107 protein-coding genes, 5 tRNA genes and 2 pseudogenes (2 of these 114 running past the window's edge) are annotated in these 114,995 nt (G+C 48.6%); 76 read left to right on the forward strand and 38 right to left on the reverse strand.

The annotated features are described in order from the left end of the window. A protein-coding gene (locus tag AC56AD_RS03810) for a class I SAM-dependent methyltransferase (RefSeq protein ID WP_012507559.1) crosses the window boundary here: on the forward strand, window positions 1-123 show its 3' end. It extends 810 nt beyond the left edge of the window; only the last 123 of its 933 coding nucleotides appear in the window; the start codon falls outside the window, past its left edge; its stop codon occupies window positions 121-123. On the opposite strand, the gene AC56AD_RS03815 is transcribed toward AC56AD_RS03810, so the two are convergent. Then, window positions 118-1,542: an amidohydrolase family protein gene (locus AC56AD_RS03815; protein ID WP_012507560.1), complete on the reverse strand. Its 1,425-nt coding sequence runs from the start codon at window positions 1,540-1,542 to the stop codon at window positions 118-120. The genes AC56AD_RS03810 and AC56AD_RS03815 overlap by 6 nt on opposite strands. A 292-nt stretch (window positions 1,543-1,834) precedes the next feature. On the opposite strand from AC56AD_RS03815, the gene AC56AD_RS03820 reads away from it, so the two are divergent. After that, window positions 1,835-2,254, forward strand: a complete 420-nt coding sequence (locus AC56AD_RS03820; RefSeq protein ID WP_012507561.1) for an Hsp20/alpha crystallin family protein — start codon at window positions 1,835-1,837, stop codon at window positions 2,252-2,254. A 30-nt stretch (window positions 2,255-2,284) separates the two neighbouring features. After that, the gene (locus AC56AD_RS03825) at window positions 2,285-2,485 is read left to right on the forward strand and encodes a DUF2934 domain-containing protein (protein ID WP_012507562.1); all 201 of its coding nucleotides are present in this window, start codon (window positions 2,285-2,287) and stop codon (window positions 2,483-2,485) included. 99 nt (window positions 2,486-2,584) lie between these two features. On the opposite strand, the gene sucC is transcribed toward AC56AD_RS03825, so the two are convergent. Then, complete coding sequence (sucC, locus tag AC56AD_RS03830) at window positions 2,585-3,763, reverse strand: ADP-forming succinate--CoA ligase subunit beta (RefSeq protein ID WP_012507563.1); 1,179 nt, start codon at window positions 3,761-3,763, stop codon at window positions 2,585-2,587. A gap of 142 nt (window positions 3,764-3,905) precedes the next feature. Between sucC and AC56AD_RS03835 the strand changes: the two genes are divergently transcribed. Then, window positions 3,906-4,373 carry a nucleoside deaminase gene (locus AC56AD_RS03835; RefSeq protein WP_012507564.1) on the forward strand — a complete coding sequence of 156 codons (468 nt, stop codon included), beginning with the start codon at window positions 3,906-3,908 and terminating at the stop codon, window positions 4,371-4,373. Window positions 4,374-4,405: 32 nt separating this feature from the next. Here AC56AD_RS03835 and AC56AD_RS03840 read toward each other — a convergent pair whose 3' ends face one another. Both AC56AD_RS03840 and AC56AD_RS03845 read right to left on the reverse strand, forming a co-directional pair. Then, window positions 4,406-5,407 carry a hypothetical protein gene (locus tag AC56AD_RS03840; RefSeq protein WP_273278550.1) on the reverse strand — a complete coding sequence of 334 codons (1,002 nt, stop codon included), beginning with the start codon at window positions 5,405-5,407 and terminating at the stop codon, window positions 4,406-4,408. A 14-nt stretch (window positions 5,408-5,421) separates the two neighbouring features. Beyond that, window positions 5,422-6,678 (reverse strand): nitronate monooxygenase, encoded by a 1,257-nt coding sequence (locus tag AC56AD_RS03845; RefSeq protein ID WP_012507566.1) that lies wholly within the window; start codon window positions 6,676-6,678, stop codon window positions 5,422-5,424. A 307-nt stretch (window positions 6,679-6,985) separates the two neighbouring features. Here AC56AD_RS03845 and gpmA point away from each other — a divergent pair, with 307 nt between their 5' ends. The 6 genes from gpmA to AC56AD_RS03875 all read left to right on the forward strand — a co-directional run bounded on the left by gpmA (window position 6,986) and on the right by AC56AD_RS03875 (window position 15,758). Next, on the forward strand, window positions 6,986-7,735 hold the full coding sequence (gene gpmA, locus AC56AD_RS03850) for a 2,3-diphosphoglycerate-dependent phosphoglycerate mutase (RefSeq protein ID WP_012507567.1): 750 nt from the start codon (window positions 6,986-6,988) through the stop codon (window positions 7,733-7,735). A gap of 109 nt (window positions 7,736-7,844) precedes the next feature. Beyond that, the gene (gene gltB / locus AC56AD_RS03855; RefSeq protein ID WP_498984166.1) at window positions 7,845-12,446 is read left to right on the forward strand and encodes a glutamate synthase family protein; all 4,602 of its coding nucleotides are present in this window, start codon (window positions 7,845-7,847) and stop codon (window positions 12,444-12,446) included. Window positions 12,447-12,496: 50 nt separating this feature from the next. Beyond that, on the forward strand, window positions 12,497-13,972 hold the full coding sequence (locus AC56AD_RS03860; protein WP_012507569.1) for a glutamate synthase subunit beta: 1,476 nt from the start codon (window positions 12,497-12,499) through the stop codon (window positions 13,970-13,972). 23 nt (window positions 13,973-13,995) lie between these two features. Next, window positions 13,996-14,265: a DUF4404 family protein gene (locus tag AC56AD_RS03865; RefSeq protein ID WP_012507570.1), complete on the forward strand. Its 270-nt coding sequence runs from the start codon at window positions 13,996-13,998 to the stop codon at window positions 14,263-14,265. Between the two features lie 42 nt (window positions 14,266-14,307). Continuing rightward, on the forward strand, window positions 14,308-15,624 hold the full coding sequence (clpX, locus tag AC56AD_RS03870; RefSeq protein ID WP_012507571.1) for an ATP-dependent Clp protease ATP-binding subunit ClpX: 1,317 nt from the start codon (window positions 14,308-14,310) through the stop codon (window positions 15,622-15,624). Window positions 15,625-15,684: 60 nt separating this feature from the next. After that, window positions 15,685-15,758: transfer RNA gene (locus AC56AD_RS03875), tRNA-Val, on the forward strand. A 345-nt stretch (window positions 15,759-16,103) separates the two neighbouring features. Here the strand turns inward: AC56AD_RS03875 and AC56AD_RS03880 are convergent. Continuing rightward, the gene (locus tag AC56AD_RS03880) at window positions 16,104-16,892 is read right to left on the reverse strand and encodes a metallophosphoesterase (protein WP_012507572.1); all 789 of its coding nucleotides are present in this window, start codon (window positions 16,890-16,892) and stop codon (window positions 16,104-16,106) included. A 262-nt stretch (window positions 16,893-17,154) separates the two neighbouring features. On the opposite strand from AC56AD_RS03880, the gene AC56AD_RS03885 reads away from it, so the two are divergent. Together AC56AD_RS03885 and AC56AD_RS03890 are read left to right on the forward strand one after the other, a co-directional pair. Further along, the gene (locus tag AC56AD_RS03885) at window positions 17,155-17,766 is read left to right on the forward strand and encodes a type IV toxin-antitoxin system AbiEi family antitoxin domain-containing protein (protein ID WP_012507573.1); all 612 of its coding nucleotides are present in this window, start codon (window positions 17,155-17,157) and stop codon (window positions 17,764-17,766) included. Then, window positions 17,763-18,701 (forward strand): nucleotidyl transferase AbiEii/AbiGii toxin family protein, encoded by a 939-nt coding sequence (locus tag AC56AD_RS03890; RefSeq protein WP_012507574.1) that lies wholly within the window; start codon window positions 17,763-17,765, stop codon window positions 18,699-18,701. Before AC56AD_RS03885 ends, AC56AD_RS03890 begins: the two co-directional genes overlap by 4 nt. Window positions 18,702-19,246: 545 nt before the next feature. Here AC56AD_RS03890 and AC56AD_RS03895 read toward each other — a convergent pair. Next, window positions 19,247-19,726 carry a hypothetical protein gene (locus AC56AD_RS03895; protein WP_012507575.1) on the reverse strand — a complete coding sequence of 160 codons (480 nt, stop codon included), beginning with the start codon at window positions 19,724-19,726 and terminating at the stop codon, window positions 19,247-19,249. 340 nt (window positions 19,727-20,066) lie between these two features. Here AC56AD_RS03895 and AC56AD_RS03900 point away from each other — a divergent pair, with 340 nt between their 5' ends. From AC56AD_RS03900 to AC56AD_RS03920, 5 genes are all read left to right on the forward strand, one after another. After that, complete coding sequence (locus AC56AD_RS03900; protein ID WP_012507576.1) at window positions 20,067-22,454, forward strand: TOTE conflict system archaeo-eukaryotic primase domain-containing protein; 2,388 nt, start codon at window positions 20,067-20,069, stop codon at window positions 22,452-22,454. A 292-nt stretch (window positions 22,455-22,746) separates the two neighbouring features. Beyond that, a complete protein-coding gene (locus AC56AD_RS03905; RefSeq protein ID WP_012507577.1) occupies window positions 22,747-23,100 on the forward strand; it encodes a type II toxin-antitoxin system RelE/ParE family toxin in 354 nt (117 codons plus the stop codon). Continuing rightward, entirely contained in the window at window positions 23,093-23,368 is a 276-nt protein-coding gene (locus AC56AD_RS03910; RefSeq protein WP_012507578.1) for a helix-turn-helix domain-containing protein, read from the forward strand. The genes AC56AD_RS03905 and AC56AD_RS03910 overlap by 8 nt, the downstream gene beginning before the upstream one ends. A 619-nt stretch (window positions 23,369-23,987) precedes the next feature. Next, on the forward strand, window positions 23,988-24,659 hold the full coding sequence (locus AC56AD_RS03915; RefSeq protein ID WP_150085586.1) for a type IV toxin-antitoxin system AbiEi family antitoxin domain-containing protein: 672 nt from the start codon (window positions 23,988-23,990) through the stop codon (window positions 24,657-24,659). Window positions 24,660-24,771: 112 nt separating this feature from the next. After that, complete coding sequence (locus AC56AD_RS03920; protein WP_223294016.1) at window positions 24,772-25,014, forward strand: nucleotidyl transferase AbiEii/AbiGii toxin family protein; 243 nt, start codon at window positions 24,772-24,774, stop codon at window positions 25,012-25,014. 94 nt (window positions 25,015-25,108) lie between these two features. Here the strand turns inward: AC56AD_RS03920 and AC56AD_RS03925 are convergent. Beyond that, a pseudogene (locus AC56AD_RS03925) lies at window positions 25,109-25,189 on the reverse strand (helix-turn-helix domain-containing protein); the annotation flags it as partial. Between the two features lie 133 nt (window positions 25,190-25,322). On the opposite strand from AC56AD_RS03925, the gene AC56AD_RS03930 reads away from it, so the two are divergent. The 27 genes and pseudogenes from AC56AD_RS03930 (at window position 25,323) to AC56AD_RS04060 (ending at window position 49,232) form a co-directional block, all read left to right on the forward strand. Next, window positions 25,323-27,149, forward strand: coding sequence for a hypothetical protein (locus tag AC56AD_RS03930; RefSeq protein WP_012507580.1), 1,827 nt, complete (start codon window positions 25,323-25,325; stop codon window positions 27,147-27,149). Window positions 27,150-27,592: 443 nt separating this feature from the next. Then, on the forward strand, window positions 27,593-28,048 hold the full coding sequence (locus tag AC56AD_RS03935; RefSeq protein WP_012507581.1) for an NAD-binding protein: 456 nt from the start codon (window positions 27,593-27,595) through the stop codon (window positions 28,046-28,048). 72 nt (window positions 28,049-28,120) lie between these two features. Further along, window positions 28,121-29,359 (forward strand): hypothetical protein, encoded by a 1,239-nt coding sequence (locus tag AC56AD_RS03940; RefSeq protein WP_150085588.1) that lies wholly within the window; start codon window positions 28,121-28,123, stop codon window positions 29,357-29,359. Window positions 29,360-29,830: 471 nt separating this feature from the next. After that, a complete protein-coding gene (locus AC56AD_RS03945; RefSeq protein ID WP_012507583.1) occupies window positions 29,831-30,076 on the forward strand; it encodes a Flp family type IVb pilin in 246 nt (81 codons plus the stop codon). A gap of 70 nt (window positions 30,077-30,146) precedes the next feature. Beyond that, window positions 30,147-30,890: a Flp pilus assembly protein CpaB gene (gene cpaB / locus AC56AD_RS03950; protein ID WP_049759888.1), complete on the forward strand. Its 744-nt coding sequence runs from the start codon at window positions 30,147-30,149 to the stop codon at window positions 30,888-30,890. A gap of 11 nt (window positions 30,891-30,901) precedes the next feature. Next, a complete protein-coding gene (locus AC56AD_RS03955) occupies window positions 30,902-32,428 on the forward strand; it encodes a type II and III secretion system protein family protein (protein WP_223293975.1) in 1,527 nt (508 codons plus the stop codon). Then, window positions 32,425-32,850 carry a TadE/TadG family type IV pilus assembly protein gene (locus AC56AD_RS03960; RefSeq protein WP_012507586.1) on the forward strand — a complete coding sequence of 142 codons (426 nt, stop codon included), beginning with the start codon at window positions 32,425-32,427 and terminating at the stop codon, window positions 32,848-32,850. The genes AC56AD_RS03955 and AC56AD_RS03960 overlap by 4 nt, the downstream gene beginning before the upstream one ends. Further along, the gene (locus AC56AD_RS03965; protein WP_012507587.1) at window positions 32,847-33,374 is read left to right on the forward strand and encodes a TadG family pilus assembly protein; all 528 of its coding nucleotides are present in this window, start codon (window positions 32,847-32,849) and stop codon (window positions 33,372-33,374) included. The genes AC56AD_RS03960 and AC56AD_RS03965 overlap by 4 nt, the downstream gene beginning before the upstream one ends. 6 nt (window positions 33,375-33,380) lie before the next feature. After that, window positions 33,381-34,526: an AAA family ATPase gene (locus AC56AD_RS03970; RefSeq protein WP_012507588.1), complete on the forward strand. Its 1,146-nt coding sequence runs from the start codon at window positions 33,381-33,383 to the stop codon at window positions 34,524-34,526. Further along, window positions 34,502-35,923 carry a TadA family conjugal transfer-associated ATPase gene (locus AC56AD_RS03975; protein ID WP_012507589.1) on the forward strand — a complete coding sequence of 474 codons (1,422 nt, stop codon included), beginning with the start codon at window positions 34,502-34,504 and terminating at the stop codon, window positions 35,921-35,923. Before AC56AD_RS03970 ends, AC56AD_RS03975 begins: the two co-directional genes overlap by 25 nt. Before the next feature lie 14 nt (window positions 35,924-35,937). Then, window positions 35,938-36,936 (forward strand): type II secretion system F family protein, encoded by a 999-nt coding sequence (locus AC56AD_RS03980; RefSeq protein WP_012507590.1) that lies wholly within the window; start codon window positions 35,938-35,940, stop codon window positions 36,934-36,936. Window positions 36,937-36,955: 19 nt separating this feature from the next. Then, the gene (locus tag AC56AD_RS03985) at window positions 36,956-37,906 is read left to right on the forward strand and encodes a type II secretion system F family protein (protein ID WP_012507591.1); all 951 of its coding nucleotides are present in this window, start codon (window positions 36,956-36,958) and stop codon (window positions 37,904-37,906) included. A gap of 203 nt (window positions 37,907-38,109) precedes the next feature. Next, window positions 38,110-38,781: a prepilin peptidase gene (locus AC56AD_RS03990; RefSeq protein ID WP_223293976.1), complete on the forward strand. Its 672-nt coding sequence runs from the start codon at window positions 38,110-38,112 to the stop codon at window positions 38,779-38,781. 141 nt (window positions 38,782-38,922) lie between these two features. Next, window positions 38,923-40,002: a radical SAM protein gene (locus tag AC56AD_RS03995; RefSeq protein ID WP_012507593.1), complete on the forward strand. Its 1,080-nt coding sequence runs from the start codon at window positions 38,923-38,925 to the stop codon at window positions 40,000-40,002. Between the two features lie 28 nt (window positions 40,003-40,030). Beyond that, window positions 40,031-40,825: a methyltransferase domain-containing protein gene (locus tag AC56AD_RS04000; RefSeq protein ID WP_012507594.1), complete on the forward strand. Its 795-nt coding sequence runs from the start codon at window positions 40,031-40,033 to the stop codon at window positions 40,823-40,825. 358 nt (window positions 40,826-41,183) lie between these two features. Continuing rightward, on the forward strand, window positions 41,184-42,476 hold the full coding sequence (locus AC56AD_RS04005; protein ID WP_012507595.1) for an NAD(P)/FAD-dependent oxidoreductase: 1,293 nt from the start codon (window positions 41,184-41,186) through the stop codon (window positions 42,474-42,476). 217 nt (window positions 42,477-42,693) lie between these two features. Further along, entirely contained in the window at window positions 42,694-43,041 is a 348-nt protein-coding gene (gene soxX, locus AC56AD_RS04010; RefSeq protein ID WP_012507596.1) for a sulfur oxidation c-type cytochrome SoxX, read from the forward strand. Window positions 43,042-43,144: 103 nt separating this feature from the next. Continuing rightward, the gene (gene soxY, locus AC56AD_RS04015) at window positions 43,145-43,606 is read left to right on the forward strand and encodes a thiosulfate oxidation carrier protein SoxY (protein WP_012507597.1); all 462 of its coding nucleotides are present in this window, start codon (window positions 43,145-43,147) and stop codon (window positions 43,604-43,606) included. 40 nt (window positions 43,607-43,646) lie between these two features. Further along, complete coding sequence (gene soxZ, locus AC56AD_RS04020) at window positions 43,647-43,952, forward strand: thiosulfate oxidation carrier complex protein SoxZ (protein ID WP_012507598.1); 306 nt, start codon at window positions 43,647-43,649, stop codon at window positions 43,950-43,952. A 25-nt stretch (window positions 43,953-43,977) separates the two neighbouring features. Then, on the forward strand, window positions 43,978-44,835 hold the full coding sequence (soxA, locus tag AC56AD_RS04025) for a sulfur oxidation c-type cytochrome SoxA (RefSeq protein WP_012507599.1): 858 nt from the start codon (window positions 43,978-43,980) through the stop codon (window positions 44,833-44,835). A 10-nt stretch (window positions 44,836-44,845) separates the two neighbouring features. Beyond that, complete coding sequence (locus AC56AD_RS04030; RefSeq protein ID WP_012507600.1) at window positions 44,846-45,154, forward strand: SoxAX-binding protein; 309 nt, start codon at window positions 44,846-44,848, stop codon at window positions 45,152-45,154. 99 nt (window positions 45,155-45,253) lie between these two features. Beyond that, window positions 45,254-47,014, forward strand: coding sequence for a thiosulfohydrolase SoxB (gene soxB / locus AC56AD_RS04035; protein ID WP_012507601.1), 1,761 nt, complete (start codon window positions 45,254-45,256; stop codon window positions 47,012-47,014). 54 nt (window positions 47,015-47,068) lie between these two features. Further along, window positions 47,069-47,620, forward strand: a complete 552-nt coding sequence (locus AC56AD_RS04040) for a TlpA family protein disulfide reductase (protein WP_041526418.1) — start codon at window positions 47,069-47,071, stop codon at window positions 47,618-47,620. A 174-nt stretch (window positions 47,621-47,794) separates the two neighbouring features. After that, window positions 47,795-48,295, forward strand: coding sequence for a rubrerythrin family protein (locus tag AC56AD_RS04045; protein WP_012507603.1), 501 nt, complete (start codon window positions 47,795-47,797; stop codon window positions 48,293-48,295). Window positions 48,296-48,458: 163 nt separating this feature from the next. Continuing rightward, window positions 48,459-48,734, forward strand: coding sequence for a hypothetical protein (locus tag AC56AD_RS04050; RefSeq protein WP_190274025.1), 276 nt, complete (start codon window positions 48,459-48,461; stop codon window positions 48,732-48,734). 149 nt (window positions 48,735-48,883) lie between these two features. Further along, window positions 48,884-48,934 (forward strand): annotated as a pseudogene (locus AC56AD_RS04055) (DUF5615 family PIN-like protein); the annotation flags it as partial. A 16-nt stretch (window positions 48,935-48,950) separates the two neighbouring features. Further along, window positions 48,951-49,232 (forward strand): DUF5615 family PIN-like protein, encoded by a 282-nt coding sequence (locus tag AC56AD_RS04060; RefSeq protein ID WP_397234004.1) that lies wholly within the window; start codon window positions 48,951-48,953, stop codon window positions 49,230-49,232. Window positions 49,233-49,247: 15 nt separating this feature from the next. Here AC56AD_RS04060 and cydC read toward each other — a convergent pair whose 3' ends face one another. From cydC to trpB, 7 genes are all read right to left on the reverse strand, one after another. After that, entirely contained in the window at window positions 49,248-50,972 is a 1,725-nt protein-coding gene (cydC, locus tag AC56AD_RS04065; protein ID WP_012507605.1) for a thiol reductant ABC exporter subunit CydC, read from the reverse strand. Beyond that, the gene (gene cydD / locus AC56AD_RS04070) at window positions 50,969-52,708 is read right to left on the reverse strand and encodes a thiol reductant ABC exporter subunit CydD (RefSeq protein ID WP_012507606.1); all 1,740 of its coding nucleotides are present in this window, start codon (window positions 52,706-52,708) and stop codon (window positions 50,969-50,971) included. Before cydD ends, cydC begins: the two co-directional genes overlap by 4 nt. A gap of 292 nt (window positions 52,709-53,000) precedes the next feature. Beyond that, a complete protein-coding gene (locus AC56AD_RS04075; protein ID WP_150085590.1) occupies window positions 53,001-53,810 on the reverse strand; it encodes a hypothetical protein in 810 nt (269 codons plus the stop codon). A gap of 158 nt (window positions 53,811-53,968) precedes the next feature. Continuing rightward, complete coding sequence (locus AC56AD_RS04080; protein ID WP_150085592.1) at window positions 53,969-54,784, reverse strand: hypothetical protein; 816 nt, start codon at window positions 54,782-54,784, stop codon at window positions 53,969-53,971. Window positions 54,785-55,219: 435 nt separating this feature from the next. Then, entirely contained in the window at window positions 55,220-55,615 is a 396-nt protein-coding gene (locus AC56AD_RS04085; RefSeq protein WP_150085594.1) for a hypothetical protein, read from the reverse strand. 17 nt (window positions 55,616-55,632) lie between these two features. Next, the gene (locus AC56AD_RS04090; protein WP_012507610.1) at window positions 55,633-55,881 is read right to left on the reverse strand and encodes a FitA-like ribbon-helix-helix domain-containing protein; all 249 of its coding nucleotides are present in this window, start codon (window positions 55,879-55,881) and stop codon (window positions 55,633-55,635) included. Between the two features lie 224 nt (window positions 55,882-56,105). Continuing rightward, the gene (gene trpB, locus AC56AD_RS04095; RefSeq protein WP_012507611.1) at window positions 56,106-57,305 is read right to left on the reverse strand and encodes a tryptophan synthase subunit beta; all 1,200 of its coding nucleotides are present in this window, start codon (window positions 57,303-57,305) and stop codon (window positions 56,106-56,108) included. 153 nt (window positions 57,306-57,458) lie between these two features. Here trpB and AC56AD_RS04100 point away from each other — a divergent pair, with 153 nt between their 5' ends. Next, on the forward strand, window positions 57,459-60,047 hold the full coding sequence (locus AC56AD_RS04100; RefSeq protein ID WP_012507612.1) for a putative LPS assembly protein LptD: 2,589 nt from the start codon (window positions 57,459-57,461) through the stop codon (window positions 60,045-60,047). 29 nt (window positions 60,048-60,076) lie between these two features. On the opposite strand, the gene AC56AD_RS04105 is transcribed toward AC56AD_RS04100, so the two are convergent. After that, on the reverse strand, window positions 60,077-60,949 hold the full coding sequence (locus AC56AD_RS04105) for an alpha/beta fold hydrolase (RefSeq protein WP_012507613.1): 873 nt from the start codon (window positions 60,947-60,949) through the stop codon (window positions 60,077-60,079). A gap of 134 nt (window positions 60,950-61,083) precedes the next feature. Between AC56AD_RS04105 and AC56AD_RS04110 the strand changes: the two genes are divergently transcribed. Both AC56AD_RS04110 and uvrA read left to right on the forward strand, forming a co-directional pair. Beyond that, a complete protein-coding gene (locus tag AC56AD_RS04110; protein ID WP_012507614.1) occupies window positions 61,084-61,497 on the forward strand; it encodes an RrF2 family transcriptional regulator in 414 nt (137 codons plus the stop codon). Between the two features lie 122 nt (window positions 61,498-61,619). Then, a complete protein-coding gene (gene uvrA, locus AC56AD_RS04115) occupies window positions 61,620-64,466 on the forward strand; it encodes an excinuclease ABC subunit UvrA (protein ID WP_012507615.1) in 2,847 nt (948 codons plus the stop codon). 19 nt (window positions 64,467-64,485) lie between these two features. On the opposite strand, the gene AC56AD_RS04120 is transcribed toward uvrA, so the two are convergent. Continuing rightward, window positions 64,486-64,770 carry a hypothetical protein gene (locus AC56AD_RS04120; RefSeq protein ID WP_012507616.1) on the reverse strand — a complete coding sequence of 95 codons (285 nt, stop codon included), beginning with the start codon at window positions 64,768-64,770 and terminating at the stop codon, window positions 64,486-64,488. Window positions 64,771-64,954: 184 nt separating this feature from the next. On the opposite strand from AC56AD_RS04120, the gene groES reads away from it, so the two are divergent. The 8 genes from groES (at window position 64,955) to AC56AD_RS04160 (ending at window position 71,485) form a co-directional block, all read left to right on the forward strand. Next, window positions 64,955-65,242: a co-chaperone GroES gene (groES, locus tag AC56AD_RS04125; protein WP_012507617.1), complete on the forward strand. Its 288-nt coding sequence runs from the start codon at window positions 64,955-64,957 to the stop codon at window positions 65,240-65,242. 47 nt (window positions 65,243-65,289) lie between these two features. Continuing rightward, a complete protein-coding gene (gene groL / locus AC56AD_RS04130; RefSeq protein ID WP_012507618.1) occupies window positions 65,290-66,933 on the forward strand; it encodes a chaperonin GroEL in 1,644 nt (547 codons plus the stop codon). A gap of 207 nt (window positions 66,934-67,140) precedes the next feature. Then, window positions 67,141-67,329, forward strand: coding sequence for a hypothetical protein (locus tag AC56AD_RS04135; protein WP_012507619.1), 189 nt, complete (start codon window positions 67,141-67,143; stop codon window positions 67,327-67,329). After that, window positions 67,314-67,628 (forward strand): type II toxin-antitoxin system RelE/ParE family toxin, encoded by a 315-nt coding sequence (locus tag AC56AD_RS04140; RefSeq protein WP_012507620.1) that lies wholly within the window; start codon window positions 67,314-67,316, stop codon window positions 67,626-67,628. Before AC56AD_RS04135 ends, AC56AD_RS04140 begins: the two co-directional genes overlap by 16 nt. A 554-nt stretch (window positions 67,629-68,182) precedes the next feature. Next, window positions 68,183-68,959: a 7-cyano-7-deazaguanine synthase QueC gene (gene queC / locus AC56AD_RS04145; RefSeq protein ID WP_012507622.1), complete on the forward strand. Its 777-nt coding sequence runs from the start codon at window positions 68,183-68,185 to the stop codon at window positions 68,957-68,959. Continuing rightward, entirely contained in the window at window positions 68,956-69,633 is a 678-nt protein-coding gene (locus AC56AD_RS04150) for a CPBP family intramembrane glutamic endopeptidase (protein WP_012507623.1), read from the forward strand. The genes queC and AC56AD_RS04150 overlap by 4 nt, the downstream gene beginning before the upstream one ends. 31 nt (window positions 69,634-69,664) lie before the next feature. Then, entirely contained in the window at window positions 69,665-70,468 is an 804-nt protein-coding gene (gene trpA, locus AC56AD_RS04155; RefSeq protein WP_012507624.1) for a tryptophan synthase subunit alpha, read from the forward strand. A gap of 3 nt (window positions 70,469-70,471) precedes the next feature. Further along, window positions 70,472-71,485, forward strand: a complete 1,014-nt coding sequence (locus AC56AD_RS04160; RefSeq protein WP_012507625.1) for a glycosyltransferase family 2 protein — start codon at window positions 70,472-70,474, stop codon at window positions 71,483-71,485. On the opposite strand, the gene AC56AD_RS04165 is transcribed toward AC56AD_RS04160, so the two are convergent. After that, on the reverse strand, window positions 71,465-72,121 hold the full coding sequence (locus AC56AD_RS04165) for an SRPBCC family protein (RefSeq protein WP_012507626.1): 657 nt from the start codon (window positions 72,119-72,121) through the stop codon (window positions 71,465-71,467). The two genes, AC56AD_RS04160 and AC56AD_RS04165, sit on opposite strands and share 21 nt — an antisense overlap. Before the next feature lie 79 nt (window positions 72,122-72,200). Continuing rightward, a complete protein-coding gene (locus AC56AD_RS04170) occupies window positions 72,201-73,244 on the reverse strand; it encodes an SDR family oxidoreductase (protein WP_012507627.1) in 1,044 nt (347 codons plus the stop codon). Between the two features lie 34 nt (window positions 73,245-73,278). Here AC56AD_RS04170 and AC56AD_RS04175 point away from each other — a divergent pair, with 34 nt between their 5' ends. Both AC56AD_RS04175 and AC56AD_RS04180 read left to right on the forward strand, forming a co-directional pair. After that, entirely contained in the window at window positions 73,279-73,593 is a 315-nt protein-coding gene (locus AC56AD_RS04175; RefSeq protein ID WP_041526420.1) for a hypothetical protein, read from the forward strand. A gap of 9 nt (window positions 73,594-73,602) precedes the next feature. Further along, window positions 73,603-74,121: a phosphate-starvation-inducible PsiE family protein gene (locus tag AC56AD_RS04180; RefSeq protein ID WP_012507628.1), complete on the forward strand. Its 519-nt coding sequence runs from the start codon at window positions 73,603-73,605 to the stop codon at window positions 74,119-74,121. A 29-nt stretch (window positions 74,122-74,150) separates the two neighbouring features. Here AC56AD_RS04180 and AC56AD_RS04185 read toward each other — a convergent pair whose 3' ends face one another. Together AC56AD_RS04185 and AC56AD_RS04190 are read right to left on the reverse strand one after the other, a co-directional pair. Next, the gene (locus tag AC56AD_RS04185) at window positions 74,151-74,360 is read right to left on the reverse strand and encodes a hypothetical protein (protein WP_041526421.1); all 210 of its coding nucleotides are present in this window, start codon (window positions 74,358-74,360) and stop codon (window positions 74,151-74,153) included. Further along, the gene (locus tag AC56AD_RS04190; RefSeq protein ID WP_012507629.1) at window positions 74,357-75,736 is read right to left on the reverse strand and encodes a cation diffusion facilitator family transporter; all 1,380 of its coding nucleotides are present in this window, start codon (window positions 75,734-75,736) and stop codon (window positions 74,357-74,359) included. Before AC56AD_RS04190 ends, AC56AD_RS04185 begins: the two co-directional genes overlap by 4 nt. Before the next feature lie 387 nt (window positions 75,737-76,123). On the opposite strand from AC56AD_RS04190, the gene bshA reads away from it, so the two are divergent. Continuing rightward, on the forward strand, window positions 76,124-77,260 hold the full coding sequence (gene bshA / locus AC56AD_RS04195) for an N-acetyl-alpha-D-glucosaminyl L-malate synthase BshA (RefSeq protein ID WP_041526422.1): 1,137 nt from the start codon (window positions 76,124-76,126) through the stop codon (window positions 77,258-77,260). 21 nt (window positions 77,261-77,281) lie between these two features. Here bshA and AC56AD_RS04200 read toward each other — a convergent pair whose 3' ends face one another. Continuing rightward, window positions 77,282-78,310, reverse strand: a complete 1,029-nt coding sequence (locus tag AC56AD_RS04200) for a rod shape-determining protein (RefSeq protein WP_041526683.1) — start codon at window positions 78,308-78,310, stop codon at window positions 77,282-77,284. 253 nt (window positions 78,311-78,563) lie between these two features. On the opposite strand from AC56AD_RS04200, the gene hisD reads away from it, so the two are divergent. The 4 genes from hisD to AC56AD_RS04220 all read left to right on the forward strand — a co-directional run bounded on the left by hisD (window position 78,564) and on the right by AC56AD_RS04220 (window position 83,978). Then, window positions 78,564-79,850 carry a histidinol dehydrogenase gene (gene hisD / locus AC56AD_RS04205; protein WP_012507632.1) on the forward strand — a complete coding sequence of 429 codons (1,287 nt, stop codon included), beginning with the start codon at window positions 78,564-78,566 and terminating at the stop codon, window positions 79,848-79,850. Beyond that, on the forward strand, window positions 79,847-80,872 hold the full coding sequence (gene queA, locus AC56AD_RS04210) for a tRNA preQ1(34) S-adenosylmethionine ribosyltransferase-isomerase QueA (protein ID WP_012507633.1): 1,026 nt from the start codon (window positions 79,847-79,849) through the stop codon (window positions 80,870-80,872). The genes hisD and queA overlap by 4 nt, the downstream gene beginning before the upstream one ends. Window positions 80,873-81,116: 244 nt before the next feature. Then, window positions 81,117-83,687: a bifunctional aconitate hydratase 2/2-methylisocitrate dehydratase gene (gene acnB, locus AC56AD_RS04215; protein WP_012507634.1), complete on the forward strand. Its 2,571-nt coding sequence runs from the start codon at window positions 81,117-81,119 to the stop codon at window positions 83,685-83,687. A gap of 141 nt (window positions 83,688-83,828) precedes the next feature. Next, on the forward strand, window positions 83,829-83,978 hold the full coding sequence (locus AC56AD_RS04220; protein WP_498984202.1) for a hypothetical protein: 150 nt from the start codon (window positions 83,829-83,831) through the stop codon (window positions 83,976-83,978). 254 nt (window positions 83,979-84,232) lie between these two features. Here the strand turns inward: AC56AD_RS04220 and AC56AD_RS04225 are convergent. The 6 genes from AC56AD_RS04225 to murA form a co-directional block, all read right to left on the reverse strand. Then, a tRNA-Gln gene (locus AC56AD_RS04225) sits at window positions 84,233-84,306 on the reverse strand. Window positions 84,307-84,363: 57 nt separating this feature from the next. Further along, window positions 84,364-85,203, reverse strand: a complete 840-nt coding sequence (locus AC56AD_RS04230; protein WP_223293981.1) for an AEC family transporter — start codon at window positions 85,201-85,203, stop codon at window positions 84,364-84,366. 95 nt (window positions 85,204-85,298) lie between these two features. Then, window positions 85,299-85,372 (reverse strand) — tRNA-Arg (locus tag AC56AD_RS04235). A gap of 6 nt (window positions 85,373-85,378) precedes the next feature. Then, window positions 85,379-85,455 (reverse strand) — tRNA-Glu (locus AC56AD_RS04240). A gap of 30 nt (window positions 85,456-85,485) precedes the next feature. Continuing rightward, window positions 85,486-85,559, reverse strand: a tRNA-Ile gene (locus AC56AD_RS04245). A 79-nt stretch (window positions 85,560-85,638) separates the two neighbouring features. Further along, entirely contained in the window at window positions 85,639-86,913 is a 1,275-nt protein-coding gene (murA, locus tag AC56AD_RS04250; protein WP_012507637.1) for a UDP-N-acetylglucosamine 1-carboxyvinyltransferase, read from the reverse strand. Between the two features lie 200 nt (window positions 86,914-87,113). On the opposite strand from murA, the gene AC56AD_RS04255 reads away from it, so the two are divergent. The 3 genes from AC56AD_RS04255 to AC56AD_RS04265 are packed head-to-tail and all read left to right on the forward strand — an operon-like array spanning window position 87,114 to window position 90,032. Next, complete coding sequence (locus tag AC56AD_RS04255) at window positions 87,114-88,625, forward strand: M23 family metallopeptidase (protein WP_012507638.1); 1,512 nt, start codon at window positions 87,114-87,116, stop codon at window positions 88,623-88,625. Between the two features lie 8 nt (window positions 88,626-88,633). Next, window positions 88,634-89,188 (forward strand): hypothetical protein, encoded by a 555-nt coding sequence (locus tag AC56AD_RS04260; RefSeq protein WP_012507639.1) that lies wholly within the window; start codon window positions 88,634-88,636, stop codon window positions 89,186-89,188. Window positions 89,189-89,198: 10 nt separating this feature from the next. Next, on the forward strand, window positions 89,199-90,032 hold the full coding sequence (locus tag AC56AD_RS04265; RefSeq protein WP_012507640.1) for an NAD+ synthase: 834 nt from the start codon (window positions 89,199-89,201) through the stop codon (window positions 90,030-90,032). A 104-nt stretch (window positions 90,033-90,136) separates the two neighbouring features. On the opposite strand, the gene nadB is transcribed toward AC56AD_RS04265, so the two are convergent. From nadB to mreC, 9 genes are all read right to left on the reverse strand, one after another. Then, the gene (gene nadB, locus AC56AD_RS04270) at window positions 90,137-91,732 is read right to left on the reverse strand and encodes an L-aspartate oxidase (RefSeq protein WP_012507641.1); all 1,596 of its coding nucleotides are present in this window, start codon (window positions 91,730-91,732) and stop codon (window positions 90,137-90,139) included. A 99-nt stretch (window positions 91,733-91,831) separates the two neighbouring features. Further along, the gene (locus AC56AD_RS04275) at window positions 91,832-92,452 is read right to left on the reverse strand and encodes a DedA family protein (RefSeq protein WP_012507642.1); all 621 of its coding nucleotides are present in this window, start codon (window positions 92,450-92,452) and stop codon (window positions 91,832-91,834) included. A gap of 178 nt (window positions 92,453-92,630) precedes the next feature. Continuing rightward, window positions 92,631-93,176, reverse strand: coding sequence for a pyruvoyl-dependent arginine decarboxylase (locus AC56AD_RS04280; protein WP_012507643.1), 546 nt, complete (start codon window positions 93,174-93,176; stop codon window positions 92,631-92,633). An 82-nt stretch (window positions 93,177-93,258) separates the two neighbouring features. Continuing rightward, window positions 93,259-94,476 carry a tyrosine--tRNA ligase gene (gene tyrS, locus AC56AD_RS04285; protein ID WP_012507644.1) on the reverse strand — a complete coding sequence of 406 codons (1,218 nt, stop codon included), beginning with the start codon at window positions 94,474-94,476 and terminating at the stop codon, window positions 93,259-93,261. Window positions 94,477-94,502: 26 nt separating this feature from the next. Continuing rightward, window positions 94,503-94,976 carry an SsrA-binding protein SmpB gene (smpB, locus tag AC56AD_RS04290; protein WP_012507645.1) on the reverse strand — a complete coding sequence of 158 codons (474 nt, stop codon included), beginning with the start codon at window positions 94,974-94,976 and terminating at the stop codon, window positions 94,503-94,505. Between the two features lie 8 nt (window positions 94,977-94,984). Then, a complete protein-coding gene (locus AC56AD_RS04295; protein ID WP_012507646.1) occupies window positions 94,985-96,472 on the reverse strand; it encodes an FAD-binding oxidoreductase in 1,488 nt (495 codons plus the stop codon). Then, window positions 96,469-98,394, reverse strand: coding sequence for a penicillin-binding protein 2 (mrdA, locus tag AC56AD_RS04300; protein WP_012507647.1), 1,926 nt, complete (start codon window positions 98,392-98,394; stop codon window positions 96,469-96,471). Before mrdA ends, AC56AD_RS04295 begins: the two co-directional genes overlap by 4 nt. 3 nt (window positions 98,395-98,397) lie before the next feature. Beyond that, window positions 98,398-98,889, reverse strand: coding sequence for a hypothetical protein (locus AC56AD_RS04305; RefSeq protein WP_012507648.1), 492 nt, complete (start codon window positions 98,887-98,889; stop codon window positions 98,398-98,400). Window positions 98,890-98,907: 18 nt separating this feature from the next. After that, window positions 98,908-99,750, reverse strand: a complete 843-nt coding sequence (gene mreC, locus AC56AD_RS04310) for a rod shape-determining protein MreC (protein ID WP_012507649.1) — start codon at window positions 99,748-99,750, stop codon at window positions 98,908-98,910. An 80-nt stretch (window positions 99,751-99,830) separates the two neighbouring features. Here mreC and AC56AD_RS04315 point away from each other — a divergent pair, with 80 nt between their 5' ends. The 9 genes from AC56AD_RS04315 (at window position 99,831) to AC56AD_RS04355 (ending at window position 110,646) form a co-directional block, all read left to right on the forward strand. Further along, entirely contained in the window at window positions 99,831-100,220 is a 390-nt protein-coding gene (locus AC56AD_RS04315; protein WP_012507650.1) for a co-chaperone GroES family protein, read from the forward strand. Window positions 100,221-100,266: 46 nt separating this feature from the next. Continuing rightward, window positions 100,267-101,241 carry a quinolinate synthase NadA gene (gene nadA, locus AC56AD_RS04320; protein ID WP_012507651.1) on the forward strand — a complete coding sequence of 325 codons (975 nt, stop codon included), beginning with the start codon at window positions 100,267-100,269 and terminating at the stop codon, window positions 101,239-101,241. 95 nt (window positions 101,242-101,336) lie between these two features. Beyond that, a complete protein-coding gene (locus AC56AD_RS04325; RefSeq protein WP_012507652.1) occupies window positions 101,337-102,050 on the forward strand; it encodes a PB1 domain-containing protein in 714 nt (237 codons plus the stop codon). Further along, window positions 102,028-103,170, forward strand: a complete 1,143-nt coding sequence (locus AC56AD_RS04330) for a pentapeptide repeat-containing protein (RefSeq protein WP_223293983.1) — start codon at window positions 102,028-102,030, stop codon at window positions 103,168-103,170. Before AC56AD_RS04325 ends, AC56AD_RS04330 begins: the two co-directional genes overlap by 23 nt. 7 nt (window positions 103,171-103,177) lie before the next feature. Continuing rightward, on the forward strand, window positions 103,178-104,173 hold the full coding sequence (locus tag AC56AD_RS04335; RefSeq protein WP_012507654.1) for a 3-oxoacyl-[acyl-carrier-protein] synthase III C-terminal domain-containing protein: 996 nt from the start codon (window positions 103,178-103,180) through the stop codon (window positions 104,171-104,173). Window positions 104,174-104,368: 195 nt separating this feature from the next. Continuing rightward, a complete protein-coding gene (locus tag AC56AD_RS04340) occupies window positions 104,369-106,126 on the forward strand; it encodes an ATP-binding protein (RefSeq protein WP_012507655.1) in 1,758 nt (585 codons plus the stop codon). Between the two features lie 74 nt (window positions 106,127-106,200). Continuing rightward, window positions 106,201-106,467, forward strand: a complete 267-nt coding sequence (locus AC56AD_RS04345) for a phage tail protein (RefSeq protein WP_012507656.1) — start codon at window positions 106,201-106,203, stop codon at window positions 106,465-106,467. A gap of 110 nt (window positions 106,468-106,577) precedes the next feature. Then, window positions 106,578-107,009, forward strand: coding sequence for a lysozyme (locus AC56AD_RS04350; protein WP_012507658.1), 432 nt, complete (start codon window positions 106,578-106,580; stop codon window positions 107,007-107,009). 211 nt (window positions 107,010-107,220) lie between these two features. Then, window positions 107,221-110,646 (forward strand): vitamin B12-dependent ribonucleotide reductase, encoded by a 3,426-nt coding sequence (locus AC56AD_RS04355; protein ID WP_012507659.1) that lies wholly within the window; start codon window positions 107,221-107,223, stop codon window positions 110,644-110,646. Window positions 110,647-110,746: 100 nt separating this feature from the next. Here AC56AD_RS04355 and AC56AD_RS04360 read toward each other — a convergent pair whose 3' ends face one another. Further along, entirely contained in the window at window positions 110,747-111,379 is a 633-nt protein-coding gene (locus AC56AD_RS04360) for a TatD family nuclease-associated radical SAM protein (RefSeq protein WP_012507660.1), read from the reverse strand. 448 nt (window positions 111,380-111,827) lie between these two features. Here AC56AD_RS04360 and AC56AD_RS04365 point away from each other — a divergent pair, with 448 nt between their 5' ends. Together AC56AD_RS04365 and AC56AD_RS04370 are read left to right on the forward strand one after the other, a co-directional pair. After that, a complete protein-coding gene (locus AC56AD_RS04365) occupies window positions 111,828-113,285 on the forward strand; it encodes a homospermidine synthase (protein WP_012507661.1) in 1,458 nt (485 codons plus the stop codon). A 15-nt stretch (window positions 113,286-113,300) separates the two neighbouring features. Further along, the gene (locus tag AC56AD_RS04370) at window positions 113,301-114,440 is read left to right on the forward strand and encodes a type III PLP-dependent enzyme (RefSeq protein ID WP_012507662.1); all 1,140 of its coding nucleotides are present in this window, start codon (window positions 113,301-113,303) and stop codon (window positions 114,438-114,440) included. 183 nt (window positions 114,441-114,623) lie between these two features. Here AC56AD_RS04370 and AC56AD_RS04375 read toward each other — a convergent pair whose 3' ends face one another. After that, on the reverse strand, window positions 114,624-114,995 hold the 3' portion of the coding sequence (locus AC56AD_RS04375) for a pyruvoyl-dependent arginine decarboxylase (protein ID WP_012507663.1). Its footprint extends 174 nt past the window's final position; the window shows 372 of its 546 coding nt (coding positions 175-546); its start codon lies beyond the right edge, outside the window; its stop codon occupies window positions 114,624-114,626.

Raw genomic sequence — 114,995 nt, forward strand, 5'->3', positions numbered from 1 at the left:
CTTGATATCATTGCTGAAATCGCAACCGGCAAAAGAAACCACGCCATTACCTCTCCATGGCCCTTGAGCATTCTTACGGTACGCTTCGATGGCATTAAACCAGATGTATGCCAGCCTTCATGAAGCGTTCTGCATAAGGAATTTCATCGCATTGTCTGCATGTATGGCAGACCCCATCCCGGCACAGTTCCTGAAATAGTTTTCAAGGCCACCCATACTGGCCTCCTTCATGACCATGACGAAGTCAGTGCCAAACATCAGTCGCGTTTTGAGAATCGGATGGTGCTCTATAAGGATATTGATGTTTTCAATGGTTTGTTTTTCGGGGCAGTAAGAAAAATCAGCATAGACGTTCTCGAATTCTATCATCAGTTGAATGATCTGATAACTCCAGTTGGCAGAAATCAAAGCACTCTTTTTTCCTTTTATCAGAAAATTCGCATACTTCTGTATAGCCTCGGAGCCGCCGAAATGGGCAAAATTGAGCCTTAGGTTGCTGTATTTTTTATTCTCCAATATGGCACGCCAGTTATTCGGCGTAGCAAAGAGCTCTACGGGGTTATCAGCAGAAGTTGTTATGATATCAATCGTTCCATCTTGTTTTCTGCTTTTGGTTTGGAGTTGTTTGCACATATTTTTCATACCGCCAGGTGAGGTATGGGTTGTAACGGGTATATCGTTTTCAATACAGAGTTGGTATATCGGGTAAAGATCCGGGTGTGTCGGCAGGTAGCCCAAAGGGGGATATAATTTGATCCCTTTAAAAATTCCGGGGAGTATCAGCTCCTTGACCAACTTTTCAATTCCGGTCCGACGGGGATCAACAGCAAGGAATGGCAGCACCGTCTTATGATTTTTGTTTTTCAGCTCCTGAAGCTCCAGCAGATGTTTTCGGAACCCGCGAGTCATCTGTACTCCGCCCTCTATTGTGCGGCAAACATCCTGTTTTTCTTCCATTTCCGGGTGTTGAAACTCACTGATCACGTCGTCCAGCTCTTTCCACACAAGATCGAGACGCTCTCTTTTTGGGGCGCCGGTGAGGCCCCTCTGTATCCGTTCTTTTTCAAATGTTTGTATAACATCAGCCTTTAATTTCATAGCTAACCTGGTAAAGGAATCCAGACTCTCCTGTGGAATGAGTGTTGTTCCAAAAACTCTTTTCTCTTCATCTTCGGGCAATCCGGCAGGCAACGTCCTGTTCTTCAATGAAGAACCGTCATCAAGCATAAAAAATATATCCATCATGAGCGGAACGGTAATCAATGGAGCTGAATAATTCCACAGCCCTTTTTTATAGCATTTCTGTTCCAGTTTATAATTATCCTCAGCGCTTTGGAGGGCTGTTGCCAATAACCTTGCAACGTATTTCAGCAAAGAGTCAAGATCCGGTTCTGATACACTTCTCTCCCTTGATAAGGGCATGTCATCCCTTTGGTAAGGGTAGTTCCCTTTTGCTTGGCGCCAGCCAATTTCAAGAAGCTCTCTGAATGCAAACTTGACATTGAAAAAGTGACAATGAACATCAATGGGATTAATAATCATGATGAAACTCCCTTTTTTTCTCCGGAAATGATCGTGAGAGGATCATCCGGATGATTTGAGTTAGAGGCGAGTGCTTTATCACGCAAGATACATCATTACGTAACAAATACATAGGCCTCTTGTTTTTTTCAGTTGTGCTTTAATCCTTGAGAGGAGAGGTGTTGAGGCATCGACGGGATTATTCGAATCTCCTCGGTATCGGGAATTTTTTTTTTGAGAACATTGTTCAGTATGCGTCAGCTCTTATTCATGTATTTGATTTGTAATAATTCAAACAACAGGAGAAGAAACCATGTCACTGTCGCTTTACAAAAGGGATCCCCTGAAAATGTTCGAGGATGTTTTCAATGATAAGGTGTCGCCTTTTTTCTCTTCAATGGTAGCGCCAGCCTTCAAGGTTGATGTCAGTGAGGACGATGATGCGATATTTATTGAGGCTGATATTCCCGGTGTTAAAAAAGAGGATATCAAGGTTTCGATGGAAGATAATGTACTCTCTATCTCTGTGGAGAGAACCCAGAGTGAGGAGGAGAAGAAAAAGGGGTATCACCGCGTTGAGCGGTCGTGGGGGAGCCTCAGCCGCAGTTTTACGGTTGGCGAGAACATCGATGCCGCAAAGATTGAGGCAAAATATGATAATGGAGTGCTCAGGATTGTTGTTCCCAAAGTGGAGCCTACTCCAAAAACAGGGAAGGAGATTCCTGTCAGCTAACAATGATAGAAAACGAAAAGTAAAACGCTCATGTCAAAAAAATCACAGAAAAAGGTAGAACCTGTGGCTCTTGACGGGGTTCTTTCAGCTGAGGAGCGCGAAGAGTCAATCAGGCTGACGGCTTATTATCGGTGGAAAAAGAAGGGTGAGAGATATGGAGAAGATCAGGATGATTGGTTTGAAGCGGAAGAGGCTTACAATGATTCTTTTCCCGATGCTGGTGGCGATTGAGTTTAGCTTCTGATTTTAGAAAAGTTGGGACTACTCAAAAGAACACCCCGTCAGAGAAGATCTGCGGGGTGTTTTTTTGTTCTGTGTTCGTGTCTCTCTTCAGGAGGCTGCCAGTGCTTCCTGTACTTTTTGGGCCGCATCACGGAGTCCTTTTGCCGCAATAAGGTTCAAGCCTGAATCATCAAGCATTTTCTGTGCTATTGGCGCATTGGTTCCTTCAAGGCGGACAATGACTGGCAGGTGCAGGTCTATTTTTTTTGCGGCTTCGATAATGCCACCTGCTACGCGGTCACAGCGAACAATACCACCGAAAATATTGACAAGGATTGCTTTGACGTTTTTGTCACTCAAAATGATCTTGAATCCCTCTTCAACAGTTTGCGGGCTTGCTGAACCACCAACATCAAGGAAATTCGCCGGTTTCCCGCCAGCAAGCTGGATCATGTCCATGGTGCCCATAGCCAGTCCTGCGCCGTTGACCATGCAACCGACATTACCGTCAAGGCGGACGTAGTTGAGATTGGATTTTGAGGCTTCGACTTCAAATGGATCCTCTTCGTTGGTATCGCGTAGTTCGTGGAACTCTTTGTGGCGGAAAAGAGCGTTGTCGTCAAAGTTAATTTTTGCGTCGAGTGCAAGCACTTTTCCCTCTTTGGTGACAACCAGCGGATTGATTTCGGCCAGTGCGGCGTCAATAGAGATATAAGCGTTGTAAAGCGCAGTGATGAAGTTTACGGCGTTGCGGAACTGTTCACCCTTGAGCCCGAGAAAGAAGGCGGCTTCGCGTGCCTGGAATCCCTGCATGCCAAAGAGAGGGTCAATCTGGATTTTCAGGAGCCTTTCCGGAGTCTCTTCAGCAACTTTCTCAATTTCCATGCCGCCTTCGGTCGAAACCATCAGAACATTCTTCGAGGTTGAGCGGTCAAGGGTAATACCGACATAAAACTCCTTTTCGATATTCATACCCTCTTCGACAAGAACTCTTCTGACCTCTTTGCCTTCCGGGCCGGTTTGATGGGTAATGAGCGTCATGCCAATCAGTTGGTGGGCAATATCAAGGCTCTCTTCAGGTGATTTGGCGAGTTTTACTCCACCAGCCTTTCCTCTGCCTCCGGCATGAATCTGTGCTTTTATAACAACAACCGGACAACCGAGCTCATCAAAAAGCTGCTCAGCCGCCTGTTTTGCTTCTTCAGGTGAATAGGCTACAATTCCTCTTGGCACGGCAACCCCGAATTTTCTCAGGATATCCTTGCCTTGATATTCATGAATGTTCATATTATTAGGTATTGGGTTACTGACGATAGTTTGCACACCGGATGCAGGAAAACGCTTGATTGCGCAAAGAGCATAGTATAATGAAAATTACGATTACGGTAAAACCTCTTATTGCTGACTCAACACTATTTATATAAAAAGTATGATGGATTTTGCGTATTGCATGGAACTGGCTTTTCGTGAGGCAATCAAGGCGTTTGAACGCAAGGAGGTTCCTGTGGGTGCGGTTGTTCTCGACAGTAATGGTCATGTCATTGGGAGGGGGTATAATCAGGTTGAAGCGCTTTGTGATTCCACTGCACATGCTGAAATGATTGCATTGACTTCAGCCATGGCAACACTCGGCAGCAAATATCTCAATGATTGTACCCTTGCCGTGACGTTGGAACCCTGCCCGATGTGTGCCGGGGCTATCGTTAATGCCAAGGTCGGAAGGGTTATTTTTGGAGCCTATGATCCGAAAATGGGAGCTGCGGGTACGGTTATGAATGTGACGGGATCCCGACAGCTCAATCATCAGCCGGAGGTCTTTGGCGGGATCATGGAAAACAAGTGCCGGAATTTACTGCAGGATTTTTTCAGGGAACTTCGGAAGGGGAGTGATCAGTAGTCAGTAATCAGTAATCAGTAGATGGCTGATTACTATCCATTGTCTTTAAGCATGTTTTTCAGCGAACTTGCAAGGTGGGAGACGATGTCCTGGGCCATACCGCTTCCTGTCGAAGGGGGGTGGATCGTATCAAGACTTTCGATACCTGCTTTTTTTACGGCTTGGCTGATGGTGACTGAGAGAATCGGGTTGCACTCCCTGACAATCTCTTTCAGCATGAATGATGCTTCAAACATGCTTTGCTGGATAATCTCTTTTTTGTCTTCTTCCGTCATGATCTGGCAGTGGCGTGTTGCGATAATACCCGCTAGACAGGTGAGATAGGTGTTTGTCGATCCGGCTATGAAGAGGTTGAGAAAAAACGGGCTCAGCAGGTTTCCTGCTGGCAAGAGTGTTGAAAGGGTATTGCTGAACGAAGACTGTATGATTGGCCTGATGTGGGCAGGGATATCCTCCTTCTTGAAATCGGAAAGTGGGAGGCAACCGTATACGGAGCGAATGAGTGAGATAAACTCCCTGAGCTGTTGCTCGCGGGTGTGCATAACGTAGATTTTCCAGACCACCTTAAGGATGTTCATAAGGGAGGTGGTTGTTCCGTAGGAGGTATTCTGGGCAAACGCACCTACAAAAAAGTTTTTTGTGGCGATCTGTTTTATGGTGTTGTTTGCGTCCACTTCAATAAATCTGAGGTTGGTACGTACCCACTTTTGATCTTTTTTCTTTGTTAACGGCTCCTGATGCATGGGATGAACCGGTAAGCGGGAGAGCAGAAATTCTGTGTAAGCTATCATCTCTTTCGAGTTTCCGTTTTTCGGCAGTACGGCCTTTTTCGGGGCAGCAAAAAGCTTGAAGCCGCTGTAGAGTGCAAAAAGTATGCAGGCCGCGCTGAAGAGCAGAAAAAGGGTTCCGGCAAAAGGATGCAGCAAGCTGAGGAGGGAGGCTGCCGCACTCAACTGGTTTACGGTAAAAACAACCAGAATGAGAATGAATGTTACAAGTGCGGCATAGAGGAAAAGGATTGTTTTATGTCTCATATTTTCAGCTCTTGTCAAGTAACCTCTGGTTTCGGCAGCCTGATGGCCTGGTCGGTGCTGAACTGGTAGTCAAGAAAAATATCTTCCGCCGTCGGAAGCTGCCATTTTCCGTTTGCAAGCATATTTGTTGTCTCTTTGAGGCGGTAGGTGGTATGGCCACAGGTCCAGCAGTCATAATTGGCCATGCCGGTACAGAGGCAGGTCTTCTCCTTCACGGCAAGTGGTTGCCCTGCTTCTCTTTCTGCAATGGCCGCGTAATAGGCGTCGATATAGGAACATTTCCCTCCATTTTCAAGCAGGTAGCCAAGCCCCTCGCAATTCGGTCTTATGGCATAACGAAGGGTTGGTGAAGAGGTGAGCATCCGCATGGGATAACCGGTGGTAGAGGCCATGTTCACGACGATATCTTCCTCTTTTGCATTGAGATAGTTTTGTTTGACCTCAGCGGGAAGACCAGCCTCTTTGCTGATGGTAAAGCGGGTTGCAACCTGTACGCCACCAGCTCCAAGTTGAAGATAGTCTGCGGCATCAGTGCCGGTAAATATACCTCCTGCAGGGATCACCGGAATGTTCAGCCCCTCCTTTTTCAGAAAAGCAAGTACTTCAGTAAAGATCGTTTTGAGATCGAAGGTATGCCAGTCGTTTGCTCCAAAGCCAAGGTGACCACCGGCAAGTGGCCCTTCCACAATGATGTACTCGGGGAGACGGTTCAGGCGCACTGCCCGTTTCAGAAAGATGGCAAGAGCCCTGACGGAGGAGATGATAATGCCAATTTTGACATCACGGAACCTTGGATGATCCTGAATAAGGTCAAGTGTCCGGAGGTTGAGACCTGCCGCGAGGGTCAAGCCGTCAATACCGGCATCCATCGCTGCGGTCAGCCGTACCTTCAGTGTTTCGATACCGCTGTTCATGGTCAGCTTTTCCATGCAGTTCAGAAAAATGTCACCACTTCCTGTTTTTTGGGAGATCGTGTACTCAATATATTTTTTTTGGGCTGCGGCGACCTCTTCAAGGTCAAACAGAACCGCTGACTTATCAGGATTGTTACTGAACTGGGCGTACTTTTTTCTTTTCCGACTTACAAAAGTGGTGTTGAATATCCTGTCACAAACGTAGCTGACGATAGCATCAGAAATGTGGCCTATTCCGCCGAGTTTGGCAGCAGCAAGGGCAAGCTCTGTTGTTGAAATGTTAACACCCATGCCCCCAATAATGATGGGTACATACTCTTTTCCGCCTATTTGTAATCTGAAATTGTCTACGTTCATTGTCGTTTTTATCAGTATAAGGGCATTTACAGATCATCATTACTACTGGGGAGAGGGGAGACTGGCAGTATGCCAACAACCGTCCTGCGCCAAAAATTACTTAAGATATCATATTTCAATTTATAAATCTACAGACAATTCTCCGAAAATCCCCACCATTTCAACTATTCATGGCATTCTTAAGTAAACTTTCGGGCACTGAAGTGGATGAAGTTTGAGAAAAGGTGCAGAGAATATTAAATTGCTGGCCAACTAACAGGGAAAGAGGATTTTCCTGAATAAAAAATCCTGAAAAAAGGGAGTAGCTATGATCAAACTGGTCTTGTTGCGGCATGGAGAAAGTCAGTGGAATCGGGAAAATCGTTTTACCGGGTGGTATGATATTGACCTGACTGATCAGGGGAGAGAAGAGGCTGCAAATGCTGGTAAACTCCTTCGGGAGGGGGGCTTTGTGTTTGATGTAGCCTATACATCAGTACTGAAACGTGCTATCCGGACTCTTTGGAGTGTGCTGGATGCAATGGATCTGATGTGGATTCCTGTTTTCAAGAGCTGGAGGCTGAACGAGCGCCATTATGGTGCGCTGCAGGGGCTTAATAAATCGGAAACGTCGCAGAAATATGGCGAGGAACAGGTTCTTGTTTGGCGGAGAAGTTACGATACCCCGCCTCCTGCGCTGGAGAAGAGTGATGAGCGCTACCCTGGATCCGAACCTCGCTACGCCGATCTGGCTGAAGAGGAGATTCCTTTGAGTGAATGTCTCAAAGATACGGTGGATCGCTTTTTGCCGATATGGCATGAAACGATAGCCCCAGAAATCCGCAAAGGCCGCAAGGTGATTATTGCAGCTCATGGTAACTCATTGCGTGCCCTGGTCAAATATCTTGACAATATTTCCGAGGAAGATATTGTTGGTGTAAATATTCCCACCGGAATTCCGTTAGTCTATGAACTTGATGATGATCTTAACGCATTGAGAAGTTATTATCTCGGCGATCAGGAAGCCTTGAAAAAGGCGGTTGATGCTGTGGCCAGCCAGGGGAAAGCAAGCCAATAGTGCCTGGTGACAGGATTGGGGGTATATTGTTAAAAAACATTTATATTCTGCGCTAAGATCTTTCGGTTGCCTTTTTTTTGAAACTGTTTGAAAAGTTGTGCCTGAAAATATGAACGTTACGTTAAATACTGGGCTCTATGATCCTCAGTTCGAGCATGATGCTTGCGGTGTAGGGTTTATTGCCCATATCAAGGGAGTCAAATCCCATGAAATTGTCGAGCAGGGTTTGCAGATCAATGAGAACCTCAAGCATCGCGGTGCATGTGGATGTGAAAAAAATACCGGTGACGGAGCAGGAATTCTTCTTCAGGTTCCCGACAAGTTTCTGCGCAGGGTTTGTGCTGATATAAATATAGATCTTCCCCCCAAGAAGCAGTATGGCGTAGGAATGCTTTTTTTGCCGCCGGATATCTCTCAAAGACGCGCTATTGAAGACATCTGCCGTCAGATGATTCAGGCCGAGGGGCAGAAGTTTCTCGGCTTCAGGAAGGTGACAACCTGTAACGATACTCTTGGCGAAACTGCACGCTCACAGGAACCTATTGTCAAGCAGCTTTTTGTTGGCTGGGGCAAGGATACGCTCTCTGAACTGGAATTTGAAAGAAAGCTCTATATCATCCGGCGCCGTATAACCAAAAGAGTCAAGTATACCGCAGGCCTTCTTGGCAGCAGTTATTTTTACATATCGAGCCTTTCCGGTCGCACGATTGTTTATAAAGGAATGCTCCTTCCCGAACAGGTAGGGGAGTTCTATCCTGAACTGCATGATGCGGATATGGAGAGCGCCATTGCCATGGTTCACTCCCGTTTCAGCACCAATACCTTTCCGAGCTGGGACAGGGCCCATCCCTATCGCTTTCTCAGTCATAACGGTGAGATCAATACGCTGAAGGGCAACGTCAACTGGATGAAGGCGAGGGAGAAAAATATCCAGTCGAAGGTGTTCGGCAATGCGATTGAGAGTATCAAACCGATTATTCTGGAGGATGGCAGTGATTCCGCCATTCTTGATAATACCTTTGAGTTCCTTGTGCTTTCTGGCCGTTCACTTGCTCATGCAGCCATGATGATTATTCCGGAGCCCTGGACAGGTAATGGCGGGCTCTCGGCTGAGAAAAAAGCCTTTTATGAGTATCACAGTTGTCTCATGGAGCCCTGGGACGGTCCTGCATCAGTAACCTTTACCGATGGCGTACAGATTGGAGCCGTTCTTGACCGCAATGGACTTCGTCCGTCACGCTATTATATCACCAAGGATGATCTTGTCATTATGGCATCCGAGGTTGGTGTGCTTGATATTGCTCCGGAGCGGATCCTGAAAAAAGATCGCCTGCAACCGGGACGCATGTTTCTGGTCGATACCGCCCAGGGACGCATCATTTCCGATGAAGAGATCAAAGAGAGCATTGCCAGTGAACAACCCTATCGTGAATGGATTGAGCGGAACATGGTCGATCTGGATGCGTTAACCGATCATCCGCAGTTGAAAAATCCTGATGAGGATAAATATAGCCTTACTGCCTGTCAGAAGGTGTATGGCTATACCCAGGAGGATCTTATGCTGCAGATAAAGATAATGAGTGAAAAAGGTGTGGAGCTGGTTGGCTCGATGGGCAACGATACACCGCTTGCTGCGCTGTCTAACAAGCCGAAACTGCTTTACGACTATTTCAAGCAGCTTTTTGCCCAGGTGACCAATCCCCCGATTGATTCGCTCAGAGAGGAACTGATCACTTCCACAACAGTCATGCTTGGAACGGAAGGAGGGCTGCTTGAACCCTCAGAGGTTAACTGCAGACGCATTCGCCTGCCCCATCCAATTTTGACCAATCAGGCCCTCGAAAAGATTCGTGGTATAGACAAACCCGGCTTCAGGGCGGTCACCTTGCCGATTTTTTATGCGGTAAAAGAGGGTGGAAAGGGTATTGAAGCCGCCATGTACGACCTTTACCGTCAGTCTGAACAGGCGGCAAGCAAGGGTGTCAATATCATTATCATCTCCGACAAGGGAGAGCTTAATAATGATCGTGCACCGATTCCAGCGCTTCTTGCTGTATCCGGTCTGCATAACTTCCTTATCAATGCTGGTATAAGAACACAGGTTGGCCTTGTTCTTGAATCGGCTGAGCCAAGGACGGTACACCACTTTGCCATGCTCATCAGTTATGGAGCTGGTGCCGTCAATCCCTATATGGCGATTGAGACCGTTCGTTCGCTGGCTGCGTCGGGCCATATCAAGCTGGATGAGAAGGTTGCCATAAAGAACTATATAAAGGCTGCCGTCAAGGGTGTGGTGAAGACCATGGCCAAGATGGGAATTTCAACAATCCAGAGCTACCGTGGAGCCCAGATTTTTGAGGCAGTTGGCCTCAATACCCAGCTTGTTGATGCCTACTTCACCCGCACGCCAACCCGTATAGAAGGTATCGGTCTTGATATTGTTGCTGAAGAGGTTCGTCGGCGTCATGAAGCGGTTTTTCCGCCCACAGGCAACAAAGTTGACCGCGGGCTTGAAGCTGGCGGTGAACGCAAATGGCGGCATAGTGGCGAATACCATCTGTTCAGCCCTGAGGCGATCCATTTTCTGCAATACTCCTGCAGAACAGCAGATTATGAGCTGTTTAAAAAATACGAGAACCTTATCGATGACCAGAGTCAGCATCTCTGTACCATACGAGGCCTGATGGATATCAGGTTCAGCGATCAGGCCGTGCCGATTGATGAGGTTGAGCCGGTTGAGGCCATTCTGAAAAGATTCAAAACAGGAGCCATGTCTTATGGTTCCATAAGCCAGGAGGCTCATGAAACCCTTGCCATTGCCATGAACAGGCTTGGGGGAAGGAGCAATACCGGTGAAGGGGGAGAAGACCCGGCGCGTTTTAAAAAAGATGCCAATGGCGATTCGAGAATGTCGGCCATCAAGCAGGTCGCTTCCGGAAGGTTTGGCGTTACCAGCGAATATCTTGCCAGTGCCAATGAGATCCAGATCAAGATGGCTCAGGGTGCCAAGCCTGGTGAAGGCGGACAGCTTCCAGGCTCCAAAGTCTATCCCTGGGTAGCCAAGGTGCGTCATTCAACACCGGGCGTCGGTCTGATTTCTCCTCCGCCCCACCATGATATCTATTCTATTGAGGATCTGGCGCAGCTTATTCATGATTTGAAAAATGCCAATCCGGTTGCCCGTATCAACGTCAAGCTGGTCTCCACCGTTGGTGTCGGCACTATCGCCGCCGGTGTGGCCAAGGCCCATGCGGATGTTGTGCTCATCAGTGGCCATGATGGCGGAACCGGTGCATCGCCAGTTTCAAGCATTATGCATGCAGGTATGCCGTGGGAGCTTGGTCTTGCTGAGGCCCACCAGACCCTTGTGCTCAATAATCTGCGTAGCAGAATTGTTGTTGAAGCGGACGGTCAGTTGAAAACCGCACGTGATATTATTATTGCAGCAATGCTGGGCGCTGAAGAGTTCGGTTTTGCCACTACCACGCTTGTGGTGATGGGATGCATCATGATGCGTTGTTGCCAGGATGATTCCTGCCCGGTTGGTGTAGCTACCCAGAATCCGGAACTGCGCAAACATTTCAAGGGTAAACCGGAGCATGTTGAAAACTTCATGCGCTACCTTGCTGAAGGTGTGCGCGAATATATGGCACGTCTTGGTGTGCGTACCCTGAACGAACTCGTCGGACGCACTGAGTTACTGAGTATGAAGAAATCTGTCGATCACTGGAAGGCACAGGGTATTGATCTTTCCAAGATTCTCTATCAGGCCGAAGTGGGTGAGGATGGAGTGCGCTACTGCACCATCAAACAGGAGCATGGTCTCAATGATAGTCTTGATCGCACGACCCTGCTCTCTATCTGTGAGCCAGCCATAAAAAGAAAAGAGCGGGTTGTCTCCACGCTTCCGATTCGAAATACGAACAGGGTTGTCGGCACCATTGTCGGGTATGAAGTGACGAAAGCATATGGCTCTGCCGGATTGCCGGACGATACGATTCACCTGAAATTTGTTGGTTCAGCCGGTCAGAGCTTTGGTGCCTTTATTCCCAATGGCATCACTCTTGAGCTTGAAGGCGATGCTAACGATTATGTGGGCAAGGGACTCTCCGGTGGCCGGATTATTGTCTATCAGTCACAAGGTTCCTCTTTCCTGCCGGAAGAGAATATTATCATCGGCAACGTCGGATTCTATGGAGCAACCTCAGGCGAGGCCTTTATCAGGGGAATGGCCGGAGAGCGCTTCTGTGTTCGCAACAGTGGTTTGAATGCTGTGGTTGAGGCGATTGGAGATCATGGCTGTGAATACATGACCGGTGGAACTGTGGTCATTCTTGGCAAAACAGGCAGGAACTTTGCGGCAGGTATGTCGGGCGGTATTGCCTATGTCTACGATGTTGATGGTACATTTGCCGGCAACTGTAACCGTGAGATGGTCGATCTCTCTGCCATTGATGATCCAATGGAGCTTGCATCACTTCAGTCGATGATTGAAAGGCATGTCGACTATACCGGCAGCCATCTTGGTCAGACCATTCTTGATGACCGGGATGCTCTTCGCAAGCGTTTCGTCAAAGTGATGCCACAAGATTACCGCCGTGCTCTTGAAGCCATGAAAGTAGTTGAGGCTGCAGGGCTCAGTGGCGATGAAGCGGTTATGGCTGCATTTCATAAAAATATTCATGATCCGGCACGAGTTTCAGGGAATTAATACCCGAGAAGGGTGGTGCAACCCGGTTGGAAAAAGATTAAATCATTGATATGGGTAAAGTTAAAGGTTTCATGGAGTATCAGAGAGCATTGCCCTTGGACAGAGCGCCTCTGGAGAGAATACACGACTGGCAAGAGTTTCACAAAGAGATGGAGGCCGGGGAACTGCAGGAGCAGGGCGCCCGTTGTATGGATTGCGGTACACCATACTGTCATACCGGATTTATGCTGAGCGGTATGACGAGCGGTTGTCCCATTCACAATCTTGTTCCTGAGTGGAATGACTATGTTTATAAAGGGTTCTGGCACGAGGCCTACGATCGGTTGATGAAAACCAACAACTTTCCTGAATTTACAGGCAGGGTCTGTCCGGCTCCGTGTGAAGGTTCCTGCGTGCTTGGTCTCATTGAACTGCCGGTTACCATCAAGAATATTGAATGCTCTATTATTGAGCATGCCTTTACTGAAGGGTGGGTAGTCCCAAAACAGATTGCCAACAGAACCGGAAAAAGGGTGCTCATTGTCGGTTCAGGTCCATCGGGACTTGCCTGTGCTGATCAGCTCAACAAGGCTGGACACAGCGTTACCGTCTTCGAGCGAGATGATCGTTTTGGCGGTCTCATGATGTATGGTATTCCGAACATGAAGCTCGACAAACGGCTTGTTGTAGAGCGTCGTATTGAGCTGATGAAGAGTGAGGGAATTACCTTCGTGGAGCGCACAGAGGTTGGTGTTGACTATCCGGCAGACAAGCTCCTTGAAGAGTTTGATGCTGTTGTGCTCTGTACGGGTGCTACAAAGCCCCGCAACCTTGCTGCAGAGGGACGTGAATTTTCAGGTATCCATTATGCCATGGATTTCCTGCGTTCAAGTACCAAAGCCTTGCTTGACGACACTACACCAGCTCTTTCAGCCGCAGGCAAAAATGTTGTTGTTATTGGTGGAGGCGATACCGGTACCGATTGCGTTGCCACATCATTGCGTCAGGGGTGTATAAGTGTTTTGCAGCTTGAAATCATGCCGAAACCGCCTCTTGATCGTCAGCCAGAAAATCCCTGGCCCGAATGGCCTAAAACCTTCAAGGTTGATTATGGGCAGGAAGAGGCAGCGTTTCTGCAGGGAGAAGATCCGCGACAATACTCCATCATGACCAAGAAGTTTCTTGCTGATGAAACAGGTGCTGTGCAGGCAGTTGAGGTATCCAGAGTGGAATGGGTTACAGAGGATGGCCGTTTTGTGCCACAGCCCGTTGCAGGTACGGAACAGATCATACCGGCAGAGTTTGTTTTGCTGGCGATGGGCTTTGTTGGGCCAGAGGAGCATCTTCTGCAGCAACTGCAGGTTGTTCAGGATGAACGTTCAAATATCAAGGCGACAGAGAAAAACTATCGTACCAACCGCGACGGAATTTTTGCTGCTGGCGATGCCCGCAGGGGACAGAGTCTTGTGGTTTGGGCCATTCATGAGGGCCGCTCTGCTGCACGTGAGTGTGACCGGTTTCTGATGGGCTACACAAATCTGCCGTAAAATTTATTTAATGAGGGAGGATTATGGAACAGCAAAAACTCAGGGAGCTTCTCGATACGCTTCATCAGGAGCTTGAACAGGTAGACTCCATTGATGATACAACGGAAGCTGTGCTGTCGAACCTCCGATCGGATATGCAGCGACTTCTCAACGAAAAAGCTGGTGCCATCCATGAGGATGCATCACTTATGGAACGTATGAACGGGGCACTTGACCATTTTGAGGAAGGACACCCTAAACTGAGTCTGACCTTGCAGCTTCTGCTGGAAAGTCTTGCCAAAATGGGATTTTAGATTGTTTAAGCTTATTAATTTGACAGAAAGCGTAATTGTTTCATGACGAGAGAAAGAGAACCGGGAAAAAGTAGAACAAAAAGCGGTAGCGGTACCACCGATCAGGTCTTCTGCTCGTTTTGTGGCAGAAGTGCCCAGGAGGTCAATAGTATGATTGCTGGCCCGAAAGCATTTATATGTGATCGTTGTATCAAGACATCGTTTGATATCCTGCGCAAAGAGGTAAACGCAGTTCCGCCCGTTGCAAAGGTGCCGGAGCAGCCCTTTCAGCCTCGTCTTGTCAGCCCGAAAGCAATCATGGATTCGCTTGGTCAGTACGTGGTTGGTCAGGATGCAGCCAAAAAGTCGCTTGCCGTAGCGGTCTACAACCACTACAAGAGGATTGACTCACAGGAGCAGCAGCAGGCAGACGATGAAGTTGTTATTGAAAAGAGCAATATTCTGCTCATCGGCCCTACCGGAACAGGAAAGACCCTTCTTGCCCAGACCCTTGCCAACCTGCTTGAAGTGCCCTTCTCCATCGTTGACGCCACCTCACTGACCGAAGCAGGTTATGTTGGCGACGACGTTGAAACCATTCTTGCCCGTCTGCTCCATGCAGCGGATTTTAATCTCGAACGCACCGAACGAGGCATCATCTATGTTGACGAGATCGATAAAATTGCCCGCAAATCGGCCAACGTCTCTATCACCCGTGACGTATCAGGCGAAGGAGTGCAGCAGGCATTGCTGAAAATACTTGAAGGCGCTGTTGTCGGTGTGCCCCCAAAAGGAGGACGCAAGCATCCTGAACAGCAACTGATCAACATCAACACCAAGAACATTCTCTTCATCTGTGGTGGAGCGTTTGAAGGACTCGACAAGCTCATCGCCAAAAGGGTCTCAAAATCATCCATGGGCTTTGGCGCAAAGGTCAAAACCACGCAGATCGGCTACGATCCGGAAATCCTCAAGCTGGTCATGCAGGACGACCTGCACGAGTATGGGCTTATCCCCGAATTCATCGGCCGTCTTCCCGTGATTTCAACCCTTGAGATGCTCGATGAGAAGGCTTTGCGCAACATTCTGGTTGAGCCGAAAAATGCCATCACCAAGCAGTACAAGAAACTCTTTGAAATGGATGGCGTTGAACTTGAGTTTACCGAAGAGGCGCTCGACAAGGTCGTCAAAATCGCCATCGAGCGGGGAACAGGGGCGCGTGCCCTGCGTTCAGTACTCGAAAACGTCATGATCGACATCATGTTTGAGATTCCCTCGATGAAAAACACCCATAAATGTGTCATCACAGCCGACACCATCGAGAACAAAGCAGCCCCGGAATATTTCTCCGGTGACCGCAAAAAGAAAAAAATTGCATAACAGGGCATCTTAGACTTTGTTATTCATGAATGAAAGGCTATATTAACAGCCTTTCAGAGAGGACGATTAGCTCAGTTGGTTAGAGCGCTACATTGACACTGTAGAGGTCAGAAGTTCGAATCTTCTATCGTCCACATCCCACATAAAAGCCTGCAAATTAATAACTTGCAGGCTTTCTTCCTCCCGCTCTTACGCCACTGAAATACTCCGATTTTATCTGATTTAACGCCGTTTACCAATGGTTTTGTTACGCCATTGTTATGCGAGTTTTTTTACTTCTCCTGAAAAAACCTGATAACTTATTGCATAATTGAGTATTGCGCTTGTATGCGTAATGCCTGCGCTACCCCTACACTCTTTTGTTCAGGTTTCTGGCATTTTTCGGTGCCAAATGGCCCGAACGTTTTTGGCTTCTTTAGCCCGAGGGTGGCTAATCTTATAAAAGGTGGCGATAGCTGCTACATTCTCCAAATGCTAAATCACTGAACGTTCAGCGTTTTGAGCGGATCGAAACCGTTGCCGTATTCGTGAGGATATCCTTTGGGGTTGCAGATCACTCTGGTCTCGCCGATTGAATACTCCATGGCGGTATGGCAGTGACCACAGATCCAGTAGGCTATTTTATGGGAGAGCACTTCTTTTTCAAGGTCTGACACATATGCCGCGTTCAGGGGGTCGTTTCGGTAACCAGGGGCGATTCCTTGCATTGAGGGGTGATGATGGGTGACCACAATCACGGTGTATCCGAGTCCCGTATAGTGATCGACATCTTCAAAAAGCCTTTTTTTCTGCTTGTGATGAAGAGCGAGAAGGTACTCCGGCCGTAACCGGTGATAATCGGCTCCGACTTTTATCAGCAGATAGTCATTGAGGCCCTGACTGACATCAAACATGGCGATTGGATTGCCGCCAAAAAAGTCTGTCCAGAGAGTGGTCCCGATGATGGCGATTTTCTCTTCCGCCAGAATGAGCGTACCGGTATGTACGTTGTGAAATCCATGCTCGGCGAAGGCGTTCGGCCAGGAGTGCTTCTCGATGTTGCCGTGATACCATTCGTGATTGCCCTCAATGACGAAAACATCTCTGAACTGCTTTGAGCATTGCGAAAGAAAACCGAACCATGTCTGTTTTCTGCTCAACAGCCCGATATCTCCAGCAAGGATGAGCACGGATTCATTGTCTTCGGCAAGTTCCGGAACCTGCCAGTCCTCGCTGCTCTCTTCTCGACAGAACTCGTTATGAATGTCGGAAATGACTCTGAAAAGCATCAGTGCTTAAAGTTGAGGTTCATGATACTGTGAGGGGAGACCTTGGCTCCACTTGTAACGATACGGTTTTGCAATAACAATAAAATGTTGTTCAGCCAGTTCAGGCAATTTGCAGTGAACAGCTCAAACGTCGCTGAAAGCTTGAGAAAGGAGTGGTAAAAATTTCCCTCAGCCTTTTTTGATACTTCTCTGGTCTATTGTTGGTTAGGATAAATATACCTATACTTATGCATAATGTATGGTATTTCTATCCTTATGAAAAATGTCACAACAAAGTAGAGTTGCAGATAAGGCCAAAGCTCTTATTCTTGCCCAGGGAGGCCTCATCCGTACCCGGGAAGCGATCAGTCTTGGTATTCATCCCCGGACGCTTTACACTCTTCGTGACAGTGGTGAGCTTGAAGAGCTTTCTCGAGGGATTTACCAACTCAAAGGGTGGAAGCAGCTCGAATATCCTGATCTTGTCACCGTTGCACTGAGGGTTCCGAATGGTATACTTTGCCTGGTTTCGGCACTCTCCTTTCACGAAATGACCACCCAGGTTCCACACAGCGTATCTCTTGCGCTTGAAAAAGGTGCCGAACAACCAAGAATCGAGTATCCTCCGGTTACGGTTTTCCGGTTTTCACCCTCTTGTTTCAAGGTCGGTATTGAAACGCATCAGCTCGATGGTGTCCCGGTGAAGATCTACAGTCCGGAAAAGACGCTTGTAGACTGCTTCAAATTTCGTAACAGGATCGGGATGGATATCGTGCTCGAAGCGCTCAAACTGTATCGGCAGAGAGTGCAAAAGAATCTGCATGCGCTCATGCAGTATGCAGAGGTGTGCCGTGTTGCTTCAGTCATGAAACCATATTTGGAGGCAACGCTGTGAGTACAAAAGCGATCAAAAATATCGGAGCCTCGGTCAGGCAAAGGCTGTTGAACAAGGCGCGACAGGAAAACAGGCCTTTTCAGGAGCTGTTGCAATACTATGCCATGGAGCGCTTTCTCTATCGTCTGTCGATTTCCTCATTCGCAGATCGTTTCATTCTCAAGGGGGCATTGTTGCTCAGGGTCTGGCATGCTCCCTTGGCAAGACCGACAATGGATATCGATATGCTCGGCAGAACAGGAAACGCCCCTGAGAGTATCACGACCATTATCCGTCAGGTTTTAGCCGTTGAAAAACAAGGAGACGGGATCGTTTTCGATCCGGAATCAATCACCGTTGAGCCGATAACGGAAGATGCGGACTATGAAGGATTGCGCATACGATTTCGCGGTGATCTCGATGCCGCCCGACTGACTATCCAGCTTGATATTGGATTTGGAGACAAGGTCTACCCTGATCCAGTACAGGAATCGTTACCATCATTGCTGAATTTCCCTCAGGCTGAGATGTACTGTTACAGCAGAGAAAGCATGATTGCCGAAAAGTTTGAGGTTATGGCCAAGCTTGGGATTCTCAACAGCAGGATGAAAGACTTCTATGATATCTGGATGCTCTCACGCCAGTATGATTTCGAAGGTGCCAGTCTCGCAGAAGCCATCAGGCAGACGTTTGCGCAACGGGGAACAACGCTCGTCCAGATGAAAAAAATCTTTTTCGGAGAGTTCATTGAGGAGAAGCAGGTGCAATGGAATGCCTTCAGAAAACGTATTGGTCTTGAATACCTGCCAGCTTCGTTTGCTGATGTGGTGCAGCAGGTGCAGGTATTTCTATCTCCAGCTGTGGAAGCGCTCAGGGCAAAGCGATTTTTTCAGGACAATTGGATTGCTCCGAATTCATGGCGGAGTAATCATGAAAAACCAGAGGTGAGAGCTTAATCGTTACTTTTATTTATTGATCGATAGTGATAAAATTTTTGTTACGCGTATGTTACGCGAGAATTTTTAAAGTCTTATAACTCTTTTTATATAAGAGATATATGGCCTCAGTACAATATTTACACTGTAGAGGTCAGAAGTTCGAATCTTCTATCGTCCACACCCATAAAAGCCTGTAAGCAAATAACTTACAGGCTTTTTCTTTTTGCTCTAAATGCAGTAAAGATACATCGAATCTGTCGAAATTAACCCCGTTTATGCCGGTTTTGCGACGTATATGCGACGCGAGAATTAGCAGTTGTTTTGAAATACGCTGCTAATGCATTGTTAAAAAAAATCTTATGCGGCAATGATTACGAGAAGCGCTACCTTGACAGGAAATATGTTAAGGTTTGCTGTTTTTGTTACACCATTGTTAGACGGAATTCTTTTTTCAAGCTGAAGGAAAGAAAGCCAGGTGAGATAGGTACTGAAGTTTTTTTTGCAGAAACCGTAAATTTATCGAGTCTGTCAGATGAGTCTGGACAGAATGTATTTTGCGGTATTCAGCTGTTTTTGTGTTTCAAACAGTGCAATCCTCTTTTTTTAGCTCTCCAATACACACAATCCGGTGTATAGGAAGCGCATATTTCCTGATATCTGCCGGAAACCATTGAGATGATAAGAGGATGGCTGGAGTGCTGTTTCAGGGTTTGTTCTGCATCTTCGATTGACGCAAGCATAGCTTGTTCTGAACAAATCATCGCTTCAGCGAGTTCATCGAGAAAAACCGATTCTGTCGATACTGACCCGGGATGGAGAACTCGGCAGACACGCTCACCCAGAGCGATTGTTGAAGCTTTTCGGATATAGTCGGAGGCTTCAGGAAAAGAGAGAATCCTGGGTTCAAACGCCTGAATTTTTTCCTGTATCCGGAGAGCCTGCTCGTTATTGGAGAGTGATCCCTCTGTGCTGTCAAAAACATGCAATGCCTTTCTGATGTTTTCAAGTACACGCCCTGTACTATAATCGTCTGTTGTGCCCATTTTATTGACTGATGAAATTTAAAGTCATGGTAACAATCATGAGCATCTCTTTCGGGTTATGTTCTGTATTCATCAGAGTCATGGCAACCAGCGCGGTGTCTGCTATTTTTTTTGCTTAGGCATTGCCCTGTCATTTTATAATTTAAAAGTACTCATTCCCAGGAACATTGGTAAGTCGATAGACAGGAGGATGAAAATAGTCTGTGCAATCTGTCCAATGAACCAATTGTGTATAGTAGTGAATTATGTTGCTTTATTCGATTGATTCATGAAAGGTCGTGAAAGGTATTTGGTTACCTTTTATCGTTTCCGTTCCTGAGGGATTAGAAAATCAAAAGGTATGGATGAGGAGAGCCGGTATAACCATGTTTCCGGGCAATTGCCTGATGCATTAAGGCAACTACAGGAAGAAAATGTCAGGTTGAAAGCTCTGCTTGATGCAAATGGCATACCGTGGGAAGAGTCAGTTCCATCAGAAGAAAATTCATCTGAAATCCCATTGACATCGACAGTGCAGCGGTCAACTATGGAAAAAGTTGCACTGTTCGGCCAACTATTCCGTGGCCGCAGGGATGTGTATCCAATTCGTTGGGAATCTGCCAAAGGAATGTCGGGTTATTCTCCTGCGTGCAGCAACGAGTGGCGGAAAGGTATCTGCAATAAACCCCGGATCAAATGTGGTGATTGCAAGCAGCGCTCGCTGTTACCGGTTACAGAAAATGTTCTTTACCGCCATCTTACCGGCAAGCATACCATCGGCGTATATCCAATGCTGCCGGATGAAACCTGTTATTTTATTGCGACTGACTTTGATGATGAGGGATGGCATGAGGATGCATCAGCCTTCATGCAATCGTGCAGGGAGTTTAATATTCCTGCTACTTTGGAGATTTCGCGTTCAGGTAACGGTGCGCATGTATGGATTTTTTTTGCTGAACCTGTTCCGGCGTCAAATGCACGGCAGCTTGGTGCTGCACTTATAAGCCAGACATGTGACCGTACCCGTCAACTTGCCATAAAAAGCTACGATCGGTTTTTTCCTAATCAGGACACCCTCCCAAAAGGTGGTTTCGGCAACCTGATTGCGCTCCCGTTGCAGCAAAAGCCACGATCGAAGGGGTTCAGTGTATTTGTTGATGAAAACTTTGTCATCTATCCTGACCAGTGGGAATATCTCTCATCCATTCAAAGACTATCACGTCTCGAACTGGATTCAGCCATACAGCGATCAGTTGGCGTTCGCCATCCGCTTGATATCGCTTTTATTACAGAAGAGGAGGAACAAAAGCCATGGCAACGCTCATTGCAGAGTTTCAGTCGGATCCCCGGCCCCATGCCTGAATCACTGACTCTTGTGTTCGCTAATCAGATCTTCATTGCCAAAGCCGATCTGCCCCAGCCATTGGCCAACCGTCTCATTCGCCTGGCTGCTTTTCAAAATCCCGAGTTTTACAAGGCTCAGGCAATGCGTCTGCCCGTATGGGACAAATCCCGAATCGTCTGTTGTGCCGAAAACTTTCCGCTTCATATCAGTTTGCCGAGGGGATGCTTTGACGCAGTCACCGAACTGCTGCGACAGCACAATATCCGTATGGACATTCAGGATGAGCGCATATCAGGCACCGAAATATCAGTAACGTTTACCGGTCAGTTAAGAAAAGACCAGCAAACGGCAATCACTGCGATGCTCAAGCACCAAACAGGGATCCTCTCCGCACCCACAGCATTCGGCAAGACCGTCATGGCTGCCGCAATAATTGCCCGGCGCAAAGTGAGCACCCTCATTCTTGTTCATCGAGCTGAACTTCTTCAGCAATGGAGGGAGCGGTTATCCACCTTTCTCGACCTGTCCGGTGCCTCTCCTGGTTTTATTGGAAGCGGCAAAAAGAAACTATCAGGCTTGATTGATATCGCTGTCATGCAATCTCTTTCACGGCGTGATGATCTTGTCGTGTTGCTCGACAGCTATGGCCATATCATTGTTGACGAGTGTCATCATCTTTCAGCCTTTACTTTTGAGGCAATTCTCAAGCAGTCTAAAGCGGCATATGTTCTGGGACTTACAGCAACACCTATTCGTCGAGACGGTCATCAGCCCATAATCTTTATGCAATGCGGCCCGGTAAGGCATCGCGCGCTTCAAGCAGAAAATGCTCCAGTTCGCTTAGAGGTTCGGCCGCTAAACCTATTCTCGCCAGTAATTCCCCAAGGATCTGGTATTCAGGATGTTTTCCGTATCCTCACCCATGACTCCTCCCGCAACCAATGCATTGCAAAGGATATTCTGGCTGCATATCACGAAGGTCGAAAGATCCTTGTGTTGACGGAACGCACAGAACAACTGGAACTGATACGCGAAGTACTTGCTGATCAAATTCCGCATAGCTTTTTGCTGCATGGCCGGTTGACAAAAAAGCAGCGCGCAACTACGCTTGCAGGTCTTGCAGAACTTGATGATTCGGTTCCACGGGTAATTCTGGCAACCGGGCGCCTGATTGGTGAAGGTTTTGATCATCCCCCTCTTGATACCATGGTGCTTGCCATGCCTGTTTCATGGCATGGAACATTACAGCAGTACGCAGGTCGTCTGCACCGTGAACATGTCAATAAGGGTGATGTTCGTATCTACGATTATGTCGAACATGACAATCCGCAGCTTGCACGAATGTGGGAAAAACGCCAGCGTGGTTATCGAGCAATGGGGTATCGTATCAGTATGCGGGAGTGATATTCTGATTGAAGTAATATTGCATCTCCCTTTCCGGGCTTGAATTTTAATTGATGGGTAATTGATTCAAAGAGGCATTGATGACTAATCCAGCCATGACTGGCCCAGTTGTCCCACAACGGCATATTACGTGAGTACAGTTAAACTTTCGTAAAGGTTGGATTAACAGACGAACAAAACATAGTGGCGATGGTAGTGACCATGATCCGGCATGGGTTGAACTGGAACTGTAGAGCGGGCGACTGAACGAATTCCTTTTGTGGATAGTTAACTATTTTGTTAACATTTACTCATGCGAGAGATTGTTTTCTTTAAGACCCGTGCCGGGAAAAGTCCAGTGGAAGACTATCTGGACACGCTTTCTGAAAAGGAAGTCCAGAAGGTACTGTGGGTGCTCAGACTTGTCAAGGAGTTGCCCACGGTGTCGACCGAGTATTTCAAGAAACTCCAAAACACGGATGGTATATGGGAGATCAGAGCAAAACAGGCAAGTAATGCCTTTAGGCTTTTAGGATTTCTTGATCAAGGAAGCTTGGTTGTTCTGACCAATGGTTTCTCAAAGAAAACTCAGAAAACCCCGGCATCAGAAATTGTACTCGCTGAAAAGCGGAAAACAGAATATCTATCGAGGAAAAACCATGGATGATCTTGAACGATACATTAAGAAGCGGAAAGATGAGTCCCCGGATTTCGCAAAAACTTTTGAACAGGGTTACGAACAATTCCGGATCGGGGAGTTACTGCGCCAGGCAAGAAAACGTGCAGGCCTGACCCAGGAAGATCTGGCTGAAAAACTGCACACCAAAAAATCGGCAGTCTCCCGCATCGAGAACCATTCGGAAGACATCCGGCTCTCGACGCTGAGCCATTATGCCGAAGCTCTGGGTAAAAAGCTTACCATAGTGATTCAATAATTCTATTCGAGCATGGAGATTTTCCTCTATAGTCTGTGAGAAAAAGGGAGGTTTTCTGAAGCTATGGTGTAATTGTTGTTACGATTTGGGCACTGATTTTGATAAAAAATCTGCGACGCGGATGCGATATGAAAAATTAATTATCCCTATAACTCTTTTTATATCAATGGTATATGGCTTCAGTATGATATTTGCACTGTAGATGTCAGAAGTTCGAATCCACTATCGTCCACTCCCATAAAACCCTGTAAAAAAATAACTTAGATGGTTTTTCTTGTTGTCTCAAATACAGCCAAAACACACTGAATCTGTCGAAATTAACGCTGTTTATACTGGTTTTGCGACGTATATGCGACGCGTGAATTAACAGTTGTTTTGAAATATGCGGCTAATGCGTTGTTAGAAAAAATCTTATGCGGCCATGTTTACGAGAAGCGCTACCTTAACGGGAAATTTATTCAGGTTTGCTGTTTTTGTTACACCATTGTTAGACGTGACAAGAGATTTTGTGTCCCATCGCCTTCCTGCGTTCAGAACTGATAAATTCAGGGGGGCTTGTTTTTTATTGTACCCGGAAAACTCTGTTTTGCATAGATAATCGACTAATATTCGATTATCTATGCAAAATAATGACCTCATGCAACTCGAAAAGAAGCTCAGCTCACTGGGTGGTGTGCCTCTGACGCACGGAGCACTTGTCTCCATGCTCAAAGAGTACCGCTCTCCGAACGATAAAATTGTCCGCTTGATAGATGAAGGGTGGCTTGTACCCATCAAGAAAGGGCTTTATGCCGTTTCACCTGAACGGACAACGATTCCCATTTCCACACCGCTTGTGGCAAATCTCCTCTATGGGCCATCCTGTGTTTCAATGGATTACGCGCTGTACCATTACGGGATTATTCCCGAGCGAGTGGTTGAGGTGACTTCAATGACCACCAGGCGGGGTAAGGTGTATGATCTTCCGATAGGCCGATTTTCCTATACGCATTCTCCGCTTGATTTTTATCCAGTCGGAATTGATCGTGTCGAGAATACCGATAAAACAGGTTTTTTGATGGCCTCTCCAGAGAAGGCGTTGTGTGACAAGCTTGTGTTTACCCGAAATCTGAATATCGTGTCACCACGTGCATTACAGGATCTGCTGATGGATGACCTGCGCCTTGATGAAGAGAATATCACCCGTTTTGACCTGAAGGTGATAGAGGCCTGTATCATGCCGGGAATGAAAGAAAGAATGCTGCGGGCATTGCTGGAGCTTGTCAACTCGATGAAAAGGGATCTGAAATGAGTGTACTTGGCCAGATGCTTGAAAAATATGATACGACCACTGTCGAAGGGAGAGTCAACGGACTGAGGGAGGTGATGCAGGAGGTTGCACTTGCCGGTTTGTATCGTGGCGGATTTTTTTTAACCGGGCAGCTTTTTACGCGGGCACCTGTCTCAGGATATTTTACGGTTTGCCAAGGTTTTCAGAGGATCTTGATTTTTCAAATCCTGTTTTTGACTCATCATCTCGCGTAGCTCCTGATCCCAAAGAGTTAAATGTTCTGAATGCAAGCCCCTTTCCCGTAAAAACGTCCCTTTTTCTGCTTCCGATATGCTGGCTGCTTCTTTTATCAGAAGATACTTTTCTTGCGCATTAATGAAACGAGGGCATGTTTCTTCGATGAGTAACTGACTGCCTGCAGGCTGCTTGACCCAGTTCCGAATCGTTTGATCATTAAGACCCATTTCCTCACTCACCTTGGTAATACTTTCGTTATCAGGGGGTAAAACCCGTCTTAAAATGCTTACCTTTATTGATCTTGAATAGCCCATCTTGTCTCCTTGGTTGAGACACCGTCTATAAATTAACACATAGGGGTGCTATAAGCTCAAGAAAAACAACTAACGATGAAAAACGATCATGAAGAGTTTCTTCGTGAATCGAAAAAGAATAAAGGAGTGAATAATGCCAAGCAAGGGTATTGATGTATTCGCCTACAACAGTAGTAATCGTTTTCAGGTGCGTGTTGAGTGTCGTGGTTATGACAATGTCTGTTTTCCATTTATGAACAGCATCCAACAACGTCATTTCGAAATGGACACGAGGAATATCCACTGGTATGAGGCCACTGGAGCCTTTCGGATGTATGCCATGGTTGATGGTAAGGACGTGCTGGAACGCGGGGCGGAGATCAACCCGAACACGGGCGGATTAGCGGTAAACAATCTGATCAGTTGGGTGGATAATCAGCGTTCGCAGATCGGGGCCGACTACGCTGTTTCGTGGGGATTTACTGACGTTGCAACGATGGCGGGGCTGAGCCATCAGGCATACGTTTTTGTTACCGGGAACCAGAGTGATTGGATGAAACGGATGAATGCTCCTGCGGAAACTACGCTGAATGAATTTGTATTGCCTGGATCGCACGACTCGGGGATGTACGTCAAGCTGACAGGCCCGCTTGGAGTGAATGCGTTTTACAATACACAGAAAGACGATGTGAGCACACAGTTGCAGCTCGGAGCGAGGTACTTCGACTTCAGGCCAGGGCATATGTGGAACTTGACCGCCCAGAACGTCCTCGTGAGGGAAGAAAGGCTCTGCCACCTGCACTCGAATAATGGTATTATTGCTGAGACACAGGCCGGAGAAGGCTTTGAGAATTTTTTACAGGCTATTGTCACGTTTCTCACGCAGCACAGTGGTGAAATCGTCGTCGTGAAATACACGAATGACGGTTTTGGGAACAACACAGGGCTTATGCCGGATGCGGGGGAAGTGGAAAAACAGATAAGAACGGTGATGGCCAAATCGAAGCTGGTGCGGGGCACGGTGAGCGATCTGGCGGCCAATTATGCATATCTGGTCTCAACCGGCAAGCGGCTGATCATCTATGACGGGGACGACAGCAGCATTAAGGAGCGCGTGTCGTACTGGAAAGGCAATTATGCGACTGAAAACCCGAACGAGATCATTGCGGCTCTGGACAAGACATTAAACACGCAGATCGGTACAGACAAGTATGCTGCCACGATACTGCAAGTGGCAGGCTCGTTCCAGGGGACATCGCTTGGGATACAGATGGCTCTGAGTTGCGGTACTCATGATGGCGGGCCGCTTCTGTATACCAAGGCGCGATTCGACAATGCAGTGCAAGGCTGGCTGCGAAGCATGAACAACTCACTGCGCTTTGACACTCCTCTGGTGGTGTTGCTGGACGATTATGTGGATAACGCGCTGACGGAGCTCTGTATTCACCTGACGCAGGAAAGAATTACGCAAACCAAAACATACTCGATCGGTGATACCGGTCCTGCTGGCGGTATAATCGTATATGCCGCTCCTGGGGGTATTCCTGATTCATCGGGCGTGCGATACCTGGAGGCCGCACCTCTGGACCAGAGCGCTGGAGTCCACTGGCTCAGCACCAACAAACCGATCATCCCTGAAATTCAGGGGCTCGAACCGGAAGGCATCGGGAAAGGGAAAATCAATACCGTTCACCTGTTGAGAACGCACTCATCAGATGCTTTCGCCGCAAAACTCTGTCACGACCTCGTCATCAATGGGTACGACGATTGGTACCTCCCAAGCAAGGAGGAATTGAATCTGATCTACCTTCATGCGAAGCAGACTGGGAAAAGCACATTCGCGCACAACAAGTATTGGGCTTCGTCGATCAATCCCGGTGGCCCTTGGGTCGACCAGCAAGACTTTGATAGTGGTGCGATAAGTTGTACGAAAAAGACAGCCATATACGAGTTTGCGGTTCGAGGGATACGGTCGTTCTGAGTTACTAACGGATTTTGCGTTCCTTCGCATTCCGGATTTTCAGGACTGATAGATTTCGCGTGGCTTGTTCCGATCAAGAGGGGCATTATGTCGTCTCAGTATGATATTTACGGGAAATATGTTCACGTTTACTGTTTTTGTTACACTATTGTTACATAGAATTTTCAAGCTGAAGGAAAGAAAGTCATGTCAGAATGGAACTGAAACTTTTTTTCAGTGAGCCATAAATTTATCGAGTCTGTCAGATGAGTCTGGACAGAATGTATTTTGCGATATTCAGCTCTTTTTTCGTCTCAAACAGTGCAATCCTCTTTTTTCAGCTCTCCAGTACACGCAATCCGGTGGATAGGAAGCGCATATTTCCTGATATCTGCCGGAAACCATTGAGATGATAAGAGGATGGCTGGAATGCTTTTTCAGGGTTTGTTCTGCATCTTCGATTGATGCAAGTCTGGCTTGTCCTGAACAGAGAAGTGGCAGGTAAGGTTTCGGTGCCATGTATAAAAATAGGATTATATATCACCCAATATGCGATTCCTTTTTTTGCGTATGGTACCTTTTTCACCAAGCTGTTTCACGAGCATCTCTATCCGTATCTGAAAAGAAAAACGGTCAACAGTTACAAGGGTCATCATGTCATCGTCAGCTATGGTGCTTTCGGAAAAGCTTTGGCAAAAGCATTATCAGATGTCAGTAAGAAGGATAATGTCGAGCCACAGATCGTCGCGGTCGATAAACTCCATACCGCCGAGCATGACAATGAATTCACTCTGACGATTCTCTATTACGATGCATTGCGGGCTGATCTCTTCAAAGTGGCAAACCTGAAATCTGCCATCAGGCTCTATCTGATGCTTCCTGATGAGCGGGAAAATCTTGCCCTGCTGGAACAAATCTAAAACAAAGCCGACCCAGGTACCGAACTTAGAGTCAATCTCCGCACTCAGTCACTTACTATGCAGAATCTGCTCATGGACTGGGTCGGAATCAATGCATTCAAACAAGAAGGACTGGATATTCGTGCATCGAATCCATATGCTGTATCAGCACGTGGCATTGTAAATCAATATTCTCCGGACTTGTACGCGCCAACCATGAAAGGCTCTGTTGCACAAGTTGTGATGGTCGTCGGTAACTCCGATATGGCCAAAGCGCTGGTGCTGCGCTTTGCCCGCATCGGCACCTATTCTCCGAATGGAAAGCTCCGGCTGGTCTGGGTTGGCGTAGGAGTTACAGAGGCTTTCAACGAGCTGAAAACCCTGTACCCTGCTCTTGATACCGATTATCGCAATCTCAACTTTTTGAGCTTTGAATTGGGAGTATCCAGAGAATTTTTCGACAGCGTATTGCCTCCGCTTCAATTGGTCATAGCAGATCAACCGCCTGAACAAGCAATCTGCAACGAAGTGATTGCCGGTGCGGACGACGCATCATGGCCATCGGCGATCTACGTCTGTCACGATTCGGACATCAGGAATCTTTCAGAAGCACGAGATATTCAGGCCGCGTTGTGCTCGAAACCGGAAGCTGTCCGGAGAGAAACCTATGGGAAGAAAGGAAGATTGATACTTGCCATACAAAACCAGTCAGAGCTCGGAATTGGTGATAATCAAGCTTTGCTGGCATTTCCCTATCTCATAGAGGAACAATCCATCGATAAACTGTTTGCGGAAACCATAGTCAAAGACCGCTCAGATGACATTGCCAAAGAGTATCATGCGGTCTATTCCAGCTTGAAAGACGAATCGATAATCAAAGAAGCATGGATTACAACGCCCGTGTACCGGAAAGAATCAAACCGTGATCTTGCCGATCATTTGGCCATAAAGGCGAGGTATGCAGGCATTAACGCTGAAGCTGTCAATAAGCTTGTGTTTGAAGGGGTTGGTTCGATTTCTGATGGAGATGAAAAAAAAATGGAGGAGGCATTCGATGATCTGGTTATCATGGAGATGAACCGCTACCGTGCGTTTATGTTTATGAACAATTTTCGGTATGGAACCCATGCTTTGGAGTACCTAATGCGCGTTGTGACAACACTGCCTTTGGACCAACTGAAGAAAGAACTCGATCAGTGCCTGCGGGTTAACAAAACGCTACTTGAAGAGTTTTTACCGGAGAAAGAGCGCGAAAAAGACGATAACATCGTCAAAACTTCAATAGAAGTGATGAAGAAAAGAAGCAACTATCAAGAGACCGTTAGTACATGAATAAGCTCATAACGGAATGTTGCAAATTTTATGCAACGAGGAAAATGATGCTTCTTTGTAAAAGTTAGTCACAAAAGAGGTTAGACGGAATGATTCGTCGATGAATCATTCCTGCTTCGGTTGTGATTGTTGAACTGCCGGAAACTCTACTTTTCGATCGACTGATGAAGGGGATAGATGCAGTGCAGCAGATGACTATCAGCAGAGGTTGATGGCAGATGATGCAAAAAGGACAAAATCAAAATCGATCATGTTAGGGGAGCACTTCAAACGGTGTTCATCAAAAAAAAGCAAGAATAGTGATTGGCTGTGCGTATTTATTTTGTAAATTTACAGGGTAAGCATCGTCCCTGAAAAATGTGAGTGTAGTCAGTTGCACGCCCAATATATGGATTCGGGTGGGCTGATACTCACAATTTGAGGGTCTCATGTTGGAGTGAATATTAACTAATTTCATTGGGAGGTAAAGCCATGAAAAACACGTTCGTCTCCGTCAAATTACAAAAAGTCGTAGCCATGATCGACTATCTGGTTGCGGCTGTTGTTGGCTTATTTGGTGGAAATCTGTCCATCAGGTCACAAAAAGGCGTAACCATGATTGAGTATGCCTTGATTGCTGGTTTGATTTCTGTTGCTACAATTGCAGCCGTTACGCTTATCGGAACTAGTTTGAACGAGGTTTTTGAAAAGATTTCAGATGCCCTTGACGGTATCTGATAGCACTTTTACAGCATAAGCAGTGAAACCACAACAATTCGTTCTCGCCATCGCACTTATTCTGGGTGCGATGGCAGCTTTTTTGGCTGCCCGCTGGATGAGTGTCGCCCAAACATCAATGTCGAGGGTCGTCGTTGTTGAGCAGCCCATCGAAGCGGGTAAAGCTATCAAAGCTCATCAAATCAGGAGCATCGATTGGCCCGGTTCGGCTGTTCCTCGCGATGCGTCCACTCGCATCGCCAGTGTGGTAGGACGAATTGCCCTCGTCTCCATGATGCCGGGTGAGCCGGTTCTGCCTGGCAAATTGGCCCCAACAACCGCGACTGGCGGTTTATCCTCTATCATCCCAAAGGGCAAGCGTGCCATTACAGTTAAGGTAAATGAGGTGATTGCGGTTGCCGGTTTTGCCCTGCCAGGCAGCTATGTGGATGTTTTGGTTAGTAGCAAAGATGCCAACCAACAGCCTTTTTCGGTGACGGTACTGTTGCGCGTCAAAGTATTGGCCATAGCCCAGGAAACCACTGCAGACCGGGATAAACCAAAAGTGGTCAATGCCGTAACCCTCGAGCTTACTCCGCACGAAGCCGAAAAGCTCGACCTGGCTCGCAACATCGGGGCGCTGTCTCTTGTCTTGCGCAACGAATTCGACACCGGCAAAATAAACTCCGCAGGTGTACGTCTTTCCGATATTATTTATTCACAGTCTGCTCCTGCAAGCACCTGTTCGCCAACTGCACAAGCGGCACCAATGCGTCAAAGCAGTGGCCCCGAAGAAATCCGTGGCACCAGCCGTCAAAATATTGCCACACCATAGCCAATATGCAGATGAATTTGACATGCCTGATACGTTTTGCCTGCCGGATGAGCGCTCTTGTTGCGCTTCTTGTTGGCACTGTACCCATGGCTACAATGGCCTCTCCTGAACCCGTGAGGAGAAGGGACGACTCGTACGTAACCGTTGTGTCTGAAATGACTGCTCCATCGATTTATCTTGTGCCTCTGGGCGAATCGAGGGTTTACCGGTTCGCGCAACCCATCAAACGTGTTGCCATGGGCGACCCCAAGGTGGCCGACTATATCATGCTTAACCGCTTCGAAGTTTATTTGCTGGGAAAAAAAATGGGCTCAACCAATCTTGCTGTATGGGACCAAAATGGCAACCTGACCTCCTCGCCGGTACAGGTCAGCCGTGGCACAACCGCCCTGCAAGCTCTCTTAAAAGTTCTTTTTCCGAAAGAGAACGACATTCATCTCCTTGCCCTTGGTCCAGCTCTGGTACTCTCCGGCTCTGTGTCTGACGCCCTGGTTGCAGAGAGCGTCGCTCGCTTGGTAAGATCGTATTTTGGTGGCTCGGTTTCAAGTGGTACTCCGGAATCAGCCCTTGTCGGCACTGACTCCAAGCCGTTTACCGGTATAATTGAAGAGATGAGTAAGGACGTTGTTTTTTCCAAAACGGAGTCTCATTCTAAAGAAACCACAACGCATGGAGGGGAATCTGACAGCACGCGCGGCGTAGTCAATCTGCTCAAGGTGCGCGATTCGCAGCAAGTCCGGCTCGAAGTCTGCATTGCCCAGGTATCGAGGACTTTTATCGAATCTTTGGGTATCAGCTTCTTTAAAACCTCTGGTGATATACAAGGAAGCACCCTTTTATCAGGGTTTGTCAGCAACGCTACGCTTAATAATCTTTTGCTGGGTCGGCTGGGTCAGGCCAATGGGATCAAAATGGTTGCGGACCGCAAACCATCGTTGTTCAAGGTACTTGCCGAACCCACCATTGTCACTATGAGTGGCAAAGAGGGTTTTTTTCTGGTTGGAGGTAAAATTTATGTACCTGTAAGAGTCATCGATTACAGCCCAATAAATCTCCAAGAATATGACAAATACTATATTTCCTACAAAGAATACCTTTATGGAGTAGGTTTACGCTTTATGCCCGTTGTGCTGGATGCTGGCCGTATTTCGCTCAAGGTCGTATCCGAGGTTTCCGAGCCTGATACAGAATCTGCCACTTCGGGGACTAAAGCTAATTTGCCCTTGTTTAAAATCAGCACCGTTTCCACCAACGTTCAGATGAACGAGGGTGAAAACCTTGTTATTGGCGGACTCAAGCTCGACAATTTTGCCAATGCGATTGATTCGGTGCCTTTGCTGAGTGAAATTCCCATTCTTGGTGCGCTTTTTCGGGACACCAAGAAGAATGCCGAGAAGACCGAACTCATGGTCATTATTCGCCCCACTTTGGTCAAAGGCAGCGCCACCATGCCAGAGCTTCCAACTGACAGAGTTATTCCTCCTACCCGAAAAGAGCTTTTCCTCGATGGAAAACTTGAAGGATCACCACTAAAATGAGCATCATGCACGCAGATATGCCCCTGCTCAAGGCCCCGGAAAAGGAGCAGGCTCAATCCCAAAAGGGCTATGCGACTGTCGAATTTATGCTTCTCCTGCACTTGTTTCTGCATATTCTCCTTGGGATATTTTTTTATTCTATTGCCCTGTTAGACAAAATTGTGCTTACCAATGCCAGCCGGGAAGGCGCACGTGCCGGAGCCATTAGCTCCAGCACCATTAGTGCCCAAACAGCTGCCGCATCGGGCTGCGACTGCAAACTCATTTCAATGTATGGCACCCTAAGCGCCACCATTACACCGACTGTAGATAGCAGTACCAATATGTGTACAGTTGAGACCCGTTGCTATTACCCACCAGTTTATATTTTTCCAGGCATTGACCTCTCGGCCACAACCAGCATGAGGCTTGAATCTCCATGATACGGTCACACTCCATCACCAAACGGCTCTACGGCCAGCGTGGCACTGTCGTCATTTTGTTTGCCCTGCTCTTGCCGGTATTGCTTGGTTTTGCCGCTTTGGCGATTGACTTGGCCCGTCTCAGCCTGACCAGGGTTGAACTTCAAAACGCGGCCGATGCTGCCGCTTTGGCTGGCGCTCATTCACTCGGCGATGTGCTGTCACCTCATTGGACTTCGGCTGCGGACACTGCGCTGGTCTGGGCACAACACAACGTCGCCTATGGCTCAAAGATTAAGGATGCGACCATTGAAACGGTTTACTGGCCCAGTATGCGTCCCTCAACCAGCGCACCCGTTGCTGGAGATGCCCCCGCTATACGTGCGATGATTACTATCGACAGTACCCATAATTGCGGGCCTTGCAAGTTCTTTTTCGCCCCCTTTCTGGGTATTGCCATCAAAGACGTTCAAGCCAGCGCCATTGCCGTGCTACTCAAACCCACCGGGGGCGGTGGCGCCTCCATACCCAAACTGGTACAATAAAAATAGATGAACATCATTACCTACTCTCCCCATCCCTGGGAGGTTCCCGATACACAACTTGAGCTGGGTCAACACCAACTGGCCCGACTGGTGGGTGAGCTTGGGGTTATGGTGCATCAACTCACAGCGCAAAAACCTGACCTCGTATTTCTTGTGGGCTTTGAACCCGCCGATCCCCATTACATTCAAGAGGTAGAGAAACTCTGCCTCGCACTGCCGCATGCCGCAATCGTGGTCCTGCACCCCCAAACAGAGCCAGAACTTTTGTTATCGCTTATGCGCGCTGGTGTACGTGAAGTCATTGTCGACAGTACCTCCGAAACCCTGCAAGAAGTTATCGAACGCACTCACCTTCGTGCCAAAGGCGTTAGTATCAATCGGTGTCGGGTTTTTGGATTTGTCTCTTCCAAGGGGGGGGATGGCAGCTCCTGCATAGCGGCCAACCTGGCTTTTGCACTCTCTCAAGAGCCCGACTTCCGCGTGCTGGCGGTCGATGTCTCTTTACCCTTTGGTGACCTTGACATGTACCTCACCGGAGAAAACCACCCTCAGGATTTAGCCGATATTTCCGGTGAATGTGACCGGCTCGACCAGTCGCTGCTCGACAGCATGGTGCAGCACCTCAGCCCTACACTCGATCTCATCTCCTCGCCCGCAACCTTCGAAAAAATTGTTCATATCGAACCCGAGCGCGTGAGCGAACTCATTCACATTGCCACAAACTTTTACGACTATATTCTGGTTGATTTTGGTTCATCCCTTGATCAGGTTGGCATCTGGGTTTTGGAGCAGCTTGACGAACTCTGCATCGTATTCACCCCATCGCTGCCATCGTTGCGCCGGGCGGGCCAAATACTCAAACTCTGGAAAGAATTTGAAAAACCCATGTCGTGCACCGAAATCATCCTCAACCGTGCTGACACAAGTGTTCCTATCACCGGTACCGAAATCGAAAAAGTGATCGGCAGGCCAATTAACAAACGCTTTCCCTCCGACGCTGAAGCCGTGCAGGAATCCCTCTTGATTGGCCAGCCCTTATTGCAAGTGGCGCCCAAATCCAAACTTTCCAAAACCATCGTCGACTGGGCCGAGCACATCACAGGCAGCAGTCATCATAAACGCTCACTATGGGAACGCTTAAAGATCAAATAGCTCGCTGGAACCTTTCCACCAAACGGGTTGCAGCGCCTCCTCAATCGGCGCCTGCACAACCTTATGTCGTTGAAGTTCCGACCTCGACTGCGCCAGTGCCGGTGATAAAAGCCAGAGCATCCGCAGGGGTTGACTCTTACGCTACCAAAACGAAGTTGCACCAAAAGCTGCTCACCCGTATTGACCTCAGCTCCATCGAAAGCCTGACCCCCGAGCAACTGCGCAACGAGCTCGGGGTCTTGCTTGTTGAGCTTATCGAAGAAGAGGAGATCCGCTTTAATGATCAAGAGCGTGCTAAATTGGTAGCCGACCTCAAAAATGAAATCATGGGTCTGGGTCCTTTGGAGCCCTTGCTTGCCGATCCTGCCATTTCTGAAATCATGGTCAACGGCTGCCAAAACGTCTATATCGAAAAAAACGGATGCATTCAGCCCACCAATATCCATTTTAATGACGACGCTCATCTAATGAAAATCATCGATAAAATCGTCTCTCGAGTGGGGCGGCGCATCGATGAATCGTGCCCGATGGTCGATGCCCGCCTGCCCGATGGGGCGCGCGTTAATGCCATCATTCCGCCATTGGCTCTCGATGGCCCTGTCCTCACCATTCGGCGCTTTGCGGTTGTGCCCTTGCAAATGAGCGACTTCATTGAGAAAAATACCCTCACATCCGCCATGGCCGAACTGTTGTCAGCTCTGGTTAAAGCAAAGTGCAATATTATCATTTCCGGGGGCACTGGTTCTGGTAAAACCACGCTGCTCAACATTCTCTCGAGCTTTATTCCCGAGAACGAACGCATCGTCACCATCGAAGACACTGCCGAATTGCAGCTTCAGCAAAATCACGTCATTCGACTGGAGACGCGTACGCCCAACATCGAAGGTAAAGGTGAAATCACTATGCGCGTCCTTGTGAAAAACAGCTTGCGTATGCGGCCCGACCGCATCGTGCTGGGCGAGGTCCGTAGCTCCGAGGTGATCGACATGCTGCAAGCCATGAACACCGGCCACGAGGGCTCACTCACCACCATTCACGCCAACAGCCCGCGGCATGCGCTGGGCAGGCTCGAAAATCTGGTAGGCATGGATGGCATCACTCTACCCACCAAAGCCCTGCGCGAGCTTATTTCCTCGTCGCTTGACTTTATCATCCAAATTACGCGACTCAATGATGGTAGCCGTAAAATCACGAGCATCGAGGAAATCATCGGCATGGAAGGAGACATCATTACCACCCAGGAAATTTTTTGCTACAAGCGTATGGGCATTAACCCGGACGGATCCGTGCAAGGAATGTTCAGGGCCACGGGTGTGCGTCCCAAAGTGTATGAAAAAATCCACACCTATGGCATTTGCCTCAGTGATGGCATGTTCGACCCCGGCGACAACGACTAACCTTCGAGCATATCATGACCATATTTTTGATCTCCTTTTTTGCTTTTCTGGCAGTCATGCTGATCATGCTGCTGCTTTATGGGGTGTGGTTCCACTTTTTCGATCTCCGCAACCAGGCCAAGAAAAAGCATTTGCAGGCCATTTACAATGCCGTTCGCCAAAGTGGGCAAAGCCTCGGCAACGAGCAAACTCCCCGGCAGGAGAGTGCGATCGAAACCTGGTTCCGTTCACGCTCCAGAACATTTGAAACCTGGCTCCGTTCACGTTCCGGAACATTGGAAACACTGCTCCAACGCGCCCACACTCCGTTCACTATCGGGCGCTTGATAGTCCTCATGCTCGCCTTGTTTACGCTGGTTGTGGTATTGGGACTTCTTCTTCTGCCCCAAACAAACCCCTTGCACCTGCTCATGCTGGCCGTCGCCATTGCGAGTATGCCGGTTCTCTGGTTATTGCGACAGGCCAAACAACGCCGCAAGGTTTTCGGAGATAAACTCCCGGAAGCGCTCGATTACATCTCGCGAGCCATGCGGGCCGGCCACAGTCTGACCTCAGCCATCGGTATGGTGGGCAAAGAGCTTCCTGACCCCATCGGTTACGAATTCAAAACCGTCTTCGATGAAATTTCTTTCGGCATTCCATTTAAAGACGCGATCGGTCATCTCGCCGATCGCATTCAAAGCAATGACCTCAATTTTTTTGTCATCTCGCTCAAGATCCAGCACGAAACGGGTGGCAACCTCGCCGAACTGCTCCATGGATTGGCCAAAACCATACGAGAACGCGTCAAACTCCGTGGCAAAGTTCGCACGCTCTCATCCGAAGGGCGCGCATCAGCCTGGATACTGGGCACTATGCCATTTGTGTTCGCTGGTATTCTCATGCTCATAAACCCCGGCTACATCTCGGTGCTCTGGAGCACTCCCCAAGGCCAGAACCTCATGTTCATCGGTTGTGGGCTCATGGCTGTTGGCATCTTTGTGCTCAGCCGCATTGTCCAGATCAAGGTTTAACCCAAACCATGCTCATACCATGCAAGTTACCCTGCAAATCCTGACCATCGTGCTTTCCGGGGCCGCTGTTGCCTCGCTTGTGTTCGCGTTGTTAAATTGGTTGGTCGACAACAATGCCCTCAAAAAACGGCTCACCAAAATCATTCGCCAAAGCAGGGCACCAGCCGCCACCTCCTTGTCCAAAACGGCCAACACCGGAAAAGTAGCTACCGTAATCAACATTCTCTCCAAACTCTCGCTCCCGGAAGAGGGGTGGCAAAGCTCCGGTGTTCAGATCAAGTTTTTGCAAGCTGGCATCCGCAACAAAAACGCACCTCAGAACTTCTTTGCCGTTAAAACCCTGTTCACATTGGTGCTGCCGGTGGTTCTTGCTTTGTTTCTGCATTTCACTCAGCCCCTCATGCCCTTGGCTCGTGTCATGATTCTGGTGCTGTTCACAGCCGCAGCAGGCTACTACCTGCCCGAAATGTTGCTGCGTTTCATCACCCAAAATCGTATCGAACGCATGCGTAACAGTTTGCCCGACATGCTCGACCTCATGGTTGTCTGTACCGAGTCGGGTATGGGTATCGACGCTGCCATTGCCCGCATATCGCGTGAAATGGTCCGCACCAACCCTGACCTTGCCGAAGAGTTTTACCTCTCGACCCTCGAAATGCGTGCCGGAGCCAACCGCATCGACGCCTTGCGCAACCTCGCACTGCGCTCACGCCTCGATGACCTGCAAAACCTTGTCTCTGTGCTCGTACAGGCCGATAGATTTGGCACCAGCCTGGTCGACTCGTTGCGCGTGCATTCCGACATGATGCGTACATGCCGCACCCAACGCGCAGAAGAACTTGCCGCCAAAATTCCCGTCAAAATGACGCTGCCGCTCGTCTTGTTTATTTTTCCGGTGCTCATGCTGGTGTTGCTGGGGCCGGCAATTATTCAGGTTATTCAAATCTTCTCACAAAAGCCCTTGCCATGAACATCAGCTCTCCGTTGCAGATCCTGTGGGGACAATTGCCATGGTTGTTGGCCGGTGCTGGGTTGGGCTTGTGGTTGGTGCCTTTGGCCCGCATCATTCCCCGCAAGGTGTTGCAGTCTGCCAAAGTCCCCCTGAACGCATGGCAAGGACCTGGTGGCGGCCTGGAGCAGCCCATTCCAGCAGCCAGACGCATTTGGGTGCCGATGGTTAATACAAGCATGTGGGCCTATGTGGCCAATAGTGTCAGCCACCCGGCATTCCAGGCTGTGCTACTATGGGCCTGTTTGGCCAGCACGTTGCTGTTGCTCGCCCTCATTGACTGGGACAGCACTCTGTTGCCAGACTGGGTTGTCTTGCCTCTGGGGGTGGTGGGTCTGGCCAGCAGCTATGCCGGGTTTACCCCGCACAGCCTCTTCGTCAGTGCACTATCTGCCGCTGTGGTGCTGGGCCTGCTGGGTGGGCTTGCCTGGCTGTTCCGGCGCATCAAAGGTGAAAGTGGTATTGGTGGTGGTGACCTCAAACTGCTGGCCGCACTTGCCACCTGGTGGGGTATTGTCGGCGTACTTTACATCGTGTTGTGGGCCAGTGTGGTTACCGTGCTCTGGTATGTGGTGTGGCGCCGTTTCAAAGGCCTTGGCCCCCAGGCCGAGTGGCCATTTGGTCCCGCCATTGTGGTGGCAGCACTGGCATGGGGCTTGCAGACTGCTTATCTCCCCACACAACTCGACGCAGATAGTTACCATGGCCCAAAACGCACCGCCTTGCCAACTCTCCAGGAACAAGTGGAGTCGGAATGCCAGGCTCTGCAGACATATTCAGCCAGAGTTATTGAAGCTGCTGTTCGGATAGAGACTGAGGGTTATGCAATACGGTAACGAAAAATATTTGTTCTTATGCTCAGGATCTGACAGGGAGTGTTTTGGTTGTTTATAATGGATAATGGTTATTATTTCTGATAACTTGAAGTATACAAACTGGCAAGTTCAAGCAATATCAAAATTCCCGGAGTGAATACTATGGTTGCCTGTATCAACGATTATCTGAGTCGGTACGGCGGTTTGGCCGTCGGACATGAAGAGGAACAAAAACGATACTTCGAGCAGAAAAGGGTCTATGCGCTGCAAATTGAGACGACAGATGCTTGTCAGCAGGGCTGCATCTACTGTTATGCCGGTTCCACACCTCGGGAGATGCATGGACTCACCACTCTTGAAATCCGCCATTTGCTGGACGATGCGGCTGCACTCGAAATTCGGGCCATCGACTGGTTGGGAGGTGATCCTCTCGTCCGTCCTGAATGGTATGAGTTGATGCAGTATGCCCGGTCGTTGGGCATGATCAACAATGTCTGGACCAGCGGTCTGCCCCTGCGGAACAAACAGATTGCTGCTCAGGTCTATGAGGTGACCGACGGAGGTTTTGTCTCGGTTCACCTCGATTCCATCACTCCGGAAGTCTATGCCAAACTCCATCGGGGGGGTAATCCTCACTACATCAATGCCATAGTCGAAGGGGTGACGAATATGCTCGCTCTGGGTAAACCCGCCGAAAAAATGATTAATTGCATCACCTACACCGCACTGCAAGGTCCGGAAGATGCCATCCGAACGATGCGCTGGTGGTTTGAAGAGAAAGGACTCCGCACCTGCCTGACTATGTTCAATCCTGCAGGAATGGGAGCTGAGTGGAGCGCGTTTGAACCGAATCTCACTGAAGTTCAACAGGTCTATACGGAGCGTGACCGTATCAATTACGGTGGTGACAACATCACCATCGGCGCCATGGACACTGATAAATATTACTGCGGCACCATGGCAACGGTGACCTTCACTGGTGACGTAACCCCTTGCTCGGTTATCCGCAAAGGTGTAGGCAATATTCGCTCAACGCCCTTTCCGGAAATTATTGCCAAACATAGTAACACCCTCGTCCATGGAGATCTGCACGATATTTGTAACCTGCCCACTCCCTGTAACGTTTGCGTCAATAACTCACATTGCTGGGGATGTCGGGCCAGTGCTTACCATTACAATGGCGATGCGGATGGTCTGGATCCAAAATGCTGGTTGATTCCGCAAAACCAGCAAGAAAAGTAACTCTGTAACTCAAAAAGGAGATATTCACATGAGTGGAAACAGACTTGATGTCACTATTGGAAACGTTAGTGAAGTTTACGATGGTCCTGGAGGTATCCTTTGGGAGATGCTGATGGGCGAACAAATTCATGTTGGCGGCGAACATGAGACCGACATTCTGGCGCAAAAAGCCGGAGTCAGCGCGGATAGTCACCTTCTGGATGTGTGCAGTGCGCTGGGTGCTCCTGCTCGTCAATTAGCGCAAACATATGGCTGCCGCGTAACGGGCCTCGATGCGACACAAAGGATGCACGCAGAAGCTATTCGCCGCACAAAAGAGGCCGGGCTGGATGACAAGGTCGAATTCAAACTGGGAAATGCTCTCGACATGCCCTTTCGAGCAAATACCTTCGATGTGGTATGGGGACAGGATGCCTGGTGTTACATCACCGATAAAAAACGCCTCATAGATGAGTGCGCTCGTGTTTTAAAACCGGGTGGTATTCTTGCGGTTACCGACTGGCTTGAGACCGGTTCAATGACCAAAGATGAATGGGATGCCTTGCACTCGTTTATGGTTTTTCCCTACATGGAGACATTGGAAGGTTATGCAACCCTGGCCGAAACTGCCGGGTTGACGATCATTGAGAAGGAAGATCTTACTCCCGATTTTTCCAGATACGTTCAAATATATCTTGAAAAAGTGCAGAACGAGTTTCGTCAAGGGATTCTCGACAACTATGGCCAGGAGATGTATGATGGCGTGGAGCACGGCATTACCCTTTGGCGCGACGCCTCAGTGGCTGGCAAGGTGGGCAGAGGCCGACTTATCGCCCGGAAATAGTCAGTCAAAACCAGAAGGGCAGAACAGGCGCTTCGCGATAAGCTCTTCCTGATTGCGTTGATTCAAAAAAGTCTCTTTCAAATCAACGGTGATCATGCTCATTTTTTCCTTTTTTTACGGAAAACCGTTGGATATGGTATTTCTCTTTATTATATAAATATACAACTATATAATTATCTAATAATTTATAATCCCCATCTGTATTTTCTGTACTGCTTTTCATGAAACAGGAGTTTCTTCAGGGATCTTCATGTTTCAGGATGGATTAACGGCGTTGCGGGATTGCACTGCAACTCTGCTGGCAGGGTTACTGGAGAGCAATTGGGGCTGAAGGAAATTGTCAATCGGGAGGATGCTCATGAACGGTAAACTTTCACGCAGGGATTTCAATAAGCTGCTTGTCAGCGGGGTTGCAGGTGCGGCATTTGGTATCGCAGGCTTTTCAAAACCGCTGTTTGCCGCGTCAAGCCGGGTGGTGATCATCGGGGGGGGATTTGGAGGCGCGGCGGCGGCAAAGTATCTTCGGAAGCTTGACCCGTCCATATCGGTTACCCTTGTTGAGCCGAAAGCGATTTTTCATACCTGCCCGATCAGCAACTGGGTTATTGCTGGTTTGAAAACATTGCCGGATATTGCCCAGAGCTATTCCGTCCTGAAGAGCCGCTATCAGGTTACCGTGATTGCCGATACGGCTGTTGCCATCGATGCGCCTGCCGGAAGGGTTACCCTGAAAAGCGGCAAGGTGCTTCATTATGATCGATTGATCGTCTCTCCGGGAATTGATTTCAAATGGGATGCCATTCCGGGTTACAGTCAGGCTGTTGCAGAAAAAAATATGCCCCACGCCTTTCAGGCCGGTTCACAGACCATGTTGCTCCATAAGCAACTGATTGCCCTGAAAGATGGAAGCAACGTCTTGATCTGTCCCCCGGCAAATCCTCTTCGCTGTCCTGCCGCACCCTATGAAAGGGCCAGCCTCATGGCCATGTATCTGAAAAAGTATAAACCGAAATCGAAAATCATTATTCTTGACGACAAGGAGAAGTTTTCGAAGCAGGAGCTCTTTATGCAGGGATGGGAGCGGTTTTATCCGGGAATGATTGAGTGGCGAGCGGCTACTGCAGGCGGAAAGGTTGAAAAGGTCGATGGTGCTGCCATGACCGTGACCACTGAGTTTGGTGATGAGCCTGGTGGCGTTATCAATGTCATTCCTCCCCAGAAAGCAGGATCTATTGCTTTTGAAGCTGCCCTTACCGATGCAACAGGGTGGTGCCCGGTTCACCCAACTACCTTTGAATCAACCATTCACCCGGGTATTCATGTTATCGGTGATGCCTGTATTGCCGGGGATATGCCGAAATCCGGTTTCGCTGCAAGCAGTCAGGGAAAGGTTGCCGCTGTCGCAATTGCAAGCCTTTTACGAGGAAAAGTGCCTGTTTCTCCCTCTCTGGTAAGCACCTGTTACAGTCTTATCGCCCCTGGTTATGCCATATCGGTTGCCGGTGTCTATAATTTGAGTTCTTCGGGTATTGTCGATATCAAGGGAGCTGGCGGTTTGACACCTATGGACGCAAGTGATGATCATCTTCGTCAGGAAGCTGCTTTTGCATGGGGCTGGTATAAAAATATTACCAAAGACAACTGGGGATAACTGTTTCGAATAGCATGGCAGGAATTCTTGCAAAAAAAACAGAATTTTTTTGATTCGTCGATCTGGTTTTAGTATATAACGATATAACGATACAGATGTTTCCGGCATTTTGCATCATCATACAGGGAGATTCCTGTAAGAAAGGATCGTTTTCTTTTCAATAAAAAGTACGTGGTTGTAGAATTTTATTTCAGTAATAAAAACAGAGGAATGGAAGATGAAGCGAATCGCCATGATTGCTGCGGTAAGCATCCTGATGCTGCCTTTGCCGGGAAAGGCTGCCGCTCGTGAAGAGAACATCGCGAAAGGCAAACAGCTTTCCTTTAGTCCGATGAAGGGGAACTGTCTTGCCTGTCATATGATACAGGAGGGAGAGATGACGGGTAATTTAGGACCGCCTCTGATTCAGATGAAACAACGCTATCCTAAAAGAGGAGTGTTACGTGCCCAGATTTGGGATGCCAGCGCAAACAATCCTCAAAGTATGATGCCGCCCTTCGGAAAGCACGGTATCATGACCAATGAAGAGGTAGATCAGGTTGTTGATTACCTGTACACGCTATGAGTGTCAGGATGCAGGAGCAAGATGTAACCGTTTTGAATGCAATAAATGATAAGGCCCGACAAATGGGCAATTTTACAAACAAATTCTCTTGAAGGAGGTTGGTATGGGTGTTTCCCGAAGACAATTTTTCAAGTCTGTCGCTGGCACAATAGCGTATGCGGCAGTGATTTCAGCAGTTCCTGAACGGCTTTTTGCCGCCTGGAACCAGAAAGCGTTCACCTCTGAAACGCTGGCAGCGGCCATTACCGCAAAATACGGCAGCCTGCCCATTGAAAATTCAACCGCAATTCAGATAAAGTCGCCGGAGATTGCAGAAAACGGAGCCTATGTGCCGGTTTCGATAGCGACGACTATTGCGGGGGCATCAAACATTACCATTTTTTCCGAAGCTAATTTTGCTCCTCTCGTAGCCTCTTTCGACATTATGCCGCGTATGCGTCCTGATGTTTCCCTGCGGCTTCGGATGGCAAAAACGGCCAATCTTGTTGTGCTGGTTCAGGCTGGCGGAAAGCTGTACAAGGCGGTAAAAGAGGTTAAGGTAACTATCGGCGGCTGCGGCGGCTGATGATCAATTTCATCAATAATCATTCAGAGGGAGTCTTGCTATGAAAGTTAAGGCTGTAGCACAGAATAATGTTGTGTCAGTAAAAATTCTTATTCAGCACGTCATGGAAACGGGACGGCGCAAGGATGAGACCGGTAAACTTGTAGCCGGACATTATATCACCGAAGTGAATGCAGAACACAAGGGAGAGCGGGTCTTTCAGGCGGAAATCGGTCCCGGCGTCTCAAAGGATCCCTACCTGGCGTTTCAGTTTACTGGCGGGAGTGTTGGAGAAACGGTAACAATCTCCTGGGTTGACAGCAAGGGCGGAACCGAAAAGACAGACAGCGTTATCAGCGCACTGTAACTCATAATTCAATCGGGAAGGAGTCATGAAAAAAATAGTGTTTAACCGTTCTCTTGCGCTTCTGTTTGTTCTGGCAGCCCTGCTTGCCGCAGTAAGGGTTGAGGCTGCCGATTATCAGGCCCGTGTGCAGGCCGATATACAGGCGTTCAGGGATTATTTTACCGCCCAGTTTCCCGACGTCAAGTTTGCCGATTATGCAGATGGAGTGTATGCCATTGATGAGGATTCCCGTCAGCAGTGGAAGGAGATGGAGGAGTTTCCTCCCTATGCGCTATCCGTTGAGGATGGCAAAGCTTTGTTTGAAATACCCTTTGCCAACGGTAAAACCTATGGAAGCTGTTTTGCAAATGGTGGCGCTGTCCGGCAGAACTATCCCTATTTTGACGAAAAAAAGGGAAAGGTGGTGACTCTTGAGATGGCCATCAATGATTGTCGGGTGGCTAACGGCGAAAAGCCACTGGCCTGTAAAACCGGTGATATTGCTAAAATATCTGCCTATATGGCTTTTATCAGCAGGGGGAAGCCCGTTGATGTGAAGGTGCAAAGTGAAGGTGCATATAAAGCCTATGTAAAGGGCAAGGAGCTTTTCTACGCCAAGCACGGAAAGCTTAACATGTCTTGCGCTGGTTGCCATATGCAGTATGCTGGAAGACGACTTCGTGCTGAAATTCTTAGTCCGGCGCTTGGTCATACCACCCATTTTCCCGTTTATCGTTCAAAATGGGGAGAGATCGGCACCCTTCACAAACGCTATGGAGGTTGCTCCAATGATACCGGAGCCAAATCGTTCGCCCCACAGAGCGAGGAGTACTGTAATCTTGAGTTTTTCGAGACCGTGATGTCAAACGGTTTGATTTTTAACGGCCCGGCTTCACGAAAATAAGGAGAACGTTATGAAGAGAATACTACTATCTGCTTTTGTCCTGCTCGTTGTTTTTGCGAGTGCCAGTGAGTTGCGGGCTGAACCTGCGGCGAAGGAGTTAATCGAACAGGCTGAGGCCAAAAGAAAAGAGGCTGCGGCTATTGGTTTCGAGTGGCGTGAAACTGCTTCGCTTATCAAGAGCGCCAGAGCGGCTCTTGAGAGCGGTCAGGAAGCCGAGGCGGTAAACTTCGCCGGGCAGGCTCTTCAGGAAGGAGAGCAGGCTCTTGCACAAGGCAAGTATATGCAGCAGAACTGGGAGAGCCTTGTTCCCAAACCTTAACATTTTTTTAGCCGCATCAATCAGGAGTTGTCCCGTATGTTGACCGTGCGGGACAGTGCCCTTCAGTAACGCTTTTTTACCCTAAAACGACCCACTGTTATGCAGCTTTCCCGTCGTGAATTTATACGTATCCTTGGGCTTGCAGGAGCTGCAGGCCTGATTCCCGGACTTGCCAGCAGCCGCACATCCGGAGCTGATATCTATGAAATGCAGGGATTCGGTGATGTCCGCCTGTTGCACATTACCGATACCCACGCACAGCTTATGCCGATCTACTATCGCGAACCAAATCTCAACCTCGGTGTCGGGGAAGCCCTGGGACGCCCCCCTCATCTTGTTACCGCTTCTCTGTTGAAATATTATGGTGTTTCGCCTGACACTCCGCTTGCTCATGCCTATACGCCCTTAAATTTCGTCGATGCAGCGCAGAAATACGGCAAAATAGGCGGTTTCGCACAGTTGAAAACGCTTGTCGAAAAAGTTCGAGAGGAATTCGGGCGCAGTAAAACCCTGCTGTTCGATACCGGAGATACCTGGCAGGGATCGGGAACAGCTTTGTGGAGCAGAGGAACGGACATGGTTGAAGTTACGAATCAACTCGGTGTTGATGTTATGACCGGCCACTGGGAATTTACCTATCTCGACAAAGAGGTGAGAAAAAACCTCGCAGCATTCAAGGGAGATTTTGTTGCACAGAACGTAAAGGTGAAAGAGGATGCGCTCTTTAACGGTGCACAGGCTTTCGATGAGAGAAGTGGTCACGCTTTCCGTCCCTATGTGATGAAAGAGCTTGGTAAACACAGGATTGCCGTTATCGGCCAGGCATTTCCCTATACGCCTATCGCAAACCCCGGCAGGTTCATACCCGACTGGACATTTGGTATCAATGCCATCGAATTGCAGGAGTTGGTCAATTCGGTTCGTTCAAAGGAAAAACCGGATGCCGTGATTCTCATTTCGCACAATGGAATGGATGTCGATCTCAAACTTGCCCGGGAGGTAACCGGTATCGATGTAATTTTTGGTGGCCATACGCACGACGCTGTTCCACAGCCTTTTGAAGTTCGGAACAAAACGGGTCGAACCCTTGTCACCAATGCAGGTTCCAACGGCAAGTTTCTCGGCGTTATGGATCTCAAGCTTGGCAACGGCGGCGTAAAGGAGTTCCGTTACCGGCTGCTTCCGGTTTTTGCCAATGAACTTGCCGCAGATGCCTCCATGAAAGCGCTGATCGAGCGTATCAGGGCCCCGCACCTTGCCAAGCTCGAAAAACCACTTGCTACGGCGGGAACGCTCCTGTATCGGCGGGGAAATTTTGATGGTCCCTTCGATCAGGTTATCTGCGACGCCCTCCGATCGCGCAATGAAGCACAGATTTCACTCTCGCCCGGCTTCCGCTGGGGAACCACGGTTTTGCCTGGACAGACCATTACCATGGAGCATGTGCTCGACCAGACCTGCATGACCTATCCGGAAACCTATGCGCGGGATATGACCGGCCTTGAAATCAAAAATATTCTTGAAGATGTTGCCGACAATCTTTTCAACCCCGATCCCTATTATCAGCAGGGTGGCGATATGGTGCGTGTGGGTGGTATGTCGTACCGTATTGATCCGGTAGCGGCTATGGGCAGTCGTATTGACGACATGCGGCTTGAAAACGGCACTCTTGTGGATGCCTCGAAAAAATACCGTGTTGCCGGATGGGCTACGGTTGGTGCACCATCAACCGGAGAACCGGTCTGGGATACGGTAGCGGCGCATCTTCAGGATGTGAAAACCGTTGAAATCAGAAAACTCAACGTTCCTGTGCTGAAAAATGCAGCCAGCAATCCCGGTCTCGATTTTTCAGTCTCGTAACTGTTTTTGAGAGCTTTTTTATAGAACTTCGCAGAAGATAAACCGTTGGATAATATGATGACAATTCGAAAGGCAATGCTTGCGGCGGCTCTGGTGATAACGCTCATCGCTCCTTATCCTGGAAGGGTTGATGCCGCCACATCGGTCGCTGAAACGCATGTTAACGCAGCAGTCGCACCGCAGTTTTCCGCAAAGAGCGTACAGGGCGTTCTGCTTTCAAGCCAAAAGCTTGCCGGTAAGGCCTATATCGTTAATTTTTTCGGATCCTGGTGTCCTTACTGCCGGAAAGAGATTCCTGAAATGGTTGCCCTGCAGGAAAAATATGAGAAAAAAGGATTTACCTTTATCGGGATGGCCTACAAGGATAATGAACATTCCATGCCGGATTTTATCTGGGAACAAGGTATCAATTATCCGGTTATCATGGCAGACAAATCGATTCTCAAAAGCTTCGGAAGTCATGTTTCAGGCGGTATCGCTTCGGTGCCGCTGCTTTTCGCAGTTGGTCGTGATGGCAGGCTTGTCGCCGTTGAGCCAGGTGCCCAGACGAGGGAGGATCTGGAAAAACTGATTCTTAAAATCATGCAGGGATCGGCTAAACCCTGAATGATGGAAACAGGTTTTTTTATCAGCGTTTTTTCATGTAAATCGGTTCAGCGTGCAGGTGAAGAGAGGGCGAGATGTATTGCTGGATCTGTTTCCTTTAAAAAGTGAGATTTTCGTGCGATATTAAGCATCACCATATTTCACAATAATCAATCGACAGGGAGAAAAAGAGTAATGCCGACAACACACGAAAACCTGAAAAACGCTTTTGCAGGAGAAAGCCAGGCGTATCAGAAGTATGCAGCATTCGCCAAAAAAGCTGACAAAGAGGGCCTGAAGAATATTGCCAAACTTTTCAGGACCACCGCCGAAGCTGAGCGCATTCATGCCGAGGGACATCTCTCTGCCGACGATGCCATCAAATCGACCATCGAGAACCTGCAAACGGCTATTGATGGCGAGACCTATGAGCATAACGAAATGTATCCGCCCATGTACGAGCAGGCTGTGGCCGATGGGCATAAAGCCAAACGCATGTTCGGTTATGCTGTAGAGGCCGAAAAAGTGCATGCCGCACTCTATCGTCATGCACTTGAAATTGCCATGGCAGGCAAAGACCTTGAAACAGCAGAGATCTGGCTCTGTCCTGTCTGTGGTCACATTGAATTGGGCACACCTCCGGAAACCTGTCCTATTTGTAACGTCAAGGCCTCTTCATACGTCCAGATAGCCTGATCATACAACGGTCGTTGCTCGTAAGCCTGGCCCCCGTGAACTGCGGGGGCTTTTTTTGCAGCAGCGTATACAAATGTTGTACACAGCCTTATCCCGCCATTTCAATCGTGTGTTGCAACTTCCACATTCGCCGATAAAACCCATCCCCGTCCATAAGCTCCCCATGCAGACCCTGCTCCACAATCTTTCCTTTCTCAAGCACAAGAATCCGGTCGTATTGCTCCATTGCCTTAAGGCGGTGGGTAATGGTATCAGCGTCTTTCCTGAGCTGATGGCGTTCAGGGTTTGGGTTACCTCTCTCTCCGTTACGCAGTCAAGGTTGGCCGTTGCTTCATCAAGAATCATGATTGGGGCATGTTGCAGCAGGATTCTCGGGCGCTGCCTTTCGCTTCCACTAAGCATTATGCCGTGCTGGCTGCACCAGAAAAAAGAGGGATAGTGACAGAAAGTTTTATATTTAATCGATCTCTTTTACGTCTTGAGATGGATTTTTCTGTCAATCACTGTATACATGGGCATAATACGACGCAAACTCACGATCGGATAACCATTGACCCCAATTATTAAGAGTACCAAAGTTCTGGCAGCATGAAGTTTCTGGTTGATGCTCAACTGCCACGCCGTTTTTGTGATTGGTTACGGCAACGTGGGCATGATGCTTTGCACACCCTCGACCTGGAGGGGCAATCAAACACCCGATTCAGATATTATCCTTATTGCCGACAGGGATGGTCGAATTGTTGTGACAAAGGATGACTTTGTTCAGTCATTTCTGTTGCGAAATACTCCTCAACGGCTGATGCTCGTTGCTTCTGGCAATATTGGCAATGCCGAACTTGAGCGGTTAATTAGTGCTGCATTACCTGCGATAATAGAGGCTTTCGAAGCAGCCCATTACATAGAAATCGGAAGAAATTCGGTGATTGTTCATGAGTAAATGCTGTTAGCACACTCACCCCGTCATCTCCGCCACATGCTGCAACTCCCACATCCTCCGGTAGAGCCCGTTCCCGTCCATAAGCTCCCTATGCAGACCCTGCTCCACAATCTTTCCCTTCTCAAGCACAAGAATCCGGTCGTATTGTTCCATTGCCTTTAAGCGGTGGGTAATGGTTATCAGCGTTTTTCCTGAGCTGATGGCGTTCAGGGTTTGGGTTACCTCTCTCTCCGTTACGCCGTCAAGGTTGGCCGTTGCTTCATCAAGAATCATGATCGGGGCATGTTGCAGCAGGACTCGGGCAATGGCGATGCGCTGGCGCTCTCCACCGCTGAGTTTCATACCGTGCTGACCGCACCATTCGTCGAGTTTTGCGGTGAAGTGGCTGAGCCCGGCGGCGGTGAGCGCTTTTTTGAGATCGTCGTCGGTGGCATCCGGGGCGGCGAGGGTCAGGTTTTCGCGGATGGTTTCAGCGAAGAGGTAGGTGCGCTGCGAGACGAGGGCTATCTGGCGGCGCAGCTCTTCAGGGTCGAAGAGGGTGATGTTGTGGCCGCCAATGGAGATGCTCCCTTCGCTGCTGTTCCAGAAGCGCATGAAGAGAGAGGTGATGGTCGATTTGCCTGCACCGCTCGGGCCGACGATGGCGATATGCTCTCCGGGGAGAACGGTGAAGGTGAGGCGGTCGAGCGCTTTTGTATCGCTGCCGGGGTAGGTGAAGCTGAGCTGCTCAACCTGAATGGAATGCTCTGCCGGAAAGGGGAGGGGAGTGAGCGGGGCGACCGTTTCCGGCTTGGCATCGAGAATTTCAAAAAGGCGTTCTCCGGCGAGCTGATCAGCTTCGAGGTGCTTGAGGGTGGAGGGCAGCGGAAGAAAAGGTTCAAACGAGGCCATGACGGCGAGGGTGATGACGGTAAGTGAAATCCCGTTGACCACGCCGGTGGAGATGGAGGGAATGAGCGCCCAGAGAATGGCGATGAGGGCGCCGTTCATGAGGAGGCCGGTAAGGGATTCGTGTAGCCCTTCGATGATGGCGTTCTTTCTTTGAAGCTGCAGCTTGCCGCTTTCGGCGCTCTGCATGGCGGCGAGGTGCGCCGGAAGTTGTCCGTAAAGTTGCAGCTCTCCGATCCCCTGGAAGAGGTCGAGCGCCAGTACCTGCTGCTCTGCCTTGCGGTTCATGATACCCACCGAGAGGCCACGGCTCAACTGCCGGGTGAGGAGCGGGACGCCAATGCCTGCAAGGGAGTGAAAGCAGAGGATGAGCAGCGCTGCCTGCAGGGAGTAGACGCCGAGCAGAAACCACATCAGTGCGGCCACAAGCAGTGCGGTGAGCGGTGGGCCAAGCACTCTGGTGTAGATGTTTTCGAGGCTCTGGATGTCGTCCACAACCCGTTGCAGCAGGTCGCCGCTCTTGAAGTGCATGAGGCGTGCCGGTGCGAGGGGCTCAATGGCGTCGTAAAACCATAACCGCAGTTTTGCAAGAATCTTGAAGGTGATGTTGTGGGAGATGAGCCTTTCGATGTAGCGGAAGACTCCCCGTGCAAGGCCGAAAAAGCGTACTCCCGCGATGCCGAGTTGCAGGGTGACCATCGGCGGTTGCAGGGCCGCCTTGGCGATGATGTAGGCGGAGGTCATCAGGAGGCCGATGCCGCTGCCGGTTGTGGCGAAGCCGATGAGTGCGGCGAGGGCCATCCACCAGAAATATGGTTTGACCAGTGCGATCAGTCGAAAAAAGGTTTTCATGATTGTCTATCCTGTTGCAGAAGGAGGGAATCGTGGTAGAAACCTCCGTTGGCGATCAGCTCCTCATGGGTACCGCACTGGGTGATCTTCCCCTCGCTGACTACAATAATTTGTTCTGCGGAGCGTATGGTTTCAAGCCGGTGGGCAATGATGATGGTGGTTCTTCCTTTCATCAACTCCTGGATGGAGCTGCGCAGGGCGGCTTCAAGTTCAGGATCGGTGTGCGAGGTTGGTTCGTCGAGCACCAGCAGCGGGGCGTTTTTCAGGAAGGCGCGGGCAAGCGCCACCCGTTGTGCCTCTCCTCCGCTCAGCCGGGCCCCCTCTTCGCCAATCATGGTTTCAAGTCCTTGGGGCAGCGAGCCGATAAAGGTGGTGAGACCTGTCTTTTTTAGGGCACTCTCCATCTCTTCTGCTGAAGCTTCCGGTCGCGCAAGGAGAATATTCTCCCTCAAGGTGGCGTTGAAGAGGTAGGGGTGCTGCGGAACCCATGAAATCTGGCGGTGCCATGCCTCAAGCGGGATAGCGTGAATCGGGTTGCCGTCAATGGTGATGCTTCCTTCACTGGGCACCTGGAATCGGAGCAGCAGATTGATCAGGGTGCTTTTTCCTGCACCGCTCGGGCCGATGATGGCGGTGGTTTTTCCTGCGGGAATGGTGGCGTTGATTCCCTCAAGCGCCGGTCGCGAGCTGCCGGGGTAGGTGTAGCTGATACTGGCGAACACAATGGGCCTTTTTCCGGCGCTCTCATGTACGGCAAATGCAGCCTGCTGCACGGGTGCAGGGGTGCTCTGGTCGAGAATGGCAAAGATCTCCTTTGAGGCGCTGACGCCCTCCATCCCGGCATGAAATTTTGTGCCGAGTTGGCGCAGCGGGAGATAGAAGTCAGGCGTCAGTATCAGCACAAAGAGGGCGTGCTGAAAGGTGAGCTTTCCACCCATAAGGCGGAGCCCGACGCCGACGGCAATGATGGCCATGCCGATGGTGCCCACCAGTTCAAGCGTCAGGGAGGAGAGAAAGGCTACTTTCAGCACGCGCATGGTAGCGTGGCGGAAGCTTTCGCCCGACTCTTCGATGGCATCGTGTTGCCGCTTGCTCTGCGCAAAGAGTTTCAGGGTCGGCAGCCCCTGCAGCACATCAAGGAAGAAACCGCTCATGCGGCTCATGGTTTTCCACTGCTTTTCCGTCATGGCGCTGGCCGATTTCCCGATCAGAATCATAAAGACTGGGATAAGGGGCGCAGTCAGGAGCAAAATGGTGCCGGAGATAGGGTCGCCGGGCAGGATGGTGCCCGCAATCAGGAGTGGCGTGAAGAGGGCAAAAAAGAGCTGCGGAATATACTGGCTGTAATAGGCGTCAAGCGCTTCAACACCCTTCAAAAGTGTTGTGCTGAGCCGTCCGCTTTGTACCGACTTGGCATAGACCGGCCCGAGAGCACCGACTGTATTGGTGAGCCGGTTGAACATCTTCTCTCGGATAATGAGTGTACCACGGTTTGCTTCAGTATGGGAGAACCAGTTGAAAGCCATGCGCAGAGTGCTGAAAAGCGCAAAAAGGCTGAGCGGCAGGAAAAGCCTCTCCATGCCGCTCCTCTGGATAAAGGCGCTGTCGATAACCAGGCTGAGGTAGTAGGCCTGGGCAATCAGCATCCCCGCAGCCAAGACTCCCGATATAATCGAAAAGATAAACGGCGTCCGTTCTTCTTTAAGCAACTGAAAAAGGCGCCGGTCAATATTCATGGTTCATGCGTGTCCGTTTTTTTTGAAAAGGGGTAGCAGTTTACAGAATAAAAGGATTGTATGCAATGGGTGCGGCTTGTATGGAAATGGTTCTCGGGGGCAATGAGTTCCCGGCAGTGTCAGGGTGTTGTGGATATTGTGGAGATCAGGCTGTATTATTGACCTATTGGTTTGTTTGCTGTTATGTAATAGTTACGGAAAAGTTGTAATAAAGCGAAAATGAAAGCAAATGCCATTTGAGTATTCCGGTGAAAGTGTGCCGATAAACATGGCCGTGTTCCGTCTTGGTGGATTAAGAGTGAGGGTTGTTCTTCTCCATCGTTCTGCCTCTGGTTGCTCGCCAGGTTAAATATGCACGCTTGATATTGTCAACAATAATGCTTGTCCACGGCTTTACAATGTATTGCCATCCACCGTAGAGAAGCGAAACGACCGCAGCGCTGATTAAAAACTGATTGAGTTGCTCTTCTGTGGTCGCGATTGCAGCCTTGCCAAGCACACCCGAAATAGTGGCGCTGACCTGAGCCAAAGAGAGCAATGCAATAGTGGCAAGCACTGTATTCAAAGTGTTTTGACGATTTCTTTCAAGATGGCCGTTATAAAGGGCTGTGTTTATAACAGACTCTGTGAATCTTTGGTGAAGCGATATGACGCGCCCGGCAAGTTTCCATTGATCGTAGTACTTTTCCATTTCCGATATCTCCACATTCTCAACAAGAAAACCTGAAGGATAAGCGAGAGGAAAAAGACTTTCGGCGTACTCAGCAAGCAGACGATCTTCAGCGAGCGAAGATTCCTTGAGAAACGAATCGCTTTGTCGTTCTAATACGCGGCATAGTTCATCAATAAAAAGCGCCTCGATCAACGAGGTTATAGAGGCTAAGGTACATGGTGCGTGCACAGCTTGCCAATCCATCGTAAGCTCCTTGTCGCCTAATGCGACAACGAACGAGGTGTCGCCGATTGGCCGAATGCCAAAGAGCTTGTGGAGTGCCGTAGAGAGTTCAGAATATGGTTTTTCAAAGTTGTGGCTATAGCATTGATGAGCTTCAGCATAGTTTGTTACATGGTTTATGCGCTGAAATACTATGGCAAATCCCATCTGATTTACAAATAATTCGGCTCCATTGAATTTGACTCGCTGGTATCTCAATACTTTTGGCGCAACAGGCAGGGAATCCCGTTTAATCCATTCAGAAAAATGGGTTAAACGGGTTCCAAGATCAAACGCATGACAAAAATAAAAACTGGGTTGCAGGTTTACCATAGTGCGAAGAAATCTCCCCAGGGTTTTTGTTGTATTGATTTGAAGAACTCTATTGGCTCAATAGTTGAAAAACGATGCTCAAACCACAGAGCGCCAAGTGCATAAGAAAACCCCAGGCCTGGATATTGGAAATAGTATTCAATGCTTGAACTGGCAACGGCTTTCGAGTATCCCAGGAGTGAGGTAACAGTTCTGATATCACTTTGAATCTTTTCTGCATTTGTTCCATGAAAGAGCTCCAAACTTTTGCAGCGTGCTGATTTGAGGTGTTTGGCAAGATCCCGATGAGATGTTGTCCATTCGCACCAGGTTGCCCAGCCCTCTAAAAAAGCAATTGCTCCATGATCAAAGAAGGGTGGCTGTAGCTCATTGACAAAACTGTAGAACGTGCTATGACCAAAAACTTCGTGGATTATTGTTGCACGAAAATTTTGATACCCGAGCTGATCCGGGTTATCATAAACAATGAGTTCATCGGCATCCGCACCAGACAGAGATGTCGGCCAGTATTCAGCAAAGCCAAAATTCGGCACAACCTTGATAGTAAAATCGGGGATGTATCCTGCAATTCCCTTTAAGGATGGGGGAATTGTTTCATGCAGCTCCCGAATGATCTCTTTGGTGATTTTTAAAATGTCATGACCGGATATTCCAGTATCGACGATTGGAGGTTCTATCTCAGTTACAGCATTTTTTAAAAGAGCGTCAAGAGTGGAACCAAAAATTGGCTCAAATATGTCGCAGTGGTAATTGCAAAAGGGCTCTGCGGATGCAGTTTTGACAATTTTAAGCAATACATCCTTGTGCACAGCGCTCAGTTTCTCAGACGATTCAATTTTTGAGCGGTATATATCACTCAAAAAAATCGGAAGAAAGAGTGGGCTCTGCTTTGTTGCAGCATCAATAACCGCTTGTCTATCGCACGCCTCGTCACAGCAGGTCGAAATCAACTGACTTACCGAAAGCTTGCTGGTGTAAGTGGAGAGAAGAGAGGTCATAATCCTGCGAGAAGGCTCATGGCTCATCTTGCGAATGGACTCTTCCACCCTGGAACGAAGTGATTGGTCAAACGCTACTCGATAGCGCCAATCCCATGTGTCAATGATGTTCAATTATATTCCTCTGTTTTGCAATAACGGCGAAAGGGAACTCTTTGCCGCCGAGCAACAACATCTTCTGTTTCGGATACGTTAAAAAGATAGCAATAAAGGCTCCAAAAGGCAACAAACTCTTGAGGTACAGTGTCACTCCCACGGCATATTGTACCAGTTGACGAACTCTTCACAAGTACTCTCCAGGATGCTGTATTTTTTGCCGTGCGCATTAGTTCTGTTGTAGTTAACTTTGGCATCCCTGAAAAGCTGTTTTACCATCTCCCTCAGATAGTTCTCAACTTCCGAAGGGTCTGATACCTCCGCTGCGTAGAGTAAAGATTGAACTGCTGAAGCTGTACTGGACTCCTCATCATGTTTTTTTTTGGCGATGGCAAGTGCAAGTGCATAATGCAACATTCCGGCAACGAGAGGTGCAAGGCGGTGGGTTCGTCCCTGTGGAACAAGTTCGTTGAGCATATTGATCCAGACAGCATAGGTCTCAGCTCCAACAACAGAGGCTAAATTTTGTTCAGGTTTGTTTGGCATGTTTAAGTTTGTCGTAATCATGAACCAAAGTCTATCGGTTTGATGATGTTTCTCCGGAATTCATTTAATGGTTCTGTCAGGCCCGCCTCAGTAAAACGTGCTGCAATACGTGAACCAGTTTTTCGTTGTGCCTGATCCTCTTCGCTGACAGCTCTGCGCAAAATCTGACGCACCTCTTCCTCTATACTCCAGCCATGTCGGGCAGCACGCAATTCTAGCATGCGATTTTCATCATCATCGATATTGCATACAATAACTTGAGTCATGAAATACCTCCAAAATTAATGAGACATCCTAACGGGAGAAAGGTAAAATTAAAGTTTGAAAAAAAGGCTTTTCGGGTTTCTTTACTGAGATGCTCTTTTTTACTACAACACTCATTTTTGTTTGTTGAGTTAACTATTTCCACTCTATTTCATTGCAACCAGGAGGGTTTTTACTGGTAATCCCCCTGGTTGTTTTGTTGACGCATAACCCCTGGGTTAACTGATTAGAGTGAAAGCTCCCTCATGATGGTCTCCATATCCTTGTCGCCGCGCCCCGAAAGGTTGACCACAAGGATGGCCTCCTTTTGCATGGATGGAGCCCTTGTAATGGCGTAATGTATGGCGTGGGCCGATTCCAGCGCACAAATAATGCCTTCGGTTTTTGCCAGTGTTTCAAGCGCAGCAAGTGCCTCGGTGTCTGTTGTCGATGTATAGGTTACCAGCCCGAGTTCCTGCAGGTAGCAGTGTTCAGGGCCGACTCCGGGGTAGTCAAGGCCTGCCGAGATGGAGTGCGCCTCCTGAACCTGCCCATCTTCATTCTGCAGCAGTTTTGTCAGTGCGCCATGAAGCACTCCCGGTTTTCCGAGGGTCATTGAGGCAGCATGTCGTTTGTCGAGTCCCTCTCCTGCCGCTTCCACACCAACCAGCTCGATCTCTCGGGCATCCTTCAGAAACTCATAAAACATACCCACCGCATTGCTGCCGCCGCCAACACATGCCGTGATAACATCAGGAAGCCTTCCTGCCTGCGCCAGAATCTGCGAACGGGTCTCTTTGCCTATGACGGCCTGAAAATCCCGAACAATCATCGGATAGGGATGCATACCGACCACCGAGCCTATAATGTAAAAGGTCTCTTCAGGATTATTCATCCAGTCGCGGATAGCCTCGCTTGTTGCGTCTTTCAGCGTTTTTGAACCACTTCCGACTGGCCGAACCTCTGCGCCAAGCAGTTTCATTCTTGCCACGTTTGGCGCCTGCCGCCGAATGTCCTCTTCACCCATATAGACAATGCACTCAAGATCGAAAAGGGCACAGACGGTTGCGGTGGCTACTCCGTGCTGACCGGCGCCGGTTTCAGCAATAACCCTTCTCTTGCCCATACGGCGGGCGAGCAGCACCTGGCCGAGTGCATTATTGATTTTATGGGCTCCCGTATGGCAGAGATCCTCCCGCTTGAGATAGATCTGTGCTCCCTGCAGCGTTCTGCTGAGTCGTTCTGCATGATAGAGAGGGGTCGGTCGCCCTACATAATCACGGAGCAGTTTGTCAAGCGTCGCCTGAAAGGCCGGATCGCTTTTTGCCTTAAGGTATTCCGATTCAAGATCGGCGGCATTTTTAAAGAGCGTTTCAGGGATAAACTTGCCGCCGAAACAGCCGAAATGACCGGAAGTATCGGGTGCGGAATAATCAGAGGGCAGCATGGAGTGTGAAAAAGTTAAAGAATTGCTTACAGTGTGGTTACCACATACAGAGCCGGGAACCTTTACAGAAAATAGCAGCTACACGACCAATAAAATAATATATTTAAACTTTTATAAGTGAATAGCATAATACTGTAACGGAGCATTACTGCCTTGAAGTTTATCAAGCAAAAAACCTCGTTTCTGGCTCTCCTTTGCCTTGTTGTCTCTGAGTCTTCACTTTTTTACCGGGAGGATTTGCATGCTGCCGGGATTTCGGGTCAGCGGCATCAGGATTCTCCCGTCCAGAAGCCGGTCGTGGCCGATTCGCTTTCCGGAAAGGGAGGGCTCAAAAGCACTATTCTCTTTACAGCGAAGGACTCCCTCATTTATAACCTTGATACTCGAAGCATGGAGTTGTGGGGTAAAGCGAGTGTTGGAAAAGATGAGGCCAGTGTCAAGGCGCCAAAAATAGTTATCGACCTTGATACAACACTGCTTCATGCTTTTGGTGATGCCGATTCTTCGAAAACGCCCTTTGAACCCGCTCGCTTTACTGATCGGGAGGGGAGTTTCGATGCGGCAACGATGACCTACGATTTTACAACCGGCAGGGGGGAGACTTCTCATGTTTCATCCTCTTCAAGTGGTATTTATTTTACCGGTGAGCAGGTTTCGAAACTTGAAAATGGGGATATGATCATCAGGGATGGTACTTTTACCACCTGCAACGAAGATGATCCCCATTTCTGGTTCTCCTCTTCTCATATGATCGTTCATACCGATAAAGGGGTTACAGCAAGACCGCTGATCATGTACATCAGGCCGGAAATTTTTTCATGGCGCCCTCCCGCCCTGCCGATTCTTGTACTGCCTTATATGCTTTTTCCGATAAGTTCGGGAAGGACATCGGGTTTTATTATTCCTCGTCTCAGCAGTCATGACCAGAGCATTTTTTTGTCGAATCTTGGTTATTTCTGGGCTATCAATGATTATATGGATTTCAGGTCTGAGGGTGACATCGCTGTGAACGGAAGTTGGCGGCTCGGTGAGCGGTTTCGTTTTGCAAAGCGGAACCTATTTACAAGCGAAATTTCAGGGGAATACAGACACTATCCTCTCTATACCGACTGGAATGCCAAAATTCTTCATAATCAGTTTTTCGACCCTTCGACGCGCCTTGATGTCAACTTCCAGTTTCAGGGCGCTCCTCATGGCTACAATCTGAATTCCATTGATTCGGAGAGTATGGTCAGCCAGCAGTCCAATGCCCGAGCCTCTCTGGTGAAAACGTTTCATGATGAGAACAGCATTCTCTCTGTTTTTTACGATCGTTCTGAAGAGCTAAGTACTCTTGCCCTTTCACAGAATATCGGGGTATCGTTCTATCAGAACAGGATCTATCCCTTTCGTTCCGGCGTTCAGGGTGATGACTGGAGGTCGGATCTCTCCTTGACCACCGGTGCTGCTGTTGTCAAGCATTTTTCTTCACGGAATTCCGAGGACTTTTCTGGCTATTCGGCAAACCTCAGTGGAGAGGTGGGGTACTATCGTGAGTTTGGGACTGGCACCAGGGCACTTTTTACGCAGGGAATCAGATTTCAGGGAAGAGAGGGTGGTAATGGACTTTTCGACGATACTTACACGGGTACGAGTGTTGTGTTTCCGCTTCGCATGCAATCCACACTGTTCAGTCATTTCAACGTCAATCCGGCCATTACTTTTGTTCAGTCGTTGCATCCGAATGCCGGAAACAGTGACTTTTCAACAACTATTTTCTCAGTTGATTCCAGTACAAGGGTTTATGGTATTCTTGATACCGGGTTTCTTGACCCTATTCTTTCTCTCAAGGCGTTACGTCATACCTTTATTCCCACGATCAGCTATGTGTGGAATCCTGCATTTTCCGGCAGCGGGTATAATTCCAGCTCTCATACCTATGACTGGCCATACCAGAGGACTTTTGACCCCGGTCTGCCTGAGGGGCAGAGTACAGTTGGCCTTACGTTGAAAAATCTTTTTCATGGCAAGTTCGGGGACTCCCGGTCTCTTCTGGAGGCTGATTCTCCAGTTGGTGATCACACGACGCAATTACTTTCGTTGAGCGTTTCGACCGGGTACAACTTTGCTGCTGATGCTCTTCAGTTTGCGCCATTGACCATTCTTGCGTCAAGTAACGCCCTCTCGGATAATTTGCTGTTCAGTGCAGGTTCCATGTATGATTTTTACAGTTATGATCCGGTGACCGGGGCAAGGGTTAACCGTTTCAACAGTGAGGAGGGTAACGGATTGCTGCGTTTCGTCAGGGGGTTTCTCGACATGAGTCTGAGCATTCAGGGCAGTAACCAGGCTGCGTCAACCATTTTGCCATCCCGGTCACCAGTTTTTATGAATACCCTTCAGACCTATTTCAATACAGGTAATCTCAGCAGTATCGATTATAATCTGCCCTGGCAGCTTCGTTTTTCACTTTTTCTGCAGGCTGACAGGAGCAATCCTGTTGAGCCAGAGAGCATCTCACTGTTCAATGCAGCAGCACAGGCAGCATTGTCAAAAAACTGGCAGATTGCCATGAATACCGGGTATGATTTTCAAAACGGGGAGTTGGTTTTACCCATGTTCCAGATTTCCCGTAATCTTCATTGCTGGCAAATGAGTGTTCAGTGGGTTCCTTTCGGCCAATTCCAGAGCTATGCTGTCGAAATTGGCCTGAAGGTTCCAGAGTCGAAAGATATTCACGTCAGACAGAGAACGGCGGAGTAACTTTTTTCCGCAGAGAGAGAGCCAAAGAGTTACTCAAGAAGGTCAAGTATCCGTGCCAGTCGCTTGTTAAACGCTTCATGGGCATCATGGTGGATACAATGTGATGCTTTCGGAATGATGAATGCTCCAGCCTGTGGCAGAAGTTGCTGAAATTCAGGGATGATTTTATGTGGCGGGAGTGCAACATCTTCCGCTCCCCAAACAAGATAGGCTGGGCCGTTGTAGTTGCAGGGTTTTGCAAGGTGGTCGAGCCTGAAATCAAGCGGTCTTTTTGACGGCGAAAGGTAAGAGAATTGAGCCCCCTTGTCCTGAAGGGGTCGGGTAAACTGGTTTATCAGTTTTTCATCAACCTTGTTTTGGTTAAAGTACGTTGGTGTAAGGCTTTGACCAACGGCAACCGGGTTCGCAAAAGCAGCAAGAAGCATCTCTCCAATGAGCGGGGAGGCGACAAGTCCAAAAAAGAGAGAGCTCATGCCATCCATCGTGTCGGCAAAAAGGCCGGAAGGGTTGACAAGAATAAGCGCCTTGACTTTTTCTGGCTTGTGGTGAGCAAAATAGACTCCGCTCGCAGCGCCCATCGAGTGGCCAACAATAATGATCGAATCAAGTTTTTTTAAGAAGAGAAAGGTCTCGATCTGTGAAGCGAAGAGTTCCAGACAGTAACGTACATTGGGTTTCTGTGACTTGCCGAAACCAATCAAATCCATGGCATAGATTTTGTGATTACGGTCAAATTCAGGGATATTCAGATCCCAGTGTTCAATCATCCCTCCGTACCCATGAAGAAAAAGAATAGGGGTTTTTCCCTCGCTATCTTCTCCATACTCCTGGTATCGGATTTTTGCCTCCTGCTCAGGGGAGAATTGCCAGAGAAAATATTGATCTTTTACGGTGCTCTTCATGGTAATAATCAAGTGATTGAAATGATGCCGTCTGGTGCTTAAAGGTAATATAGTTTTTTAAGGCAAGAGAAAAGATATTAGGTTTCTACGGAAAATAGGGTTAAAATAATCCTGTTTAATATAAATTGAATGCTATGCTTCAGGTTTCCAGGAAATTTGAATATGGACTTCATGCGGTTACCTATCTGGCAACAAAGGGTGTGGGTAGGGTTGTGACCGTAAAGGAGATGGCCGATGAGATCGGCTTTTCACAGGAGTTCCTTTCCAAGGCTATGCAAAGTCTCAAACGGGCAGGTATCGCCACCTCTGTGCAGGGCGTAAAAGGAGGTTATACCCTTGGCAAGACGATGGATGAAATTACTGTTGCCGATATTGCGATTGCCATTGAAGGGAAGCCGCATCTGGTTCGCTGTGGTGTGACTCCGGATAGCTGTGAAATTTTTTCCTCCTGTCATCACCGCGGTTATCTGAATAACCTGCAGTACAAGATACAGGAGCTTCTGACTGCGACTACCTTGCACTCTCTTCTTGATGAGATCAAGCCGTGAGCATCCAGATCCAAAAAGTTTTTTCCTGAGCTTGAAGCTTCATTTCTTATCTTCCGGGTCAGTGTTCCCCTTTTTGCGGGTTTTCCAGTTCGACCATTACTGAAACAAGATGATATTGCAATATGACCACTCATAGGCTCAATTATTCAGCAGCGGCTGAAACGAGTCTGCCGGATATCGTTCTCAAAGGCATTAATACCCATAATCTCCGCAATATTTCGGTTTGTATTCCGCGGAATCGTTTTGTTGTGCTGACTGGTGTCAGCGGATCGGGCAAATCAAGCCTTGCCTTCGATACTCTTTATGCGGAAGGTCACCGTCGTTATGTGGAATCCCTGTCAGCCTATGTGCGTCAGTTTCTTGAACGTATGCCTCGTCCGGATATTGCAAGTGTTGAAGGAATTGCTCCGGCAATAGCTATTGAGCAGAAACCCATTCCGAAAAATCCTCGCTCTACTGTTGGTACGGTGTCGGAGATCTATGACTATCTCCGCCTGCTTTATGCCCGCATCGGCAAAATTTATTCTCGTGATACCAACGAACTTGTTTTAAAGCATACTCCCGATGATGTGAGTCTGCAGGCTGGATTTTTTGAGGAGGGCACGAAATTTTATGCCGGTTTTTTTTTCCCGGCTCATCAGGATGCAGGGCACCATACTTGTCCGGTCCAGGATGAAATAGCAAATCTTCTGAAAAAAGGCTTTTTTCGTGTGGTTGCAGGGGAGGAGATGCTTGATCTCAACCAGGAATCGGCCTGCAAGCGGGTGCTTGAGATGCCGAATTCCGAACGTTCATCTCTTCTTGTACTCGTCGATCGTTTTGTGGCGCGGCATGACGAGAAAGTATTTGGCCGTATTTCACAGGCTGCCGAGAGCTGTTTCAATGAATCCGGAGGGTATGCTGTCCTGAAGGTTGTTGGAGGAAAAACCTTCATTTTCAGTGATCGGCTTGAACTGAACGGGATTGAATATCAGGAGCCCTCTCCCCAGCTTTTTGCCTTTAATTCCCCGATTGGTGCCTGCACAACCTGCCAGGGGTTTGGACGTATTGCCGGTATTGATGAGGATGCAGTGGTGCCAAACAAATCACTTTCGCTTGAAGAGGGTGCCATTGCCTGCTGGAATTCGGAAAAGTATCGCTGGAATCTCAGGGATCTTCTTGACTGTGCGGATGATCTTGGTATCCCGATTGATGTGCCGTATGAAAAGCTCTCATACGAGCAGAAGGAGATTATCTGGAAGGGTACTGCGGATGAACGGTATACGGGGATCTGGCCCTTTTTTGCTGAAATTGAGAAGGATGCCGGTTATAAAATGCACTACCGGGTCTTTTTGAGCCGTTATCGGGGCTATGCGACCTGTCCTGATTGCGAAGGGAGCCGCCTGAATCCTGATGCAAGGCTTGTCAGGGTTTCGGGCCGTCATATCGGTGAGGTTTCGCGCATGAATATTGCGGATGCCTCCGATTTCTTCCGGAATCTCAATATTTCACCCTTCGACCGCAAGGTGGCTGAGGTTATCTTGCAGGAAATTATCAAGCGCCTTGGTTATCTGCTTGATGTCGGATTGAACTATCTCACCCTTGATCGTCTGACTCATACCTTGAGTGGCGGTGAGTTTCAGCGTATCAATCTTTCAACATCCCTTGGTTCTCCGCTTGTTGGAGCAATCTATATTCTTGACGAACCGAGCATAGGGCTGCACCAGAGTGATTCTGCACGGTTGATCACGCTGCTCAGAAAGTTGCGTGACTTGGGTAATACCGTTGTTGTTGTTGAGCATGACCGCGAAATTATTGAGGCTGCCGACGAAGTTATTGACCTTGGCCCCTATGCAGGTCGTCTTGGCGGTGAGGTGGTTTTTCATGGCTCAATAGCGGCCATGAAGGAGTCTGGCACCTCTTTGACCGCCCAGTACCTCAACGGCAAGAGGCAGATTGTGGTGCCAGTGGTTCGCAGAAAGGTGGATTTCAGCTCCTGCATTGAAATCACCGGCGCCATGCAGAACAATCTGAAAAATATTAATGTTCGTTTTCCTCTTGGCGTCATGACCTGTGTGACCGGTGTGAGTGGTTCAGGCAAGTCCACTCTGGTTAATGATATTCTCAACAAGGGGATTATGAAGGAAAAGGTTGGATTGAAGGAGAAGGTGGGCACGCACCGCTCAATTTCGGGAGCATGGCTGGTCGATCGGGTTGAGCATGTTGACCAGTCACCCATTGGGAAATCAAGCCGCAGTAACCCCGTTACCTACCTGAAGATATTTGACGATATCCGCACCCTTTTTGCCCAGACAAAGGATGCCCGTGAGAGGGGGCTGAAGGCTGGGTATTTTTCCTTCAATATCCCTGGAGGACGTTGCGAAACTTGTGCAGGAGAGGGCAGTGTTCACATTGAGATGCAGTTTCTTGCCGATATAGAGGCTGTTTGTGAGGATTGCAGTGGTCTGCGTTACAAGGCCGAGACCCTCGAAGTGAAGTACAACGGGCTCTCTATTGCAGAGGTGCTTGCCCTCACGGTAGAAGAAGGGATCACTTTTTTCAGCAAAGAGAGGGGAATTGCAAAAAAACTTCTGGTGCTCGATGAAGTAGGGCTTGGCTATATCAAGCTTGGTCAGTCTTCAAGCACTCTATCCGGTGGTGAGGCCCAGCGCCTGAAGCTGGCAAGCTTTATTGCCCATGCGGATGTGGCGCATACCCTTTTTATTTTTGATGAGCCCACAACCGGTCTGCATTTTGAGGATATCAAAAAGTTGATCGGCTGTTTTGAAAAACTTCTCGAACAGCACAACACCCTTGTTGTTATCGAACACAATCCCGACATCATCATGCAGGCCGATTGGGTTATCGACCTTGGCCCGGGAGCTGGTGACAAAGGAGGTGCTCTTGTTGCGGAAGGAACGCCCGAAGAGATTGCTCTCAGAAAGGACTCTTTGACCGGGCGCTATCTCCTGCCTTTGTGTGCGCCTTAACGCAAGCCTTATCAGCCCGTCAACTCCTATCCGGGTCATCCTCAAGTGCTCCGCCATGAAGCCGGATATGTGGAAAGTGCGATGCTGAGGTGCGCTCCACCCAAACCGCCTCTCCTTTGCTGAAATCGCTCTCGTTTTCGGCTACCGAAAGCCTGTTTTTGGCAAGAGCCGATATTTCCTGCAAAAGAGTGGCGAATTGCCGCTCTTCGTCAGTCGCCGTATCATCACGCATTTTCGACTGTATACTGTCAAGTTTTTCTACGGTAACTTTACCGATCGTGCAATAATAGAGTTGCTGGTTCATTGTTATTTATGATAGTTAATAACCTTCCTCTCATGATAAAGAAACTCTTTGGAAGGAAAAGTATTTTTGTTATTATTAAGTGTCCTGTTAGCACTCGACTCTGTTGAGTGCTAACAGCATAAACTCTCTGATTTCAGTCAATAGTATCTTACTATTAAATCTAAAACCCAAACAAGAGAAGACAATGAACTTGAAACCCTTATCTGATCGAGTTATTGTTAAGCCTGCAGCGGCGGAAGAAAAAACCAAAGGTGGCCTTTACATTCCTGATACCGGGAAAGAAAAACCGCAGTATGGTGAAGTTGTTGCTGTAGGAGCAGGTAAAATTGCCGATAATGGCCAGTTGCTTGAAATGCAGGTCAAAGTTGGCAGTAAAGTTTTGTATGGCAAGTATTCCGGTACAGAAGTAAGCGTCGAGGGTGAGGATTATCTCATCATGCGTGAGTCGGACATTTTTGCTATTCTTGGCTGATCTGTGATTAACTTTTTTTAAAAAACTTACAGGAGGAACGCTTTACAATGACTGCTAAAGATATTCTTTTTGACTCTGATGCCAGAGCAAAACTTAAAGTTGGCGTTGACAAACTCGCCAATGCCGTGAAGGTTACCCTTGGACCTGCCGGACGTAATGTACTTATCGATAAAAAATTTGGTGCTCCAACCTCAACCAAGGATGGCGTCACTGTAGCAAAAGAGATCGAACTCTCTGATCCTTTTGAGAACATGGGTGCCCAGATGGTGCGTGAAGTTGCATCAAAGACCAGTGATGTTGCCGGTGACGGTACCACCACCGCAACAGTTCTTGCCCAGGCAATCTATCGTGAAGGCCTCAAGAACGTTGCTGCAGGCGCCCGTCCGATTGACCTCAAGAGAGGCATCGACCGTGCGGTTAAAGAGGTTGTGCAGGAGCTGAGAAATATCAGCCGCAGCATCTCTGGCAAAAAAGAGATTGCACAGGTAGGAACCATCTCTGCCAACAACGATCCTGTAATCGGCGATCTGATTGCTGATGCGATGGATAAAGTTGGAAAAGATGGTGTCATCACCGTCGAAGAGGCCAAGGGAATGGACACTGAGTTGAAGGTTGTTGAAGGTATGCAGTTTGATCGTGGCTACCTTTCTCCCTACTTCGTGACCAATTCCGAGACCATGGATGCCGAGCTCGAAGATCCGCTGATTCTTATCTACGACAAGAAGATCAGCAACATGAAGGAGCTGCTTCCGATTCTTGAAAAATCAGCACAGTCCGGTCGTCCTCTTCTGATCATTTCAGAAGATATCGAAGGCGAAGCGCTTGCAACAATTGTTGTCAACAAGCTCCGTGGCACCCTGAGAGTATGTGCTGTCAAGGCTCCTGGCTTTGGCGATCGCCGCAAGGCCATGCTTGAAGACATCGCTATTCTTACCGGTGGTACCGTTATTTCCGAAGAGAAAGGCTACAAACTTGAGAATGCAACCATTTCCTACCTCGGTCAGGCTGGTCGCGTGACTGTCGACAAGGACAATACCACGATTGTCGAAGGCAAGGGCGGCGCTGAAGAGATCAAGGCTCGTATCAACGAAATCAAGGGACAGGTTGAAAAATCGACCTCTGATTACGATACGGAAAAACTGCAGGAACGTCTTGCAAAACTTTCAGGCGGCGTTGCTGTCCTCAACATCGGAGCTTCAACCGAAGTCGAGATGAAAGAGAAGAAAGCCCGTGTTGAAGATGCACTGCACGCAACCCGTGCTGCCGTACAGGAAGGTATCGTCGTTGGTGGCGGTGTTGCCCTGATCCGCGCAATCAAGGGTCTCGACAGAGCTATTGCAGATAACGAAGATCAGAAAACCGGTATTGAAATTATCCGTCGTGCACTTGAAGAACCACTTCGCCAGATTGTAGCAAACACCGGTACCACCGATGGCGCCGTTGTTCTGGAGAGAGTAAAGGCAGGAACGGGTGATTTTGGTTTCAATGCCAGAACAGAACAGTACGAAAACTTGGTTGAAGCAGGTGTGGTCGATCCAACAAAGGTAACCAGAAGCGCTCTTGAGAACGCAGCATCGGTTGCCAGCATTCTGTTGACCACCGAAGCAGCAATTACCGATGTGAAGGAAGAGAAATCCGACATGCCGGCAATGCCTCCGGGCGGAATGGGTGGAATGGGCGGCATGTATTAATTTTTGGCGCCTCCATACTCTATAAAAAAAGCCAGCCTTCGGGTTGGCTTTTTTTTGTTATTGATTGTTGATATTGACGTTAGGCAAGAGCTTTTTTTGGAAAAAGATGCCATGAATATTTCAGATAATCTAAAGCGTTGTGTACTTTTGACCAAAAGAGGGTGTGGAAATATATCGAAAGCTGGACATTTTTAACGGTAGTTAGTCATGAGTACTCCAAAGACAGAAGTATCAACCATGTTGCAAACTCTTTCCGATGACGTCAACTATGAGGATATACAGTATCACTTGTATGTTCTGGAAAAAGTTAATCGTGGTCTTGAACGAGTTGAAATTGAAGGTGCAATTTCACATGAAGTGGTAAAAGATCGTTTGAGTCGATGGCTTGTTTGTTAGCATGGTCACCCGAAGCTCTTGAAGATGTTGAGTTGATTGCCTCTTTCGTAGAGCGCGATTCACTTTGGTATGCTAAAATTGTTGCCTCAAAAATTGTCAGCGCTGCCGAAAATATACCATCTAATCCCGAAATGGGACGTATGGTTCCAGAGATTGCTGACAAAAACATCCGTGAACTGTTTGTTTATAGTTACAGGTTGATCTATCGGATTGAACCTGAACGCATTGTTGTTGTGGCAGTCATTCATGGCAGTCGTCTTTTGCAGCCCTTCGTTCAGCGTATTGAAAGCGGCATATAATATCGCCATATCTACAGAATAAAATCTCTACTTCTATCACAAATGTAGTCAAATTAGTTTGAAGGCCTGCCGAAATAATGTGGGGTTCAGGTGAGTAATTTCCGTACCCTCTGACTGCAAAAAATCGTTGATAATTTTGATGGATTCATTATACGATTGACTAACCCGACAACGAACAAGGTATCAAGAAAGATTGGTGGAGGCATTTTTTTCTCCGGATAGATAGATATCAAGATTTGCTGCAAAATCTTCTGGAGCATCAATCTGAATCTGACGAAGTTTTGTCATTAAGCCCGGCTTTTTTTGCGGTTGGATTTTTTCGGAAACAGTGCGTATGTCAATCCATTACCCCCCCAAGCATAACTGAAAGTATGCAGATTCAGTCAAAACCTTAAGCTTGTAATCAGGGAATAAGTGAAATGACACATCCCAAACACGGTGCGTGGCATCGAAAAAGAGGCAATCAACACTTCAGATAGTCGAGAGCGTTGCGTACTTTCGTGAAAAGGGTTATGCTTGCCTTGAAACATAATATGATACTTTTAACATACAAGATGTCGAGATTCGTGTCAACAACACAACCAAAAGCAGTAGTTCTTCTCAGCGGTGGCATGGACAGCCTTGTTACCACAGCAATGGCTCATGCCGCAGGCTTTGAGCTTGCAGCCATGCATGTCAATTACGGGCAGCGAACCTGGCAGAAGGAGCTGGAGTCGTTCCGTTCCATCTGTAGCCACTACAACATAGAGCAGCGACTTGAAGTCAATGCCGATTTTCTTGCCCAGATTGGCGGCTCATCCCTCACCGATTTCTCCATGCCGGTGGGCGGTGCTGACCTGCAGGGCTCTTCGATACCTACCAGTTATGTGCCATTCCGCAATGCGGGTTTTCTCTCGATGGCCGTGAGCTGGTCGGAAGTGATCGGTGCCAGCAAGATTTTTATTGGAGCGGTCGAGGAGGATTCCTCCGGCTATCCCGACTGCCGAAAGGTATTCTATGACGCTTTCAATACCGTTATCGTACTCGGAACGAAACCGGAGACCGATATTGCAATCCTTACTCCGCTCATTGAGATGCAGAAGTCGGAAATTGTCCGAAAAGGCATTGAGCTTCAGGTTCCCTTCGAATTGAGCTGGTCATGTTATAAAAGTGAAGGGAAGGCCTGTGGTCTCTGTGACAGTTGTGCCCGCAGACTCAGAGCCTTTGAGATGATGGGCATTACCGACCCGATTGATTATGAAGCTCGTCCTCTGTATATTCAGCAGAAATCGGCAGAGCATAGCAGGCATACCAGCAGTATTCATCCTTCAATCAATACCCTTCAGTCATGAAATCTGTCAAACCGCTCTCTTTTGAACCGGACTCCTCTACAGCACGGTTCAACCTCTCTTTTGCCCTTATGGCGGCCATCTGGCTCCTTGGTCTTGCAGGGCATTTTACGCCGTTTCAGGAGTGGCCCGCACTTTTCCTTTATGTTATTGGTTCCATTGGTCTGGTGCTCTACCGGGGTAAAACAACCGGTGAATGGAAGGAGATGTATCTTGCTGGAGGTGACCTGAAGAAGTCGCTCTTGTGGGGTGCCATCGGTGGTACACTCCTGTTACTGGTTGCCATGATGAATACTGCTATGATGAAGAGTCAAAATGATACTGCAATGATGTCCGGGATGGAGTATCTGCTTGTCAATCGTTCGCTCCTTTATCTTTATCCGATTCTGGTTATTGCTGAAGAGTTCCTTTGGAGAGGAATCATGCTTTCGGCTATGATTGAGAAGGGTTTGAATAAGCATCTGACTGTATTTTTGACGACCCTGTTTTTTCTTCTTAATCATTTAGCCGTTGCTCCTGTAAATATGATGGAGAGAGCAATGATGGCGATGATGGCATTTCCATTGGGTATTATTGGTGGTTATATTGTTGTGAATACCAGAAATGTGTGGGGGAGTGTTCTTGTGCACATGCTTGTCATGACTTCCATGATAGCCGCTATTCAGATTATCTTGTAGAAATTATTGCCGACAAATATAAAAGTTCATTATGTCTGAGAATCGAATTACCCAGTTGGTGAAGCAGGATAAAAAATTCCTGATTGCCTATTATATGCCGGAATTTCCGGTAACTGGCTCGACGCTCCCCGTGCTTGAGGCGCTTGAGGAGAGCGGGGTTGATATCATTGAGCTTGGTATGCCCTATTCTGACCCGATAGGCGATGGGCCAGTGATTCAGGATGCAGCCCATACCGCTATCCGTAACGGTGTGACCATCAAATATCTTCTTGAACTGGTACGCAGAGCCCGGCAGGGCGAAGGGTGCAAAAAAATTACAGCCCCCATCCTTCTGATGGGCTACTGCAACCCCCTGATTGCTTACGGTGGTGATTGTTTTCTGCATGATGCCCTTGAGGCGGGAGTTGACGGATTGCTTATTCCCGATCTTCCTCCCGAGGAGGCGGCAGATTTTCTCGAAAAAGCAAAGGGGTTTGGCCTTACCGTTGTCTTTCTTGTTTCACCGGTTACTCCACCCGAAAGGATAGAGCTGATCGACAGCCTCTCGACCGATTTTTCCTACTGTCTTGCGGTCAATGGTACAACAGGGACAGCGAAGCTTTCCGATACGGCGACAGAGTCAGCGGTTGATGACTATCTGAAAAGGGTACGCCAACATGCCCGGAAAAAATTTGTTGTCGGTTTTGGCATCAAGGATAAGGCGCAGGTAGAGCATATGTGGAACTTTGCAGACGGAGCCGTCGTGGGAAGTGCCCTTTTGCAGTACATCGCAGCTTCTGCAACTCCTGAAGAGACAGCCCGCCTGGCCGCGGAGTTCTGGAAAACGTTGCGCTGACCGATGGCACTCTCTCCCTCGGTTGATATCATTATTCCCCATTACAGGAGGCGCGACATGCTTGAGCGCTGCCTTGATTCGCTCGAACAGAGCAGCTATCCCTCCATGGGCATCATCGTGGTCGATAACGGTGGCAGCGAGGCGGGCCTTGTTTTTCTTGTCAAGCGTTACCGCAATGCACGTCTGTTACGACTTCCGGAAAACAGGGGGTATGCCGGAGGTTGCAACGCGGGGCTGAAAAGCTCTTCGGCTGACTATGTGGTTTTCATGAATGACGATACGGAGCACGATCCGATGTGGCTTGAACAGCTTGTTACGGCTGCTCTTGCCGATAGCCATATGGGAGCCTTGCAGCCTAAAATCCTTTCGCTTAAGCCTTATCGCAAGGGCAAAAAGATCTTTGATTATGCCGGTGCTGCGGGCGGTATGATGGATCAGCTTGGTTATCCCTGGTGCCTTGGTCGGACATTTTCCGGTGTTGAGAGCGACAGGGGGCAGTACGATTGCGGGAAGGAAATTTTCTGGGCATCGGGTGTTGCCATGTTTGTAAAACGAGCGGTGGCCGAAGAGCTTGGAGGGTTTGATGAGGATTTTTTCATGCAGATGGAGGAGATTGACCTCTCCTGGCGGATGAAGCTTGCTGGATACCGCATAGCATCGGTTCCTTCATCACTTGTTCTGCATGAAGGGGGTGCATCGCTGCAGGGCGGATCGGCAGAAAAAATTTATCTCAATCATCGCAATAATGTGACTATGCTTCTGAAGAACCGTGGTATGGCAGGGCTTCTGTGGGTGCTTCCGCTGCGTCTGTTGCTTGACCTTGCGGTTGCACTCTTTTATCTCACACAGTTTCCCGGATCGCTGAAAAAATCAGGAGCAGTGTTCCGCGCATGGTCTTTCAATCTCCGGGCTCTTGCTGCGACCATGAAGAAACGCCGCACGATACAGACGTCAAGGGTGGTTGATGATCGTACCATTTTTCGTGACGCTCCGCCCTCACTCCTTTTCAGACGGTAACGATTTCGCATGGTTTAATTCAGCCTGTTTTTTCATTGCGATCATCATCAGAGGACAATCCCGATTCTGCACATTTCTGACAGCAAACTGGGGGGCATAAAAATCCGGCTTCACTTCTGCCCTGTAGGTAAGAAATGTTCCTGCTCCCTGCGGGTAATCGACCAAAGTCCACTCTCCCTGATAGACCTTGAAATCACCGGTTATTTGCTGAAAACGAAGCCGCGTCAGCCCCTCTCCCCATACTTTCATTTTTATGTAGACCTCTTTCGAGAAGATAAACATTCTGCTTTTTCCCTTTTCAAACATCACGATTTCAATACCATTGTCCGAAATGATGTCGCTGTCGATAATATTCGGAACAAAATTTTTATGATTTTTAAAATCAGTTATCACTTCCCAGACCTTTTTTGGCGGAGCTGCAATATAGATTTGTCCCTCTATGCCGGTAACTCCCTCCTGCAGATTTGAGAGCGCTACAATGACCTCTCCGGTTAACAGTCTTGCCCTTTCTCCCGTCAGAGAGTCAGAATGAGTTGTCGTTATCGGCAGCGCCCTGAGGGATGCGGCGTGAAAAAAAAACAGTACAGCCATGAGAGGCAGTATCATCTTGTTTAATAGTCTGATGCGTCTCTGCATGCTGTATTCCTGGTCAATGAGGTAACGGGATGATTCGTGACTGTCAGGCTGTTTTCAGTAAAGCAGTCCTGGTTGTTTGCTACTTTTTGGGTGGTGTCAGATGACCCCATTTCACCATATCTTTTATAGTTTCAATCAGACTTTCCCTGACTGGCATGAAGGAGATGCCAAGTTCACGCCTGATTTTCGAATTGTCATAGTGCATGGTACGTCCGATGGTTGTGCGGATATACATGCCGATATCCTTCGGCTGTGTGAAAGAGAGCCCTTTCATGAGCAGAGTACCTATCTTTCCTGTCATATTGGCCTTTGGCAGGGCGTACTTATCGAAACCAGAAGATTTAAGCAGTGCTACCACCTCTCTCATGTGCAATGCCTCAGCCGAGCAAAGGTAACGACCGCTTGCTGTATCGGTTTCCATTGCAAGAATATGCGCTTTTGCCACATCCCGCACATCAACGAAGCCCCAGTTGATGTCTATGATTCCAGGGTAAACGCCAATCATGATGTCGCGAATCATCTCATTGGAGGTATTGAGTGATGGAGCGAGTGAAGGGCCAATAACCATAAAGGGATTGATGGCAATCAGATCAAAAGGTGGTCGCTTTTTCATGATGAAATCCCATGCCGCCAGTTCAGCAAGGGTTTTTGAGTAGTGGTAAGGATTTCGATCGAGAGAGGACATGATGTTCCACTCTTTTTCCGTAAAAATTTTTGTGCTGTCCGGCTCATCGGTAATGGCGGCAATGGAGGAGGTCAAAATCACTCGTTTAACGCAGCCCGATTTCAGGCAACTTTCAAGGAGCGTTTCGGTTCCGTTTACTGCTGGATCAACCAGATCGGTTTGTGGATTTTTTACCTTATTTTTATAAGGGCTTGCCGTATGCATTACATAGTCGCAACCCTCTACGGCCTTGTCGTATGAACCGGGAGCAAGCAGGTCAGCCTCAACAAGTTCAAGATGCTCCGCAGCTCCTGGAAGAGCGAGGAGGAAAGGGTAGTTCTGAGAGCTTTTGCGTACCGTTCCTCTGACGCGGTATCCTTGTTCAAGCAGTTGCTTGACGATATGGGATGCAATGAATCCGGAAGCTCCGGTAACGCATACTGGTTTCTTGGTCTTCATGATTTTATTTATAAGTGTATGACTGCAGGAGAGAATGCAGCTCTTCAGGGATACCAGAAAAGATCACCTTCACGTAATGTACATCCAGTTCCTGAACTCTCCAACGTTATCAGGGCGAGTTCAGGGTGAAAGGGAAAAGAGAGATCGGATTTCGGGGTTCACAAAACGTGTGAAGAGTTTTTCAATGAGAGAATACCCCTGGAAGAAGGGTATTTCTTTTGCAAACCCGGAAGCTTATTACTACAATGGAATAGGCAGGTTTTTTCAAGATGCACAAAGCGTGTGGGCTTCTTTTGCTGTTCCCCATATGTTCTACCCGAAATTATTGTTGCCGATGGAAGAAATATAATAGACGGTCATGCACATGATAGCATCGTTCGAAGATCACCTTTTGACGGCCTTGCGGGCCTTTAATCATCTTCTTCACGCATTTCTTGCCTTGGCTCTTGTTATGGCAAGTCTCATGGTGTTGTGGGAATTTTCCGTTGCTGTTGTTCACTCAGTTGAGATGAATAATCTGGCTCATGGTTTTCTGCAGTCACTGGGCACCCTTTTTATTGTGTGGACGCTCTCAAGCCTCATTTCGGCTGAAATCAACTATGTGCAAACCGGCGTTTTTCATGTGGTGGTTTTCATCGAAGTTGCCATGATTACGCTCCTGCGGCAATTGATTGTTGAACCGGTCAAGATTGCCACTGCAGGCCAGAATGTTGAGCAGCTTTTTAATCCATGGCACTATGCTCTTTTGCTCGCCTCCCTGCTTGTGATTGGTATTTTGCATAAACTGGTGACCAGTTCCGATAAAAAGGATCAGGAGCAGGACGTATCAGGCGGCAAAATGTCGAATACGGGAAACCTTACCCTCCCATTATCGTGACGGCTTTTCATTTCTCAGGGTTTCATCCATCATTCTGCTTGCCGGTTGTTGTTCCTTTTTTTCTGCCCAATGCATTGCCTGGAGAGATGCAAGGCTGAGCAGGAAAAAACCAGCAATGAGCGGTCGTACAGTGCCGTCGTAACGGAGTAGCCGAGTGCCCTGTGGTTTGCGACAACCATGAGGGTGTTGCCGGTAATATTTTTGAAAGAGAAGATAACTCTTTTTTCACGCCATCTCATGCAAAGAGCGGTTCAGCGTGGATGATCACCCGTCCTGCATTGGGCAGGGAGCGATAAATTGCTCCTTCCAGTTGGCTGGTCAGTGAGTGAACCTCTTCAAGGAGTACCTCGTCGTTAAATGAGCAGTGCAGGGTAATGAAGAGCTTCTCTTTATCTGTTTTACGAATCTGAATATCGTGGACATCCTGGATTTTCCTGATGCTTTGTGCTGCATTGATGATCGTGTCGCGTACAACTTTTTCTTCTCCGGCCTGAAGGGTCGTGGTACAGCACTCGTCATTGCGGAGTGGGTCAAGGTGGATGCAAATATTGAGTTCACCGTCGAACTCGCGGTGTAACTCCTCTTCAAGTGCGTTAACGGTATCGTGTGCCTGCTTAATGGTGAGTTGCTGGTCGATTTCGACATCAAAAGTGATCTGTTTTTGCCGTTCAGTGAGGTTTGTGGAAATGTTATGGGCGTGAAGGTTATGATTCAACCCTATGACATGGATCCGTTCAGCAATAGTCTCGCTGTTGAGTGCAATTGGCCTTGTGTTGATGGTGATATCACCCACGGGAAACTCATCACGCACTCTTTTTTCGATATCAGAGCAGATGCGCTGAACCTTTTCAACCGAGAGCGTTCTGTTGATACAGACGGCCATTTCAATGAATACCTGCGGCCCGGTTGGTTTTACCCGCACCTTGTCGATGGAAATGACCCCACTGACCGTCATGGTTATCTCCTCAAGACGATCGGTAATGCCTTCCGGTGCGGCATCAATCAGTACGTCAATGGTTTTTTTCCCAAGGTTGAATGCTGCCCAGCCCACCAGCAGTGCGACCGCAATACCGGCAACAGCATCAGCCCAGGCAATACCGAGTGAAACAAAAATGAGGCCCAAAAGCACGACCGCAGAGCTGAGGATATCAGAGCTGAAGTGCAATGCATCAGCCTCAAGGGCTTGACTGTTCGTCTCTTTCGCGACTTTTTTCAGTGCCCTCGACCGTGAAAAATCGACCACAATGGAGATGACCATAATGGCAATGGCATACCACTTCACTTCGATCTCTACGCTCCCGGCAAGCAACCTTTCAGTTGCGGCGTAGATAATCCAGATGCTCGTTACAACAAGAAGAGCGGTTTCAATAAGCGCCGAGACGCTCTCGACCTTGGCATGACCGTAGTGGTGTTTTCTGTCGGCTGGTTTGCTGCTCATATTTACGGCGAACAAGGTCAGGGAGGCAGCGCCCAGGTCGAGGGCAGAATGGGCGGCTTCGGATATAATGCCGATGCTGCCGCTCATGATACCGACAACGAGCTTCATAATCGTAAGAAGAAGGCTTGCCAGAACCGAACTCAGGGCAACCTGTTGTTTTTTATGAGCATTTTCCATGAAGATATTTTGCTGCTTTCTATGAATTGTTGTTCAGTAATTTTCTGTTGTTTGTGTTCAAAGCCGTGCAGGGGTTCCATCCATTGGCGGCCTCTACCGCTTATAATAGCATGAATTGCCTTCAGTTTGTAATGCGGGCCGGAAAATTGATGCAGTCCGGAAGTTTTTTTTTAGCTACAAGCTGGCCAGTGACCTTCCACAATACGGACAGGCCAGGCAGAGAGAACTGCCTCCGCAACGATACAGAGAACGATAATCCGGTTATATTGTGTTTTATATGGAGATTTGTCAAGGCTGGCTTGGCTGCAGGGCAGATCCCTGGGCAAATAAAACGGGCTCATCCTGCAAGATGCAGGGAGTCACAAGAGAAATATTCCCATGCAAAAAATGAAAATCGGTATTTCGTGTCACCATACTTACGGGGGGAGCGGGGCAATTGCCGCAGAGCTGGGCAAGGCGCTTGCTGCCAGAGGGCATATTGTTCATTTTTTCAGCAAGTCAGCTCCTTTTCGGCTCGGAGCTTTTTCGCGAAATATTTTCTGCCATGAGATTGAAGTGATGCACTATCCGCTTTTTGAGTCACCCTTTTACTCTCTCGCCCTTGCCTCGAAAATTGCCGATATCGCCTATTATGAAAAACTTGACATTGTTCATGCTCACTATGCGATTCCCCACGCCTTGAGCGCCATGCTTGCACGCCAGATGATTGAGGACAAATGTTCCGAATTGAAGTGTTTCAAGCTGGTAACCACGCTGCATGGTACCGATATCACCGTCGTGGGTGCCGACCGGGGGATGCAGGATGTTGTGAGGCTCGCTATTAACAAATCTGACGGGGTGACGACCGTGTCCGCCTGGCTGAAGGATGAGACGGTCAGGATGTTCAGCCCAAAAAAGGAGATTACGGTCATTCCTAATTTTGTTGATACGTCACTCTTTTTTCGCTCTCCGAAACCGGAAATTCGTGAACAACTTGGCCTTGGGCAGGAAAAAATTGTTATTCACATCTCCAATTTCAGGCCGGTAAAATGTATTGGCGATATTATCCGGATTTTTTATGCTTTAAGTAAACGCGTTGATGCAACGCTGCTGCTCGTGGGTGATGGTCCGGAACGCAGCGATGCTGAAATCCAGGTTCGCCAGTTGGGAATAGTGGATCGGGTACGGTTTCTCGGCAAGCTGGATGATATTGTTCCACTGCTCTCTATCGCTGACCTCATGTTGATGCCGAGCAATGTTGAGTCATTCGGCCTTGCCGCGCTTGAAGCCATGGCCTGTGGTGTCCCGGTCGTGGCAACCATGGCGGGAGGTTTTCCCGAATTTATTGTTCCTGGGGTTCATGGTTATCTGCTTGCTCCGGGAGATATCAACGGCATGATGGAGAAGGCGCTTCTTCTGCTTTCAGATCCCGGCCACTGGTTAGAGTGTTCCCAGGCATGTGTCCTCCAGGCAAAGCGGTATGAGACCGCCTTGCTTGTTGAACAGTATGAAGCATATTATACGATGCTTCTCGCAGAGGCATAGCGCTCTCTTCGCTCTTGTTTTTCAGTACCGTTTACTCGTCAGAAGGACGCTCCGGTACTTTTCAAGGTTTTCAAGTACCTCTCCCGTACCTCTTGCCACAGCGGTAAGGGGGTCTTCGCTGATATGCACGGCAAGCTTGGTCTCTTCACTGATTCTTTTGTCAAGCCCTTTGATGAGCGATCCGCCACCGGCAAGGAAGAGCCCGCGGTCAAAAATGTCAGCCGAAAGTTCCGGTTTGGTCACTTCGAGGCTTTTTTTGATCGAGGTGATAATCTGGCTGATTGGAGTCGCTATTGCTTCCCTGATCGTTGCAGAGTTGACCTCTCGCTCCTCGGGAAGCGCGGTTACCAGGTTTCTGCCTCTGACCATCATGGTGAGCTCTTTTTCCAGTTTATAGGCCGACGCAATTTTAATTTTCACATCCTCGGCAGTACGTTCGCCAATTGCCAGACTGTAAGCTTTGCGGAAGTGACGGACGATCGCATTGGTGATATCGGTTCCTGCGACCCGAAGCGACTCACCTGATGCAATGCCACCGAGTGAAATAACGGCAATTTCTGTGGTGCCGCCCCCGATATCGACAATCATATTGCCCATTGGTTCCTGGACGTCAAGTCCGATACCGATGGCTGCCGCCATGGGCTCGGTGACCAGATAAACCTCTTTGGCTCCAACATGTTCGGCAGAGTCGCGAACAGCCCTTTTTTCAACTTCAGTGATGCCTGACGGGATACCGATAACCATACGGCGGATACCGAGTGAAAACTGGTTTTTTGTTTTATTGATTAATCCCTTGATCAGCTCTTCCGTTGCCTCATAGTCAGCAATGACACCATTGGCCAGAGGGCGGATGGTTACAATGCCGGGATGGGTTTTTTCATGCATAAGAAGTGCTTCATGTCCGATAGCGACGATCTTTCCTGTGTTGCGCTCGCGGGCAACTATAGAAGGCTCATTTAAAACAACACCTTTACCCCGTATAAAAATCAATGTATTTGCTGTTCCCAGGTCAATGGCGATGTCCCTGAACAGATTACTGAAAAAGCTCATATTCTCATGGTTCTGTGTGTCTGTCATAGTGGCTTGGAAAGGAGCGGATTCAGGCTATATTCCAAGGTTTAAACTGAACTCTTAAGGTAGATCAATGCAACTTTTTTTCAAATGAAATAATTGATTCTTTGACCACTTTTTTTGCAGTTTGCTCCGCTTTTCCACTCCCGGTTCGGGGTTTCGGGAAAGAGAGCTATTATGTACATTGCCACAACGGAATTTCTGAAGCCTGATAACCAAAATGAGGTAAGAAGTGTTACGCCAATATCGTTTTCCGGAAGAGCGTTCAGCTCTTGAAAAGCAGTTGAGTCGAAGCGTTACTTTTGATGTTTCTGTTCAGTCTGCTGTTGAAGAAATTTTGCAAGAGGTTCGCCAGAAGGGAGACATCGCTGTATTGGATTACACGGAGCGCTTCCAGGGAGTCAGGTTGTCCGATATGGTTGTTCCCCAGGGAGCAATACAGGAAGCCTACCATAATGCCGATCACTCTTTTCTGGCCGTACTTGAGGAGGCGTACCGTAATATTGTCCGGTTTCATCAGTACGAAGCAGAGAAAAGTTTTTTTTATGAAGCAGAGGGAGGGGTGGTTCTTGGTCAGCGAGTAACTCCCATGCAGCGTGCTCTTCTCTATGTTCCTGGTGGGCAGGCATCGTATCCCTCATCGGTGCTTATGAACGCTGCTCCGGCAAAAGTGGCCGGGGTCAAAGATATTTTCATGACCACTCCCTGTGATGCTTCGGGAGAGGTAAATCCCGATATTCTTGCTGCGGCGGCTGTTGCCGGAATTACCTCCGTATACAAACTCGGCGGAGCCCAGGCAATAGCGGCCTTTGCCTATGGTACCAGGAGCATTCCAAAGGTTGACATCATCACAGGTCCCGGCAACAAATATGTAGCGCTGGCCAAAAAGCAGGTTTTTGGTCATGTCGCCATCGACAGTATTGCAGGTCCTTCCGAAGTGGTTATTATAGCAGACGAAATGGCCAATCCTGAATTTATTGTCCTTGACATGTTTGCCCAGGCGGAGCATGATCCCGATGCATCGGCCGTGCTGATCACCCCCTCAGCATCGCTTGCTGCAGCCGTAAGGGAGTGTGCTGAAGCTCGTCTTCCGGGAATGAACAGGCGGGAGATTATTGCCTCCTCAATGCAGCACAATGGTGCCATCGTACTTGTCGGCTCACTTGAAGAGGCTTGCGAAGTGTCGGATATGATTGCTCCCGAGCATCTTGAGCTGCATGTCGAACACCCTTGGGAAATATTGCCGGATATTCACCATGCCGGTGCAATTTTTATGGGAGGATACTCCTGCGAAACCGTCGGTGATTATTTCGCCGGTCCGAACCATACACTCCCGACCAATGGAACCGCAAGGTTTTTTTCGCCGCTTTCGGTGCGTGACTTTGTCAAGCACACCTCAATCATCTCCTATTCAAAAAAGCAAATGCATCGTTGTGGGGAGAAAATTGCATCCTTTGCTGACCATGAGGGGCTCCAGGCCCATGCTGAGGCTGTTCGGGCGAGATTGAGAGCGCTATGAGAACTGGTGATTTTGATTACGAATTGTCGGAAGAGAAGATTGCAAAATATCCACCTGCGGAACGTGGTTCCACTCGTCTTCTGGTGCTCAATCGTCACTCTGGCGCTGTTGTACACGCATCCTATGCCAGTCTCGACCTTTTTTTGCAGCCAGGTGACCTGCTTGTGCTGAATAATACGAGGGTGCTCCGCGCAAGGCTTTATGCCAGCAAATCTACCGGTGCCAGGATTGAGTTGATGCTTCTTGAAAAGCATCAGGAGGAGCAAAATCGGGTGCTTTACCGGGGGAAGCTGAAAAAGGGCGACAAACTCATGGCGCACGATCAGGAATTGCTCGTTACCGACATTGTTGATCACGGTATTGCCCGAATTGCCGTCTGCGGGGAGCGATCGCTCAGCGACCTCTTTGAACGTTTTGGTGGTGTGCCTATTCCCCCTTATCTCAAGCGAGATGCTGAAGAGGTTGACCGGGAGCGCTATCAGACCGTTTTTGCTGAATTACCGGGTTCTGTAGCCGCTCCGACCGCCTCCCTGAACATGACTTCAGAGCTGCTCGACACGCTTCGCCGGAAGGGTGTTGACATGGTTACCCTTACACTGCATGTTGGTCTGGGTACCTTTCTTCCTGTCAGGGCAGATGCCCTTGAGGAGCACGTCATGCACCGCGAGTATTACTCAATACCCGCAACGTTGGTTGAGAAGATTCGCAAGGTAAAAACTACCGGAGGAAGGGTTATCGCTGTAGGTACTACGGTAACCAGGGCACTCGAACATGCAGGGGAGCGCATGGAGACTTTTACGGGAGATGCACCACTGACAGGAGAGGCCGATATATTCATCTATCCAGGGTATCAATTCCGTATCATCGATTGCCTTCTGACTAACTTTCATGCACCCCGTTCAACGGTACTGATGCTTACAGCAGCATTTGCCGGCCCCGATCATCTGCGCAATGCCTACCAGAAAGCGCTTGAGGAAGGGTATCGCTTTCTCAGTTATGGTGACAGCATGTTCATCGCCTGAAATTTTGATCACTCTAATCTCCCGTTTCACCTTTTTACCTTAAAGAAGCGGGCTGATTCTTTTTCTTTACCTAAAGAACTTAGTTATGGCTGCTGCTTCCGAAAAGGGCGATACTTGCTTATGCAGTGGAGGTATGGTATTTTTAAGATTGTCTTCTGTCGCCTGACAGCATAGGCGTTTTCGCCTGCATTTACCTGAAGTCTATTCGTTTTCACATACACATAAACACATGGAGATTGACCTTATGAGTCTTGTAGACCAATATCGCGCACATACTGAAGAGCGAGCAAAGCTCAGCATTCCACCCTTACCATTAACGGCCGAGCAGACCCGTTTGCTTGTTGGTCTGCTTCAGCAGGAAGTCGTTGAGGAGCCGGAGTATCTGCTTGAGTTGTTTCGTGAACATATTAGCCCGGGCGTTGATGATGCCGCCTTTGAAAAAGCCGCTTTTCTTGATGCTATCCTCAAGGGAGAGCTCTCCTGCAGCGTGATTGACAAAGTGGAAGCCGTCAGCATTCTGGGAACCATGCTCGGAGGCTATAATGTCAAGCCTCTTGTTGATGCGCTCGGTCATGACGATCCGACGATATGCAGAGAAGCTGCTGCGATGCTGAAAAAGACCTTGCTGGTCTATGACCTGTTCGATGTTGTGGTTGACCTCTCAAAAACCAATACCTATGCTGAAGAGGTGCTCAAGTCATGGGCAGAAGCAGAATGGTTTACCTCCAGGCCAACACTTCCGGAAAAAATGACCCTTACGGTTTTCAAAGTACCGGGTGAAACCAATACGGACGATCTTTCTCCAGCCAGTGAGGCATTTACTCGCAGCGATATTCCTCTTCATGCCCGCTGTATGCTTGGTACCAAGATAACCAATCCGATAGAAACCATTGCCGAGCTGAAAACGAAAGGCCATCCACTTGCTTATGTTGGCGATGTTGTCGGTACCGGATCAAGCCGGAAGTCGGGAATCAACTCGGTTCAGTGGCACATTGGTAACGATATTCCAGCAGTACCCAACAAGCGGAGCGGTGGAGTGGTTATTGGCAGCATTATTGCTCCCATTTTTTTCAATACAGCAGAGGATTCGGGTGCCTTGCCTGTCCAGGCTGATGTGACGGCAATGGAGATGGGCGATGTTATTGATCTTTATCTTGCCACAGGTACCATAGAGAAAAACGGTGCAGTGATCGCGCGGTTCGAACTCTCCCCGAATACGATTGCGGACGAGGTTCGTGCCGGAGGACGTATTCCCCTGATTATTGGCCGAACCCTGACCAGAAAGGCACGAAAAGCTCTCGGATTAGGTGAAGACAACCTCTTCCTGCGTCCTGAACAGCCTGCAGACAGCGGTAAAGGTTACACGCTTGCCCAGAAAATGATCGGCAAGGCCTGTGGTCTTCAGGGTGTGCGTCCGGGGATGTATGTTGAACCAGAGACACTTACGGTTGGTTCACAGGATACAACCGGAGCCATGACCCGTGACGAGGTGAAAGAGTTTGCAGCACTCAGTTTCAGCGCTGATCTCTTAATGCAGAGCTTTTGCCATACATCAGCCTATCCAAAGCCTTCTGATGTGAAGTTGCACAGAAGCCTCCCGTACTTTATCATGAGCAGGGGCGGCGTTTCGCTTAAACCCGGAGACGGTGTTATTCACACATGGCTGAACCGCATGGTGCTGCCCGATACACTTGGTACTGGCGCTGATTCCCATACCCGTTTTCCAATCGGCATTTCGTTCCCGGCAGGTTCAGGGCTTGTAGCATTTGCAGGTGTTACCGGAACCATGCCTTTGAATGTTCCTGAATCAGTGCTTGTGCGCTTTACTGGTGAGATGCAGCAAGGTATTACATTGCGGGATCTGGTCAACGCCATTCCCTATGTGGCCTTGAAGCAAGGCTTGCTGACCGTCGAAAAGAAAGGCAAGAAAAACGTCTTTGCCGGTCGTATTCTTGAAATCGAAGGGCTGCCGAAACTCAAGGTTGAGCAAGCTTTTGAACTCAGTGATGCTTCTGCCGAACGAAGCGCTGCGGCCTGCACTGTCCGGCTCGATAAAGAACCGGTTATCGAATATCTCAGCTCAAACGTCAAATTGCTCGAACAAATGATAGAGCTGGGCTATGGCGATGCTGATACCCTGCAACGTCGAATCGGTAAAATGGAAGCCTGGCTTGCAAACCCCTCTCTTCTTGAGCCAGACAGTGATGCAGAGTATGCAGCAGTTATCGAGGTCGATATGAACAAAATTACCGAGCCGATTCTTGCCTGCCCCAACGATCCTGATGATGTCATGACGCTCAGTGAGGTGCTTCGTACCGACGACAGGCCGAAAGTCATTGACGAGGTCTTTGTTGGAAGTTGTATGACCAATATTGGCCATTTCCGCGCTCTCGGCGAAATTTTGCGCAACAAGGGTGTTGCCCCGGTAAAGCTCTGGATTGTTCCTCCCACGAAAATGGATATGACAAAACTGATCGAAGAGGGCTATTACTCGATATTTGGCGCATCCGGAGCCCGTATTGAGCGTCCGGGATGTTCACTGTGCATGGGTAATCAGGCAAGGGTCGCCGATAATGCCGTAGTCTTCTCTACCAGCACAAGAAACTTCGATAACCGCATGGGCACGGGAGCACAGGTCTATCTTGGCTCAGCGGAGCTTGCTGCAGTATGCGCCCTTCTTGGTCACCTGCCAAACAAAGATGAGTATATGGAAATCATCAACCGTCATCTCTCAGGCGAAAAAGAGGAGAATGTTTACCAATATCTTAACTTTCACAAGCTTGAAAAAGCAGAATTAGAGTTGCTTGTTGAGTAAAAAAAATATTTATTAAGGCGGGATGTGAAATTTTTTTGCATATTCCGCCATACAGTAGGCTTTTGAAAAGTCGCTGTTTTTTTTTATTATTCGAGAGCTGATGAAGCTGTCAATTATCAAACAACAAAAATAATAATAGCAATGAAAAAACTTTTCATTTTCCTCTTTCTTTTGAGCTCAGTCTCTTTCGTTGGCTGCGCAAAAAAAGCTGAAGCACCAGTAGAAGCACCGGTAGAAGCACCTGCAGCGCCAGCAGCAGAAGCACCAGCAGCAGAAGCACCTGCAAAATAAGTTTCCGGTTTTCCGGTCTCTTATGTCAAAGAGGCAGAACGCAAGTTCTGTCTCTTTTTTTTTGCACCACGGATGCTCATGAAAAGGTATCGGCTATGGTGCTTGCGGGTGTAAAAAGAGTGAATGTGCAAAAAGGCTGAAGCTGCAAACAGTTTGGTCAGCGAGAGGTTGCCCGGCAGCACGGATAATCAGATAATGATCGGGATTTCAGCAAAAAAAAAGAGACAAATGGTTAGTTTGTCTCTTTTTTTTTGCTGAGGAGGCAGGACTCGAACCTGCAAATTGCCTGATCCAGAATCAGGAGCCTTACCAATTTGGCCACTCCTCAATAGTGAGGTGAATATAGTAAAAAATAATTTATTCCAATTTTCTTTTCTCTTTTTTTTTAGAGAATGGTGAGAAGTACAGGAATAAGAATCATTGCCACGATCATCGAAGATGCTACAAGAGTTGCGGCAAATTCGTGGTCAAGTTCCTCAATCGAGGCAAGGCTGATGGTTGAGAACCCTGCCGGTGCGGAAGCTGAGAGTACCACAATGGCCCGGTCGAGCCCTTCAAGGCCAAACAGGCTGGCAAGCCATACTCCGAGAGCAAGTCCGAGAACCATGCGCAGGACGATGGCGACAGCAAGATGGAATGGGTTGATTTTTGTTATCCTGAATGATGCCCCGAGAGCAAGAAGCATGAGCGGTATCGTCAGCTTGCCGATGGAGTGCAGTACTGAGGTTGCAATGGGCATGGGACGCAGATCAAATGCATTCATCAGAAGAGCTGCAATCAGGGCCAGAAGAGGGGGGGAGGTGATGAGTTTCTTGAGCAGGCCATTTTTAGTGGCACCTCCATCATTGTTGCCAAACGTGCAGACCACTGCAGAAGCCAACAACCCATTCGGAAGATCAAAGATGAAGAGGCGAGCCAGCCCATCGTCTCCATAAAATGATTGAATGAAGGGTATGACAAAGCCCACATTCATGATCATTGAGCCACCTGCAACTACCAACCAGGTTTTTTTTTGCATCTTGATGGCTTTTCCCGTGAGCAAAGCCGCTGCGAGCGTCAAAAGGATAAGAAGCGAAGAGAGAAGAGGAAGAAAAAGCATCGCACGACTGATGACCACCCAGGAAAGTACGGAAATCAGGAGTGCAGGAAGCGTCAAATGATAAACAAGCTTAAAAAGAACATCCGGCGCGTAATCATCAAAAACTGATGTTTTCCGCAAAAACATTCCCAGAAAAAATGTTGCAAATACAGGAGCGAGAAGAAAAGCAAGGTCAAGCATCGCCGAAAGAGAGAAAAGCTGTTAAGCCAGGAAGAAGGGAGTGCACCCGAGAGGAGTCGAACCTCTAACCGTCTGATTCGTAGTCAGATACTCTATCCAGTTGAGCTACGGGTGCTTGTTATGGTAGCGTGTACGGGATTCGAACCCGTGATCTTCGCCTTGAGAGGGCGATGTCCTGGGCCACTAGACGAACACGCCAGGTAATTTTTTTTCTCATTCACAATACGGTGGGCCCTGTAGGACTTGAACCTACGACCCAGCGATTATGAGTCGCTTGCTCTGACCAACTGAGCTAAGGGCCCTCAATGCTTAGCTTTAGAGGCAGTTAATATAATGCATTGCTGATAATATCCAAAAAAATAATCCTCTTTTTTATTAAAGTCAGTGAAATTCATCATACTTTTCCCTGCTGATATCGGCACCAAGGCTGTTCAGTTTTATTTCGATCTTTTCATATCCCCGGTCGAGGTGGTAAACTCGCAGTACTTCCGTTGTTCCTTCAGCGACAAGGCCTGCAAGAACAAGGCTTGCTGAGGCTCTCAGATCGGTTGACATGACCTTCGTACCCGAGAGCTGTTGCGGTCCGTGAACAATTGCCTGATTTTTATGGATCTCAATATGGGCGCCAAGCCGATTCAGCTCAGGGATGTGGTTGAACCGTTCATGATAGACCTTGTCGGTAATATGACTTGATCCTTCAGCTTGCGTCATCAGAGCAATCCATTGGGCCTGCATATCGGTTGGAAAGGCTGGATAAGGCTTTGCGGTGACATCGGTTGGAATAAGCTTTTTCGGACTTTTCAGGGTTATGCTGTTGTCTGTTGTCTCAACCAGGCATCCCGCGTGCACAAATTTTTTCAGTACAGCTTTCATCTGTTCGGGTTCAACGCCATTAACAGTAATATCTCCTCCAGTTATGGCTGCAGCCGCAAGAAGTGTCCCAGCTTCGATGCGATCAAAAACGTTCTTAAATTCAATAGCTTTGAGTGTATTGCACCCCTCTATTTCAAGTTCGGTTGTTCCTGTTCCCCTGATTGTTGCTCCCATTGCGATGAGAAATTTGCAGAGCGTCTCAATTTCAGGTTCTGCAGCCGCATTGCTGATGGTTGTGGTACCCTCGGCAAGGACAGCCGCCATGAGAGCATTTCCCGTCGCACCGACAGAAGAGATCGGGAAGGTGATATGGCCACCCTGCAGTTTTCCGCCTGGAATGGTGGCATCAATAAATCCGGTTTCGATGGTGATCGTGGCGCCAAGTTTTTCCATAGCCATCAAATGAAGGTCAATGGGGCGTGGTCCGAAAGCACATCCCCCGGGAAGAGAGACTCTTGCGTGGCCAAATCGTGCAAGCATCGGTCCAAGAACATAGATCGATGCCCTCATTTTTTTTACCAGTTCATAGGGTGCCTGAAGACTTTGTACATTGCGGGATGAAACCTTCAGGGTGTTGCCCTCATAGGTCGTTTCAGCTCCCAGGTGGTGCAAAAGCTGGGTAAAGGTCACGATATCCTTCAGATCAGGGATATGATGAAGGGTAAAGGTGCCATTGCCGGTAAGCAGTGTTGCGGCAATGATTGGCAGAGAGGTATTTTTTGAGCCTGAGGCCGTTATAGTGCCGGAGATGCGGCTACCGCCCTTTATGACAAGCTTGTCCATGTATTCGATACGCTGATGAAAAACGGATAGTTACCATTATTTCAGGTCAAGAAAAACAAATTTTTTTTTCTTTGACCGTTTGCGAAGAAAAGATTTTATCCTTTACCTTGAGTTGATGTTTTTCTTGTGTTTTTCGATGGTCTCTTCTCACCATTTTTATTTGTAAGGGTAGCAGAATTTTTAATGCCTGGGGATTTTTTATGACCTTTATCGTTCCACCTGCTTTTTTTTATAGAGTATTGCGCATAGCCAGCGTTCTCTTCTTGCTTGTATCAGTGCTGTCGCCCCCAACAACGGTAGCATTGCCGAGAAACGGCGAGATCACAAAGATCATGAAAGAGCGTGCAGCAGTTGAAAAAAACCTTTCGAATCTCAAGCTGCAGCTCCAGGAGTACCAATCAAAACTGAAGTTGACAACAAAAAAAGAGTCACACTCATTTAAGGCTCTGGAAAATATTCGTAGCCAGATTCTGGTACTTGAAAAGATGATCAATGAAAACCAGAGCTATCTCACCAGGCTCGATGGTGATATTGACCGTCTTCATGATGAGCTTCAGGGGAATCGCAAGATTTATGGCAGGGTTTCTGATGATTTTCGCAGGACGGTGATATCAGCATATAAATATGGTGGAAACAGGGATATAGAGCATTTTTTTGCTGCAGGTTCCGTTTCCAAAGCTCTGGTACGCGCGCAATATATGGGTTTTTTTACCCGTTCTGTCCGCAGCAATGTCGAAGAGCTGCAGCAGGTTGCTGCAAAGCTTGAAAATAGCAGGATTGCGCTTGAGCAGAGCTATCAGCAAAAAGCTAAAGTCGTCAGGGAGCAGGAGCAGCAGTTGAAAAGCTGGTCAGCCAGTAAAAAAGAGAAAGAGGTGGTACTTGACCGGTTAAAGAAAAACAAGCAGGAATATCTCGCACAGCTTGCAACTGTCCAGCAGAAACGTATGCAATTGCAGTCAAGGATAGAGTCACTCATTCTGGCTGAGCAGCGTGCTCTGGAGGCTGAACGTGAACGGAGAAGAAAAAATCTTGAAGCAAGGCGTCGCAAGACCCTGCAACTTGAGCAAAAACGACTTGAGGCCCAACGACTTGAGCAAAAACAGCCTGAGCAAGAGCACCTTCGGACCGAACGTCCTGCTGTCGGGCGGGTTCGTGTGAAGAAGAAAAAAACGGTCGAACAAAGAGTGGCTCCTGATACTGCAAACAAAGCGATGGAAGAGGCCCCGCAGAGAGCCATGAAGAGTCCGGAAAAAGAGCAAGGCAATCAAACACTCAATCTGGATTCTCCCGAGTTGGAAGGCGTTTCCGCAAATTTTGACAGAGCATTTGGTTCACTGCCCTGGCCTGTACAGAATGGTGTCGTCTCCAAAAGGTTTGGAACGGTAAAAGACAAGGATCTCAGAATTGTAACCACCAATAACGGGATCGATATTTCTGTCCCTTCCAACACGCAGGTAAGGGCTGTTTCTGGTGGCAAGGTAGTCCAGATTGCCTTTCTTCCCACTTTTGGCAATATCGTTATTGTTCGCCATCCGCAATCTTATCTTACCGTGTATGCCAATCTGGGTCAGTTAAGTGTAGCACGAGACGATATTATCAAGTCGCAGCAACTGCTTGGATTCGCCGGAAAAACTGCTGAGGGAGCTTCCGTTGTGCATTTTGAGATATGGAAAGGCCGAGTCAAGCAAAACCCTTCAAAATGGCTTAGATAAGCACTCTTATGGGCGTTCATGAACTTTTTTCCTCAATGTTTGCTCTCCTGTTCCGTAATAGCACGTTATGGCGTGCTATCAAGAAGAGAGAGGTAGCTGGGGAGTCCAGTGTACTCAGGGAGTATGCCGTTCCGGTTATTGCCCTTGTGCAGTTCGTAAAATTTCCTCTGATCGGTGTACCCCGACCAGCCATGTTCTTTACCATTGCCACCTTTCTCATTGATGTCGCAGCGCTCTATCTCATGATGGGAGGAGCGCTCTTCTTGCTCCGGCCGCAACACACAGAGAGTTTCAAATCGAAAGTGCTCACGGTTTTCTCCTATGCGATGACCCCCGTATGGCTCTTTGAACTTTTCTATTTTACGGGCTCCCTGAGTTGGTTTTTTGCTGCGTTTGCTCTCGGCTATGCTCTTGTCATTGGCAGAAATGGTTTAAAGCTGCTGCTTGACCATGATGAAACTCTTTCAGCATCAGCATTAAGAAATACCGGTTTTTTTGTAGTGGTGGTCAACACAGCAGCTTTTTTACTGATTGGCTCACTCATTCGATTGTTCAACTTTTAGACGGCCCATTATGAAGGTTCAGGATCTCCATCTCGATTATCACCTGGTAGAGGATATTCTCAAAGCATTTCTTTTCAATGAGCTTCGAAAGTTCGGATTCAGTTCGGTCGTACTTGGTCTGTCAGGCGGTATCGATTCGGCTGTTGTCTGTGAACTGGCGGTTCGCGCACTGGGTAGGCAGAACGTTTTAGGGCTTATGATGCCCTATGCTTCAAGCAGTATGGAAAGTCTCGAACATGCGGAACTCATGATTAAAAAGCTCGGCATACAGGCCGAAGAGATGCCGATTACGCCTGTTGTCGATGCTTTTTTTTCCTCTGTACCGGAAAATCAGTTGTTGAGAAGGGGCAATATTATGGCGCGCACGAGGATGATATTGCTCTATGATGTTTCAGCAAGAGATGGTCGCCTGGTCACCGGAACAAGCAACAAAACAGAACTGCTTCTTGGTTACGGCACCCTCTTTGGCGATATGGCTTCAGCCATCAATCCAATTGGCGATCTCTATAAAACCCAGGTACGAGGTCTTGCCCGTCATCTCGCCATTCCGGAGCCCCTTATTGTCAAAGCGCCTTCAGCCGACCTCTGGGAAGGACAGAGCGATGAGGATGATCTCGGATTCAGTTATGAAGCCGTTGATTTGCTCCTCTATATGATGCTTGAAAAGAGAATGGATAAACATGCGATCCTTGGCCAGGGGATAGAGGAACCCTTCTATGACCGTGTCAGGAAGATGGTTGTCAGGAACCAGTACAAAAGGATGATGCCCGTTATAGCCAAACTATCAGGCCGGACACCCGGTATCGATTTCCGCTATGCAAGAGATTGGCAGGAGGTGAGGTAGGGGCGGCATGCTATTATCTGCAGGGGCACGCCATCATTTGTAAGGGCACGCCATGGCGTGCCCCTACAGATATCCGGATAACCCGTTGCATGATAAGATGGTTGTTAAAACGATCGCAACACCGTATCAATCAGAAAATGTTTGTCGTCTCTGTTGGGATAATCGGTTGTATAATGCAGTCCTCTCGATTCACGGCGCTTGATGGCACTCTCGATGATCAGGCTCGCCACTTTGATGATATTGCGAAGCTCAAGAATCTGAGTCGTTATCTTTGTCTTCTTGTAGTAGGACTCCGTCTCCTCCTTAAGAAAATCAATCCGTCTTTTCGCACGCTGCAGGCGCAGGTCACTGCGCACAATCCCGACATAGTCATTCATCACCTGCTGTGCCTCCCGTTTGTTGTGTGATACCAAAATCCACTCTTCCGGATTGACGGTACCCGTATCGTCCCAGTCAGGAAAATCGACATGGTTGTCATGTTTCTTCACCTCTTCGCTGATATCAAGATATGCCCTCCAGGCAAAGACCAGCGCTTCAAGCAGAGAGTTGCTTGCAAGACGGTTAGCACCATGAACCCCGGTACAACTCGTCTCTCCGCATGCATAAAGCCTTTCTATGGTGGTGCGCCCTTTGTCATCGGTGCGCATGCCACCGCATGAATAGTGTGCTGCAGGAACAACCGGGATCATCTCCTTCGTCATATCAATACCAAAACCGAGACAGGTTTCATAAATGTTGGGAAAATGTTCCTTTGTTTTTTCCGCGTCGATATGCGTTACATCAAGAAAGACACACTCTTCACCACTTTTTTTGATCTCCGAGTCAATGGCGCGGGCCACAATATCGCGGGGAGCCAGATTCAGGCGTTTATCATATTTATGCATAAACTCCTGACCATTTTTCAGTCTCAGGATACCGCCAAATCCCCGGACAGCTTCCGAAATCAAAAAAGATTTAGCTTTAGGATGGTAGAGAGCGGTTGGATGAAACTGGATAAACTCCATATTGGCAATTTCAGCTCCAGCCCGATATCCCATCGCCACACCATCACCAGTAGCTATCTCCGGATTTGTGGTGTAGGGATAGATATGGCCAAGTCCTCCTGATGCGAGCATGGTAATTTTTGCCAGAATCTTTTTCGGTTGCCTTTGGCGTGAGTCGAGCACGTAAGCTCCGTAACAGTTGATGCTGTTCGTCTTAATATCGAGATGGTGCTCGGTAAGCAGTTCGATGGCAAAATGGTGCTCAAGCAGGGTGATATTGGGGTGGCTGTTGATACGATCAAGAAGAGCCGTTTCAACCTCACGTCCGGTCAGATCCTGTGCATGAACAATGCGGCTTCTGGAGTGGCCACCCTCCTTGCCGAGGTGCAGGTGGTCATGATCTGAAGTGGTAAAGTTAACACCAAGTTGCATCAGACGCTCGATATGCTGAGGTCCCTCATTTACCATGAGAGTGACCATTTCGAGGTTGCACAATCCTGCCCCGGCATCAAGGGTATCAGCGATATGCAGCTCAGCACTGTCATTATGATCGATGGTGGCAGCGATTCCACCCTGGGCCCAATTGGTATTGGATGTGGAACTCTCCTTTTTTGTGATAATCGTTACCTTGGCGTAATCGGCCATATGAATGGCAAAATAGAGTCCGCCTATGCCGCTGCCGATCACCAGAACATCAGTTTTGATCGATTCAGTCATAACTGTGATGTGCCCAGTTTGATTAATGGTTACTGTGTAGAAAATACCATAGCAAGTATACATATCCGTGAGCCTCTCTGCCCGAAACAAGATACATCTTCACCGCGCAGCTTTATTTTTCTGCCTCAGGCTTTTCAGGGCAGTGGCTACGATAAGGACTATTCCTGCAAGGATGACGGCGTGCAGATATTTAACAATATCAGGAAAGAGGCTTGCAATAAAGAAACCGATCAGCGTAAAACAGAGAACCCAGACAAGAGAGCCGCAGAAACTGAAAAAAAAGAAGAGCCCGAACGGCATCCCGGTCACACCCGCCAGAGTCGCCGTAAAGCTGCGTACGATCGGCACAAAACGAGCAAGAAACACCGTTTTTGAACCATGTTTCCGATAAAAAGCCTCTGTTTTCAGCAAATGTTCGCGACGAAAAAAACGGGAATTCTCTGCTGAAAAGATTGAGTTTTTAAGCTTTTTTCCGATAAAATAGCCCGTTGTATCACCCAGAATCGCTCCACACGAAAGGATTGTGATCAGGAGGACGATGTCGAGAGCTCCTGATGCCGCGATAAGCCCTGCCGTTATGAGCAGAGAGTCACCCGGAAGAAAAAAGCCTGCAAACAGGCCGGTTTCGGCAAAAATAATGATAAAGAGCAACAGATAGCCACCCCAGAGAATCAACTCCTCAAGGGTACGAATATTCTGGAATGAGGCAAGATAAATCATGAGCAGTCACTGAAATAATATGGGTTCTGCCTGTGTGGCCAACCAGTTAACAAACGGGTAGCAGGTGGTCAAAAAAAGCCCATTACCCGTTTGTTAACTTTTTTCAGACAGGGTCACCCTCTTTTCGGCGAAAAAAAATCTTCGCGTTCAGCACCCTCGGGAGCCGAACGGAGAGCCGTTACGGCAGGAGAACGGCGCAGGAAATAACGGTTGTCCAGAGACCGTTTTCGCCCTCTGCGGTTTCAGTGATGTTGTATGAATTGATGATTTTTCCACTCATTTTGTAAATACCCTCACGTTCGTCCCAGTCCTTGTTCGGATCAAACTCAATACCAAGGGTGGTTGCAAGCATCGTTGCCGCCAAATCTTCGGCATATTCACCAGACTGTTCGGCGGACTCTCCAAACGGATGGTGTTCCGACAGATAACCATACTGTGTATCATCAGCAGGAATGGCGACGCCGACTGAAGCGGCAATAAGACGGTTGAACTCATTGGTTGAATTACGGGCCATGACAGCAAAGGTGATCTGCCCCGGAGAAAGCAGCTTTACACCCTCTTCCACACTGATGCGCTCACAGTGAGGAGGAAAAATACTTGATACTGTAACCAGATTGCATTTCTCGATTTTGGCCTCTCTCAGGGCAAGCTCGAACGAGGAGAGATATTCTTTGTGCCTTCCCACACCTTTGGTGAAAAAAACTTTTGATGGGACAAATGACAATGCCGTGCCTCCGGATTTAATTTTATTGTGTAAAGTGTTCCCAGTATCGAAATTGACGAATTATAGGAAAAAGCAGTCGTATTCAAAATGTTTTTCTTGCGGCCACTTTAAAAAACCTTCTTTTTCCAGCCCTGATGATTTTTGCTTCCAGGCTGAGTTCAATACACTCCGCAATCTCTTCGATCTTCCTCTCATCAACAAGAACCGATTTCTGCTGAATCATCCGTCGAGCGTCACTTTTTGACGTGGCGGCGCCAAGGGTGACGAGGAGATCGATCAGTGATATGGACGACTCATCAAATTCAAAAAGTTCAATATGGTCAGGCGCTTTTTTATGAATGAAGAGCTGATCAAATTGTGATTCCGCATCATCAGCCTCTTTTTGTGAAGAGTAGAGAGCTGCAATTGTCTTTGCCAGAGCCCGCTTGGCGGTTCTCGGATTTTCCGTTATCTCGTCGAGAATAGCCCCAACCCCCTCATCTTCCTTTGGCACCAGAAGTTTGCAGTACGTTTCAATGAGCGTGTCGGGAATCGAAAGTACCTTGCCATAGATATCGGAAGGGGAGTCATTGAAACAGATGGCGTTGCCAAGTGATTTCGACATCTTCTCCTTTCCGTCAGTGCCCACGAGCAAGGGCATGGTAATGCAGACCTGCGGTTCAATACCATACTCCCGCTGCAAAGCCCTGCCGACCAGCAGATTAAATTTCTGGTCAGTACCGCCAAGTTCAACATCGTTTTTCAGATGCACTGAATCCATGCCCTGAGCAAGCGGATAGAGGAACTCATGAATTGAGATGGGCTCTTGAGCCCGATACCGCCTCTCGAAGTCATCACGCTCAAGCATCCGGGCCACCGTATAGTGGCTTGAAAGTTTGATGACATCGGCAAAACTCATCTTGCCAAGCCAGTCGGCATTATAGCAGATCGTCGTTTTTTCAGGGTCAAGAATTTTCGAAGCCTGCTCAAAGTAACTTAAACCATTTTCCCGCGCCTCTTCGGCTGAAAGCTGCGGTCGCGTCTTGCTTTTTCCCGAAGGGTCGCCGATCATGGCGGTAAAATCGCCAATAATAAGAATAGCCTCATGGCCAAAATCCTGAAACTCCCGGAGCTTCCGCAAAACGACCGAATGACCGAGATGCAAGTCAGGGCGGGATGGATCAGCGCCAAGTTTTATTTTCAGTGGCAGACCGCATTTCAGGCTCTGACGCAATTTCTGTTCAAGTTCTTCAACGCTGATGATTTCCACCACATTGGCAACAATAAGATCAAGCTGTTCCTGTACAGATGGAAAAAGCATATGGATTTCCTCTTATTTTTATCTGTTTAGTATTGTTTTTTTATCTGCTCCATCTGACGCTGATTTTCCCTCGCCTTGATCGTTTCGCGCTTGTCGTAGAGCTTTTTGCCTTTGGCTATGGCAAGTTCAATTTTCAGGAGGCCTTTCGAGTTGAAAAAGGCCTTCAATGGCACCAGCGTAAGCCCTTTTTCACTGATTTTTGCCTCGATTTTGCGGATTTCCTCTTTATGCAGCAGCAGTTTACGACTCCGCTTCGCTTCAATCAGCTCCATCCGGTTATGCGCATACGGAGTAATCTGCATACCTTCAAGCCAGATCTCATTACGAAGGATGATGGCAAAGCTGTCGCTCAGACTCGCTTGCCCCAGGCGTACCGATTTCACCTCGCTTCCAAAAAGCTGGATACCGGCAACGAGGGTATCGAGAATTTCAAATTCGAACCGGGCCTTTCTGTTTTGAATGGCCTGAACATATTGCTGAGTCTGTTGCTTTTTTGCCACCGTGATCGTTAATGATTTTCAGTTTCCAAATATGCGGCAGGAATAATATTTCCCCTGTTGAGCACCAGAAAAGGATCCAGATATTTCTTTATCCGGGCCATCTCCCGAATACCAGTGTCCTGATACATACCCACAAGATATTCCGCCTTGAGCTTGCCGATGCCATGCTCTGCAGAAAGCGTTCCTCCCAGTTCAAGCGCCTTGCCAACAAACTTCCGGTACAGGGCCTTCGCCTCCAAAAACTCCTCCCTGTTGCGCGGCAGAATGTTCAAGTGTACATGAGCATCTCCTATATGACCAAAAATAATATAGACAAAGCCCTGTTGTTCGCAAGAAGTGCAATAAAAATCAAAGAGTTCACGGAAACGGCCATCCGGAACAGCCATATCGGTACTGATTTTACTTTCATGCTGCCGACTCAGCCAATCGTTGACAAGAAGCGGCAAAGCGTGACGAAACTCCCGCAACCGCTCCTGTTCATCACGATCAAGCGCCACCCAGGAGAGATCGGTCATGGCATTGCACGACTCCATATGATTGAAAAGGGTATCAAGGTCGTTCTCTTCTCTCTGGGCAGTAGTTTCCACTTCAAAAAAAATTGCGCCCTCGCAATTATGGGGCACTTCAGGATACTTTTTTGCAAGAAATTCGAGCGAACGGGAATCAAAAAACTCAATTGCCCGTGCTGAAATACCATTGCCCGGCTCTTTAAGCCGCCCGACAAAGGAGAAGAGCTCATCAAGATGAGCGAAGTAGACCAGACAGGAGATAACCGCCGCTGGCAAGGGAATGAGCATGAGATCAGCCTCCACAATAACCCCGAGCGTTCCCTCGGAACCGATAAAGAGGTCAATCAGATCCATTCCCTCATCCGAAAAATATCCGGCATTGTGCTTTGAGGTTTCAGGCATATGGTAAGCCGCTCTCCTGAAAGTCAGTTCACCGCCGGAAGGCAGCTTGAAATAGAAGAAACCCTCCTTGTCTGCCAGAGAGGCCCCACGCGAAAGGTTGATGCACTCACCCTGCGGCAGAATGATGAGGAGTCGGGCAATATGGTTTCGCGTCGGGCCATACTTAAAACTGCGTGCTCCTGAAGAGTTGTTTGCGATGGTGCTTCCGATAAAACAGAGCTTTTCCGTCGGGTCGGGAGGATAAAACCAGCCAGCCTCTTCCACCTTTTTCTGAATAGCCGCAAGGTGGGCTCCAGCCTCGACCGTTATGTAAGCCCTCTTCCCGTCGAGAGGCACCGGTTCGCCGATTCGGTCAAGCAATTGCATCGAAATGACATATTCACCCATAGGAATTCTGCCACCAGTTGTTCCGGTTCCATTACCGGCAATGGTGAAGCGGCGTCTCTCTTCTGTTGCACCTTTCAGGAGTCCGGAAATATCATCCCCATTCTCAGGGAAAAAAACACCCGGAGTATGACCGCTCTTCAGATTGCTCGTATCCTCAAGAAACCCCTGTATGGATGCCGGATCATGCTTATAGATCATTCGCTCACCTCTCCACTCTTGTTGTCAATACGTTCACCGGTAACAGGTTCAGCGTTATTGATGACCTTTTCCGGTTGCACTGCTGCCGGTATCGCTGTATCCGTACTATCAGCTTGCAGCACACTATCAGCGGGTGCGTTTCCTTTTCTTTCCGGTGCAACAGCCACCTTCTCACCCTTCACATAGTAGCGGATCAGTTCACGGGCAATCGGAGCCGAAATGGCGCCACCGAAACCAGCATTCTCCACAAGCACCGCCATGGCGATTTTTGGATTCTCCACCGGAGCAAAAGCAATAAACCACGCATGATCCTTCCCATGGGGATTTTGTGCAGTTCCGGTTTTTCCTGCAACAGTTACACCAGGTACCTGGGCCAGCGTGCCTGTACCCCGTCGTACAACCCCGATCATACCATCCTTGATAAGAGCGAATGTTTCTGCTGAAACCGGAAGCTCCTGTTTTGTATAGAGGAAGGGAAAATATTTACCCGTAGCCGTATCGCGATATCCTTTAACAAGATGAGGCTGATAGAGTGTGCCATTGTTGGCAATGGCCGCAGCATAGGCAGCAAGCTGCACCGGTGTCGTGCCAAGCTCACCCTGGCCAATCGCAAGGCTGACCAGATAGCCCTTTGTCCACCTGTTCTCGCCATACCGTTTATTGTAGTAACTGGTTGATGGAAGAAGTCCGGCCCTCTCGCCAGGCAGGTCAATACCGCTTTTTTGTCCAAAACCGAACATGGCGCCATATTTTGTCCAGTTCTCAAACCCCACAGGAAAAATCAGGTTATAAAAATAGACATTGGATGAAACCGTAATGGCCTCTCTCATATCCACCCATCCGTGCCCCCTACCCTCATTGCTGAGAAATCGTCGTTTTCCATAGATGAAGACCCCGTTATCGAGTATCTTCTTCTTCGGATCAAATCTCTTTTCCTCAAGCGCTGCCATCGCAAGAATCATCTTGTAAATGGATCCTGGCGGATAAACAGCCTGAACGGTGCGGTTAAAAAGCGGTTTTGACGGATTGGTAAGAATACTGTTCCATCCTTTGCGATCAGTAGAACCGTTGAAGATATCAAGATCATAGTCCGGTGCGCTGGCAAGGGCAAGGACTCCGCCGGTTGAGGGGTCAATAGCCACGACAGCCCCTGATTTTCCCGTTTTTCTCAGCAATTGTTCAGCAAGTTGCTGCAGTCCACCGTCAATAGCCAGATAGAGATCATCCCCCTTTATGGAGACGATATCGCTCTTTCCGTCATCGTATTTTCCCGCATATTTCCCCAAAGGGGTAACCATTTCAAACCGGGCCCCTTTCTGACCTTTCAGCCGCTCCTCATAAAATTTTTCCAGTCCGCTGAAACCGATTTTGTCATCCTGAGAGTAACCCTGGTCGGCCAGCTCATCAAGCTTTTCCCTCGATATCGAGCGTAAATAGCCAAAGAGATGGGTTCCAAAAAGGGCGTCAGGATAGAGTCGTTTGTTGTCGGACTCTATAAGGACACCGGGAAGCTGCCAGAGATTCTCGCTGACTCTCGCTATTGCAATGGCATCAAGGTTACGGTTTACAATGGTTGCTGAAAATCGGTTAAACGCATATCCCTTGCGGTAACTTTCATCCAGCTCCTCCTTTGGCTTCTGTATCAGCCTCGCAAGAAAAGCAGTTTTTTCTTTCCTGAATTCAGAAGGAATAATCTTGATTGTATAGAGAGGCTGATTGTCGACAATGATAATCCCGTTCCGGTCAATCATCCGTCCTCTCGGAGGCGGCATCCAGATTCTTCGGATGCTGTTTGTTGTTGAAATTGATCCAAGCTGCTGATAATTAAGCACCTGCAGATAGAAGAGTCGGCCAAACAGTACCGTAAAAACTGCAATCACAAAAAAAGAGACGGTTCTGGCGCTTTGCTGGGGTTTATCCATCGTTCAGTTTACAAGTGATTTTCTCAAAAACAGCCTGTTCAGAATCAAGGCTAAAATAATGTTGAAGAGTGACTCAAGCAGACCAAAAACAACCAGCCGGTAAGCCAGCGACAGGCCAAGAGGATTTTCTCCAACGGCAAGAATGGCATTGGTACAGAGTCCTGCAGCAATGACAGCGCCATAAAAGCGTCTTGATTTCTGTTTAATCGTTGCATGGCTCTCTTTGGGAGTCTGAAAAAAACTGGCAACAAAACTTCCGACCGTTCTTGCAAGCATCTGTAACCCCATGTTTCCCGTCAGGAGGCCCGCAAGCACTCCTGCAGCAAACCCGAAACTCATGCTTGTTTTCTGATTTGTGGTTATGGCAATAAAGGCGAGGAAGATGGTGACGGCATCAAAAGAGACCTTGAACAGTGTCAAGTGGGAGAAGCCGAACTCCTGCATCAGAGAGACGATGCAGAGTACAACAAGATAAAAGGGAATATTTCTTGTCACAAGGTCAATATCTGAAAATTAAGGGATCTCTTGTTTTTCCGGAGTATTGCCGGTAATCGCGCTCTTTTCCGGTTCTATTTTCAGCGGAGCAACCAGTACGTGGGTAAGTGACGCAAAATCCACAGCAAGCCGTACATCAACCCTGTAAAAGAGGTTATCAGGTGTTATGCGAACCACTCTTCCGACAGGAATACCCCGTATTGAAAAGGTACTGAAATCGGAAGTGACTATGCGTTCATGCACTTTAAGCGTGCTGCTGATGGGAATGTGTTCCACCTGGGCGATGAACTCTTTGCCTCCGCTCCAGGAGAGAATACCCATGTTGTTCGATGAATCGGCTACCACGCAGACCTTGAAATCCGGATGGATAACCGGCATCACCCTTGCATAGTTTTCCGAAACAGAGATGACTCTCCCCACCAGACCCTGTGGCACCAGAACGGTCATATCTTTTTTTATTCCCCGTCTCCATCCGGCATCAATCACCAGCATATTGTCACGGTCACTGAATTTGCGGTCAACAACCCTTGCCATAAGAAACCCTGAAGCATTGAAGCTGCTGTCGGCAGCAATTTTCCGGAGGTTCCGTTCATCAACAGCCGCAGTTTCAAGGATGAGCACCCTCGAGAGCAGATCGCTGTTAAGCTGCATCAGGCGATCGTTTTCACTGCTCAGAGTAAACAAGGAGCTGATACCCGTCAGCTTTTCATTGATAGCAGCGCCAAACTCAATGCTGCCAGTGTGAATCTTTGCCAGTATATCATCCTGCTGAAGTTTAATAAAGATCACCGCGATACTGCAGTATGCCGCAAAAAGCAGCCAGGTATTGTATTTGAAAAGAAGGGTAAAAAACTTCCTCACGGTTCATATTCCGTTTTTTTTATTACATTTTCCTCATCATGGCGCAAGAGGCGCCCGGTCAATAGGTCAAGAGAAAACATATGACGCAGAATGTGAATATAACAGATAAATTTGTTGTTGTCGGTGATAGAGTATTAATCAAACCAAAATCTCTTGGCGAGAGAACCAAATCCGGTATTTATCTTCCTCCGGGAGTTCAGGAAAAAGAGAAAATTCAGTCAGGCTACATCATAAAAACCGGGCCGGGTTACCCTGTAGGCCCGCCACCCGAATCGGACGAACCCTGGAAAGAGCGCGTTTCAGCAGCACAGTACATACCACTCCAGGCAAAAGTGGGAGATCTGGCTATTTTTATCCAGAACAGCTCCTATGAGATCGAATATGAAGAGGAGCGATACATCATTGTCCCCAATTCGGCGATTCTCCTCCTCATCAGGGAAGATGACGATCTTGACTACTACCTCAAATAAGAGCGTCACCACAACCCATGCCTGCAACCACACCGTAAACCAGACCATGACCAGAGATATTGCTCCAGCCAGCTCCGCCAGCGCCCCTCTTTCGCATGAAGAACTTTTCAGGAGGATCAATGCGCTGAAAAAAGAGATGAATGCCCTCATTCTTGCCCACTATTACACCCTTCCTGAAATACAGCAGGTCGCCGATATTGTGGGCGACAGCCTTGCCCTTGCCCGGGCCGCCGAAAAAAACAATGCCGATGTCATTGTTTTTGCTGGAGTCTATTTTATGGCAGAAACCGCCAAAATCCTCAATCCCGGAAAAACAGTACTGATGCCTGACGCACACGCCGGCTGTCCACTTGCCGACAGTTGTCCGGAAGAGGCCTTCAGGAGATTCAAGGCAGGCTATCCCGGCGCCATCGTCATCACCTACATCAACTCGACTGCCGAAATAAAAGCGCTCTCCGACATCACCTGTACCTCCTCCAACGCCGAACAGATCATCCGCCAGATTCCTGCCACTCAGCAGATCATTTTCGGCCCCGATAAAAATCTCGGAGGATACATCGCAAAAAAACTCAACAGAGAGATGATTCTCTGGCCGGGGTGCTGCTATGTACACGACGCCTTTTCCGAAGCAGTCATCCTCAAGGCATGTCAGGAACAACCCGACGCAGAACTCATAGCCCATCCCGAATGCCGCGAAGAGGTGCTTCGTCATGCAGCATTCATCGGCTCAACAAAAGCGCTGCTGGAGTATACTGTCTCCAGTGCTGCCAACACCTTCATTGTGGCAACCGAGCCTGGCATCCTCTATGAAATGCAGCAACAATCACCGCAGAAAACCTTCATTCCAGCGCCAAAGGATTCCAAAAATCCCCGAAGCCTCTGCACACAGATGAAACAGAACAGTCTTGAAAAACTCTATCAGTGCATGCTTGATCGCAAACCCGAGATTATTATTGACGAAACACTTCGCCTTGCATCCCTCGGCTCCATTCGAAGAATGCTCGACATGTCGCCCGCTTAACAGCAGCGACACCAAAACATGGCAAGGTTTTTCTGTAAACGGTGCGTATATTTTTTATGTTTTATCATAACTACCGAAACACAAGGAGGTTTGTCATGCATACATGCGCACGAAAGATAGCATCGTTCTCCACCCTTCTCTCCCTTATGTGCTCCTCGCTGCCAGCGCTTGCCTGGCACGACAAAACCCATCTCTCGGTTGCCGAGGCGGCAGGTTTTGACCTCTGGTACAGTTCAGCCGCACCCGACGTCGCCAAATCAAAAAGCGAATTCAAGCCCTTCGAAGAGAAAAACCACTACTTCAACAACAAGGCAGGCAAAGAGGTCGATGAAGCCCTCGTTATGGGTCAGGTCGAGCGCTACAACAAACCGGACGACGAGGAAGGGCACCTCTATGGCGCCATCATTGGAGCCGTAAGAGCTTATCAGGCAGAAAGTGCGGCGGGCAAATATGCCGAATATCCCCTCGTCTTCTGTGCACACTACACCGGTGACCTTTCCATGCCGCTGCACAACACACCCTACGATGATTTCAACAAACAACGGCACAGCATCAACGACGGTATCATCGAAAGCAGCGTCCGCAACAACATCGGCTACATTCAGCGAAACATGGAGAATATTACCATCAACAACGAATCCGATCTTGCTCGTGCAATAGCCAGAGTAGCAAATACAGCCCGTACCCTTGGGCTCAAAATAAGAAAAGAGAAAAGGGATATGACCCAAAACGAAGCCTATACCCAGGTTACGCAGAGCGCCTCACTCTTCAGAGCCATTCTGAAGTATGTCGGTAAAAATCCCGGCTGAACAAACAGTTTCACAACATTTCGTACTGAACATGGCCGATCCTGAACATCTGAAGCTCCTTCAAGAGGGCGTCACGACCTGGAACCAGTGGCGCCAGGAACATCCGGATATCCGGCCCGACCTGCACGATGCGCCCCTCGCTTCACTCGATATGCGATACGTAAACCTCGCCGGGGCGCAACTTGGCGGCGCAAACCTCTCCAAAGCCAATCTTGAAGGAGCCAATCTCGCCGAAGCAGATCTCTGCGGCGCAGACCTGAGGGGAGCAGAGATCAGCCGAACCAACCTTCGGGGAGTCAATTTCAGCAAAAGCACCATCGACATCTTCACCACCTATCGTGACGTCGATGGGTGTGATATTGGCGTCAACGGCCTCTACTCACCCCTCACCGACTCCGCAGCCCTGCTGAGGATCGACCCCCCGGGAAACTCCATGCAGGGAGCCAACGTCGATGCCGTCATCGAAAGCCTTCGCCACGCCCGCAAGCTCCACACCTTCTCTCTTCTGCTTGCAGGAATCGCCATGCTCTTTATCGTCATCAAACCCAAAACCATAACCCTGCCCTACCTTTCCGGCTCTTTCAAGTTCGATGACATCAGCTACGCCTTTCTGGCCATGATCCTCTCCACGGTACTTCTGAGCCAGGTCTCCTCCTTTATCGATTCCGCACTGCAAGGGGCACACTACCTCAAAGATCGCAGATCAGCCATGCTTGTCGGCCACTTCCCCTGGCTCCTCTCAAAATACGAAAGTGAAAAAGCCAACCGGCGACAGTCGAAAATCATGCGTTTCCTGCTCGTCTTTCACCCCCTCATCTACCTCTATTTTTTCATGAAATGGGAGGTACTCTTCAGCGGAAACTGGGCAGAGCTCATGCTGCACTACCAGGAGATGCCCGTCATCTTCGCAGAGTATCTGCTGCCGGTATTTTACTTCATTATCATCAAACTCTGCATCCACATCTTCCGGCTCTCCGAAGGATTCCAGAAACCGATTCTCTTCGACAGCGCAACCGAGCGGGCACGCCAGACCGACATGGAACGCCTCGCAGAAGCGGTTGAAAAACAGGCATCACGAACAGCCGAGCTCGTCGAACTAATGCGCAAAAGGGAGGGATGAGCACTTCATGCAGCTCAACTTGCCCCTCAAAATAATCGGACTTGGCCGCTATCTCCCTCCGCGCATCGTACCAAACTCCGAGCTTGAAACGATCTGCGCTCTCCCTTCCGGATGGATAGAGCGCCGCAACGGCGTGCGTGAACGACGATGGGCCACCACAGAAACCGCCTCCTTCATGGCCGCAGAGGCCGCGCGTGAAGCGCTTGATGAAGCGAAGCTCAGGCCCGACCAGCTCAGCCTCATCATCAACGCCTCAGGAACCCCCGAACAGGCCATTCCCGATACCGGCGCACTGATCCAGCGCCAGCTCGGTCTTGGCAAATCAGGAATTCCAGCCATGAGCGTGCACACCACCTGCCTCAGCTTCATCACCGCCCTCGACGTAGCCGCAACATACATCAATGCCGGGCGCTACAACCACATCCTCATCGCCAGTTCCGAAATCTCCTCATGCGGAATAAACCCCAAAGAGCCCGAATCAGCCACACTGGTAGGGGATGCCGCTGCTGCTGTTGTTGTCACCCGTGCCACAGAGGGCGACAGCTCCTCTCTGCACCATGCCCATTTCAAAACATGGGGAGAGGGCGCCGCCTTCACCTCCATCAGAGGCGGAGGATCGGCACGTCATCCAGCAAAACCCGGCCACAACCCCGATGACGACCTGTTCCACATGGATGGACCCGCAGTGCTGCGCATGGTCAGAGGCCTCGATGAACTCTTCCTCGAAGAGCTCTATCCCGGCCTCTCAAAAAGCCTCACAGACATCGATCTCGTTGTTCCCCACCAGTCAAGCAAAGTCGGCCTGCTCCTCCTCCAGCGCTACGGCTGGCCGGAAGCGAAAATCATGCGCACACTCCACCAGCTCGGCAACTGCGTAGCCGCCTCCATTCCCGCCACCCTCTACCAGAGTGTGCGCGACGGCAACCTCCAGCGAGGCCAGAAACTCCTCCTCGTCGGCACCGGCGCCGGGCTCTCCATTGGCGGGGTGGTGATGACGTATTGAGGATACCGTTAAGTTATCTACGACCTGACATACCTGTAGGGGCACGGCATGCCGTGCCCCTGCATGGCAACCTGGTTTTGAGATGCCGGTTGGTTGGGGATTTTTTGTTACAAGCATTGTTTTATTGTATCTTGCAGGCGGTCGTTTCAGATTCGGAGCGGTACAATACGTTGATATTCCACAGAGTTTACAGTTATGACAGACGGCACATTCCACACCCATGATCACTCCTTGTTGCGTTGCACTGATGAAAAACATTTGCGGAACAGTGAAGGGATAGAGTCAGATTATTCCTCTTCACGTATGGAAATGCGTCGCATTATTCACGAACTTTCGGTTCATCAGATTGAACGTGTGATTCAGAAGGATGAGCTGCTTCTGTCGAGAGAGAAACTTGAAAAGAGTCTGGAATATTTTATTGAGCTTTACGATTTTGCTTCGCAGGGCTTTTTGACCCTTTCATCTGATGGCACCATCCTTGAGGCTAACCTGACTGCTACGAAGTTGCTTGATGTTGAACGTTCCCGTTTGAAAGGGAGTCGTTTCGAAATGTTCGTCGCTTTTGAGGATATTTCCGTCTTCAATGCCATGATTGATAATGTGTTCAGTTTCAGGAGGTCTGGTTTTTGTGAGATCTCTCTCTATCGTGATCATGTTGAGTCTGCAGGGGCGACATCTCTCACTCCGCGTATCTTGCGTGTTGATGCGCTTATCAGGAATGATAACCAGCAATGCCTTCTCGTTCTTTCTGATATTACCAGGCAAAAACAGATAGAACAGGAGAATGCGAGGCTTCAGGACGCACTCGAAAATTTCCGGAACATGGAGATGGTCGGTCAGCTTGCTGGTGGTATGGCGCATTACAACAAGATGCTTGATGTTATCCTCGGTCATGCCGAGAGCATCCGCAAAGAGGTTGATCCTGCCTCTTCCGTTCGTTCCAATCTTGAGGCAATCCAGAAGGTTGCAACCCGTTCTGCCGAAATAACCGGTCAGCTTCTTGACTTTGCCTGTAAACGGGTTGCCATTCCGAAAATAATAGGACTTGATGGCATGGCAGAGGGGATTATCACCATGTTACGGCGACTGATCGATGAAAGTATCACGCTTGTCTGGGTTCCAGCCAGCCGGAATGCCTTGATCAAGATCGATCCCGTCCAGATCGACCAAATCATCCTCAATCTCTGCCTCAACTCCCGTGATGCTATGGTTGCTGGTGGCAAGATCACCATGGAAACCGGCAGGGTGACGGTTACGAAAGAGGAGTGTGCGCATGGTCATTGCTGTGCGGCGCCAGGAGAGTATGTTAAACTTGTTGTTACGGATGATGGGTGCGGTATTGATACAAAAGATCTTCCCCATATTTTTGAGCCCTTTTTTACAACCAAGCTCGCAACTGACGGTAATGGTCTTGGGCTTTCTACCGTCTATGGTATTGTCAAACAGAGTAACGGCAGTATCAAATGCGAGAGCAAACCGGGGCACGGCGCCACCTTTACCCTCTTTTTTCCGCATCACAGGAGCAGTGCAGCGTCAATCCGGACGGTGCAACTCAATCCCAGCGTGGCGACCCAGGGAGAGGAGACCATCCTCCTTGTTGACGATGAATCTGAGGTGCTTGAATTGCTGAAGGAGATGCTTGAGCACTATGGCTACAATGTGTATACAGCGAATCCCGCTCGTGCCATTCTCATAGCGGAGCAACACCGTGGAGGCATCGATTTGCTGTTGACTGATGTGATGATGCCGGAGATGAACGGGTTTGAACTTGCTCAACGGATCAAATCGGTCGTTCCTGATATTAAAGTGCTCTTTATGTCTGGTTACAGCACTGATGTTATTTCGGATGATACCATTATTCAGGACGGAGTTAATTTTATTCAGAAGCCATTCTCGTTCAAGGCGCTCTCTGTTGCGGTGCGTGCAATACTCAATCCGGTGAGCGAAGTGTGAAGGGGAGTGAAAGGAATTTCGGGTAGAAATAAACAGCGCTTTCAATAACGTTTCAACAAAAAGGAGTGTGGATTATGGATGAGATGCTTGCTGTAATCAAACTTTTTGCGGGAAATTTTGTGCCGCGGGGTTTTATGGAGTGCAATGGCCAGACGCTTTTGATTAACAACAATGCGGCATTGTTCAGTCTGCTTGGAATCAGTTATGGTGGTGATGGTCGTCAGAACTTCATGCTTCCTGATTTGCGTCCCTTGGATGAGCAGGGTCAGAAGCGCCCGTGGAATCAGGGTGAGCCTCGCTCTCTTATTTGTGTTGAGGGGATCTATCCTGTGCGCGATTGAGGAGGGATGCTGCCTGGGTTCCCTGTGTTTCTTGACCAGGTTGGTGTTGCGGAGCTGTGGGCACGTATGGATTGCTGTTTTGTTGAGCAACTTCTAAACGATATCCTGCCATGATGCAGACAAGTGAAAACGGGTTTGCTCTTATTCGAAAGTATGAGGGTTTGCGTCTTGCGACGTATGTCTGTCCGGGGGGAAAGCTGACGATCGGGTATGGCCATACGGGCCCGGATGTTACAACGGGGAAAAAAATTGATGAAGAGGAGGCAAATGCACTTCTGGTCAAGGATGTTCAGCGTTTTGAGCGTGCAGTTAACGGGCTGGTGACGGCGCCGATGACGCAGGGGATGTTCGATGCGCTGATCAGTTTTTCCTTTAATCTTGGCGTCGGCTCATTGAAAAGTTCGACCTTGCTGAAAAAACTGAATGCCGGTAATCTGACTGGTGCGGCGGATGAGTTTTTGAAGTGGAACAAGGCGGGTGGGAAGGTGCTGGCGGGCCTCTCTGCGCGGCGCGAGAGTGAGCGGGAGCGCTTTTTGGTTTGACTTCTCTGATCTCTTGTATGGGAGAGATAAACTCTCCGGTTTTGGGGCAAAAAAATTGTCATTTGCCCTTTGCCTGATAGAGTCATGAGGTTATATTGTTGCGTATATTGATGGATTCGTGACAATAACCCTTACTGCTGTCGGAAGGTGTAACTCTATTATAAGGAATAAGTTACCCTTCCGATTTCATATTTGACTCCGGAGAGATCCCATGAAAATATCCCGTTTGTTCACCAGCCCCGGTGAAAATGTTTATGACTGTTTCGAATACACCTTTCGCACCTCTGTTTTGAGGAATCCTGATGGTTCGAAGGTCTTTGAAATGAACAATATTGAGGTGCCGAAGCAGTGGTCGCAGGTTGCTGCCGATATTCTTGCCCAGAAATATTTCCGCAAAACAGGCATACCCCTTTTTGATGAAAAGGGCGCTGCTGTGACCGACAGCGCAGGCAATCCGGTAACGGGCAGTGAGCATTCGATACGCCAGGTTGTGCATCGTATGGCGGGTTGCTGGAGGGATTGGGGAGAGAAGAACCGCTATTTTGATACCCCTGATGATGCTGCCGCCTTTTATGATGAGGTGGCGTTCATGATGCTCCGGCAGATGGCTGCTCCCAACTCGCCGCAGTGGTTCAATACGGGGCTCAATTTCGCCTATGGCACGACCGGTCCGGCGCAGGGCCATTTCTATGTTGATCCGGAGAGTGGTGAAGTGAAGGAGTCGGAAGATGCCTACGGGCGTCCCCAGGCTCACGCCTGTTTTATCCAGTCGGTCAGTGATGATCTGGTCAATGATGGAGGCATTTTTGATCTGGCAATTCGTGAGGCGAGGGTTTTCAAGTTTGGCAGTGGTTCGGGTACCAACTACTCCAATCTTCGTTCCGGGGGGGAGAAGCTGAGCGGGGGAGGAAGTTCGTCGGGGTTGATGAGTTTTCTGAAAATTTTTGATTCTGCGGCGGGCGCCATCAAGTCGGGCGGTACAACACGTCGTGCAGCCAAGATGGTGATTGTGGATATCGACCATCCTGATGTGGAGAAATTTATTGAGTGGAAGGCGAAGGAGGAGGATAAGGTGGCTTCGCTTGTGGCCGGTTCCCGAATCTGCTCCCGTTTTCTCCAGGCGATTGTTGAGGAGGCTCTTGCCAATGGCGCTGACCGCAAGGCAAACCCTCAACTGCACCGCCTGATACAGAATGCGCTCAGCAGGGCCGTGCCGATGAGTTACATCGTTCGTGTGCTTGCCCTTGTTGAGCAGGGATATACAACGCTTGATTTTGAAGAGTATACCTCCAACTACGAGTCGGAGGCCTATCAGACCGTTGGCGGGCAGAACTCCAACAATACGGTCCGCATGACCAATGAGTTCATGAAGGCGGTGGAAAATGATGATGTCTGGAGCCTGCGTGAGCGGACAACCGGCAAGACGGCACGGGTGGTCAAGGCGCGTGACCTGTGGGAGAAAATTCTTCTCAGTTCATGGAAGTGTGCCGATCCCGGTTTGCAGTTCGATACCACCATTAACGAATGGCATACCTGCCCGAAGAGTGGACGCATCAATGCGAGCAATCCCTGTTCGGAATACATGTTCCTTGACGATACAGCCTGCAATCTGGCCAGTCTTAACCTGATTCATTTTATTGATGAGGCTTCAGGCAGGATGAAGGTGAAGGAGCTGCAGCACGCTTCGGCTCTTTGGGCCGTCGTGCTTGAAATTTCTGTTCTGATGGCCCACTTTCCTTCCAGGGAGATTGCCCGCCTGAGTTACGAGTTCAGAACTCTTGGTCTCGGTTTTGCAAATCTTGGTACGGTGCTGATGGTGCTCGGTATTCCCTACGATTCGCCCAGGGCGCTGGCCCTGGCGGGAGCAATTTCTGCCGTGATGACCGGTCAGGCCTATGTGACCTCGGCGGAGATGGCCCATGATCTTGGCGCTTTCAGCGGCTATGAGGCCAACCGTGAGGAGATGCTGCGTGTTATTCGCAACCATCGCCGGGCGGCAAGGAATATGTCGGAAGAGGAGTATGAGGGGTTGTCGGTCAAGCCGCGCGGGATTGATTCGGAGTACTGCCCCGGTGAGCTTTTCGAAGCGGCAGGAAAGGTATGGGATTTGGCGCTGGAGAAGGGCATGCAGTATGGTTTCCGTAATGCGCAGGTGAGTGTTATTGCTCCGACCGGTACGATTGGTCTGGTGATGGATTGTGATACCACCGGTATCGAGCCGGAGTTTGCCATTGTCAAGTTCAAGAAACTGGCGGGTGGCGGCTATTTCAAGATCGTCAACCAGTCGGTACACAAAGCCCTTGAGCGTCTCGGCTATACCCCGGCGCAGATTGATGATATCGAGCACTACTGCAAGGGGCATGGCACGCTCTCCGGTTCGCCTTCACTGAATCGGCAGTGGCTGAAAAGCCGTGGGTTCCCGGATGACAAGATTGAAATTGTTGAGTCGCAGCTTGAAGCGGTCTTTGATATCCGTTTTGCCTTCAACAAGTGGATTCTTGGCGAGGATTTTTGTGCCGCGCTCGGCTTTACCGAAGAGCAGCTCAACAATCCTGATTTTGACATGCTGCTGGCGCTTGGCGCTACCGAGCAGGATGCCGAGCTGGCCAATGATTATATCTGTGGAACCATGACCATCGAGGGCGCTCCCCATCTGAAGCTGGAACATCTGCCGGTCTTTGATTGTGCAAGCCGCTGTGGTCGCAAAGGGCTCCGCTATATCAAACACATGGCTCATGTGCGCATGATGTCTGCCGTACAGCCCTTCATTTCAGGCGCTATCTCCAAAACGGTCAACATGCCGGGTACGGCGACGACCGTTGAAATCGGTGAGGTCTTTCAGGCTGCCTGGTTGCAGATGGTCAAGGCGATTACCATCTACCGTGATGGCTCGAAGCTCTCCCAGCCGCTCAATATTTCAAGCTATCAGGATCTTGATGAGATCATCATGCTTGGAACAGAAGAGAGCCTTGATGAAACCAAAGGGCCTCGGGAGGTTCAGGAGCGTATTGTTGAGCGGGTCTACCACCGCTCCGAGCGCAGGATGCTGCCAAAGCGGAGGAAGGGGTATATCCGTGAAGCCTATGTAGGCGGCCACAAGGTTTTTCTCCGGACAGGGGAGTATGATGATGGCTCTCTCGGCGAGGTCTTTATCGACATGTACAAGGAGGGCGCCTCATTCAAGGGTCTTTTGAACTGTTTTGCTGTGCTCGCTTCCAAAGCGCTGCAATATGGTATGCCGCTCGAAGAGCTGGTTGACAGCTTCACCTTTACCCGTTTTGAACCTGCAGGCGCGGTTCAGGGGCACAATGCTATCAAGAATTCCACCTCAATCCTCGATTATGTCTTCCGCTCAATCGGCTACGACTATCTTGGCCGCAAGGATTTCGTCCATGTCAAGGCGGTTGATGAAGTGCTCGAAAGCAATGGGGAGAATGGTCATGCGCAGGTTGCTGTGCCATCATTGGCCGTGCACGCCCAGCCGGAACATTCCGCCACACGTAACAGCCAGGTCTATCAGGCAAAAGTGCAGGGCTATACCGGCGAGCAGTGTGAAAACTGCGGCTCCATGCGCGTCAAGCAGAACGGAACCTGCAAGGTCTGCGACGATTGTGGCATGACCACCGGCTGCTCGTAACCGGGAATATTCTTCTTGCAACGATCCCGTGCTTGATCTCGGGTTCGTTGGGAAGGTACAATTGCCGGCACAACTCTGAGCATCTGTTACGGTATCGTCGTTACCCCCCGTAATAGGATCGTACCCGGAATGATGCACCCAGTGAAAGAGCGAGAGCTTTACAGGCCTCCACATCAACTGAGGGGAGACGGACGACGCTTGCAATGACTTCCGGTATTGTTGCTGCTGCCAGACGGATGAAGTCGCAGACGGCAGTAAAGCCCGCAGCCCCGAAAGGGGTGTTGCACAAGCGCATATATGTTTCTGCATCCGATGCATTCAGGCTGACGGAGAGGCAATCGATAATTCCTGCCAGCTCAGGTATGATGTTTCTGCCATGTACCAGATTTGCCTGACCGTCGGTATTGATGCGAACACGTGTACCATAGTGCTGTTTGATCGCTGCTGCCACCTGCTTGACCATCTCAAGCCGGATCAGTGACTCCCCATACCCGCAGAAAACAACCTCTTCAAAATCACTGAACGCTGCAATGGCAGCCATGATTTCATCGAATGAGGGCTCGGTCTTGAGAAACAGGTCGTCGTCACCGAATGTTCTGCTGTTGTATTTAATGCAGAACGAGCAGTCGTTTGAACAGCGGTTGGTAATATTCAGGTAGAGCGAGTTTCCGATAGTGTAGGCAAGAGTGGGCATGATTTCAGGAGTGATGGAGAGAAAAACAACAGGGATCATTGAGGCACCTGACTGGTACGTGGTGACAATATACAAGAACAACCATCAGGATACCCTCGCTTATCTGCCAGCAGCGGGTTTGCGACCGGGTTTACGTGCCTTATGGATTGTTTTTTTGTTGGTTACCGGAGTATCCATTTGAGCGTTGTGTGATGTTTTGGTGAAGTTCGCGGCCTCTCTTTGCTTCTTAGTTTCTGACAGAGTATCTTACCGCATTCTTTAAGATCATTAAACTATCGGACGGAGTTGTCATGGAAGCGGTTACGGTGTGACCGAAAGTTAAGGCTGTTATTCTCCGGAAATTTGAGGCAATCCTTGCATCGTCGTTCTGGCCAGACCGTACAGGTTGTTTGAATGTCGAGGACGCATTGGGCCTCTCCCGGCTCGAAAACAGAACAAAATTCACATTCTGTATATCTCAGGATTATTAAAAAAAAGGTGAAAAATCGTGATTAATTTTGATAAAAAAATACTCATTATTGGATTCGGCTCAGTATCCCAATGCACCGTTCCTGTTCTTTTTAAACACATTAACGTCGATTATACTCAGGTCACCATTATGGATTTTGAGGATATTCGTGAAAAAGTGTCACCGTGGACAGCATTGGGCGTTACCTACATTAACCATCAAATAACACCGTATAACATAGCGCAAACCCTTTCCTCTTATGTTGCCGAGGGGGACTTGATAATCGATTTGGCGTGGAATATTGATTGTTGTGAAATTCTTCAATGGTGTCATGATCATGGTGTCCTCTATATTAACACATCGGTAGAAGTGTGGGATCCTTATACAGGGGTTGAGACCAGGCCTCCTGCCGAAAGAACACTCTACTGGCGGCATATGAACATCCGCCGCATGACGTCACAGTGGAAAGATAAAGGGGTCACTGCGGTGCTTGAGCATGGCGCCAATCCCGGATTGATATCGCATTTTACCAAACAGGGGTTACTTGATATTGCCGACGCAGTCATTGCCCGGAACAAGGTCGGCCCTGCTCAAGCCGAAATTATTAAAGAGTTGGCTGAAAAAAGAGTCTTTAATGAGCTGGCTATGGAGCTGGGCGTAAAAGTGATTCATTGCTCTGAAAGGGACACACAAATCTCTGACGTTCCAAAACAGGTTGACGAGTTTGTCAACACATGGAGTGTTGAGGGATTCCGTGAAGAGGGCATGACAACGGCTGAAATGGGGTGGGGAACCCATGAAAAAGAGCTGCCACAATTTGCCTATACCCATACTGATGGGCCAAAAAACCAGATTTGCCTTGCTAAAATGGGTATGAATACCTGGGTCTGCTCCTGGGTGCCTGATTATGATATACGTGGCATGGTAGTGCGGCATGGCGAAGCGTTTACGATATCTGACTATCTCACAGTCTATCAGGAGGGGCAAGCCATCTACCGCCCAACGGTGCACTACGCCTATTGTCCGAGTGATGCCGCCATTACCTCTCTGCATGAACTGCGTGGTTATGATTACAGACTTCAGACCAATTTCAGGATCATGAATGATGAGATCACCAAGGGTTCTGATATTCTTGGGGCGCTGCTGATGGGTCATCCCTTTAACTCCTGGTGGACAGGTTCTGACCTGAGTATAGAGCAATCCAGAGCGCTGGTGCCTCATCAGAATGCTACGACGATGCAGGTGGCAATATCGGTGGTCGCAGCCTGTATGTGGATGATCGAAAATCCTGAAAGGGGTGTTGTTGTGCCGGATAATATCGACCATGAGTATATTCTTGGAATTGCAAAACCTTATCTTGGCAACTTCATATCAAAAGCTTCCGATTGGACACCCTTAAAATACAATCCCAACTTTTTTGCAGGGTTTAATGCACCGGATATTGATGAAACAGATCCCTGGCAGTTCAAGAACTTTCTTATTACCGATAATGATTAAAACAGGATACACTCGATGATAGCTCAAGATTTAAAACAATTGGCTTTAGAGCATGGCACACCGTTATTTGTGGTCGATCATGAGGTTTTGCGTGCCAATTATCGTGAGTTCAAGCGGCATCTTCCGAGGGTTCAAGCCTATTTTGCGGTTAAAGCAAACTCCGCAAAAGAGATCGTTAAAACCTTCTATGATGCCGGCGCCAGCTTTGATGTTGCATCAATGCCTGAGTTTCTTGCGGTCTATGAAAATATTAAAAGCCTGACGCCTGAAGAGCAACAGGATTTTATCTGGGATAAAATCATCTATGCCAATCCGATAAAGCCAATACCCACGCTCAAGGAACTCGACCAGTATAAACCGTTGGTCACCTTTGATAATGAAGATGAAATAGCGAAAATCGCTACCTATGCACCGAATACCGGTCTTGTTTTACGCATAAAAGTGCCGAATACCGGAGCCATGGTAGAGCTCTCTTCCAAATTTGGTGCAGACCCTGGAGAGGCTGTTGATCTTATAGAAAAAGCGTTCAGAAGTGGACTGGTGGTTGAGGGTTTAAGCTTCCATGTCGGCAGTCAGTGCACAAATTTCCAGAATTATATTCAGGCCCTTAATCTGGCGGCCAATATTTTTAAGGAATCGTGGGAAAGAGGGTATACGCAGGTAAAAATCCTTGATATTGGCGGCGGTTTTCCCGCTCCCTATGACAAAAATGTGAGACCTTTTGCCGAGCTTGCCATCATGCTCAATTCCGAAATTGACCGGCTCTTTCCGCCCGATATTGAAATCATAGCCGAACCGGGAAGATTTTTAGTGGCAACTGCCGCCTGGGTTGTGATGGAGATTATCGGTACAGCCTATCGTGACGGTAAAAGATGTTATTACGTCAATGACGGGGTTTATCATACCTTTTCAGGGATTATCTTTGATCACTGCGAATATCCTGTAAAATCCTTCAAAGAGGGCAATGAGAAAATGTGTGCAGTGTATGGCCCTACCTGTGACGCTCTCGACACTATCACTATGGCGAATCTTTTGCCCGAAGACCTTTCGATTGGGGATTTACTCTATAGTGAAAATATTGGAGCCTACAGTCATGCGTCATCGACTTACTTTAATGGCTTTCCGCCAGCAAAGGTTTTGCATATCAACAGATAGGTTACGGTGATCATGATCATGTTTGAACCGGGAGACTTGTAACCAGGGAATCAGCGCCTTCGGAGCCAGACTCTGAAGGCGGTTCAAACGGTGCCGGAGCTTCAGCGATGTTTTTGCACATGAACCGGTCGATCTGGCATAAGAGTAACGGAGTTTCATTGCCTGAAAAAATAACGTTTTATATCAAGGCAAAAGAATAGCGCACGAAATGACCGTTGTCCAGAGTCCGTTTTCACCCTCGGCAGACTGGGTAATATTGTAGGAATTAATAATCTTGTGACTCATTTTGTAGATACCTTCACGCTCGTCCCAGTCTTTGTTGGGATCAAACTCAATACCGAGGGTTGTTGCAAGCATTGTTGCCGCCAGATCTTCAGCATACTCACCCGACTGTTCGGCAGATTCTCCGTAAGGTTGATGTTCCGACAGATAACCATACTGCGTCTCATCTGCCGGGATGGCAACACCAACCGAAGCTGCAATCAGACGATTATATTCATTGGTAGAATTGCGAGCCATAACGGCAAAGGTGATCTGTCCGGGACGAAGAAGTTT

The sequence above is a fragment of the Pelodictyon clathratiforme genome (assembly GCF_982375515.1).

Bases quoted from the DNA above. Each gene is read 5' to 3' on its own strand.
- nadB (WP_012507641.1), bottom strand. From the start codon at position 91,732: ATGACTGAATCGATCAAAACTGATGTTCTGGTGATCGGCAGCGGCATA.
- AC56AD_RS04355 (WP_012507659.1), top strand. From the start codon at position 107,221: ATGAAAATATCCCGTTTGTTCACCAGCCCCGGTGAAAATGTTTATGAC.
- AC56AD_RS04190 (WP_012507629.1), bottom strand. From the start codon at position 75,736: ATGGAAAATGCTCATAAAAAACAACAGGTTGCCCTGAGTTCGGTTCTG.
- cydC (WP_012507605.1), bottom strand. From the start codon at position 50,972: ATGAAAACCTTTTTTCGACTGATCGCACTGGTCAAACCATATTTCTGG.
- AC56AD_RS04350 (WP_012507658.1), top strand. From the start codon at position 106,578: ATGATGCAGACAAGTGAAAACGGGTTTGCTCTTATTCGAAAGTATGAG.
- soxZ (WP_012507598.1), top strand. From the start codon at position 43,647: ATGAAAGTTAAGGCTGTAGCACAGAATAATGTTGTGTCAGTAAAAATT.
- AC56AD_RS03940 (WP_150085588.1), top strand. From the start codon at position 28,121: ATGGACTGGGTCGGAATCAATGCATTCAAACAAGAAGGACTGGATATT.
- AC56AD_RS03895 (WP_012507575.1), bottom strand. From the start codon at position 19,726: ATGGGCACAACAGACGATTATAGTACAGGGCGTGTACTTGAAAACATC.
- AC56AD_RS04045 (WP_012507603.1), top strand. From the start codon at position 47,795: ATGCCGACAACACACGAAAACCTGAAAAACGCTTTTGCAGGAGAAAGC.
- AC56AD_RS04150 (WP_012507623.1), top strand. From the start codon at position 68,956: ATGAAATCTGTCAAACCGCTCTCTTTTGAACCGGACTCCTCTACAGCA.
- AC56AD_RS03820 (WP_012507561.1), top strand. From the start codon at position 1,835: ATGTCACTGTCGCTTTACAAAAGGGATCCCCTGAAAATGTTCGAGGAT.
- AC56AD_RS03865 (WP_012507570.1), top strand. From the start codon at position 13,996: ATGGAACAGCAAAAACTCAGGGAGCTTCTCGATACGCTTCATCAGGAG.
- soxB (WP_012507601.1), top strand. From the start codon at position 45,254: ATGCAGCTTTCCCGTCGTGAATTTATACGTATCCTTGGGCTTGCAGGA.
- AC56AD_RS04345 (WP_012507656.1), top strand. From the start codon at position 106,201: ATGGATGAGATGCTTGCTGTAATCAAACTTTTTGCGGGAAATTTTGTG.
- AC56AD_RS04160 (WP_012507625.1), top strand. From the start codon at position 70,472: ATGGCACTCTCTCCCTCGGTTGATATCATTATTCCCCATTACAGGAGG.
- AC56AD_RS03930 (WP_012507580.1), top strand. From the start codon at position 25,323: ATGCCAAGCAAGGGTATTGATGTATTCGCCTACAACAGTAGTAATCGT.
- AC56AD_RS04170 (WP_012507627.1), bottom strand. From the start codon at position 73,244: ATGAAGACCAAGAAACCAGTATGCGTTACCGGAGCTTCCGGATTCATT.
- soxA (WP_012507599.1), top strand. From the start codon at position 43,978: ATGAAAAAAATAGTGTTTAACCGTTCTCTTGCGCTTCTGTTTGTTCTG.
- AC56AD_RS03995 (WP_012507593.1), top strand. From the start codon at position 38,923: ATGGTTGCCTGTATCAACGATTATCTGAGTCGGTACGGCGGTTTGGCC.
- AC56AD_RS04275 (WP_012507642.1), bottom strand. From the start codon at position 92,452: ATGATTTATCTTGCCTCATTCCAGAATATTCGTACCCTTGAGGAGTTG.
- AC56AD_RS04330 (WP_223293983.1), top strand. From the start codon at position 102,028: ATGTCGGTAAAAATCCCGGCTGAACAAACAGTTTCACAACATTTCGTA.
- AC56AD_RS03835 (WP_012507564.1), top strand. From the start codon at position 3,906: ATGATGGATTTTGCGTATTGCATGGAACTGGCTTTTCGTGAGGCAATC.
- AC56AD_RS04175 (WP_041526420.1), top strand. From the start codon at position 73,279: ATGCAGCTCTTCAGGGATACCAGAAAAGATCACCTTCACGTAATGTAC.
- AC56AD_RS04140 (WP_012507620.1), top strand. From the start codon at position 67,314: ATGGCTTGTTTGTTAGCATGGTCACCCGAAGCTCTTGAAGATGTTGAG.
- tyrS (WP_012507644.1), bottom strand. From the start codon at position 94,476: ATGCTTTTTCCATCTGTACAGGAACAGCTTGATCTTATTGTTGCCAAT.
- uvrA (WP_012507615.1), top strand. From the start codon at position 61,620: ATGACCACTCATAGGCTCAATTATTCAGCAGCGGCTGAAACGAGTCTG.
- AC56AD_RS03885 (WP_012507573.1), top strand. From the start codon at position 17,155: ATGTCACAACAAAGTAGAGTTGCAGATAAGGCCAAAGCTCTTATTCTT.
- AC56AD_RS04105 (WP_012507613.1), bottom strand. From the start codon at position 60,949: ATGAAGAGCACCGTAAAAGATCAATATTTTCTCTGGCAATTCTCCCCT.
- AC56AD_RS03840 (WP_273278550.1), bottom strand. From the start codon at position 5,407: ATGAGACATAAAACAATCCTTTTCCTCTATGCCGCACTTGTAACATTC.
- AC56AD_RS03970 (WP_012507588.1), top strand. From the start codon at position 33,381: ATGAACATCATTACCTACTCTCCCCATCCCTGGGAGGTTCCCGATACA.
- AC56AD_RS03945 (WP_012507583.1), top strand. From the start codon at position 29,831: ATGAAAAACACGTTCGTCTCCGTCAAATTACAAAAAGTCGTAGCCATG.
- AC56AD_RS04165 (WP_012507626.1), bottom strand. From the start codon at position 72,121: ATGCAGAGACGCATCAGACTATTAAACAAGATGATACTGCCTCTCATG.
- AC56AD_RS04265 (WP_012507640.1), top strand. From the start codon at position 89,199: ATGAAGGTTCAGGATCTCCATCTCGATTATCACCTGGTAGAGGATATT.
- trpA (WP_012507624.1), top strand. From the start codon at position 69,665: ATGTCTGAGAATCGAATTACCCAGTTGGTGAAGCAGGATAAAAAATTC.
- AC56AD_RS04200 (WP_041526683.1), bottom strand. From the start codon at position 78,310: ATGAGCTTTTTCAGTAATCTGTTCAGGGACATCGCCATTGACCTGGGA.
- AC56AD_RS04315 (WP_012507650.1), top strand. From the start codon at position 99,831: ATGACGCAGAATGTGAATATAACAGATAAATTTGTTGTTGTCGGTGAT.
- bshA (WP_041526422.1), top strand. From the start codon at position 76,124: ATGAAAATCGGTATTTCGTGTCACCATACTTACGGGGGGAGCGGGGCA.
- AC56AD_RS04260 (WP_012507639.1), top strand. From the start codon at position 88,634: ATGGGCGTTCATGAACTTTTTTCCTCAATGTTTGCTCTCCTGTTCCGT.
- AC56AD_RS04360 (WP_012507660.1), bottom strand. From the start codon at position 111,379: ATGATCCCTGTTGTTTTTCTCTCCATCACTCCTGAAATCATGCCCACT.
- AC56AD_RS03980 (WP_012507590.1), top strand. From the start codon at position 35,938: ATGACCATATTTTTGATCTCCTTTTTTGCTTTTCTGGCAGTCATGCTG.
- AC56AD_RS03915 (WP_150085586.1), top strand. From the start codon at position 23,988: ATGCAAAATAATGACCTCATGCAACTCGAAAAGAAGCTCAGCTCACTG.
- soxY (WP_012507597.1), top strand. From the start codon at position 43,145: ATGGGTGTTTCCCGAAGACAATTTTTCAAGTCTGTCGCTGGCACAATA.
- AC56AD_RS03935 (WP_012507581.1), top strand. From the start codon at position 27,593: ATGCAAGTCTGGCTTGTCCTGAACAGAGAAGTGGCAGGTAAGGTTTCG.
- AC56AD_RS03905 (WP_012507577.1), top strand. From the start codon at position 22,747: ATGCGAGAGATTGTTTTCTTTAAGACCCGTGCCGGGAAAAGTCCAGTG.
- clpX (WP_012507571.1), top strand. From the start codon at position 14,308: ATGACGAGAGAAAGAGAACCGGGAAAAAGTAGAACAAAAAGCGGTAGC.
- AC56AD_RS04180 (WP_012507628.1), top strand. From the start codon at position 73,603: ATGCACATGATAGCATCGTTCGAAGATCACCTTTTGACGGCCTTGCGG.
- soxX (WP_012507596.1), top strand. From the start codon at position 42,694: ATGAAGCGAATCGCCATGATTGCTGCGGTAAGCATCCTGATGCTGCCT.
- AC56AD_RS03880 (WP_012507572.1), bottom strand. From the start codon at position 16,892: ATGCTTTTCAGAGTCATTTCCGACATTCATAACGAGTTCTGTCGAGAA.
- AC56AD_RS04090 (WP_012507610.1), bottom strand. From the start codon at position 55,881: ATGACTCAAGTTATTGTATGCAATATCGATGATGATGAAAATCGCATG.
- AC56AD_RS04110 (WP_012507614.1), top strand. From the start codon at position 61,084: ATGCTTCAGGTTTCCAGGAAATTTGAATATGGACTTCATGCGGTTACC.
- AC56AD_RS03910 (WP_012507578.1), top strand. From the start codon at position 23,093: ATGGATGATCTTGAACGATACATTAAGAAGCGGAAAGATGAGTCCCCG.
- AC56AD_RS04255 (WP_012507638.1), top strand. From the start codon at position 87,114: ATGACCTTTATCGTTCCACCTGCTTTTTTTTATAGAGTATTGCGCATA.
- AC56AD_RS03845 (WP_012507566.1), bottom strand. From the start codon at position 6,678: ATGAACGTAGACAATTTCAGATTACAAATAGGCGGAAAAGAGTATGTA.
- AC56AD_RS04050 (WP_190274025.1), top strand. From the start codon at position 48,459: ATGCAGACCCTGCTCCACAATCTTTCCTTTCTCAAGCACAAGAATCCG.
- AC56AD_RS04120 (WP_012507616.1), bottom strand. From the start codon at position 64,770: ATGAACCAGCAACTCTATTATTGCACGATCGGTAAAGTTACCGTAGAA.
- AC56AD_RS04185 (WP_041526421.1), bottom strand. From the start codon at position 74,360: ATGAGATGGCGTGAAAAAAGAGTTATCTTCTCTTTCAAAAATATTACC.
- AC56AD_RS03975 (WP_012507589.1), top strand. From the start codon at position 34,502: ATGGGAACGCTTAAAGATCAAATAGCTCGCTGGAACCTTTCCACCAAA.
- cpaB (WP_049759888.1), top strand. From the start codon at position 30,147: ATGGCAGCTTTTTTGGCTGCCCGCTGGATGAGTGTCGCCCAAACATCA.
- groL (WP_012507618.1), top strand. From the start codon at position 65,290: ATGACTGCTAAAGATATTCTTTTTGACTCTGATGCCAGAGCAAAACTT.
- AC56AD_RS03900 (WP_012507576.1), top strand. From the start codon at position 20,067: ATGGATGAGGAGAGCCGGTATAACCATGTTTCCGGGCAATTGCCTGAT.
- murA (WP_012507637.1), bottom strand. From the start codon at position 86,913: ATGGACAAGCTTGTCATAAAGGGCGGTAGCCGCATCTCCGGCACTATA.
- AC56AD_RS04060 (WP_397234004.1), top strand. From the start codon at position 48,951: ATGCTTTGCACACCCTCGACCTGGAGGGGCAATCAAACACCCGATTCA.
- AC56AD_RS03955 (WP_223293975.1), top strand. From the start codon at position 30,902: ATGAATTTGACATGCCTGATACGTTTTGCCTGCCGGATGAGCGCTCTT.
- groES (WP_012507617.1), top strand. From the start codon at position 64,955: ATGAACTTGAAACCCTTATCTGATCGAGTTATTGTTAAGCCTGCAGCG.
- AC56AD_RS04370 (WP_012507662.1), top strand. From the start codon at position 113,301: ATGATAGCTCAAGATTTAAAACAATTGGCTTTAGAGCATGGCACACCG.
- AC56AD_RS03965 (WP_012507587.1), top strand. From the start codon at position 32,847: ATGATACGGTCACACTCCATCACCAAACGGCTCTACGGCCAGCGTGGC.
- AC56AD_RS03990 (WP_223293976.1), top strand. From the start codon at position 38,110: ATGGTTAATACAAGCATGTGGGCCTATGTGGCCAATAGTGTCAGCCAC.
- acnB (WP_012507634.1), top strand. From the start codon at position 81,117: ATGAGTCTTGTAGACCAATATCGCGCACATACTGAAGAGCGAGCAAAG.
- gltB (WP_498984166.1), top strand. From the start codon at position 7,845: ATGAACGTTACGTTAAATACTGGGCTCTATGATCCTCAGTTCGAGCAT.
- AC56AD_RS04135 (WP_012507619.1), top strand. From the start codon at position 67,141: ATGAGTACTCCAAAGACAGAAGTATCAACCATGTTGCAAACTCTTTCC.
- queC (WP_012507622.1), top strand. From the start codon at position 68,183: ATGTCGAGATTCGTGTCAACAACACAACCAAAAGCAGTAGTTCTTCTC.
- AC56AD_RS04085 (WP_150085594.1), bottom strand. From the start codon at position 55,615: ATGCCAAACAAACCTGAACAAAATTTAGCCTCTGTTGTTGGAGCTGAG.
- AC56AD_RS04220 (WP_498984202.1), top strand. From the start codon at position 83,829: ATGAAAAAACTTTTCATTTTCCTCTTTCTTTTGAGCTCAGTCTCTTTC.
- AC56AD_RS03825 (WP_012507562.1), top strand. From the start codon at position 2,285: ATGTCAAAAAAATCACAGAAAAAGGTAGAACCTGTGGCTCTTGACGGG.
- AC56AD_RS04295 (WP_012507646.1), bottom strand. From the start codon at position 96,472: ATGATCTATAAGCATGATCCGGCATCCATACAGGGGTTTCTTGAGGAT.
- gpmA (WP_012507567.1), top strand. From the start codon at position 6,986: ATGATCAAACTGGTCTTGTTGCGGCATGGAGAAAGTCAGTGGAATCGG.
- AC56AD_RS03860 (WP_012507569.1), top strand. From the start codon at position 12,497: ATGGGTAAAGTTAAAGGTTTCATGGAGTATCAGAGAGCATTGCCCTTG.
- AC56AD_RS04335 (WP_012507654.1), top strand. From the start codon at position 103,178: ATGCAGCTCAACTTGCCCCTCAAAATAATCGGACTTGGCCGCTATCTC.
- mrdA (WP_012507647.1), bottom strand. From the start codon at position 98,394: ATGGATAAACCCCAGCAAAGCGCCAGAACCGTCTCTTTTTTTGTGATT.
- AC56AD_RS04325 (WP_012507652.1), top strand. From the start codon at position 101,337: ATGCATACATGCGCACGAAAGATAGCATCGTTCTCCACCCTTCTCTCC.
- AC56AD_RS03985 (WP_012507591.1), top strand. From the start codon at position 36,956: ATGCAAGTTACCCTGCAAATCCTGACCATCGTGCTTTCCGGGGCCGCT.
- queA (WP_012507633.1), top strand. From the start codon at position 79,847: ATGAGAACTGGTGATTTTGATTACGAATTGTCGGAAGAGAAGATTGCA.
- AC56AD_RS04005 (WP_012507595.1), top strand. From the start codon at position 41,184: ATGAACGGTAAACTTTCACGCAGGGATTTCAATAAGCTGCTTGTCAGC.
- AC56AD_RS03815 (WP_012507560.1), bottom strand. From the start codon at position 1,542: ATGATTATTAATCCCATTGATGTTCATTGTCACTTTTTCAATGTCAAG.
- nadA (WP_012507651.1), top strand. From the start codon at position 100,267: ATGACCAGAGATATTGCTCCAGCCAGCTCCGCCAGCGCCCCTCTTTCG.
- AC56AD_RS04000 (WP_012507594.1), top strand. From the start codon at position 40,031: ATGAGTGGAAACAGACTTGATGTCACTATTGGAAACGTTAGTGAAGTT.
- trpB (WP_012507611.1), bottom strand. From the start codon at position 57,305: ATGCTGCCCTCTGATTATTCCGCACCCGATACTTCCGGTCATTTCGGC.
- AC56AD_RS03960 (WP_012507586.1), top strand. From the start codon at position 32,425: ATGAGCATCATGCACGCAGATATGCCCCTGCTCAAGGCCCCGGAAAAG.
- AC56AD_RS04040 (WP_041526418.1), top strand. From the start codon at position 47,069: ATGATGACAATTCGAAAGGCAATGCTTGCGGCGGCTCTGGTGATAACG.
- cydD (WP_012507606.1), bottom strand. From the start codon at position 52,708: ATGAATATTGACCGGCGCCTTTTTCAGTTGCTTAAAGAAGAACGGACG.
- AC56AD_RS04075 (WP_150085590.1), bottom strand. From the start codon at position 53,810: ATGGGATTTGCCATAGTATTTCAGCGCATAAACCATGTAACAAACTAT.
- AC56AD_RS04230 (WP_223293981.1), bottom strand. From the start codon at position 85,203: ATGTTTTTGCGGAAAACATCAGTTTTTGATGATTACGCGCCGGATGTT.
- AC56AD_RS04340 (WP_012507655.1), top strand. From the start codon at position 104,369: ATGACAGACGGCACATTCCACACCCATGATCACTCCTTGTTGCGTTGC.
- AC56AD_RS04030 (WP_012507600.1), top strand. From the start codon at position 44,846: ATGAAGAGAATACTACTATCTGCTTTTGTCCTGCTCGTTGTTTTTGCG.
- sucC (WP_012507563.1), bottom strand. From the start codon at position 3,763: ATGAACATTCATGAATATCAAGGCAAGGATATCCTGAGAAAATTCGGG.